Raw genomic sequence first — 115,343 nt, forward strand, 5'->3', positions numbered from 1 at the left:
GTTAGATGTGACGAAGGAATGAAAGGGCTAAGACCCGTTGAGACATGGGAGCGAGAATCGCTAGGGTAAAGTGGAGACGTGCACATATGGAACAATATGGGTGATGCATCATTCACCTTTATTCCCGCATGCCTAATTCTCCATCCCCCAGCTACCGGCTCCTCCTCCATCCACTTCTCCATACTAACTATTGGATGAAATCCTGCGAATTCATGAGTCTGAGTGAGGAAACTGAATCATTTCGAGGGAGCGGAATAAAATTTGTGTTGAGTGTCAAACAAATTCATTTCGTTTTTTATCAATTCCTGAAATCTCTCCAATACCCGAAATTCCATCCCATAAAGTAATTCTTATCGCCTCATCGTTTTCAATAAATGCATCTAGTTCATCTAGTTCTCCCGAAAATCAAAGCACCATACTCAGTCCTCTCAGGTCCATGCTAACTCGGCTGGAGTCTAAATTTCATTAAACCCTTGAATTCAACAATCTCGATTTTTTGATTGGTTTCTTCAAGTAATTCCCTGATAACACATTGCCTAGCAGTTTCTCCATTTCAATAACACCACCAGGTAATTCCCAGTTGTTACTCCATTTGTTGTGCATAAAAAGAAAACCATCCTGACACTTTACCACAATCAAGGAATGTGTTAGTGGTGCATCGAGTAAAGCAAAATCAAAGATATTTCCTTTTTCATCTGTCAAGATTGCCATTTCCTTAGCCCTCCATTTTCTTATGAGCTGAAAACAAAAAACGCGCTAGACCCATTCCTAATCTTAGGAACGAGTTAACGCCTCTCATGATGATGAGGTTGTTTCAAAATCAAATTATACATTTGATTGCCCCATTCCACTAATAACCATAATGTTGTTATGCCACCACAGCCGACGTCGTGTTGTTTCAAAATTCATCCAATCATTATGGATTAATTCATTACAGCACCTGCGCAAACTCCCACACATGCCCATCCGGATCGGCAAAACAAGCCGTTCGACGCCCCCAGGGGCGCGTTATCGGTTCATTCAGTAACTTAACACCCCGCACTTCCAGCTCATCGCACACCCCGTCAACGTCTGACACTTGGATCGTGAACTGAAACCGTGCGCCATCACTCCTGCGCCCAACCTGCGCGGGCTCAATCAACTCGCGGGCATCCGACTGTTGTAGGAGATTGATGCTTGTATTGCCAAAATCGAACACCGCGCAGCTTACATCTTCATATATGATCGCAAGTTTGAATGTCTCTTGGTAAAATGCCTTCGACCGATGCAAATCTTCCACAAACAATGTGATTTCGGTAATTTTGTTCGCCCAGTCTGTTGTCGCCATCCGTATTCGCCTCATTTGCATTTTTTTACAATTCTATCTGGATCATACGTATTGCCCTTTCCCTTGTCAATGCTAAATATTCCTTTGTTTCAGCCGATAAACCGGTTCAGCCTGGCACGCACACGAGCGTCTCCCATAACATGCATCATATCGTACAGATCCAGCGTCATTGTTCTGCCCGTCAAAGCGACTCTAAGAATCATCGCAACGTCGCCGACATGCCCCGGATACTGTTCCGGATTTTTCTTGTGCGTTTTGGCATCCTTGGCGAAGCCGAGTTGCACGCCAATTGCCTTCACCTTACTAAACCAGCTGTCCCGGTCATCTTGCAAATCAAGTGTTTGCGCGTATTCGCGAACGATCTGCTTCGCCAGCTCCAACGAAATTGAAGCAGGCAGCGAGTCGTAGCCTGCTTCTACCGACTTACTGAATGATTCGTCGAAGAAGTACGCGTACAAGTCTTTCACGTCCGACCACTTGGCAATATCTTTCCGCGGCTTCTCCACCGCGCGACCAATTCGAAAGATCGCCGTCGAATATTCACGATTGGCAAGAAGCGCTGCTTCCAACTCCGTATCGTGCGCCGCCGCCCATTCTGCTGTGTGCTCGAATACTTCATCTGCGCTTAGCCGGGCTATAATGCCCTTGCTGATGTCAATGAGCTTATCCATATCGAATAGCGCGCCGCTCACGTTCATCTTGTTCACGTCGATCATGAATTCTGAATATGGCGCTTCCGGCTGGCTCACCCGCCACTCCTCATAATTGGAATTTATGAGCGTCATTAAGTACTCTGTAATTGAAATTCCCGGATAACCTTCCTGCTCATAATAGCTCGCAGCTGCATCGCGATCTTTACGTTTGCTGAATTTGCGCTTTGAGGCACCGTCCATCTTCATCAGCGGAGCAAGGTGTCCGTATTCCGGTCTGCGGAAGCCGAGCATGTCGAATAGCTGCAAGTGAATCGGAACTGAAGCAAGCCATTCATCACCTCGAATCACATGTGTGGTACCCATCAAACAATCGTCCACTGCATGCGCGAAATGGTAGGTCGGAATACCATCGGACTTCATAATTACGATGTCCTGTTCATTCTCAGGCAATTCGATTTCACCTTTGATCAGATCCATGTACTTGATTCTTCGTTCCGGAGATCCCGGCGATTTCAACCGGATGACATACGGCTTTCCAGTCGCCAGCTCCGCTTCAATCTGCTCCGACGTCAGATTGCGGTGAATGGCCCATTCGCCATAATAGCCTGTGTTGAGCTTGGCAGCTTGCTGTTTATCGCGGATTTGCTGCAGCTCATCCGCATCGCAGAAGCAAGGATAGGCTAATCCTTGCGCAATTAGATTCTTAATAAAGACATGGTAAAGGCTCGCTCTTTCGGTTTGCTTATAGGGGCCGTATTCCCCTGCCTCTTCACCATCCGCAGTCGGACCTTCATCCGGATAAATACTGCAATAACTTAACGAATGAAGAATATCGCCGATGCTCCCCTCCACTTCCCGCTTCCTATCGGTATCCTCAATTCGCAAATAGAAAACGCCGCCGCTCTGATGCGCAAGCCGTTCAGTAATGAGCGTGGCATAGATGCCTCCAATCGTAAGAAATCCGGTCGGACTAGGCGCGAACCGTGTAACCTTGGCTCCTTCTTTCAGTTGTCGCGCTGGGTAACCGCCCAGAACGTCCTCCGGCTGCTTTTCTATTGCTGGAAATAAACGCTGGGCAAGCTCGGTTTGATTCATAATCGTACCTTCTTTCTTTTCGGGATTGCAAACCTTAAACAGTCAGACAATAAAAAAAGCCCTTCATCCTCATTAAACAAGGACGAAAGGCATCGCTTCCGTGGTACCACCTTGATTGGGTCAATGGACCCGCTCATTGATGCAGCATTTAACTGCAACATCTCTTCTATAACGGGAAGACCCGCCAGACTTACTCCCTCTTTCGGTCTGATGCTCCGAGGCTTCTTTCTTCAAGCTCGAATGCCCTTTTCCACCACCATACAGGGCTCTCTGCAATTCGAAGACTTGTTTACTCTTCCTCTTCAATCGCGTTTCTCGAATATATATGGTTATCAACTACGGTAGCATAAAGGCTGATCCAGCGTCAAGGCGAGATACGCCCGGAACAGCTTATTGCAAGAATGGGAATAATCGATACGTTGGCTTCTTTAAGACTTATCCCACCCAAATAACGCCTTCTCAATCTTCGTCCTATTCAGCAAATAGACAAGTGCAAAGAAGAACGGTACTGAGGCTAGCGAAGGGCGAATAGTACCATCCGCCGTCCATAAAAGGATACACAGCATAAATATCAACAGATTCGCGATAATATACTTTCGAAGTAGTTCCATGATATCCCTCATACAATGTGATTTATCACTATCGTATTCAGCATAAAAATCAATGGTGATACTTATTCGACTCGCTGGTCTACTGGGACCCCGTTTTGCTGAAAGGTCTGGCACCCGATCTCGATATCGGTATAAATCTATTGATTAATGAATAGATTTATACATTACATAGGTTAGGGAAATACGATGAGAGGGGATTTCCATGCAACGACGCATACAAAATCTTGATCGTCTCATTCGCTCAGCGGTAGATAATAAACATATTTTCGGGGCCGTTCTGCAAGTGGAGTCAGGAAATAGACGACTGACTTGGAGCGGAGCAGCCGGCAATATGAATTCTGCTAGCCGATTCTTTATCGCTAGCACAACTAAACTTTACGTGACCGCCGCCTTATTGAATCTAATCGCGCTGAACAAAATCAAGTGGACCAATAAAATCTCCCTCTATCTGGATGAGAGTATACTCTCTGGTCTTCATCATTACCAAGGTACTGAATACTGCTGCGATATTACAATCGAGCAATTAATGGCGCACACTTCGGGCCTGCCGGATTACTTCCAGCAAAAAAGAAAAAGCGGCAAGAGTCTAGCGGATGAGATCATGTACGGGAATGACCAATCATGGTCGTTGGAAAACGTGATCGGAGAAGCTAAACAAATGAAGCCGTACTTTGCCCCTGGAACGAAGGGGAAAGCGTTATATTCCGATACCAACTATCAACTGCTTGGAAAAATAATCGAGACAGTTACGAATCAAACTTTAAATGAGGTATTCTTTGCTTGCCATGGCTTCCTTCGGGCCCGATGGTGGCATCGTTTCAACAGCTGAAGAGTTAATGCGGTTCCTAAGAGCTTTTTTTGAAGGAACAATTTTCCCTCGGAATTATTTGAGCGAGCTATATGTTTGGAATAAAATCTTTTTTCCGCTGCAGTACGGCAAAGGGATGGTGAAATTTAAGGTTCCACGAATATTCTCTCCATTTAAGCCGCTTCCGGAGTTGATCGGACATTCCGGTTTATCCGGAGCCTTTGCCTATTATTCGCCTATGAATGATGTATACCTGTGCGGTACAGTCAACCAATTATCCCCGCCAAGTTTGTCCTAAAAGCTGATGCTTCGGATATTAAATACACTGTAAGCGACTAGCTCCGTAACCTCAGGTTGCCCCCAATCCTGACCGTTACTTCAACTAAAAAAAGAGACCCACAGCAACGGGCTGCGGGTCTAAGTTATATTTATTAAAGGGGGTTGAGATTTATTATAGACGCACTTCGTTAAACAGAGATGAAGACAAGATTTCAATCGTGTTACATTTGTGATACTATCGTTTCCGGTTAGCGCAATGATCTAGCTTTTTATCTTGACCTTCAGGAGAAAAAGTGTTTCCTCAACTCTACCATTCGGTCCATATCCAAGAGCCAAAGTCCTCCGATGACAAAATACTTATCGTTACCACTCGCCGCCTGGTTCGTCAGTAGCCGGCGCAGCAGTCCGCGTGCGCCTAGTACGCTTCGAACGCGACGAAAATCGAACCGATCATTACGACAATACCTCCGACCTTGCTCATAAAAAAATAGAAGTCGCTCGGCTCGGGGTTCTCGTACATGAGCCGCTGCGGAGATAGACGGAACATTAAATCCTGAAAGGCTTGGTACCGGAAGCTGCACCAGCCAAAGATCAACAGACCGAGGGCAAGAATCAGAAACCCCGGCATGCCCCGTTTGACATGGTAATCGGGGTAAGCCGCGCTTACGAGCGCCGACGGAGGAAAATCTTCCTCCCCTTCCTGCTTGATCCGCTCGCCGTTGGCGTACGCCTGAATAGCCATTACGATATTGCCTTTGTCATCGTAGCTCAATAGCATGCCGTTATTATCCTCGACGCTGTAGACATGGCCGTTCGGATAGGTCACGCGAAACTTGGTCGAGTAAGGGACGCTTTTGTCCGCAATCACATAGGACTGCCCGCCGATGATCACCGTGCGGTGCAGCTCGTCGTCGGTGCGTACTTGGACGGGAACGGCCGTGCTGCTGCGATAGGTGACGAGACGGTCTTGCTCGCCGGCAAATTTGTACGTATCCTCATACAGATAGAAGACGCGGTCCGTGAAGTAGGGCCTCGATAAGACGCCCGTCAAGACGGACACGAGGAGCACGGAGACGAAGAAAATAGAACCAGGTGTTTTCATTTTTCGGAATAAAGCCGCTCGGGTAGAAATACGCGCTCATCCTTTCTGCTTTATCCCTTTTACGTCCTTTTGTGAGCGGCGGTTGCACGCATTTATGCAAGGATCTAACGTGAGAGGAACAGCAAGAGCACATTGCCAACACATTTCGGAGCCTTACTTTAGAATATGAATGACTGATTGATCCTATTATGCTCTTAAACGGAGTGAGATCATATAGAACCGCGAAGCCATTAGCCCTCAAAACCTCGATTGCTCTTGCATCAATACGCAAAGGGAAGGGCACGACTGCAACAACCGCAGCCCCGTACACCAAAATCACATAATGAGAGCCGGTTATCAATCATTCTACTTCCCCATCATCCCGAATTCATAATCGCCGATCAGCATGAACGTAACCTTCCTGTCCTCGCTCTCATCATACAAAAACGACACATAATACAAATTGTCCTTTGGCTCCGTGAACGGAGGGGAAGCTTCCAGCTTCACTAATGTGCTTTCTGCGCCGCTGACCTCTTTCCGAAATAGATAGGTGCCATAGCGTTCTCCGTCTGGAACGTCCTCTACCTCCTCAAGACTCGGTCCGTATTTCTTCTGGACATAGCTCTTCGGGCTGAAGAACGTGACATTGCGGACCGTCGAGAATCTCGTCGTTAAGTTTTCGCCCGAACTCACCAGCAACCCGGCAGCCACGCCATCCCGATAAAATACTTGTAGCCCTTCATATTCATATCTCCCCATGAAAGGATCCTCGGGCTTAAATCCGTAGATCGCATCGATCTCGTCTTTCGTCATGCCGAGGCGGATTTGTTTTTTCAGGATCGCATCGTAGATGGACAAATCATCTTCGCTAAAGCGATCAGCGGAGTACGTGTCCTTCAACGCATTCGTGCTGATCGTAATTGTGTTGTTGCCATGCCAGTAAACGTTGCAGCCTAGATTCTCGGCGACAAACCGCAGCGGAATCATGACCCGATCCTTCCGAACAAGTGCTTCTAGATCAAGCTGCACCTTGCTGTCTCCGACAACGGCAGTTTTGCTGCCGATTTGCAAAGTGATCCGTTTGCCGTTGTAGGTGATGTCGATCTTCTTCTGCGATGCATCCCAGCTCAAGGAGCCGCCAAGCTTTTCAATAATAGCTCTCATCGGGATTAATGTCTTTCCATTCATCAGGACCGGAGACGTCTTGTAGCCAGGATCGATCTCTTCCTGCTTCCCATTGAATATCATCGTTGAGCTGCCGATTTCCAAAATAAAAAAAGCGTACGCACCTTCTTCGGGAACAAGCTTATTCTCTTCCGCCATCTCAGCAGCGACGAGATTATTTACAACCAAACAACATGCGAGGATGAACAGTGCTACAGCATGGATGCGAATCTTTTTTCTCATTTCGGCGTTACCCTCCTGTGTGAACTTACAAGTAATCGTACTCTTCAAATATACGAACCAGCTGGCTAGCCGTCACTTCAATGAATGCCAGGACATTCGAATCCGTAAAATACGTTCGTCGCGAAGGCTCCCGGTTCGTGCCAGCAGCCTGATGCTGTTGATGAACTATTGTTCGCCGTTTCCTGAGGAAGTCACAATAAAGCCTCCCTAGTAGATAAGTTGAGCTAACGTATCCGTTAGTTTTTCACACCATATTATCATCCCATCCAGTCCTTTACTTCAATCCATCGACTTTTGATGTTTTCTCTTTCGAAAGCAGTTCCGAATGCGCCTCTTAGAGGTGTTACTAGGCTAGGATCCTTATCTAGTAAAGAATAGATGTTTACGATACTAATGTTTGAAGAATCGCTATTATACTCATCGGTTTCGGTGCCTTCGAACAGTCTGCAACCGCTATCTTCCTCTTGGTCGGGAGCTTCACGATAGAGCCATCGAACGCAACCGCCTTCTTCCATGCACTTATTTAGAGACTAGAGCCATTTTTTCGCCAATATCCAACCAACACGGATCGCCTTTTGGGATAATAATTCGGGCAATGTGCTTAGGCTGGAACTCGATTTTATCTCCTACATGTAATGAGTTAATGTATATTGGCTGATTGGTTAAAATCCCTTTATATTTCTGACTAAATAACTTCTTCTCGGTAATTTCCACCCACATTCTTTCTGCACGAGGACCATCCTCGGATGGGTGACTTAGAACAAAGCGCAATCTGACTAAGTCGCCACTCTTTTGCTTTTTCCGTTCCTTTTGACTTGGTATAAAAAAAGTATTCGGGTTTAATAGACTTGTTTTTTCTACATCCTCTAAGCTCCATTCCAAGCGAATCTCCCCCTATTTTACTGCAATCAAATTTATAGAATTTGTGATGGGCAATTACTGATGGGCAATTACTTATCTAGAACATCTTGTTCTGAAATATCGTCAATTGGGTTCATGACTATGAAAAGTACTAGAATTATTATGCTTGCATATTAATAGAGTTATTTAAACCTTGTGAGAAGGGAAGCGTCGATGCAATGATGGGATGGTTAAATGACTTTACCTTCAATTTATTGGGCACTGGCCTGGGCTTTCTTGGTGCTCAGTTAATATCGAGCAAGGAATTAAAAACGAATAGAGTTGCTCAAGAACAAGAGAAAATAAAAATTCAAGAGGATACCAAGGAAGCATGTTTAAAATATTTAAAAGATGAATTAGCCATCAATCATCAATTGCTTCAAAAAATGAATGTCTTTGCAACGGAAGGTCCTATCATTCAAAGTTTATTTGAGCCTCTGAACTCAGGCTCTAACCACTTACGTTACTCTGCATGGGAGAATATTTTGAAACAAGGAGTTGTACCACATTTAAATGACGATGAGATTATGCATTTTCGCTCATATGACCGAAACATAAGGAATTGTACATTTACAATTCAAATACATTCCTCAAACTGGAGAAGGATAAAGGAATGGAAAGAATGGACAGATATACAACCCTCAACTATAAAATTGGTTAATCCTCAATATGTTATGTCACAAGCAATTAAGGAAATTAGAGAGAGCATTATTAATTCAATAAACTCAACAAATTCATGCTTAATTATTTTAAATAGACGATTATCTTCAGAGTAATAAGAATTCTAGACAGATATTTAACTTTCCTGCCGTTAGCAGAACAGGCTGCCGGTTATATCGGCAGCCTGTCGTCCCAGCTTGCGGCGATCCGGCAGCAAGAAAATGAAGGCATTTTACGACAAGAAGATCGCTGAAGCTGGTTTAGCTGAATAGGCTGCCGTTGTTGTTCGGCAGCCTGTTCAATGTTGTGTTATCGTGCCCGTGTTTATAGAGGTCATCCATTTGTTCGACTTCAAAACAAACAGATTGATTTCATTATATATTTTCGTTATTTCATTTAGTAGGAGCTTCCCAGTGCAACTCATTGTAATGAAGAAACTAACACGATGCACAAAATGCTGAAATGCCATTCGCGCGAATGGCATTTCAGCATTTTCACGTCTTTCCGATATCCTGCTGAGCGCTTTCTAAGAGAAATCAAACGGCTTCATTATAATACGGTCATCATACATCCGATCATCTCGGACTAAAGCATTCGTCTCGACAACCTTCCAGTCCTGTTGGTGCAGTCGTTTCAAATAGAGAACAATGTCATAGAACGAGTACTTGCGATTCGAGTTCAGTAGGTACGTATTACTTTCGTAATTCAAGGCGATGTCCACGATCGCTGCTGCGGTGTCTTCTAGAAAGCTGCAGGAAGGATACCATTGCGAGCTGGCCTCTATGCATCCATTGTCCTGCTGGCCTCTGCATAGGAAATCAAACATATTATTGGATCCTGTTTCGGAACCGATTTGCCAGCCTAGCCGAAGAATATAAGCTTCAGGATAAAACTCCTTCAGCAGTTTCTCGCATTGAATCTTATAAACACCGTAGCTATTTTCCGCGTCAGGAATGCTCTCTGGCGTATAAGGCCCCGTCTTGTCCTCCGAGAACACCGAAACTGTGCTTGTGAACACAAGTTTTATACCTAGTTTCTTTGTTGCCTTGGCGATATATTCCAGCCATTCGATAGGACCAGTTGCAATGTGGAAGAAAATATCCGGGTTCGTCTCTTCAATGAAACGATATACCTCTTCTTCATTATCGATGCCTACTAACTCACGCTTCCAGACCGTGACATCCATACTTCTAGACTTCAACTCTCTGTTAACATACGGAGCCACAGCTCCGTTATTTCCTGTAATCATAGCTTTCATCGCATACATCATCCTTTGCTAAATTATTAATTACCCTTTATTAGCTCCTGCCTTCAAGCCTTCCACCATGTACTTCTGAAGCAGCATGAAAATGATTGTGATAGGAACGGCAACGAGCACAGCACCGGCAGCAAATGTAGTAAACTCAGTATTCGAGCGATCGCTAATCAATTCAAACAGACCAATTGCGAGTGTCTTGTTCTCGGGCGAGCGTATGACAAGTCTTGCAAAAATAAAATCCATCCATGGACCAATAAAATTACTGACCGCCACGAATACGAGAATCGGCACCGACATCGGCAGCATGATTTTCGTAAACACTTTCGTGTTTGATGCCCCGTCTATCTTGGCTGCTTCCTCCAAACTGCGGGGCAAGCCGTCAAAATACCCTTTTACCAGCCAAGCGTTGAACGGAATAGAGCCGCCGGCATACACGAGAATCAATCCCCACAGATTGTCCAGTAAATTGATCTGCAGTAGCAGAATGTAGATGGCGATCATGCCCATAAAGCTAGGAAATATCTGAAGCACAAGCATCATCATTAAGCCGTAACGGCGGCCCGGAAAGCGAAACCTCGAAAATGCGTAGGCGGCTGTCACAATCAGCAACGTAGACAAAATCATATTGAAGAAGGCAATCATCAACGTGTTCTTGAACCAAAGCCAATACGGCGTCTCCGTAAACAGGTGTCTAAAGTGCTCCAATGTAATCCGCTTTGGAATGAGCGTACTAGAAAATAAGCTGTCACCGGCATTCAAGGAGCCAGATATAATCCAAGCGACAGGGTAAATAATCAGTATGACGGTAATGGATAAAACAATGTAAATAGCCGACAGTGTTAAGACTTCCATAAGCGACGTTTTTCTCGTCATCATGACAGCATATCCTCTTCCTTAAAGACTTTCGTTCTCCGGAAATTCCAAATCGAGAGTGCTGCAATTATTATGAAAACAATAATAGAAACAGCTGAAGCTACATTAAACTTACTATTGTCTAAGGTCAATTTGTATATCCAACTGATCAAGATGTCAGTTGAGCCTGCGTAGCTGTACTTGCTTTCTACCGGACCACCAGTATTAAGAAGGTAAATGATATTGAAATTATTGATATTTCCAGCGAAAGACATGATGAGCAGAGGTAGCGTTGAAAACATTACGAGCGGCAACGTTATTGACTTAAACTTGTTTAGCGTAGATGCTCCGTCTATTTCCGCAGCTTCATATAGTTCCTTGTCAATGCCCGTCAACACTCCCGACATGAGAATGAGCCAGAACGGAAAACCAATCCATATATTAGTAATGATGATCGCCGTTTTCGTCCATATGGGGTCGGAAAGCCAAGGAATTGGACTGATAGACAACATCTTAAGATATTGGTTCAATGGACCGAATGCTCCGTTGAAGATATTACGGAAAATGAGCAACGAGATGAACGTTGGAATTGCCCACGGAAGAATCAGAATGCCCCTCCAAAGTTTTTTGAATCTTACTCTCCGATAGTTAATCATTAGAGCATACAGCAATCCAACACAGAACGTTGTCAAGGTAGAAACGACTGCCCATACAATCGTCCATGCAAATACGCCATAAAAGGTTTGACTCCATGATTTCAACGAAAACAGATCTTTAAAGGTATCCAGCCCAGTCCAGTCCACAAGGTTTTTGGGGGGAAGATGATCAGGACCGGAATAATTCGTAAACGCGATCAAAACTCCGAATAGTAAGGGCAATATCGTTAAAAATGCCGTGAAAATAATGGAAGGAATCAGCAACACGTACGGAAATCCTTTTTCCTTGATGTTCTGAACCATCTCTCTGAACGAATTGACGTGCAAGCCAGCCTCTCGCCGTTTACCGACTGCATGTGCGTCCCGAATATTCAAATAGTACACGAATAAGAAGAGAGCAAGTGTAATGATGCATATGATCCCGGAAATGAGAAGAAAGATGGAATGATCCCCGATTGTAACAATGCGCCCTCTGCTTCTAACCTGCGGCTGATCTCCAAGCGTTATCACGCCTATGATGCCTTTCGTGATTGGATGACTCATTATGAAGATGAAATAAATCTCAAGTAGAAAAAAACCGATTCCCTTTACATATTGACGGTTATAAATTTGTCCCAACCCCATGAATAGGGTAGAAAGAATCGTCCCCCAAACTACATTTACACGATGCTTTCCTGTTTCTATAGCCTCCGTTGGTTGCAAGTTCGTAAATCACCTTCCCGTGTATATTACGAACTACTGTATAGAATACATACAGTAGTTCGCGCACACTTCCTTTATTTAGCAGCTGCAAGGGAGTCCTTAAGATTTGCAACCGCTTGATCTAACGCCGTCTTCGGATCTGCATTCTTATTCCAAATGAGATTATACGCTTGCTGCATCGGCACCCACATCGAATTGTTCGCAGGAATGTTCGGCATCGGAACGGAATATTTCACCTGCTCCATGAATGGTGCTACATTAGGATTGTTTTTGATTGCATCGCTTTCCCAAAGGCTCTTTATAGCAGGAATCTGGCCTACCATTTCAAAACGCTTAAGCAGCATCTCCTCCGAAGTGGCATACTGCGCTAGAAGAGAAGCAGCATCCGGATATTTGCTATAGGAACTCTGATAAATGGATTTTACATTGGAGAAGGTTTTCGGATGCTCGCCCGTTTCGAGCAGAGGGAACGGTACGATTCCGAAATTCACACCCGCCTCTCGAATGCTCTTTAAGTCGGGTGGAGCACCAATCCGAAACATCAGTTTCCCTTCATTGAACATGGAACTGATAATATCAAACGTCATGTCCTCTACGCTTAATGGCAATATTTCTTTATGTATGCGTTGCAACAAGTTACCGGCCTTTATCGCACCATCACCATTCAATCCCGATAGGTCGGATGGGTCCGTATTGTTATTGCCAAACACATAACCGCCATAACCCGCAAGGAAGGCATGGACATAATAGAAGTCATCAGCTTGCATCATAAAACCGAATTTGTTTTGCTTCGCATCCGTGAAAGACTTTGATTGTTCAATCAATTCATCCATCGTCGCAGGAACCTGCTTGACCAAGTCTTTATTGTATAACAGCGCATAAGTTTCAATACTTAACGGATAACCATATAGAATGCCCTTATAAGAAGTGCCTTCTATCGCTTCCTTAGCAAACGTCTCTTTATACTTATCAGTAAAATAATTTTCCATGAGTACACCTGATGCTGCTAGCGTTCCTGTGTTGTTATGGGCGGAAGTAAATAAATCTGGCCCCAACCCGGCTGGCCCATCTGTCTGAAGTTTTTGAAACGCATCAACCGTAGATTGATCCGTATATTCAATTGCCACACCATATTTTTTTGTAAAAGCATCACCTACGAATTTCATCCATTCCAGATCTTCTTTATTTCCCCACCACCGAATCGTTGCGCCTTCTTCAGGTTTCAAGTTATCTTCATTCGCCGCCGGCTGATTGGCGGCCGGTGCTGGCTCACTGGCAGATGCGCTGCTGTCGTTTTTGGAAGCACTTTCATTATTGCCATTGCCACAAGCCGCCAAAGTAAGCATAACAATCATCGCAAGAATGAGACTCGATTTCTTTTTCATGTTAACCTCCAAATATCGATTTTTCCATTCAACCCGCCTGATCTTTTTTACGAAAACAACGGATACCGGCTAACCGTGCACACCTCCTTGTACATAAAATTGATCATCGAAGTGATCGATATGAATCTTGGTTCATCATAACAAGGTTCTATAATATTGTCAAACAATTATCGATAATTTATCGATAATTTTATTTAGCAATTTGTTGCGTCCATACTGGTTTCCGATTTCCGTACGACGGTACAGTGCCCCGAAAACTGCGTTCGATGCGAAAATAAAACCTAAAAAAGGATGAGACGCCTGAAAGTCCAGGCGTCTCATCCTTTACATTGTGCTGCTTTAATGGGGATACCGATTCGAATTAACAATGCAGCCTAGTCAGCTGTACGAAGAGTGAAGACATCCATTTCATCTTTATTCTCCGTGGATTTTGATCCGGCTGAATTGTCACTTTCGTTTTATTCATCATTCTCATGAGAAAAAGCCCGCCGATCCCGTTCGGCAGAAAAGTTGGAGCGATATCTTGACCGTCTCTGTCACCATAGGGTAATAACTAGCTGCTCCAGTTATCAAGCTATTCAGCTTTGCTTTTAACGGTTGCCGTAGATTCCCTAACCACCAGGTACGAAGGCTGCAACGACATATCCAGTCGGTTGTCTTTCATTAGCAGCTCCAAAACAATAAAGAGCTTCTCTCCCATTTTACTGAGATCCGTATGGATCGTGGTTAACTTCGGCGTGATGTAGCTTGATAATTTGATATCATCAAATCCGACTACGCTGATGTCTCGCGGAACGTTAAGCCCCATTCTCTTTAATTCCTTAATCGCGCCAATAGCGAGCATGTCGTTGCAACACATAATCGCTGTCACACCCATGCTGACTAAATTACGTACTAAGGGAGCCGCCGATTCTTCCGTAAAGTTACCATTGCATACAAGTTCAGGGTCAAATACAATTCCGCGTAGCGCAATACTACTGATATAACCCCCCAACCTTTCCTTGCATACATAGGCGTCGTTCTGACCGTTAATAAAACCGATACGAGTGTGGCCCAGATCAACAAGATGATCGATCGCCAGTTTCATCCCTTTCATGTTGTCGCAGCATACACTGGCAACCATTTGGTTTTCCAGGAAATTATCTAGAATGACAACAGGATGACTTGTCGTTTTCAACTGTTCGAAATAAGGATTGAAATTGCTTAGACCTAATATGACGGCACCGTCGAATTGATATTCATCCATCAATTCATCGAAAGATTTCGATTGATTCAGCGTATAATCCAGTGACATTACAGATACTTCATGCCCGCTATGAATCGCATTACGCTTGAAAGCCATCATGACCTCATAATCGAAATACTGCACATGGTTATCATCCGGCTGGTCGATGAAGACGCAAATCCGTTTGTGATTATCTCCTTTCCGCTTGGCAACATAGCCCATGTTAATCGCTGTTTTCAATATTTTCTTTTTCGTTTCAGGATTTACGTCCTCCGCGTCGCTTAAAGCTTTGTATACCGTGCTAACGGATATGTTCATTTTCTCTGCAATTTCTTTGATTTTAGCCACAATAGCAGCACTTCTCTTTCTCCTTGAAGTCAATATTCACAAAATTAAACAGAACTTTCACTATCATTATTCCAAAAGTCCAAGCTACTCTCAGTTGCTTAATTAAGTTCTTTCAGCATGTCCTTAGTGCCTATTATTCTTATTATATCATATGGAGTAATACACCAAAACTTTATGAATATTTGTAACTCACGAGGATCCCTATGCAGCGATGCGTGATCTTCAAGTCGGAAATCCGTCTATAAAGCTTTTTTCCCAGGTTAGCCAATCGATTCAAGTCGTTTGAGATAACAATTAACCTTCCTTATCTTGGATGTTTTCCGAAAAGAAACCCTACTGAACCCTGCCATCATTATAGCAACAGTCTATAAAATTGTCAAAAATTATCGAAATTTTATCGATAATTTTAATTATCAAGAATTGGAACTCGGATCAAGTTCTTGTCATCGTAAAATGACAAGAACTTGATCCGACAACTAAAGAAGCCCGCGATTTACGCGGACTCAGATTCCCTATTTCTTGGATGCCAGTTTATGGATACTTGGTCGAATCTATCGGCAACCTCATTCTGATGTTATTGAACACTCTTTTCTCGATAGCTTAATTGGGATAAAACCGATTTCGGTAGTTTGCAAACTACGCTGTAAGCCGGGTTAAACATGTTGGCAATTTCATATTCCACTGCTTGTCCCAGCAATAAGCTAGCTTCCGAAGACGTTAAGCCGAAAACTTCCTGCAGCAGTCGATACATTTCGGTCGTTGCATGTTGAAGCGCCTGGTCTAGCGGCCGTGCATTGCCGATACAAAACCAATGCGTATCGCTTTCACCTCTCGGCCAGCCTATCATTTTTCCTTTTTGAACACTAACTGTGAACCGAACATCCATAGATATTTCGAGCCCTGTACCGATGATTTCCCCATCGCCTTGCAAGGCATGACCATCACCTAAATAAAACAATGCACCTTTGGACGACACCGGAAAATAAACCGTAGTGCCTGCGACCAGTCCTTTATAGTCCATGTTACCGCCATACTCGCCGCTCGTAGCAGTTGAGATGAACTGACCATTAGAAGGAGCTACGCCAAAACAGCCTAGAAAAGGCCGCAATGGTAGCTTCAATTCAGTCAGCCCCGGCGATGGCTCCTTGAGATAAGCAACTCCCTGTGAAACATCCACCGTCCAGCGTACGATGTCCGATGGCGGCAATGAAGCTGCAACATATGGTTCGATAACTGCTGGGGCAAGCATGTTGGTTGTCCAAGCCCAATCGCGGTTCGGAGTGATTGATTCGAATGTAACCGCTAGCGTATCACCAGGCATCGCTTCTTCCACATAAAAAGGTCCTGTCATTGGATTCCCGCGAGTAGCCGCGCTTTCGCCGTTGATGTCCCAGCCTCTCGCATCGACAGTCGTCGTAATGACCGTATCCCCATCTCGAATCGTCAATATAGGTGGATGCTGGCCTATCGTATTATAATAAAGCTGCGGTATGAACTGATAAATCATGGCTACTCCTCCTCGTCAATTGGATAGTCTATTGATTCGACAACTGTTATAAATTTCCTGTCCAGCTTAACAGTGATTTAAGATAAACGATTGATTGGATCTATAGCTTCCTACTGAATTTCTTTTGTTTCCCTCCATACGATCCAGCCAATCGGCAAATCCGCTAATTGAACCCTTTTATCGTCCAAACGCCCACGCCACCATCAGTAGGAACTCTTCTCGCCACATCACATCGCCGTGCGACGCGACCCGCTCTCTCATTTCAACGTCCGCACCTGCATCGCGCAGCGCAGCCGCCCACCGGGTCGCGTTCTGAAAAACGGCAGCCATATGTGAACTGCACCCCATTTGTTAGACACGACTAACAATGGAGGTGCAGTTTTTTTGCCTTATTTCAGTTTAGATGAGAAATTGAGTGCCATTCACAGGTATCAAGATGGTACTGAAGGGGTCAAGAGCATTGCAAAATCATTAGGGATAAATCATGAAGTTTTACGTATGTGGATTAGGCAATACGAATATCACGGTGTAAAAGCTTTTGAAAAAACCTATACAGCTTACTCTACGGCATATAAACTAGACGTACTCAACTACATGAACGAGAATGGGACGTCTCCAAATGAAGCGGCTGTCATTATCAATATTTCCTCTCCAGGGATCATTAGAAAATGGCGCAGCCAATACCATGAACATGGACTAGACGCCCTGAAATCAAAGAAAAAGGGGCGTCTACCCGTGACAGATAAGAGCAAAAAGATTACGAAAAAACAAGAACCCACCGAAGGATCAGTGGAAGCCCTCCAAGCTGAAATAGAACGTCTGCGTATGGAAAACGCGTACTTAAAAAAGTTGAATGCCTTAGTTCAAAACAAGGAAAAATCACCAAACAAGACAAAGCGCAAGTAGTCTATGAATTAAGGCTTGAATTTCCGGTGAATGCGTTGCTAGAGCTCGCAGAAATTCCTCGTAGTACGTTCTACTACTGGGTTAAACAGTTAGACAAGCCTGATCCTGATGCAGAACTGAAACGCCTCATTCAGAGCATCTACGAGGAGCATAAAGGCCTTTACGGCTATCGTCGTATCCGTGATGAGCTCTTGAATCGGAACTATCGGGTGAATCATAAAAAAGTGCAGCGTATCATGAAAGAGCTAGGATTGAAATCAATTGTTCGCATGAAGAAGTATCGTTCATACAAAGGGACTGTCGGTAAAATAGCCCCTAATGTACTCGATCGTAACTTTAAAGCCCAGAAACCTAATGAAAAATGGGTTACAGATATTACGGAATTTAAGTTGTTTGGAGAAAAGCTGTACTTATCACCAGTGCTGGACTTGTATAACGGTGAAATTATCACGTATACAGTAGCGTCTCGCCCTACCTACTCCCTAGTCTCTGAAATGCTGAATCAGGCATTTAAACGCTTATCTGAAGAGGATGCACTTCTCCTGCATTCGGATCAAGGCTGGCACTATCAAATGAAACAGTACCAGCATGCTTTGAAGAAAAAAGGAATTACTCAAAGCATGTCTCGTAAAGGCAATTGTTACGATAATGCGGTAATGGAGAACTTTTTTGGCATTATGAAGTCGGAGTTTCTATATCTTAATGAATTCGAAAGTGTAGATCACTTTAAGCTAGAGCTGGCACGATACATGAACTACTACAATCACAAACGTATCAAGGCAAAATTAAAAGGCATGAGTCCGGTACAATACCGAACTCATGCCCAACAGGTTGCCTAAAAATATTTGTCTAACTTTAAGGGGTCACTTCAAATCCGGCTGCCGTTTCTTGATGTTTATTGAGCTTTCGTACCCCGATAGTTCAATCATGTGTGACTTTCTCCGAAGAGATTTTCAATAACTCTAAAGACGACATTTCTAACGCCGGTCGATTGCCGAAGTGGCAATTAGGCCGTGATTTGAGCCGCGATGCCGTTCAATTCAGCTACGTCTTTAGCGGAAAGCTCCAAGTTGGATGCACCCGCGCAGTTAACGATGTTCACCGCTTTGCTGGCGCCGGGAATCGGCAGAATGACGGGCGATAATCGAAGCAGCCATGCAATCGCGATCTGCTGCGGCGATGCATCATGACTTCTGGCGATCCGCGAAAGCGTCTCGTTGCTGCCGATGCCGTGCGCGTTGCCCATGCCGTTTAGAGGGCTGTATGGTAGGAAGGCAATACCGAGCTCTTCACAGCGCTTCAGCACGTCCATGGATGAATGGTCAAACAAGTTCATACGGTTTTGAACTGACGAGACCGTTACAATTTTGCGGGCTTCTTCCAGCTGTGCAACGGAAACATTCGACAGTCCCACGTGAACGACCTTCCCTTCCCGCTGCAATTCCGCGACTGTTCCCACGGATTCCGCAAACGGAACCTTAGGATCCGGACGGTGGAATTGATAGAGCGTGATTGCTTCCACGCCGAGCGCACGCAAACTGTCCTCGCACGCTTGACGCAAGTGTTCAGGACGGCCATCGGTTTCCCAGCGTCCATCCGGACGAATATGGCCGCCTTTTGTCGCGATGACAACTTCGGGACGGTTATGTAAAGCTTTGGCGAGCAGACGTTCGTTATGACCGTTTTCGGTCGAATTCAAGCAGTACGAATCTGCTGTATCGAACAGTGTAATGCCTTGCTCCAATGCGGCATGCACCGCTCTGATGCCGTCTTCCTCTGAAGGGCGTCCGTTTACGGAGAGCGGCATTCCGCCCATCCCGATTTCCCCCACGATTATCCCCGTCGAACCTAGCTTACGTTGTGGTATTGTCATCTTACATCCTCCTTAGAGTTAGTTGTGAAGCTTCCAAGAGTAGTGACGAAAAATTCCATTTTTAAGTATACCAGTTCAGCTTTTTCACTAGTAGTACTGAAAAAAAGTACATCTAGTTACTCTGATGTAAGGAAGGCTCGGTTTTGGTGCTGAAATTACCGATGGCCGTTAGTTTTATTAGGCATTGCGTCCCGACATCTTATCTTAAGGAATCGGTGTTCCCTGATTTGAAAGTTCAATTATAGAAGTTCGAACCTCTGATGTTAGTAGTTTCTCTTCAAGTTTCAACAATTCATTTCTAATAGAATCGGTTAAGGTAAATCAATCAAATGGTTATAGACTATGACAAACGAAAAGTCCTCAACAAAAGATTGTATATATACACTTAGCTGTTCTTGGACCTCCCTTGCATAGAAAGCTTCATTAGGGCTCATCGTAGAAACTTTATGCATTGCTGGATGTTCAGTAAATGAAACATTTTTCAAATGTCTATCAAAATGTTCATCACAAGAATACAGTTCACATCCATGTTCTTTTGCATACATACTGGCTAATGTACTTTTACCCGCACAAGATGAGCCACCTATCCAATAAACAACCTGATTTCTGACATTAATTCCCACCTCAAGCCAATTGGGCACCCCTCATGTTACTGAACTATCGTCCCTCGTTAGCAAACCAACAGTATGTTATTATACAAGTAATCAGATTACGACCGAATTCGAAAACGAGGTGTAGCCCTTGCCGGAGCAGCAAACCCGCTCATCGGAACCGCACCACGGTATCCGCATACCCCGTTCCGCCTATTTTGCGGTAGTGGTCATCATCGGGCTACTGCTTAGTCTCATCTTCGAAAAATTAAACGCAGTGCCGAGTTGGACCGTAATTCTCATCCTCTCTACGCTGCTGGTGCCGATGGCCGTCAGTGTGATGAGAGGTCATCATGGCTGGACACGGATGCTTGGGCTTGGTATGACCGGTGTAATTACATTGGGACTGGTTATCAGCTTGGTGTTTCTGCTATATGCCTTGTTCAATCATACGACTACCGCGGCTGATCTGTTCGGGAGCGCCGCTTTGCTATGGATATGCAACATTGGCGTATTCGCCGTCTGGTATTGGGAAATCGACCGTGGCGGTCCGTTGAAGAGGCACAGTGAAAAAAGCGATCGGCCCGATTTTTTATTCCCGCAGATGACCTTTGAAATCACAGGCTGGGCGGCATGGATACCCATGTTTCCGGACTACTTATATCTTGCTTTTAACACAAACACCGCATTCAGCCCGACGGATACGATGGTGTTGTCGAGCAGAGCAAAACTCCTTATGATGGTTCAATCCTGCATTTCGCTCGTGATTGTCGCTGTATTGGCAGCGCGGGCGATCAACATCGCGTAAGCTAAATGAAAAAAGCCGCAACCACGCGGCTTCTTAATCTTATAGCTCTTGTCATCCGACAATCCTGAGCATGAAAAATGGAATGGTTTAACTTCTGGGAAGAGGCAGCTCACGCTGTCCCTTCCCTATTGTTTTTCGATATATGCCACGCCCTCGGCAATCTTCGCCGCACTGTACGGTTCTTCGCCTTCGCTCGGTCGATTGATTATAAACGAATCCACGTTATGAATAATCCGGTGGGCGTATAGAATCGCTTGAATGTCTTCGTTCTTGACAGCGATTTCGACCAATGCCGCAGCGTTGCACAAGTATTTCGCCGCCTTCTCGTTGCCGATCACGTCAGCCATGCGAAGGTAGACTTCCGGCTGGTGCGTAAGTCGTTCGTCGAACAAGTAGTTAGGCGCTATTGTAAGAGTACCGTCCGTCTCTTGAATGTAAGAAAGCGTATCGTACGACCCTTGGTTGTAGCTTGCAAGGGTTTCGTTAAACTTGGCGTGAATGTAACCTAATGCTTTCGCCACTTCTGCGGGCGTGGACAAGGCGCTATTGATCGCCTTCGTTCGGTCAGCTTGCGGCAACAGAGCAACGGACGTCATTTCGCCGTTATACAAAACCATCTGCCCGTTAATGCTGTTGTAACGCCTAAAGTCGAATTCAAAGTTGTTGAGCGTGTATTTGTTCGGTAGGACGATCGGGGTCGCTGCCGGCGCAGTTGCCGTTTGTTCTGCCGCCGCGACTGTCGGTTTAAGGATTCCGCCCAAGTATGAAAATCCCGCGTATGTAACCCCGCCCATAATAACCGCTGCGGTCGTAATACCGATCGCGATTATTTGCCATTTCTTCATGATGATTTTCCTTTCCTCTTACTTATCAACGTTTGAATAGTTAAAGTATAACGATATTTCAAAATTTTAGGAACCTAAATTCAAAATCAACCCCCTTCCGCATCATCGGCCTCCATGAAAACTCGGATAATTTGACTGTTTTTTGAGCAAAACATGGGATAACCAGAACGTGGGAACGGAGGGCGAGGAAGGATGAAGAAACGAAGTCTGGCCGATCGCATCGGCCAACGGGTACAAACCGAGCCGACGATCCGAGGGCCGCTTGCCGCGGAATTAGCCGTTGTATTGCCGCAGCTTCAAACGCAGTTTGAAGGCTGCGGCGACGTTCTTTATCACCGGTTCCGCGCTTCCGACTCCCGAGATGCGGTGATCGTCTATATTAACGGGCTTGCCGACGTTATCTCGATCGATCACGATGTGTTAAAGCGAATGATGGAGCCGCAAAATGCGCTCACCGCGTCCTCGCTGGCGGAATTGCGGGCCTGGCTTACGGTTATGGACAGCAAGGAGCATGTTACCTATGAAGAAATGGTGCCCGAATTATTCAGCGGCAGGCCCCTTCTCCTCGTAGATGGCATCCCGGGGGCGCTAAGCCTAGGGCTTGTCCATTGCGAGAAAAGAGGCGTGGAAGAACCGCAAGCGGAATCGGTCATTCGGGGAGCACGGGACGGCTTTACCGAGACGTTAATCGTCAATTTGACGCTGCTGCGCAAGCGTCTGAAGACGCCTGCTCTGAAAATCGATACGTTCTCGCTCGGCCGCTATTCCGAGACCGATATAAGCGTCGCGTTTTTGCAAGGCATCGCAAAAGAAGAGATCGTAGCCAGCGTCAAAAACCGGCTGCAACGAATCGAGATCGACGGCATTGTCGAGAGCGGAATGATCGAAGAGCTCATCGAGGACAGCGTCTATTCCCCGTTTCCGCAGCTGCAAACGACGGAACGCCCCGATGTGGCGGTCGCGGCCATGCTGGAGGGCCGAGTGCTGATTATTACCGATCATACGCCCTTCGTCATGATCGCCCCGACTACCCTGTGGTCCATGCTGCAATCGCCGGAAGACTATTACGAGCGCTTTCTGATCGGTACGCTGATCCGGTGGCTTCGCTATCTCTTCTTCCTGTTCGCGCTCCTTGCTCCGTCCGTTTATGTAGCCACGTTAACGTTTCACCAGGAGATGGTGCCGACCACCCTGCTGCTGCGCATCACCCAATCCAGGGAAGAGATTCCTTTTCCCGCGCTCGTGGAGGCGCTCATCATGGAGATCACCTTCGAAGCGCTTCGCGAGGCCGGCGTTCGGCTGCCCAAGCAGATCGGGTCGGCGGTCAGCATCGTGGGCGCGCTCGTGATCGGACAGGCGGCCATTCAAGCGGGACTCGTGTCGGCGCCTATGGTCATGATCGTCGCGATTACAGGGATCGCTTCTTTCATGCTTCCGCAATACGCCTTTAATATCGCGCTCCGCATCTTGCGATTTCCCATCATGATCATGTCCGGCATGTTCGGCCTCTACGGGCTGATCCTGTGCATCTTGGTGATCATTAGCCATTTATGCATCCTTCGTTCCTTCGACGTCCCCTATCTGACCCCTATCGCTCCTATACAAACCGACAGCTTTAAGGATACGCTGATACGCGCGCCTATCGGATTAATGAAACGGCGTCCAGCCGCTTACGCGAGTCCGGGCAATTCGAAGCGTCAAGGGGAGCCGGAGAAAGGGGAAGACCAGTGAAACTAGCGTCTATTCGCCGCTTGCTCCTCCCATGCCTGTTCGCTTTCCTCCTTACGGGCTGCTGGGATCGGGAAGAGGTCAATAATATGGCTTTAATCATTTCCGCCGGAATCGATAAAGAAAAGAATGGCATGGTGTCTCTGACGTTTCAAGTGTTCATACCGAACCCCTCTTCAACGGGAGGTGCTGCCGAGGGCGGCCAAGGCAGGCTATACACGGCATCCAATACGGCTAAAACGGTGCCGGATGCGCTCGCGGAGCTGCAAGCCCAATTGCCGAGAAGGTTCTCGTGGAGCCACGCCAAGGCTTATTTTTTCGGAGAGGCGCTTGCCAGGGACGGGTTACAAGATGAGATGGATTTTCTCGTTCGAGATATTCAGCCCCGGGAACAGGCCAATCTCTTCATCTGCAAAGGAACGGCAAAGGAATTGATTCAATCGCTCCAAGATCCCAACACGTACGAAACGCTGATTAAAATGTCCCAAAAGCCTTCCCTGCAGCATTCGACGCTTCACATCGTGGAGGAGTTGATCAGCGGCGAGTCCGGATCATTCGTTATTCCCGTCGCAACCACAATGATGCTCGCCTCGAACGGAACCAAGAAGGCCATCATAAGCGTTGAAGGCATGGCGGTTATAAAGGATCTAAAGCTGGTCGGATTCGTGGATGCCCCGCATGTGCAAGGCTTCAAATGGCTGACCAATACGCAGCTCAGCAGATTCGCGACCATGTCCGTTACAGAGAACGGCGGCATAGTCGCCATTCGAATGAGGCATTACCGGATGAAGTGGAAGCCGCGCATTCAAGACGGAAAATGGAAGATGACGATACGGATACGCGTAGACGGCGACGTCCTTATGAACAGTACGCATTACAACCTCATGAAAGATGACGATCGATTGAGGAAGCTGAGTAAGCGGTTCGAGGAGGATATGACAAAGCAGCTGAAAAGCGCCTTATGGCAGGCGCAGCATCGTTTCCACACGGACGCGATTGGATTTGCGAAAGCTTTCCATATCCACTATCCCGGGCAATGGCGCAAGGTGATGAACAGCTGGGACCAGCGGTTTACGCAAGTCGAGGTCGACTTTGACGTTGACATATTCATCAGGCAGCCGGGTAAAACGAGCATTCAAGTAAACAGAAAGAATGAGGACGCCCAATGACGGACATGAACATAGCCGAAAGACAGCTTTTCTGGATCATGACCAGCACGCAAATCACGATGACGCTGCTGCTTACGACTGCGCCGACGATACAGATCGCCAGTCAGGATGCTTGGATATCGGCGTTAATCGCGACGGGTGCCGGGCTCCTGATCGCGCTCGTATGCGCCAAGACGGCGCTTCGCTTCCCGGGAATGACGATAATACATTATGGCGATATTCTATTCGGCAGATGGATTGGCCGAGCCATCGGTTTTCTCTATATGATCTTCTGGCTCGTATTGCTCACGGTGATCTTGAAGCAGTTCGCGTTTTTCCTCTCCGAAACGATATTGCCTGAAACGCCGATGTCTGTCATCATCGCCATGATGCTGGCCGTGATTTTATATCCAACCCTTCACGGCGTCGGCGTGATCGCTCGCTGCTGCGAGGTCATCGGACCGATTGTCATGGCTGGCGTTATTTTACCCGTCGTCATGTCGGCCAATAATATGGAGCTGCAGTCCATCCGGCCATTCTTCGGCGATGTCAGCGTGTTCGGCATTCTGAAGGGCTCCATTCCCACGCTCACGTTTCTCGGCGACTGCGTCTTGTTGGTCATGATCATCGCCTTCGTGAAATCCAAGGGCAAAACGGTAAAGTATGCCGTGAGCGGCGTGCTTGTGTCCGGATTGTTCACGATGCTCTCGATTTTCGCCAGCTTGCTTTCATTTGGCCCCATGGTGAGCCAGAGCAACAATTATCCCTTGATGATGCTAGTGAGGGCCGTCTCCCTCGGCGGAATCATCGAGAATTTGGATGCCATCGCGGTTACGATTTGGATTATGAGCGTCTTTACGAAGCTCGCGCTGTACTTGTTCATATCCGGATACGGCTCCGCTCAACTGTTGGGCGTCCGCAATTGGAAGAGAATGACCTGGATTATAGCATGCATCGCTTACGGAGTAACCTTTATTCCGCTGAACGTCGTGGAAACCTCGATCGTTTTCCCGCAAAAGATCGCCGTCCGTTTTATGCTGCCTATTTTCATGATCGGTCTGCCTCTTTTGATGTGGGGATTGGCGGCTTTCAGACAGCGGACACGAGAGAGTCAAATTTAGAATTTCGAGACCATCGTCATCGTAGGACACAACCAGTATAAAGATCGCTTCAAGGAAATTCTTGAGAACGTCTTGAAGCGATCTAAGTTATTTATTAAAGAAACCCCTCGGTAGCATTTTCCTTGGAACCTAAACTCCATGAAAGCTAGTACCCTTTGGATCGAGCTGCGGCACCCCATTCACCTGCAAACTTCCTGAAATAAACTGCAGGGAGGCGTCCAAAATATCATAGATCATCACGATCTCCAGCGTTATGGATCGAGAATTGTTGGTTACGGTGATGTGATATTCAAAAACAGAACCCACCCATACAATTTTATAAAGAGCTATTCCCTCATCTTGATGAAAAAAGTCCACTTGTCATTCGTAGGGAATGATATCAAGTTCTTGTCATTGAACTTTGACAAGAACTTGATATCATAAAAACAAAATGCCGTAATAAATGCGGAATCTAATGATGTCCTTGTCAATTTAATCCGATAGCTAAAAAAGTCCGCGTTTTACGCGGACTTCAACGGACAATGTTCTTGTCAACCGACAATTGTACAAGCCGACGTCCACATCCGATACGTTGTTGTGTCATCCTCAGTAGGATTCCCGACTTTTGATTTTTTGAATCGCACAAAACTGTGTGCCTGGGTGGAGCGACTTCATCGTTGAGCCTCTACTTGCTTCTTTACCGTTTGAACCGTTAGGGTCTGCAGAATTGGAACGACTAAGCTTATAATCAACACGAACATTATGATCAAAAATACGGAGCGAATGGAATCCAGATGGAACATCGACTTGATGCCGTTCGTAATGAGCGGAGAGATAAATTGACCGAGATTGGCGAACGCCGTCATCAGCATAACCGCCAGCGTCCGGTGCTCGGCGGGAGCCGCCAACGCCATTTTGTTCAATAAAATGGGATACGCAAGTCCAAATCCGAAGCCGACGATACCCACCCCTGAAGCGACCATCCATAACGAGTGCGCTTCACTCATGAGCAGGAAGGCTGCGCCTAATAGAACGATAACGAAGGGAACCGCTCCTTTTCCCATCAAACCGGAAGTCCATGTCCCGGTAATCCCCGCAAGGAATACGAATACGAAGGAGATGGAAGTTAAATAGCCGGAAGTAGCCGAATTACCCAGCTTGTTGTCGATAACGAACGAAGCAAGATTGGTCGGAATGACATAATACAGAATCATGAGTCCGGTAGTCAATAAGCCAATCCGATAGACGCTGAGCGGCATAGGGCCCGATTTCGCCGGCTTATCTGCTTGCACGGTCATCTTCGGCTTATCACGCGGAACGAATAAAAGCACCAATATGAGTAAGATCAGCCCGAAGGAGTACGTCCAGAATACGCTTCTCCATCCCAAAGCTGTAATCGCTCCGCCGATTAGGAGGAAGAATGCTCCGCCAATTCCATTAACCCCAACGGTAAGTCCGTTCATTTTGGAACGTTCTTCGCCCTCGAAGTACTCCGCCACTAAGGCATTCATGAGCGGCGTAATAAATCCGATGCCTAGCCCTAGAATGGCACGCATCACTAATATCGCTTCAATTGAATGCATGAAGGATGGTCCAACGCCACCGATTATAAACAGAACCAGGCCGATGGATAGAATGGCCTTCTTGGAAATCCATCGGGCAAGTAAACTTCCGATCAACAAGCTCGGCAGGATGAAGAACGACGCGAACGTGACGACGAGTTGCACGAGCACCGGATTTGTTTCCGTAAAATCAAGCAGCAGAAGCTTGACGGCTGGTGCTGCCAGCATAGGCGCTAACGTGGAAGTAACCGCCAATGACAATAAGGTCAGCTTAAAGCTCTGTTTCATAAGATCCCCCTCTTTTCATCATAATCGTGATAATACAAATGGCTGCAACCTGGGAGCTCCAGGTTGCAGCCATTAGAAAGCGGAACGCCAGCTACCTAGAATGGGTACGTAACTCCAGTGAGTTGCTCGCTTAGACGCCACAGTTTTTTTGCTAGTTCGGGGTCGATCGCCCACGGTCGAACGCCGAAGCCCTGCTGACTGTCGGCTGAAACAGCCTCCGCGATATCCACGTCCTCGCAATACACGCCCCCTTGCCAATCAACTGCTCGCTCGTTGCGCACCATACGCTCGTCGCCGCCCCTTGCTCTACCGTCTTGAAGGTATCGGCATTCGCGACGGAAGTGGGCTTCTCCCCCTGCTCATCGTTCAATTGTTTCGGACGGCCGACCTCATCATCAGTCAGATGACGGCTGAGATCGGTCATGATAAGTCCGGGATGAACGGAGAAAGCACGAATGTGTTGGGCCTTGCCCCGATGGTCGAGTTCGACAGCGAACAATGCATTGGCGGATTTGGACTGGCCGTAAGCTTTCCATTTGTCGTATTCCCGATGGTGGAAGCTCGGATCATCGAAATCCACACCCCCGAGACGGTGACCCCGCGAGGACACCGAAACGACCCGCGCACCATTTGCCTTCCGCAAGGCCGGCCATAACCGGGCGGTCAGTTGAAAGTGGCCGAGATGATTCGTGGCAAACTGAGATTCGTAGCCTCTCGCGTCGCGGTTAAGCGGAGCGGCCATAATGCCGGCGCTGTTAATGAGCATATCCAATTGACGCCCCGTATTAAGGAATCGCTCAGCCAAGCCATCGATCGATGAAGGATCCATGAGATCGAGCATCTCCAATTCCAATCGGGGTATCCCTGCCACCGCGGACCGCGCTTTATCCGGCGTGCGTGCCGGCACGATGACCGTTGCGCCCGCTTCCGCCAGAACACGCGAGGTCTCAAGACCAATGCCGGAATAACCGCCTGTCACAAGCGCGATTTTCCCCGTCAGGTCGAGGTTTCCCAGTGCTTCCCGAGCCGTTGTCTGCGATCCGAACCCTGATGGAATTGCCGATTGATTGGTTCTTCCGCTGCTTGAATCAGACTTCATTTGAAGACCACTCCCATTCATGAATTATCACTTTGAGTCGTTTCTCAGAATGTCCCATGCATGCTTGAGATATTCGCGCCCAGGGATACTCCTCGGCGCTTATCGTTACGGTTAGTGATGCAAGACATCGTGTCCGAGAATGGTTTTCGTCTCAACGTACGCTGCCAGGCCGTAAGCGCCGAATTCTCTGCCGATGCCGGACTGCTTGAATCCGCCGAATGGCGCTTTTGGCTCATCGTACAAGCCGTTGATCAGCACGCGACCCGAGACGATTTGCGAAGCAACGCGATTGGCGCTCTCGAGATTGGACGAACTCACGTAGGCAGAAAGACCATAAATCGTATCGTTGGCGAGTTCAATCGCTTCTTCTTCGGTTTTATAAGTCAAGATGGACAGAACCGGTCCGAAAATCTCTTCTTTGGCGATCGTCATATCCATCGTGACGTTGGCGAACACAGTTGGTTTTACATAGTAGCCATTTTCCAAGCCTTCGGGATGTCCTTCTCCCCCTACAATCAATTCGGCGCCTTCTTCCGAGCCGAGTTTAATGTACCGTTGAACCGTCTCATACTGCTTCTGGTTAACCATTGGACCGATATAGGTACCATTCTCCCATGGGTTGCCGACTTTGATGCCTTCAACGGTTTTGACTACCAGTTGTTTTACTTCTTCCAATCGTTGCTCCGGAACGATCAAGCGGGAACCTACATGGCATGCTTGTCCGCTGTTGCTGAATGCGGTCATGACGGACAACGGAATGGCTTTGTTGAAATCGGCGTCGTCAAGGATGACGTTAGGCGATTTTCCTCCAAGTTCCAATACCATGCGTTTCATCGTAGCCGCGCCGTCTCTGGCAATGATTCTTCCCACTTGCGTGGATCCCGTGAAAGAAATCATCGCAATGTCTGGATTACGCGTTAATTCCGCACCGACCACATCCCCTCTGCCGTTAACGAAGTTGATTACGCCGGCCGGAATACCTGCTTCATGGAAGCATTCCGCGATGATTTGCGTTTGGATCGCGCTGATTTCACTCGGTTTGATGACGACCGTGCATCCTGCTGCGATGGCAGGAGCCAGCTTTGTGGAAATATGCGTATAGTTCGCGTTCCATGGCGTGATGAGGCCAATAACACCTAGTGGCTCAAGGACGACCTTCGCTTTGCCGATTTGTTTCTCGAATTGAAATTCTTTCATGACATCCATGTTATGAAGGAAGTTTTTAGCGGCATACTGCGTACGACCGGCTGTAGCTGCTGCAGGAGCGCCGTATTCATCAACGGCTACCTGATTTAGTAAATCAAACTTCTCCATCATGACATCGTGCAGCCGTTGCAGCATCTGGCTGCGTTCTTCGATCGTCGTATTCTTAAATGTCTTGAACGCTTCTTTCGCCGCTGCGATTGCAGCTTGGGTATCCCTCTCATCGCCCAACGTGACGCGGCCAATAACTTCTCTCGTTGCCGGATTGATGAGTTCTTGTACTTCGGTACCGTTTGTTTTTACGAATTTGCCGTTCATATAAATTTCATCAATGATTCTCATTGGTATAGGTCTCCCTTGTTGTTTTTTGTGTGAAGCGAACAGGATGCTTTATAACCTTAAACCTTAAAGTAAACTTTAAGGCAAGAGTTTTTTTGTCTTAAATCGATTTGCGCTTCCTTGCATACTATTCCTCGCCCGATCCGTATACCGAATTTACTTTGGGTATTGGAATTACGTGATCGCCTCCTCCTCCTTGCCTGGTAACCACATCAAGCCCATCTGGTTACGAGAATTACTTTAAGCCTTAAAGCGAACTTTAAGGCAAGCGTTTTGTTATTCGGATTTTCGACGTGGTCTCTTTTGAACTTTAAGGAGTAGGTGAAACGGAGATGTCCGGGAAAGGAGGTGTTGCTTGCGGCCATTCGATTAAAGACGCCGCGGAACGGTAAAGCAATTCTGGAAAATCAGAAGTTAGAGCTACAGAAGCTCCGGTAAGATGGACTCCATTCGCCATTTCCAGCGAAGTGTTTGTCGCTATTTTATCTTTTCGGAATATTACTCGCGGATAGGATCGCATCTATGCGTTAGAGGATTGGTATCCCCCGCTCAAACAAGCCATGGAGGGAATCACCGTGGAACAAGCCCGCTGGCGTCCCGAAGGCGTAGCGGTTTCGTAAGGTCAAGGTTCTATGGAGCTTGAGCAGAGGTCCAATTTAGTAAGTCATTTAGGTCATGGGGACATGACGAATTCCGAGGTTTTCGGAATCTCGCCTTTTTGAATCGATTCGTATTTGGATAACTTGTAATTTACAGCTTCAAAAGCACGGTCTAATTCATCTTGCTGCTTTTTCAACACCATTTTATGCTCTTCGAGGATAGCTTTTCTTTCCTGAATCGTGGATTCTCCTTGAAGCGCCAAATCTACAATATGCTTTAGCTTTGCTACAGGCATCCCCGTCACACGAAAGCAAGTCATTAAGTTTATCCACTCAAGATCCTTCACTTCGAAAATCCGGTTCCCATGAACATCTCTTTGGATAAAAGGCAAAAGACCTTCTTTATCATAATACCGGATCGTGTGTGCAGGAATGCCCAGCTTGTCCGAAGCATCTTTAATAGAAAAACTCATATCGATTCTTCCTTTCACATTCAACTTGGCCATGTTCGGTATTATCGCTTACTTGACCAGCAAACTTACCCATTTCGAAAATAACAAACGATAATGTACGCGGATCCAAGTTGGTCGTTTCATATGAAGACGCAAGCCCTCTTTGTTCAGACTCGAGCCACAGCTGAGGTAATGTGTTTGTTGCCTCCGATTAGCGCGCTGTGAGTGACTGCCGAGCCTCCCAGATATGGTTTGCGAACGACCTTCAGATCAGGCTTCTCTTCAATCAGTGAAGACATCAAGTGGACAAGGATATCCTGTTCCGTGAACGCTTTTTCACCCACGACTATGGTACTACAGGCGTTCCCGGACTGCCCGAAACGCATCATTAATCCTGCTGCCAATGCCAAGATCAGCAACGATCCGAGCGAGATTCCACACCTCTGATCAGTTTCGGATTCCGCGAATTTTTTCGGAGTCCGCGTGGTGTTATCGCCCTCTCCATCCGTCCTAACAAGTAATCGAACAACAGTGCTATTAAAGCTACCGGAATCGTGCCCACCAAGATTAGATCCGTATTAACTGTGGAAATGCCGCGAAAAATCAAGTCTCCGAGTCCCCTGCTCCAATAAGCGAAGCGAGTCCCGATGTCCATCTCCGAAAAGTGCAATAATACCTTCACTATCTTTTGGAGTAGTTTACCATGCGCCCCATTGAATTATTCGGCCCATTAGCGTAGCTCCAGAGGTGCATCAGTATGTGCATTAGCCAATTCACTCATCCGAACAACAGCTGCATGTCGGCAATAATACCCGATACCACCATATCCTTTTCGACTTTAATTCCGCATTCGCATTCACGTAATTCATCGGCGGCGCGGAAGCGTCGAGGTATTGGACCTTCGAATCGTGAATCCTTATAGACACGAATTAGTCGCGTTGCTTGTAAATCACGCGCCTTTAGCTAAGCATTAGCCCAATAAATAGAGATATCTTCTCCTTCAATCTGCAAAATATGACCACGCTCTCTACTTCACATCGCATTTCGAAAGGGAATATTCGCTGCCGTACCCGTTAGCCGAATCTATGAGCTATCCGTGTGAAGAATTATCCTCCCCAGCCTCCCCAAAAATTTTCGCCGTTTGTGTAGGCAGCCGGATTCCGTTTGATGTCTTGCATTAAAGTATCCCCTTTAATCTGCCATTCCCGGAGTGCGTCCTTCACCGACTTTTTCCCATTGACAACATCCTGGAACAGCGGCGGACCTAGCTTAAACACCGGCGACAGGTTTGGGGTCTCCCAATAAAGCTCTTCCCACTCTTCCGACGGAAGGACAGGCTTTAGCGCATAGAAGGCGCCTAGGTTGTAACTCATGCCCTCTTTCGGCTGCAGAATCGACTGACGAACCGGAAGATTACCGCTGCTTCGCGATTTCAACTTCCCCATGCGCTGGCTATTGTTATACGTAATGAAATCCCAAGCGACTTTTTTGTGTTGCGCTTTAGCGCCGATCGCCATCAAATTGGTTAATGCGATGCTACCTCCGATCCCCGGTGCCTCGGCAAAGGATGGAAGCGACACTACATCCCAATCGAGCGACTGGATCTTGGGATTGTCAGAATAGGTACGAGCAGCGGAAAGCGTGTTGATATAGACATTGCCTCCGATCAACATAGCAAGACGTCCATTTAGGAATAGATCGCTATTCGCATTCCCGCTATTCAAGTCGGAATGCGAAGGTACAATCTTATCAAGATAGAGCGTGGCAATATCGGTCCATGAACGGTTCCAATGCGGTGTATCAATAGTCATTTTCCAAGCTTTTTTATCGAATAGCTTCAATTGAAGCGGAGCGGAATATGTCAGGATATCATTAATGCCATCGCTTCCCCACCGATTAAAAGAAAAACCGAACTTACGAGTCTTGCCCTCACCCATGGCGACTTTCTTCGCGAGCTGAAGAACATCCGGCCAAAGCATACTGTCGGTTGGAGGAGAGACGCCTGCGTCGGTGAATAGCTGCTTATTATAGTATAGTGCTGCGCCTCCGAACGTCGACGTCAAGGCGTAGATGGAATGATCGTCCGCATCTCTAAGACCGTTAATAACGTTAGGTAGGAAGTCCTCCAGATCGAATTTGTTTGCCTTTATTAAGGGATCCAGTGGAGTAAGCAGATTATCCCGCGACAACCGGTGCAGAAAAGCAGAATTCTGTAAAATCAGCACGTCGACAGGATTGTTGCCGATCAACATCTGCATTAACGCCTCGTAATACTTGGGGCGCTCGAGATTGCCGGCGAGCTCTTCATTGCGCTGATCATCCATGTCGATGGCCGCGGTCAGCTCGATATCGACGTTTGGATGAGTTAATTCGTAATCATCCGTCAATTCCTGCCGTATGCCAGATTCATTGCCATCACTAGCATACAGGACGCCAATACGCAGTACTTGGCGTTCTTCTTCAACGTCACCTCCACCTGAACATGCGGCAAGTAAGCACGTAACGATGGTTAATGTTACTCCGAGCGTAACGCAACGATAACCTACGAAATTTTGTTTCGTTCTATTCTTAAGCATTATAGTTGGTTTCCACCTCCGGTAATTAAGGAGAGAACAGCCGTCTCGAGGCCCGCGGCTATCCCCCTTGATTCTCTTCTCAGCTAAGCGTTTCCCTTGGCATTAATTGCTGGGCTGACGCTTAATACATCATCTTAGGCCTTAAATGGACAATAACTTTAATAATAGATCTTTCTAAGCAATCGTTCAGTAAAGTAAATTACAATAGATTCGTAAGAATCAATTAAAGTGAAATCGCAATCGCATCATCCTCGAAATTACGATCAAAGCCGGATTTAATTGCAACGAAAAAACGGATTGGCTGTACGCCATCCGTTTCATTTCTTCCATTCATATGCTGCATCACTAAAATCCGTAAACCCGACAAAAAAAGGATTTGATTAATCTAGAAACCGTGTAGCTCTCTTCTTCGAGGACAAAGTGCCCCCCACATAACAGTACAAGTTCGACACAGGCTAGTTCCCGTTCTAGCGCGTATGCCCCTGCCAGTGTGAAAATAAAATCGTTTTTGCCCCAGGCAATTAAGGTCGGGGGTTGATAGGTCCGCAAATACTGCTGCCATTTCGGATATTGTTCCACGTTAGTCCGGTAATCGTAGCCTAGCGCCAACTGTATGGCGGCGTTACCCGGCCGATCTAGGAAAAACTGGTCCATTGTATACCCATCCGAACTGATAAGAAAAGGATTGCAAACGCCAAAAGTATATTGCTTCTTGGTGAACTCAAAATCGACAAGCGCAGCAAACGCTTTCTGGTTCTCAGGACTCGGATCTGCCCAAAGCGCTTTGAACAAATCAAATGGTTGTCCAAGCCCTATAGCATGTGCAACTGCGTTCTGAATTACGAAACCTAATACTCGCTCCGGATGACGGATGGCGAGCCTGAAACCAACAGGGCCACCGTAATCATGACAATACAAAATATAGCGAGGAATGCAAAGTCGATTAATTAATTGTTCAATAACCAATGAAAGATGTTCGAACGTATACGAGAACTCCTCCACTGAAGGCATACTACTGTTCCCGTATCCGGGATAGTCTGGTGCAATGACATAATAGCGATCGGCCAAGAGCGGTATCAAATCCCGAAACATGTGGGAAGAGCTAGGAAATCCATGAAGAAGAATAATTGCCGGATTCCGTGGATTCCCTGCTTCGCGAAAGAAAACTTCTAGTCCTTCGATGTTCATTTTCTTATACAGCACTGCCAAGGACATCTATAGTTCTCCCCTCTCTGCAAGGTTCAACCGTCTTACTATGATTATGAATAGGTAACCTATTTAAGACCTGAAGGATACATGTTGCAACCAAAAGGACAAAGAGACAAAAATATTAATTTTGTCCGCAAGGGCTGCGATAGAAGAACGAGTGAAGGGGTTGGACTTAGGGGCAAACGATTATTTGACGAAACCGTTTGATTTTTAGGCAAGAATACGGACATTGTCACGTATCTCATATATACAACAAGGAAATGAACTTACTTGTGGCGGCCTTCGCTTAAATATGTCTACGAAGATGGTTTCATTTCATGAGAATAGCCTTACTCTTACCAAAAAGGTGTTTGCTATTTTGGAATACTTGATGCTTCAAAAAGAACAAGTTATCAGTGCGGCGAGGTTAATCAATCACACGAGTGACAGCGATGCTGATGTATTTCCTGACACTTTAAAGTACCACATTCATGCGATAAAAAAGAAATTGGCAGAAGCTAAATGCGATAAAGAACTTCCTATAATGCCTATTCGCAATTCTCATACTTAACGGCTGCCGGTCCGATTTCCGCACATCTTTCCATAATGGAAAGTGATACGCTAACCGCTAGCGAATCCATTCCCAAAGCGGAATTATCCGCAAGCGCAGTTACTGAGGCAAAAAAGAAATTTGATACTGCCAATATGATTATCCTAGCAATTGTTTCGGTGCTTGGTATGGGTTTGGTTTATCTCTTTGCAGGCAGGTCGCTGCGCCCCATACATAATTTGAGCCATATGATTTCCGCCATAACCGACGATGATCTACGGAAGCGCATTCCTTATGAAAATAGAAACGATGAGGTAGGCCAGCTGGGTCAATCTTTTAATATCATGCTTGACCGGTTAGAAAAATCCTTTTCACAACAAAAACGATTTTTTGCTAATGCTGCCCATGAGCTTAAAACTCCCTTTATTTGAGCAGGGTTCCACCTTTACTATAACAATTATTTTTTGATCATAGCTTCATTCATTTTTTCTTTGTGAATACTAATTGAATTCCGCCCTGTACTTATGATGCCTTCATTTGATAACTCTTGTAAAACTACGGATACGGCTTCTCTAGTAGCACCAATCATATTAGCAAGTTCCAGATGAGTGATGGACAGATCGTTTTTTTGATATCCATCATTGTCGATGCCAAATTTGGAGGATAATTTCGACAGGAAAAATAGAACTTTACCTCGTAGATCTTTTGAGGAAATGATCTCCAACATTTCGTCCCGTTCCTTCAATCGTGTGCTTAACTCCTTCAGAATTCGTAGGATCAGTTCCGGATATTTTACTAATAAATTTTCGAAAGACTGTTTTGGAATCGAGCAAAAACATACGTCTTCAATGGCTTCAATATAATTCCCATGCGTCCCTAGTGAGAATGATTCACTTTCACCGAACATGCTTCCCGGACTAAGTATACCGACAGTATATTGCTTTCCGGACGAATTTGTTTTATAGAGGCGCAGCTTACCTTCAATCACGAATGACAAGACATTCCTTTCGCTCCCAGGTGTTTGAATAACCGTCTTTTTTTTCGGAAAATGAAAGTCCGTGATGGAAACTAATTGATCTAGTTCATTTAATATTTCGCTTGGGAGTGACGCAAAAAGCTTGGACGACGATAATCGTAAATGGGATTGCATATTCAAATTACCCCCTATTCTTCTTAATCAAGGTCATCACTATTAACACTAAGGGAAAAACGATACAGGGGAGCAATGAAGAAAGCGGATAGATTTTAGTTCCATACGTGAAGTGATCTGCGGTGCGAATATAGCTTTTAGAAGCATGTGCGAAGTAGAGGAGCCCTATCGCGAACAGAAACGGCTTCTTCTTGGAAATTCCAAATACGTGCCCTGCCACAAGCGTAAACACATATTGCATCACTATAATATAGACCATCGTAAGAACCGTCCACAGCCCGATCAGAAGGATTTCGATCCGTTCCAAATATTCTCCTAATTTCACCAATTGAATCGTTGAAAAGAACGGGTACGTTGATGTTTCGATATAGTTAAATCCTAAAGAACTAAGAGTCAAATAGGAAATCATAACCAAGTAAAGAGCTGACATACACATTGCAATGGTACAGGACGAGAAAATTTTGTTCTTATTTTCAACCCGCGACATGAGAAATCCAAACGTAATCATTTGCGAGAAGGTAAAGGTAAACAGATGCATACTTCCGATAACCATGTTCACCTTCGAGCTTTGGAGTTGAGGAAGAAAAGGATTCGTTTGAATTTCCGGAATAATAAACAAGCATGTGGCAAGAAAACCGATTAAAAAGAACGGGATGATGATGAGGTTTGTTCGCGCTAATGTACCGAGGCCGATATACACGGCATAGGTTGAACAAGCTGCGTAGACCAGTATTAGATAATCCGGTCGCGTATTTGGCAAAATCACAGTTGTATAGAACATGGATACTGCCCGAAAACCTCCCGAAGCGGTCTCCAAGTTACTAAGTAAATAGACACAGAGCAATACTTTGCTTGGCCACTTTCCGAGTAGCTTATCGCAAATTTCAGTCATATTGTGATTCGGGAACTGACGTTGAACGAACGTAATAATCGCTAATAATGTAATCCCGGCAACGAGATTGAAAACATTAGCAATCCATACATCCTGTTTCATTAGTTTGGCTTCGGTTAAAAACAAACTTTCGAAGCCTGCTATAAATCCGAATAACAAACAACTAAACTGAAGATGAGATATTTTCTCCTGCACTTTTAGTTAATCCCTCCTTCACTTGCTCAATAGATGCCCAAAGATGTACTGGGATAGCGGAGAAAATAAGGCGTTATTCAGAATTTCGACTGTTGGCCACTTTTTCCCGGTAAAAGGGGCGTAGTAGCCCGCGATGAATCCGCAAAGAAGCAACATCGTTATGGCATCGGATAGCTTGCCTCGGTTGCGCAACAAAAAAAAATACACGACGCCATAACTAAGGGAGCTGACGAAAATAGCTGCATTAAACATTTACGACTGCTCCTTTATGTATGTCGTCATACCCGATTTATCGAACAGAACGGTGACGTGAACTTGGATCGGAATCTTGGGGTAAAGAGTCTCCCAATCCTTTTGGATCGTTTTCCATGCTTGCGGATGATGCTGCATATAATAATCGGAGAACCCGAGAACGTCAATTTTCAAATCTTTTTGAAAATGCAGCAGACTCCTTCTTATTTTTTCCTCCAAATGATTAGAAGCCGCTTGCTCCATTTGTATAATGACGCTCGAATCGCCGACATCGATATCTTCATTCACGTCCTCCACGGATGCGCTGAATTTCAGATAAAGACTCAATTTCGGGCGTCCATTCTGAATGTCGCCGCTGATCTCCGAGTCTTTCTCATGGAATAATGCGGAAAATTTCAAACCGTCATTCGAATTGATCACTTCATTAAATTCCATTGTTCTCCAAAATCTATTTTTAGACAATGCGTTAAGAGTCAATACATCGTTTCCATCCACCCATCCCGCGAATTTCTGCTTGTAGATGATGGCCCCCCCGTTCAAAGACAGGAATTTTTTATCGCTTGTTTCTGAAGTGTTTACCTTGACCCTGCCGGACACAAACCCCCGATTGGGATTCTCAAATAAATCTACAAAATCTTTCAAAGTTAACGTTACTACCTGACCTGACAGTTTATTGTTGCGGACTTGACCAAGCAGATCATTGGGTAACAAATCACCAGACTCAGTAGCAAGCATCAGTTTATCCAAAGCTTGCCCTGGTGCGATAATCGGATAGGCTGTTATCCGAAATTCCCTCTTCCTTGTTAAGTAATCCACTACTTCGTATAAGGAATGTTTCGCGGCGCTCTCGCTGACGATAAAAAATTTATTATGCTGGAAAATCAAATTCTTCCCGACACGTGACCGCATTTTTCTAGCCGCATCCAACGGGGTTTTCCCTGTGGCACTGGAAATCCATGGGCTAAGAGACGAGGTTTTTTCCTGGCTTGTATTCGAGGGCATGATGCAAAAGGCGCTGAACGTATACTTTTTTGTTTCTTCATCAAAATCAATCGCTGCTGCCGTAACCAAAGCAATATCGCTGATTTCGTTTACATCCGGCGAGCACCCCCCTATCGAAACCATAAATAGGCACAATAAAATAAACCATACGCCCTTTTTCAGACTAATCCCATTCCTTACCTTGAAAATAATGAGATTGTCTTTTAGGCACATTTGACCCGCTCCTTTCGCGCTTGAATCCTCCTCTATACCTGACCGGGGGCAAGAAGATTTTCATAATCGTATTCCGAATCCCTTCTGATCCAATTGGGTCAAGAAACAATACACCGCAAAATCGCAAGGAGCATGCGTGGAAAATAACCATGAACATGCCTACGGATAATCCAAACATACCTGTAAGGGCGGTTAGAAACATCAATGGGAAACGCAACAAGCGAAGTGATATTGCCGTACTGTAGGATGGAATTGTAAAAGAAGCTATTCCCGTCATTGCGACAACAATCACCATCGGACGCGAAACGATACCCGATTGTACGGCAGCTTCGCCAATGATGAGCGCTCCTACAATGCTGACAGATTGTCCCATAATGCGCGGCAGACGCATACTAGCTTCTCGCAGCACCTCGAAAGCGACCTCCATGATCAAGGCTTCTATAAAGGTAGGAAAGGGAATCCCCGCCTTCGCTGAAAGAAACGTCATTAACAATGGCGTGGGAATCATTTCGAGATGGAACGTAGTCAATGCAATATAAAATGAAGGACCAATTAGTGATACAAACAACGTAATGAGTCGGATAATACGCAAGAAATTAGCGAAATAAAACCGTTCAAATTGGTCTTCGCTAGGATGCAGCATTTCAAAAAACGTACTTGGGGCGATAAGAGCATTCGGCGTGCCATCTACCATAATGACGATCTTACCTCTATTCATCGCCGTAACGATCCGATCAGGTCTTTCCGAATTCAATAGCTGAGGAAATGGCGAGAACGTGCTATCTTGAATCCATTCTTCGATTTGTGTGCTGTCCGACAGCACATCTATTCGAATGGAATCCATTCTGTGGCACAGTTCATTTAACACCCTGAAATCAACACGATCGCCGAGATAAAGGAGCATCACCTTCGTTTGACTCTCTTGGCCGATCAGAAACGATTTCGCTTTCAGATCCTGCGATTTCATACGACGTAAAACCATGCCCAAGTTTTTTTGCAAGTCCTCGGTGAAACCTTCGCGAGGGCCGCGGATGTTAAGTTCGATCTGCGGCTCATCGATTGCCCGCGTCTCGAAGCCCGGCAATTTGACCGCGTAAGCTTCTATATGCCCTTCTATTAACAAAACGAAATTGGCATCCGCTAAATGACTTACGATCTCATCTATCTCTGTGATAATGTTGACGTTACCTAATGTATGTAATGAATCCAGTACAATTTCTCTTGCAGGTCCGCTGTTCATTCGTAAATCCATATTCATTTTTCGGATGATTTGTTGGTTTAACCGATTTTCGTCCACAAGCGAATTCAAATACACAATAATGGCTTCGTCGCCCGTATCCTTGTCGCCAAGGTTACGGAACAAAAACAATTCGTTTCCAGTATAAAGGCGTTTCAATTCTTGCAGATTCAGGGAGGCAGACGCAAGCAATGGTACATGACTCATTTCCAATTCTTCCTTTCTTTATCACCTCCAGTATGTCCTTGTTGTGATATTTGATTCGTATCGCCCATGTCAGCATAGGATGCTGCCTGCATGACCCCGATAAAAAGCGGCATTATGCCAAAGGATATTTGTACGACAGGCGAATAAGGAACTACGATTACAGCAGGTAAGCATCATTCTTGATCTAATCCGAAAAAGCCGGCTGCCCAAAATAGGACAGTCGGCTTTTTCGCTTTCAGGACTATCTGTTAGTCCGGTTACTCCGGGTAATTAGAAGGCAAATAATGAATGTCGTGGCTGCTCCTGATTCTTAAGATTCTTTCGGCCTTATTGTAATGAACGTCACCATCGCCCGTATAAAACCACGTTTTCTGCTGACGCCCGTCATCAAGATCGTCGAAAATAAACACATTCAGTTCTTGTTTCCACTTAAGCAACTCGGCCATTTCCTTTGCCATCTCCGCCGGTAGATGAGCGGTTATCAGCGATCCACCCTTATCCTGAGCCTTCAATTCATACTGAATTTGCGGATTAGCGTCTGAATCTACGAACGTACGTCCGCCTACGGCATGCTTGATCAAAAATCTGGCCATTACGGCTCCTCCTTAGGGCAAGTCGATCAACATAAAAAAAGTTTCGTCTGCTTCGTGATCGCCTACAAGCTTCAACGCCGTTTCGTTCACGATACGCGCAGAATCCCGTCTGGAAAGTAATATCGTTGCATCCTTCTCGTCCGCTACCTTTAGCCGTCCTTCAATGACGAACAAAAACACCTTTCTTCCCGGTTGTTGTTTAAACGTTACGTTCGTGCCTGCTTTCAGTTTACTCAGATATACGGTCATATCCTGGTACAACTTCGCGACTGAATTTTCGACTGAATCGCTTGAAGCGATCGGCAGCAACCCGCCAGAGAGCGACTCCGGATCAAAACTCGTCGTCTCATAAGAAGGCTCAAGTCCTCGTTGTTCAGGATCAAACCAAAGTTGAAGCAGCGTGACATCTTCGGTATCGGATGGATTATGTTCGGTATGCACCACTCCGGTACCGGCCGACATGCGTTGTACAGCGCCAAACTTCGTTACCATCACGTTACCTAAGTTGTCCTCGTGACGGAGATCTCCATCGAGGACAATCGATAATATCTCCATATCACTATGTGGATGTGCCCCAAATCCGCGCTTTGGAGAAATCGTATCATCGTTCAAGATACGCATCGGTCCAAAAGCGGTATTCTCTTCATCAAAGTAATTCCCGAACGAGAAGCTATGGCTGCTTCTCAGCCAGCCAAGATCGAATGAGTGTCTCGACTCTGCCGGATACACGTAAATCACTATATCGTCTCCCTTATACTTTTATTTCAATTAAAGCGAATTCTCCAGCAATTCATCGTAGATGAAAGCTTGATTTATACTTTGGTCTGCCGGGATATGAAAATCAGGCAGGGAGCTGTACACAGACTCCTCTGCCTGATTTGAAAACGAAGCTTATCCGACGATCAAATTTGGGCTATTCCGCCATCCACGAACAATTCGACGCCATTTACATAACTGCTTTCCTCCGAGGCTAGGAACATCACGGCGTTGGCGATTTCCTCCGTCTTACCCACGCGGCTCAGCGGAACGGTATTCTTAGCGGACTCAAGGACTTGATCAAGCGCTTCACCAAATAGATCGTCATAGGCTGGCGTGTGGACCATGCCTGGACTAAGGACATTGATTCGTATTCCGGTGCCTTTCAAGTCCATAATCCAGTTCCTCACCATCTGGCGAAGAGCTGCCTTTGTTCCACCGTAAACGCTAAATCCTGCGTCGCCGATCGTGCCCGCCGTAGATCCGGTCAAGATGATTGTGCCCGTCTGGTTCGGAAACAGCGGCAAAGCTTTTTGGACGCTAAACAGAGTACCCTTTACATTTACGTCGAAGGTGGTCCGGTACTGCTCTTCCGTAATTTGACCCAAGGGCAGGATGCTACCAAGTCCAGCGTTTGCGAAGAGAATGTCCAAATGTCCTTTCTCCTGTTTGACCGTTTCAAATAGTTTATCCAGATCATCCAGATTAGACACGTCGCCTTGAACGCCAGTAATTCGTTCACCAATCAATTTCACTGCTGCGTCCAGCTCGCTTTGTCTACGGCCGGTAATGAAGACATGCGCTCCTTCCGCAACGAATCGTTGTGCTGTCGTAAGCCCGATGCCGCTTGTTCCTCCGGTGACGACCACGACTTTACCTTCAAATTTCCCCATGTGATAGATCACTCCCATAATATCGTTTTATCTACTGTCTTTAGGCGTTCGTTATTTGACTGCCCCATTCGCCCTTCGGTTCTAGCCAACTGACGCTTCTATCAACGATTAAATCGCCCAATGTTCCTTCGTAATCCTTGCGATATGGCTTTGTAAATTCTTCCGCAAGCCAGCTATCTCTCGTGCCTTGCCATGTTTCATAAATAACCAAATCATCCGGCTGATCCAGGTCATCGGAAACAATGGCGCTGATGAATGCTTTCTCGGATGACATTTCCTCGATAAGGGATGATAACTCCTTGCGGAATTCTTCTTTTTTCCCCGGTTTAGCTTTAAATCGAATATTCAGTTGGACTTGTTGATTGGACATGGTAACTCCCCCTATAACATTGTTTTTTTGAATCCTATCTTTGACCGCGTTATTATTTACTTAATGGTTCACGCTAATACTTTGCGGCGGCGGCTCCTTCGGTACTCCAAAGGATGAAGTAATCATAACTCTAAACAAATAATTTCTCAGTAATATAGATTACTTGAGCAGCCTGCAAACGAAGGAGAATTATGCCAATAGAAGCAGAAAAATCAAGACAGCTCTTCCATGGCTTTTTCGATATCAATCATGACCGTTCTTCGGCTTGTAGCGAGAATCCCCTCGTTCGAAAGCTCTTGTAATACAAGCGATACCGCTTCTCTTGTAGCGCCGATCATATTAGCCAATTCCTGATGAGTCAGCGGGATATCTATTTTGCGATACCCGTTTTCTTCCACGCTGAATTTTTTTGAAAGCCGGTTGAGAAAGTAAAGCACTTTACCTCGAAGATCTCTAAAAACAAGTTTTTCTACTAATTCATCCTGATCTCGCAATCTCGTACTCATTTCCGATAAGAATCGCAAAGTGAGTTCCGAATATTTGCTTAGAAGCGGCTCGAATTGTTCGGATGGAATCGAGTAAATCATCGTTTCTTCCATGGTTTCCACGTAAGTTCCGCTTGTGCCTAGAGAGAACGATTCGACTTCGCCAAACATCCCGCCCTCGCTAAGAATGCAAACTGTATATTGTTTGCCAGCCGAATTGGTTTTATATAAACGAAGCTTGCCAGTGATGACGAAAAACAAGCCGTTCCTCTGGTTATCCGGTGTTTGGATAATGGAGTTCTTAGGCAGCGTATTGACGTTCGCCCCCTTAGTCAACTGATCGATTTCATGGATAATTTCCACTGGGAGCGACTCAAATATTTTAATTTGCGACAATAGTGACAACCTGGGATTTTCAATTCTATTCATTATTCATCCCTCCTTGTTATGTGTCCATCTTAGTTCAGCATGCAACATATATCTGTAATCTAACTTACGGACGAACGATATCATAAATCCAACCGGTAAAGTAATGAGTCCCGATCCGGATAGTCATAAGTAACCGGCAGGTCATGTTTGGATATTTCCTTAAACCCGTTCTTTTCATAAAAGCGATGCGATCGAGTTGCGATGGAAGGCGTATCTAGGATAATCGTCTTTATATCCCTCTGCTTCGCATAAATGACTGCTTCATTAAATAGTCCAATCGAACATGCCTTGCCCCGATATTCGTTATAAATAAAAAACTTCTTCAAGATGTAAAGATCTTCCGTTAGTCGCTGCAATCCAATCGATCCGATTACGTTTCCGCCTTCATTCAAAGCGACCCAGAAGTTTCCTCCGTTAGCCAAGTAATGCGTTGGAATGTCAAGAATATCGGACTGTTCCTCGATGTCGATATTCAAATGAAATTCCGAATTTTGAACATACAGAATCAGATCGATAATCTCATTTTTATATTTCGCATCATACGTTTTAAACATTCTTCCGTGTTTCTCCTCCGTTCTCCCGCCAATTCGGCGCTTTGTTTATTGTCTTGACGATCAACGCGAAATCAATTGAAATAAATCGTTCAAGGATTCGCTCATCGAAGGATGGGTGAAGATATGATCCCTTAAGAAGGTAAAGGACTGTCCGGTTTCCATCGCTATTTGAACGATATTAATCATCTCGTGAGAGTCGGCACAGAACAACGAACAGCCTAAGATTCGATCCGTTTGCGCATCGACGACCGCTTTCAAGAGCCCCTCCGTTTCTTCGTTTAATTTGGCTCGCGGTATGGCCGCAGCCGGTAAGCGCGCAATTTTTACTTCATGCCCTTTTGCGATGGCTTCTTGTTCGGTTAATCCCACACGGGACAACGGCGGGTCGATAAAGACGGAATAAGGAACGAATTGGCGGTCATGAGTCGTTCGGCGTTTGTTTCCATACAAATGGTCCATTATTATCCGTTGGTCGTCCAGCGAAATATACGTGAACTGTAGCCCGCCTTTGACATCGCCCATCGCGAAGATGTGAGGGACAGTCGTTTGCAAATACTCGTTCACTTGGATTGCGCCTCGATCGGTAATCGCTATACCCGCATTTGGGAGTTGCAAGCCCTCAACATTCGGTTTCCTTCCAGTTGCCACCAAGACAGCATCCGCAGTTTCTTGCCGCTTATGATCGGCTTCCATATAAGCAATAACTGCTCCATGTTCCGTATCTCTCACGTATTGAATGGTTGCGCCGTTATGGAATACTACTCCCTTTTTCTCTAATGAGCTTCGTACGGCTTGTGCAATTTCCCCATCTTCCGTCTCGAGCAAGTCGCGATGCGAATCCAGAACGATAACCTCGGAACCAAACCCGGCATATATGGAGGCAAATTCCAATCCGATATAACCGGCACCGATAATAACGAGGCGCTTCGGAAGAGCTGTCTCTTCCATTAATGTAGTACTGGTGTAAACACGCTGACTTTCATGGATCCCCTCAATATCGGGAATCGTAATAGTGGCTCCGGTATTAATGTAGATTTGCTCCCCATGCAGCATCATGTCGCCGTTCTCCGTTTGAACGGAGATTGCATGCGGGGATGCAAAAGCAGCTTTACCCGTATAAATCGTTACCGTTTCTTTCTTATCGAGGTTTTCAAAGTTTTTTTGACGCAATGCAGCGATTAAACTCGATTTCTTGTCGAGGGCTGAACGGTATTCCGCGGCTTGATCCTCGAAGCTCGATAGCCTTTTTATTTGGGAAAGCTTTGAATGATGCACCAACGCCTTTGTCGGAATGCAGCCGATATTGATACAGGTGCCCCCATACATCAGCTTGGACTGCTCGATCACCGCAACTTTCCGACCTCGATCAGCCAAAGCCGCGGCCAACGTTTTCCCGCCTTTTCCGAAACCGATAATGATGGCTTCATAATGTTCCATTTTGAACCTCCTCTTTGTATTCGCTATCGAGTAACATACCCAATTGTTACATTCATCATAAACCACCATAATTTCCGCTTCTGTAATCCAAATTACAAAGCGAATATGCCCGTATAATAATGAAGAAACCCATTTTCAACATGCATAAGCACGAACAAACATACAGATACTTCACCATGCAGCATGGGAGTATCGCATAATTGATTATTTTTTGTAAAAGAGATTACAGAAAAAAAAGAACCCGGCGTCTATGATAGGAACCAGGAAAGAAAGGAGCGATGACATTGCCTGCCGTGTTATAAACCAAACTGCCTAACACACTTCTATTACAGTTCAATAAATAGAATTAATTTTGAATTCGAACGAATTTTAATAAAATACACTTTAAATTATGGAGGAATACATTTATGTCGACATTTTTAGATGTTATGGGACCACGTATCAAGCTTCTGACTGACTTAGGGGAAAATCGCGAATACAGCCTTATGGAAGCGGAAGTTCCGCCAGGAGTGGTCGTTCCAGTTCATAGTCATGATGACCGCGAAACCTTTGTCGTTCTCGAGGGTCAACTTGAAGCTTTTACAAATGACAGCTGGCAAACCGTACAAGCTGGTCAAACGGTTGATATTCCGGGACACGTAAAGCACGCATGGAGAAATTCCACGAATGAAACCGTGAAATTGGTAGTCGCATCGACTGCGAAAATGGGAGATTTCTTCGTTGAAATCGGCCGTCCAACCGATACTATTCAACCGGGACCTCCTTCGCCAGAAGTTTTGCATCATTTTGTTGAAGTCGCTATCGCTTACGGTTATTGGCTCGGAACGCCGGATGACAATGCAACGATCGGAATCAATTTGGGCTAAGCAAGCGAGTCGCAATCCACGTACGGATGCAACTGCTTTAGAATGAAAATAGCGATTGAACAGGAACTTTCCCGTTCAGTCGCTATTTTTTGAGTTTATTCACTTTATGGGATGGGCTCATCCAAAAGTTATTTCTGTCCTTACGAATAAGTCAACTCAAGTATTTCAGCTACTTTTACGGGCGATATGGATATCGATTTCCTACCGGTTTGAATAACATTTTCCCTCATTAGCGTCTTCAGAATCACAGACACCGCCTCTCGTGTGGCCCCAACCATATTCGCAACCTCCTGATGCGTTAACGGCAAGTCAATCCTTACATTTTCTCCATCCTCTACTCCAAATCGTTCAGAAAGCTTGAGTAATAAATGGAGAATGCGATCTCGAACATCACCAAGGGCTATCTTCTCGAGCATGCCGTCCCGCTCCTTAAGAATCTTGCTCAATTCCGATAGCATTTTCATGGCGAGTAACGGACGTTCAGCCAAGAAACCTTCAAAATCTTGTTTTGGCACCGAACAAATTAACGTTTCCTCAATAGTTTCGATAAAAAGCTCTTTCGTCCCAAAAGAGAACGTGTCAATCTCTCCGAAAACATTGCCTTTACCCAAAATGGCTACAGTAAATTGCTTACCTTCCAAATTCGTTCTAAACAAACGCAGTTTACCTTCTTTAAGAAAAAACAGTCCGTCTTTAGCTGTTTCAGGCGTTTGTATTAGGCTTCCTTTGGGAATAGGGTTAAAATGGGTCATCGGCGAAATATGATCAAGCTCCGCCAAGTCATCGGGGGTCAACACTTCAAATATGCTCATCTTTGATAAATATAAGCGTTTATCTAACATGACTTCACAACCGCCTCCTTCGCATACTTGCAAGCGAACCATTATACTTAAGCTTTTCCACATTACTAACCGATAAATACTGGATTAATATCATACGTGAATGGAACCCCACTAGATTAGTTCCCACTTTTTGCAATTCATATATGTAAAAAGAGCCACCCACGATCCGGTGACTCCTTATGTGTTGAAACTTTACTTATTCGGCTGGTCGATGTAAATATACATGGTTTGGATCTGGTCGCCTTCAAAGAACATGAAATCCTCGCCCGTAACCGCCGGCTGCTCTCCGGGAAGTCCGTAGGACCAGTGAAGACGGACGGTTTGATGATGCGCGTCATAAGATTCGATGCGGAATACAAAGCCCGGAAATTGATTTTGCACGTTGTCTATCAGATCCATGAGTCTGCTGCGTCCTTCGAATGGATCGGGGAACATAGGATCGAAGACCCTGCAGTTCTCTGCGTACACTTCGTCAATTGTTGCGCTCCTACGTTCCCGATCGGTTTCGCTCCAGACCGAGAACATATGCTTTTCAATAATGGCTTGGTTCATCTTCATTCCCCCTTTTTTACGGATACGCTAATTCCTTTATTACACCTTCGGCTCAAATCGGATGGAGTCATCATCTCACAGCTTTTCCTGTTCGCCAGGAAGTATCCCTGCCTCAGCCCAGGATAACGCGATCAAGCATAGTTTAATACAACTCCGCAATGTTAGCAGTAAGATATATTACAAATTCATTTATGTAAAGGCAAGTCTCCATCGATGATCGCTTGCTCAAACCTGTTGCTCAGCGCTTTTTCAGTCGCAGCCCTTTGCTCATTTACGAAGATCCTGATTTCAACAGCGCGGATGCTCCACGCGTAGAATGGGCTAAAAAGGTCCACGACGCCATTGCACAACATAGAACATCCCTCTAATAGAATCATTTAGTATGATCTAACTGTTTGCGGAACGAAGAGACAACATAAAAAGGAGCCTTCCTTAATTGGACGGCTCCTTTTTATTGAATCGACATGCAAGACTGCTGTTCGATCTGGAACGGTAAATTTCATTGTAATCTATCTTACTGCTGCCTATGCGGAGATCGTATTAAACTATGTTTATTGCCGGACGCGGCTTGGACGTAAAGTTCGATTAATTTTATTCAGAAAAGGGGTTAACCTATAATGTTCCGATTGTTTATGATCACCTTTGGCATATTTGGAATTATCAATACTGAACTTGGCATCGTAGGAATTTTGCCTCAAGTTTCTAATGTTTACGGCATCAGCGCTTCTCAAGCCGGTTTGCTGGTCAGTCTATTCGCATTGGTCATCGCGTTATTTGGCCCGTTTATGACGTTGTTGTTTTCGGGCATCAATCATAAGAAGATGATGGTTGCAGTACTATCCATTTTCGTTCTATGCAGTGTTGTTGGTGCTTTTGCTCCTAACTATCCGACTTTAATCATTGCGAGAATTATTCCGGCCTTTCTGCATCCCGTTTATTTCTCAGTCGCCTTTATTGCCGCAGCCAATTCGGTAAATAAAGAGCAAAGCATGAAGGCAGTCGGTAAAGTATTCATGGGGGTTACCGCTGGACTCGTACTTGGTATTCCGGTCACCTCTTTTGTTGCAGATGCATTTTCCCTGCGATCTGCATTGTTGTTCTCGGGAGCCATTAACGGAATTGCAATGATTGGCATTGCGACCTTTATTCCTTCTATGCCTGTACATGGGAAAATGTCCTATTCAACTCAACTTGGCATATTGAGAAGACCTCAAGTTTGGTTAAGTTTAATCGCCTCTACTTTAATTATGTCCGGCGTATTTTCCGTATACAGCTACTTTGCTGAATACCTGGGTCAAATCACTCATATGTCAGGAAAACAAATCAGTTTGATGTTGATTGTATATGGTGTTGGCGGCATGATCGGCAATTTAGTAGCCGGATATGTGTTTAGTAAAAACATGATAAGAACCGCCCTCATCTTCCCCTTTGTCTTCGGTTTCATTTACTTGATGGTTGAGTTCTTTGGCCGATACTCGATTCCAATGGCCTTACTTGTCTTGCTTTGGGGTATTATCACCACCATCGGCCTAAACTTTTCTCAGTTATGGATCACATCCATCGCTACCGATGCACCTGAGTTTTCCAATGGTTTATTTGTATCCTTCAGTAATTTAGGCATCACGCTCGGCACTTTTGTAGGAGGTTTATTCATTTCCTATCTGGGTCTTGAACAGATTGCCTGGAGTGGAATCATCCTACTGGCCTTTGGAGTGATTATGATCGTATGGAGAGTCCAACGCTATGATTTGAAGAAGAGCTTGCCTAACTAAGGCTCTCCTATTATTAGTCACAAACTTTAATTAGCTTTGAAACGTCTTACGCATATTAATAAATGCCAAGTAGCCCCGGGAGCTGATCTCCTAGGGCTATTTTCTACGTTCAACTATCGTCCCTCCCAGGAAATGAATAAATATAAGTGGACATAAGTTAAGATCCATTTCATCAATTTAGACATTTTTCCCTCATGAAATTTTGAAAATTGTCTCAGCATAGTCCCTGCTCATGCGAACGGCTCGTTGCCCAATAGACTGCCGATTGATCGGCAGCCTATTCTTCGTTGTGCTAACGTGTCCCGGTAGCGTAGCCAGGCTGTACTGTTGATTCGTTTAGCAGTTGTTTCATTTCATGTAGTGATACTCTAGGAGATTCTTGAGATTTGAGATTTTCTGCAGCAGTTTCTCCCTGACGATGGTTTCCTTCACCAGCTTCCGTTCCAGTTTTAACGGGATTCTCTCCACGAATTTCTTTAACTGGCGTGTGACCGTTTATGATATGTCCATGATCCGGATTCATATCAAACTCCAGCAGGATTTTCCGGGAGATGCTGCCGGTGTAAGTGTTACAACTGTTCCATTTGTAAAGTTGTTTAATCTAGCCGTATTATAGTTAATCACTGTAGGCATAAATTCACCTCTTCTCTGAACTGAGATTAACTATCATATGCAGAATCTTCTATATTGGTTGTCCCAAAAACCCCTAGCTTGGGCGCTTTTCATTTCTGAATTAAACCCTGTACGGACTAAAACCAAACTTACATGACGAATTCATATACTGGCTGCCAAGAACCACAAAACTTGCAAATTTGAAGGAGGACTATCTTTGAAGAAAAAAATTGCCTATATGCTAATCGGGGCACTATGCTCAATCATACTTTCTTATGGATTCGTCGCATACGCGGATCGCGATTTGTCCGCAACAACAGAGGATCAACCGACTACAGCAAGCGACACATACGTTGTCCCTCCAAAGGCTACAGCAATGCCTAAGTCCTCGACTACTCAACCGAGCGCGAGCAAAGGACCGATCAAGATCGATCAGCTGAAAGACTTGGAAATTAAAATCATCGGCAATGGACTAAAGATTGAAATTGTGCTCGAACGGGAACAAACGAATTTGAAGTCCAAGGTAGAAATAAATCGCGGCCAGGATCAAGAAAACCACCTGACAGGCAACGAAGCGGCACTATTTATCCAACAGCTTCTGGATGCCGTCAAGCTGCAAGAAAACATGAGTAAGCAGCAAGTATTGGATGCGCTGTTCAAGCATTTTGCTGTCGAACCGGCCAAGGTGAAAATCAAATTCGAAATCAAATTGGCGAATCGACCTGATGTTTTGAATTACGAACAAGAAAAAGATGCTGACGAAGACAATGCTAAAGTTCAAAACGTGCAAAAGAAGCAAGATGACCAAAAGGAACAAATCGCAAATAAGGATCAGCTAACGCAAAAAGAGCAGAAAAAAGCGCTAATCGCTAAGAAAAAAGCGCTGCAAGAAGCTTGGCAAAAAGATCATAAAGAGCAGCAAGCGAAGAAGCATCAAAAGCAATTCGATCGCGGAGATCGGGATGATGACCATGATGGCGATCAAGGTCATCATGAAAGTCACGATCATGAAGACCATGATTACGAAGACGAAGACTAATTTTTTCCCTAAGAACCAGAAAAAGCCCCTTATCGGGGCTTTTTCATTTTTCTGATGAATCTCTAATTATAACGAAATCCCGCAGGTGCCCTGAAGAGTCCTCACTCTCTCTATCATATAGATATAGAATGATAAATTAAAAGGAGATGGAAGAACGATGGATATCCCGATTACCGGTTTCATTGTGCATAACGGCAATTCCGATGAGGACCATACTCACATACTCTACTTAACCAGCTGGGATGGCAGACCGATGCATGTCCATGATTTCTCAGGAATCACTTCGGTGGAAGTAGGTCATCATCATCAGTATGCCGGCACAACGGAACCTGCGCCTTCCGGTGTACAGCACTGCCACTATTACTGCACGGTAACTTCCGTAAACAGCGGGCATAAGCACACGATTAAAGGTACGACAGGCCCTGCCCTGCCGATGTCCGGCGGCGGTCATTATCATTATTTCGAGGGTTGCACTACGGTCGATGGTTTGACACCGCATACACATTTCTATTGTGGACATACCGGTAATGCACTTGCCGATAATCGCTGCTGACTGGATCATAGAGAATAGCAAACCGACACTCACCAGGATGATCTACCCGTGAGATGAGAAAACGGCAACCATGATGCTGGGGCTGCCGTGTCTTCCAAATTGCATAATAGGCCGCCGCTCGTGCCGGCAGCCTGTTGTCATTGTGCTATCGTGTCTCGTCGGTTTAATGATTTCCTGTGTTTATGCTAATTTTTCGATCACTATAGATGCACTTACAGTAGGGGTACCTCCACCAATGGCATTTTGTAATACTAGATTCCCCATATTATCGATGCGGTTTAAAGTCAAAATCCCGCCAGCCGTTAATTGTGTAACAACTTGGCCTTGGTAAGGATTATTTCCTGCGCCTGAACCGTAATTACTGCAAGGAACTAATGCAGCCGGTGCTGCTCCGGCAGGGTCGAAAAACAATCCAAAAGCGCTATTTCCAGGGGTTGGAAATACTTCCCAACTAATATTGTAAATGCCGGTTTCATTGATCACTATATTAGTCGTCGGAGCAAACGTAATTGCAGTTCCATTAATTAATGAATTGTTGAAGGTTACAGCTTCTCCTTGCCCACCTGGGGCCGGAGCTTCACCTACGTTCTGTTCTTCTGTGCTGCAAAGAAATGCAAAACTTGCAATACGAGGAGGACATGGTGGACATATACCTTGCGGACCTTGCGGACCTTGCGGGCCTTGCGGACCTTGTGGTCCAGCAGGTCCAGGAGGACCTGGTAATCTACCCATTGTTTGTTACACCCCTTTATTAAGTTTTAGGGCATGATCATCTTTGGGCAACCTGTATTGTGCCACAGTAATTTCATTCCCCGAGTTAATCCTATTCCGAATGGTGAAGCCTAGTGCAACTATATATAAAAAAATTCCCATTTTGAATGTATTGTTGTCCATACCTTTCTATTTCCACTTTCATATCCTAATATTATGACTCTCTTAAAGAATGATTGTGGAGGCAAATGATGATCAAAAATCACGGTTTTGTAGGTCTTCTTGTTGCTAACCGTAGTCAAAGAAAAAATGTTCTTAATCAATATCTTCGGTACAATAGGACTAATTTGAAATTATTCTGTTTCACCCCCAATTCCATAGATTGGGAGAAAAAAAGCATAGTCGGACTTCACCGCTTAAACCGAAAATGGGTGCTTACTAAATTTCCGTTCCCCAAAGTCGTATACAACCGCTGTTACGATACACATCCAGAGCTGCTTGATCGTTTGGGAGCAATAATCGGTAAAGATAAGTGCTTTAATCATATAAACCAATTCAATAAACAGGAGATTTATACGAATTTAAGCAGATGGCTTGTTGATTATTTGCCAGAAACTGTTCCCTTTGACAAAGAGAACGCAGTTCATTTGCTTCATGTTCATAGTGTCATATACTTAAAACCTATCTACGGGCATAAGGGGAAAGGTGTATATCGTGTGGAGTTGATGGAATCCGGGGAAATCCACATTAGCCTCCACTATTTCACACCTGATATCATTTTTAATGACGTCAAACAATTTGAGGATCACATTCAAGAACTTATCGGCTCCACTCCCTATATGATTCAAGAAGGAGTCAACATAAAACAATTCAACAATCAACATTTCGATATCAGAGCGCTTGTACAAAAAAATGATAGAGGCTTATGGTCAGTAACGAATGTCGTGAGCCGGATTGCATATAAAGTCAGTTATAATACCAGTATCTGTGAAAGAGCTTGTTTATCTTTAGAAGTTCTCAATCATTTATATCCTCCTGATAAAGTTGATGCTATCATTCAATCGGTTTATAACTGTAGTTTAAGATCGGCAGAAATTTTGGATGAAGATAAAACCTACCATTTGGGCGAGTTTAGCGTTGATTTTGTATTGGACAACGATGATCGTATTTGGATAATTGAACTTAATGGAAAGCCACAAAAAGATCTGTATAATGGAATGCGCAATCAATTTGCTGTTTATGAGCGACCCATACAATATGCTCATTATTTGCATGCACACTGATTCTCAGTAATGATCCATTATATGAGGCGAGGCTTGGCATGTTACATGTGTTCCTCTGCCCAAAAACCAAAAGAGAAACCCAACGTTAGAAAAACGTTGGGTTTCTCGACATTTTGAGCAATTGCCTTTTTTGGCAATTGCTTTTTGCTTACCTATATTTCTAAATTATTTAAAAATCAAGACTTTCCGACTGTGCCGTCCGCACTTTCAACACCACACGGAATTTCAATCCGAATGTCGGAATGTTACGTCCCTATCGATTAGACCAGGGTTAGAGATATCCGCACGGTCATCAAACTAGTTCTTCACCCTACCTCTTCATCCGTGAATAATGAAAGTGGGATCGAAAACCATCCAAAAGTCATCGAATCCCATTCAATTCCATAAATGATCACCACGATTCTGTAATTTTTAACGACACTTTTCCCCGATGTACTTTCTGCTAAGTTCAGACCGGCTTTGCGCAGCCTTTAATAGAACGGAGTTGAGCGGCCATTGGAATCTCCTCTAGCAATGCGTGGAGCTGCTTTCCGATGTCTGCTAACAGTTCTGTAATTCGTTCAAACTCTGTGATTAGACGCACAAAATCTTGCTTTGCTTCGGCTAAAGCCGTAATGTCTCCTACACTCCGCCTAGCCTGCGCGATGAGCTCAGCAGCCTTCTGTGTGCCTGTTGTTCCTCCTACCCTCTGCATATGTGTTTTCCATATCGAAATGATCTCCGGTGCTGACCGTCCTGCAAGATCCTGAGGCGTAGGTAATTCCTTCAGTGTAGCCATCAAACGTTTACAGGCCAATCCTTAAAAACCGAACTGTACTTCGGGAAACGAATATCCAGCCACCGAATGATGCGATTTTGCAGCCGAACGCTGTCTAAAATGACGGTGGGTAATTATCTTATACCCAAACATCTGCCGTTCGCCAAAAAACTGTCTTTATTTGTGATAGAGCTCACCGATTGTCTGCAACGGCAATGTTTAGCTCATCCTTATCCATTAGGTACTTTCGTTATAGGCAAGTCTTCACTCAGTGAAACCGATTTCCGTTCTTCTTTATATAGTGTGCGAACACAAAGCGCCAAGGAATACCAAATGGGAAAATCACGACCAGCAAGCATGCTAAGCCGTCGACTAAGTTGAAGAGTTCTTATGACCGGCGGACCACAGTGGAAGGGCGACGACAAGTAGCCAGATCAACTTCCAGACCATTTCCTAAAAGGCATGAGCCCAGTAAAATACGCGGGTATATGTATTAATACAAAGGAAGATTAATCTGCAATTCATACTTTTTTGAGATGAAATTCAGTGAACATTGAATAAAAAAGCCATTATTGCATATTACCAAAGCTTTAGTATAGATTTGCGGCATTCTTATCAAGGAATGACCTATAAACACAAAATGATTTCGATATTCCTTTGGTTCAACTGTATTATGCAGTACATTCGGTTTACGGCTAGCTAAATCAGTATTCATTAGCCTTCTTTGCCGCGCCGGGTATAATTATTTTCAGATTAAAAAGATGAGGTGAATGAATTATGGAACGTTTATATGAAATATTGAATTTTAATAAGGAATTCGTCGAGGATAAAGAATTTGAAAAATACCAGGGAATACGATTCAAGGATAGAAAAATCGTTGTCGTGACTTGTATGGATGCCAGACTTGTCGATCTGCTGCCCCGTGCTTTAAATATAAAAGAAGGAAATGCTAAAATTATCAAGGATGCAGGCGCAATTGTCTTGCATCCGTTCGGCAGCGTAATGCGAAGCATTATAGTGGCAGTTTATGAATTAAAAGCAGATGAAGTTTTTGTAATAGGTCATCATGATTGTGGAATGGGTGTTATTGACCCTGACCAGACAGTAAACAAAATGAAAGAAAGAGGTATCTCGTCCGAAAAGCTCAAAACCTTGGAAAGTGCTGGAATTGATTTGCATAAATGGTTGCACGGCTTCGATAGTGTAGAAGAATCAGTCAAATCTAGTGTAAAGACCGTCAAACATCATCCTCTATTACCCGAAGACGTCCCGGTTCATGGTCTTGTCATCGACCCCAAAACAGGAAAACTTGATTTAATTATAGACGGGTATACATATACCTAACTAGCTCGATGTTAGTCCCATCTAACCATGAAAGCCGCCTCAGCAGCTATTAAGCTGGACAGGCGGCTGTTTAAGTTAATTAATATTCTTGCTTTTTTCATACAACACAACATAAAGGCGTTTAGCAGTTCATCCAATTCTTTCGATATTTTTTGGGTTAATGTCGATGATAACCCATACTCCTTACTGACAGAATCCAATTCTAAACGCTTCTCTCTATCACCTGATAAATGAGAGATATTATTATGTTCAAACCTTACCCTCTAAATTATAGATTGTTCCTTTTTTCCGTGTCACTTCATTGCTCTGTATCTTGAATAAACGCCTGCATCCTCGAGCGAATGGACATGGTTTGATATAAATACATCATTGTTTCCAAAACCATGTTTTTCCGTTGGTATTGATGACGGATGACGTCGATGCCGTTTCCATAAGGTTTGATTCCTTTATGGTACGAATATTCTTAAATAATTTCAATTATAGATTCATGCATACGGTATAGTAATAGCTAACTTGTTTTGACATTAATTTCATCCAACCATGAAAGCCGCCTCGGCAGCAATAATCTGGCAAGGTGGCTGATTTCAGTAATTTACAAAATTCCCTTATTCGCTTGTTCCTCTTTGTTTATCATGAAGGTCCCTATGTAAATGGTGTCAAACATGATTGAATTCATCAAAATTGTTTTAAGGTGGAGGCGTGAGAGACCCTGGGATAGCCGCCTCTCTATTAAACTTCGCTTTCCAGACAACGCTATGCCGATCCTTCAGGAGCGTTCTTTTCCCTGTAATGAATAAAGTGTGATCGAGCTTGGGAAAATAATCCTCAGACTAATTAATATTGAAAGGGATGTGCCTATGGAGACAACTGTTAACAAACAAGAAGCGATTTCAAAAGTAAGTGAATTAATTAAAGACATTGAAATAGCGATGCTAACAACGGTATCGGAGGATGGACTGGTTTCACGACCCATGAAGACCCAGGATGTCGAGTTCGACGGTAACCTTTGGTTTCTAACCAAGAAAGATACCGGCAAGTTTGAAGAACTGCTCCACAATCGGCAGGTTAACGTTTCATATGCGGGTAAATCATTCGTCTCCATTCGAGGTGAAGCAGAACTCGTGGACAGTACCGAGAAAATAAAAGAATTTTGGAACGTAGCTTACGAGAAACTGCTGGAGACAACCTATGACGATCCGATTCTCGTTCTGATTAAGGTAAAAGCCGAAACCGCCGAGTATTGGGATACTGGCAACAAGTTTAAGATGGCCAAGTTTCTGTTCAGCAGGCTGTTGGGCAAAAATACGGAAGGTACGGATATCAATCAGATGGTAAATTTGAATTAGTAAGCAGTGACTCAAAGCTTTTATTAACCGAAAGGCAGTCTATCACATCTGAGCCAAGAAAAGAGCCTGCTGTTCATTTACAGCCGGTTCTTTTTTGAGGACTAACCCAATTGGACGGTTATATGCTTAGACTACCAATAAAACTTAGATCCGCTTGTGTTTTACCTTTATCAATTATTAAGTTTCTAAAGTTCACCATCGCGACACTATTTGTCCATTGTCGAGAGCATTTATAGCTTATTTTTGGTAAGTCAAGTTACATCTGGGAGTCATATGAATAGAAAAAGTCGCTGATGCTCATGCTCAGCGACTTTAATCTATTTCTGATGGAGTACCAGTTAATTTATTCAGACGTTTGTGCCGTAAATGAGACGAGGATGTCAGCGTGCTTCTCGACTAGCCGGTATTGTAATGGTGACTGCTGTTCCGATCCCCCGGCGACTGGCGATGCTGACCCCATACTTCACCCCATACTGCAGTTGAATCCGCTTATGTACGTTTCGGATGCCGTAACCGCCATTTACAGCGTCCGGCTCAAAGATTCGGCGAATCGTTCTCCCATCCATTCCGATGCCGTCATCGATGACCTGGAAGATAATTGTGTCGCCTTCCTTATAAGCAACCAGCTTTATCCGAATCCCCCCGCTGCCGAACAGAGCGTGCTCCAGAATGTTTTCTACAAACGGCTGCAAAATGATTTTGACCGTAACATGCCCCCGTACCTCCGGGTGGATATCGTTCCAAACCTCCAGCTTGTTCCGATACTTGATCCGCTGAATGTCTAGATAGGCACCGACTTGTTCCAGCTCCTTCTCTACCGGTATTAGAGACCGGCCCTCGTTCAGTGTCAATCGGTAGAACTTAGCAATTCCCGTCACCATATCATGCACATTGTCGGTTTCCCCAAATTTGGCCAATCGACTGATAGAGGAAAGCGTATTGTAGAGAAAATGCGGGTTGATCTGCGCCTGAAGCGACTCCAGCTCCGCTTCCTTCTGCTGCAAGTCCGCTAGATATACCTCACGAATCAACTCATCGATATGCTCGCTCATTCTGTTGAAGGCCATAGCGATCTGCGCGAATTCATCCCGACCCGAGTAATGGATACGGCGCCGAAACTCCCCTTCCCTCATGGCGTTCAGCGATACTACGATTCCCCTGACCTTCTTCGAGTAATGGCGGGAAAAGAGCCAGCCTATGAAGACCAGTAACACGAGAGCCGCCAAGCATACCGCAATAGTAATGGTTCGAACGGATTCGGCCTCTTGCTCCAACAATTCATTAGGAACCAGCGCGACAAGTCGCCATTCGACACCCGGTACCGGCTGCTCGATCAGAAGGAAACGGCCCTCCACAGTTTGTTTGAGAGCATTGAATGTCATAGACGGCCCGCCGGAGGCGCGTAGAGCCTGACCCTCGGAATTGTACACATAGAGTCTGCTCTCGTCGCCAATCTTCTCGTGCTGGGCAGCCTCAAGCAGATCGTCTAACCTCACGGTCGTCTGTGCTACCCCGGTCAACTGCTCCTCGTCTATGTCGAACAAGCGCCGCAGAAGCGAGATATTGCCGAAATTCGCGTCATTGCCGACCTGCCTCCAGACTGCCTCCGTACCCTTAAAAACATCCTTGGCAACCGACTTCTCTGTCTGCCAAGGCAGCTCTCGGTACCATGGCACTCCTTCCAGCCGCGAAAGATGCAGCACGTCGAAGGTGTTCGATCCTGCCAGAGGGTCCTTATCTTCACTCAGATCGCCGTAATATTCCCAGATTTGCGGATTGTTCAGGTATAGCTTCAGCCGCGTCTTGCTGCTGGCCAGCTTGATAACATTCTCGAAGGTCGGGTGCAAGTATTCTTTCGTCGTCTCATAGCCCCTGAAGCCAAGCCGGAAAACACGCAGAGTCTTTTGCATGGTCTGATCGAAGAAGATGAGATCCGAAATACGCTTGACGGATTCCGTTTTGTAGTTAACATTATCCCGCATCTGCCCCAGCGTATCTTGCATACGGGCCTCCGTCTGTCTTCGAATCGAATCAACGGAGGCGGTATAAGCGAAGTAACCGATGCCGAGCACTGCTACTAGCACGAAAATCAGATAGGAGAACATTACCTTGTAGCCGAACGGAACGGCAATGCGTTTCAATGAATTAGGCATCATCCTGAAGGTTCTCCTTATGTGGTACGCCGGTACTCATTCGGTGTCATGCCGAACTTGTCGCGGAACTGGCGGCTGAAGTAGGTAAGGTTCTTGTAACCAAGCCGATGCGCGATCTCAAACACCTTTATCTTCGGGTCCTGCAGCATTGTTTTGGCAGCCTCCATACGGCGGCGAATGACATAATCGCTGAAATTCTCGCCCGTTTCCTCCTTGAACAGATGACCGAGATAATTCGGCGAGAAAGAGAAAGTGTTAGCGGCATCACGCAACGTAATGTTGTCACCCAGATTCTTCTCCACATACGTCTCGATTTCCTGGATGAGCTTTCGATTCTTCTTCTGTTTCTTTAGAAGAAGCATTTCCGAAATTTCGAAAAGCCGACGTCTAAGCCAAGATTGGATATCATCGACGGTCTCAAATGCATAAAGAATGTCATAATCCTGGAAGCGGATGCCGAGAATACTCTGCATGTTCTCGTTCAGAGTTGTCAGATAATTATCGAGGCGAGACAAAATATGAACAGTAAAATTGTGCACGGTCATCCGGTTTCCCAGCTGCTTGACAATCATGACGAGCCTATTAAGCTCATCATCAATGGAAACAAGATCGTAGCTGGATACCGCCACAAACATCCGGCTCAGCAGCAAGTCCAGATCCTGAGTACTCTCCAGCAGCTCCGGCTTCGTGTCGTTTCCCGAAATCAGTCGATTCTTCCCGACAATAAGCTTGTAGGTCAAGCAATGAAGCGCTTTCTCAAAGGATGCCGGGATATCCGGCGCAACTACGGAGTCGCCAAGACCGATTGTAATCGTATAAGCGGTACGCTTCTCAACCATGAGAACAATATTAGCTAGTGCCGATCTCGATACGGCTGTAGGCACCAAGACTGCAATACGCTGATCAGAAGCCTCGCAAAGCAGAATAAGACCGCTTTCGCGGCATAGCTGAAGCAGCAGCTCTTTGGCAGGCTGTGGCGCCGAGTGCACATGAGCAATCCCCGCATTGAAGTTGTGCAGCACGCTATCCCATTCTAAGACGGCTACTGCAAACTCCGCTCCCTCTGCACTCGTGTTCAGCTCATCCAAATAAGGCAGCACGGCTTCAAAGTTGTTCTTATTCGCCAGCCACTGCAGCAGCTTTTCTTGGCGTACGAATGGCAACGAATCCTCGAACGCTTCATTCAGCCGCTCCTGTTTCACTTCCGCATCCAAGGTATCCCTGATTCGACGGAGAACGTCAATCAGTTCGTTATCATTCACGGGCTTGAGCACATAACCGAATGCACCAAGCCCGAGCGCTTGCTTCGCATAGTGGAAATCCTCATAGCCGCTGACGAACGCCGTCTTAAGGCCGGGAATCAGCTCCAGTGCGCGTTTTGACAACTCAAGGCCGCTCATATGCGGCATCTTAATATCGGACACCAGGATATCAATTGTATTGTCGGCTATCCATGACAGTGCCTCATGCCCATTGCTGACCGATGCCACTACTTCCATGTCAAGCTCCCTCCATGGTATCAGTCGCTCCAGCCCTTCCAGATCCAGCATTTCATCATCTGCTAGAAGCACCTTGTACATATCTTCACGCTCCCATGGCAGCATTGCCCCAAAATATGAGAAAAAGAAAGTATACCAGAATCAGTATACTTTCTTTTCCATAAAGGAATCTAGCTTATTGACCGTTCATCTTCTGAAGGTTCGCCTGCCATTGTTCCGTCTTGTAAGCCAACAGCTTTTCAAGGCCCAACTCCATGGCATTGTCGTTAAGCTCCTTCAGAATCGTATCAACCTCGGCATCGCTTCCGGCAAAGATCGCTTTAGCAAAATATTTCTTGAATAAGTCTTCGATTGCCGTTGCTGCGATGCCTTCTTCGGAGTCCGTCGGAGGATCCAGGTTAACGAAAGCGGTCGTATCCTGAGATGTCTTCCATGAAACGTTGTTCTGTTGTACGGAAGCCCAGTTCTGTTTCTCCGGCGGTAAAGCCATTTCGATTTCGGTTTTCGTCGTATCGACGAACGTCGTGTTGCCGACCCAGTTGAATATGCCCATCTTATCTTTGTCTTTCTCGGCTTGAGGCGTGTTCTTCCACTTATCGTTCGGGATCGGAGCGCCTTTGTCGTCGCGTGTATCCCAGTAACGTCCCGGAGGACCGAACATCATGACGGATTGGCCTTCTTCGCCGGTCATCCAATCGAGGTAAGCGAAGATACCTTCCGGATTTTTGGCGGCTGTCGTAATTACGTTGACGTTCCATCCCAGCGAATTGAATGTGTTCGGAAATACTTGGTTCTTATCGACGCCATCCTTATGCAACGGCCAGATCATTTCATAGCCGCCGTTTGGATCCTGCTGCTTCAGCAGCGTATTGCCTTCGGACATGGAAGGTTCCATCGAAGAGTAAGAGAGATAGACGGCGACGCGGCCGTTCTTCATCTTCTCGTTCACTTGCTCTTTCTTCTGCGTCATGGCATCCTGCGTCATTAGCTTCTCGCGGTACAGCCTACTTGCAAATTTCACCGCTTCAATGAAGGCTGGGTGCGCGTATACCGATTCAAGCTTATCGCCATTCGGAACGCCTCTTACACCGATATAAGAAGGCGAGAAGCCATTCTCCATGCCTGATGTGAAGATATGTACCCCTTGACCGTCAATGTCGGTCTCGAACGGCACGACATCTGGGTATTTCTCCTTAACCAACCTCAGGTAAGCGTAGAGATCATCGAATGTTTCAAGTTTAGGCGAGCCGAGCTCATTGTAGATATTTTTGTTTATCAGATAGCCGGCGTTGCCGTTTGGACGGGATGTATACCAGTTCGGGAACTGATACAGCTTACCATCCGGGGAGCGGAGCATATTCAACGTTTTGTCGCCTGCCCACTTCTTTAGGTTTGGATATTTGTCAAGATAGTCGTCGAAGGCAACAAGCTTTCCTGCCGCGCGCAACTTCTCGACCTCCGCATTCCGGTCCATGATGATAACATCGGGCAAATCGTCGGACGCAAGCATGGTACTCAGCTTCTGCTTAGCCGTACCGCCGGATTGGATTGGCGTTACGTTAACCTTCAGATTCTCCTTAACCCATTTACTCGTTACATCGTTGCCCCAAGGCTCGGTTGTCCACCAGTCGTAGTGAGCGTAGAAGGAGAAGTCCACAGGCTCGCTTCCGAACTTGAAGTCGGCAGAACTCGCAGCATCGTCTCCCTTACTAACTTCGTTGCCTTCTTTGTTTCCTCCGGCATCTTGGTCTGTCTCGGATGAGGCAGGCGGTTGGGTGTTATTGCCGTTGTCTTTGCTGCAACCAGCGAGTATCAGGCTGAGCATCATGGTGATTGCAAGCAGAATGAGTGCAGTCTTTTTAGTTTTCATGTCCTAACCCCTTTCTTCTATTAACGGATTACTTATGCTGCTATGTGAGGGCCGAGTAAGGCCGGATCACCGATGTCATTACCCTTTCAGGGAGCCAACAAGCACGCCTTTCACGAAATATTTCTGTAGGAACGGATACACCGCGATGATCGGGATTGTCGCCACAACCATCGTAGCCATGCTGAGCGATTTATTGGTGACGGTGCGAGCACGGGTCAGAGCGTCCAGCGCGGCGGCATTACCGCCCGTCGATTGGGCAATCATCTCCTGTGCCAAATTCGAATTCAAGATCTGCTGCAGCACCGCAGAGACCGGAAGCAGATGACTGTTATTGATGAAGATCGCCGGGTTAAACCAGTCGTTCCAATGATAAACGGCCGTGAACAATGACAGGGTAGCAAACACCGGCCCCGAAACCGGGAATACGATACGGAAGAAAATGCCGAAATTCGTGCAGCCATCGATCTTTGCAGATTCCTCCAAGCCGTCCGGCAGCTCTTGGAAGAACGTGCGGAAGATGATCATGTTCCACACGCTGATGATGCCTGGTACAACCATGACCCAGAAGGTGTTCAGCATGCCCAGCTCGCGAACAACCATGTAGAACGGAATTAAACCCCCGCTAAAAAACATCGTAATAATGAAGAAAATCATGTAATACTTCTTGAACACGACTTGTCGTCTCGACATGCCGTAGGCTAGCATAGCCGTGAAGAAGATCGATAGCACTGTACCGACAAGGACCCTCAGCACCGCAATCAGGAAGCCGTTCATAAACCTGCCATCCTTTAGTACGACAACGTAATTGTCAAGCGTGAACGCTCGCGGCCAGAAAGTGATACCGCCGAAAGCTGTATCCGCGCCTGCATTCAACGAAATGACGAAGGAATTCCAGAATGGGTACAGCGTTACGAAACCAAGTCCGATCAGAAAGCCATAGATTGCCGTCATCAAAAGCTTTTCGCCTATTCCCGCTCTCATTCGATTACCACCGCTCTCCCCTAGTTTGTGACTGACCGCGGACTACCACAGGCTGTGTCCGGCACGGCGTGCCAGCATGTTGGCGCCTACAAGCAGCCCGACGCTGAATACCGCCTTGAACAACCCAACCGCAGCGGCGAAGGAGTAGCGTTCATTCTGCAAGCCCATACGAAAGACATACGTATCGATGACCTCTCCGACATCCAGCAGTATCGCGTTGCTGCCGTTGTTCGTCAGCATCAGGATATCCTCGAACCCGGCACTCATCAGATTGCCGATTGCAAGGATCAGGAAGATTAGAATAACCGGCATGATCGATGGAATCGTGATTGAGATCATTTGCCGGATTCTCCCGGCCCCGTCCATCGCGGCCGACTCATAGAGGTGAGGATCTATTCCGGCGATGGCCGCCAAATAGACAATCGAAGCAAATCCGATTTCCTTCCAGACGTTCGAGGCGATCAGAATGGACCAGAAGTATTCCGGCTTCGTCATCCAATTCACCGGCTCGTCGATCAAGCCCAGCTTCTCCAGCAGCATATTAATGCTGCCGTTCTCCGTCGATAACATCGAGATGACGAAGCCGCTTACGATGACCCACGAAAGAAAATGCGGCAAATAGCTGATCGTTTGCATCACACGCTTGAAGTAGGCCCGTCCAACCTCATTCAGCATCAGTGCCAAAGCGATCGGCGCAGGGAAGCTGAACAGCAGCTTGAGAAGACTGATGACGATCGTATTGCGCATAATTTTCCAGAAATCCGGCGACTCGAAGAACATCCGAAAATGCTTGATGCCGACCCAGTCGCTCTGGAATGCGCCCTTAAAAATGTTGTAATCCTGAAAAGCAATGATAATGCCATACATCGGAATGTAGCTGAAGACGAATACAAGCACCAGTCCCGGAATAATCATCAATTGGATGTCCCATTGCCCTCTGAACCGTTTCCATAACGACTCCCGCTCTCCTGTAATCGCTTTCTTATTTGCTTGCTGAATGGTTGGCTGCATCGTATTCCTCCTTGCTGCGGAAGCGCTCCTAAGATAATACTATCGTACCGCACCATGGCGGGAGCCCTCAATTGAGGCATACAACTAAAAATGTCATTTTGCAACGATCGTAGTGTCACCGATATAAACAAAAACCTTACTTCGATACATCTCGAAATAAGGTTGATTTAACCAGATCCAGCTGACGAATTGTATCGAATATCTCCGGAAGGGAATCCGTTTTTCTGTTTGTACATTTTAGAAAAGTTGTGCACGTTCGCGAACCCGCAATTAGCGGCGATTTCCTCCTGAGAGAGTTGCGTAATATCGAATTCCGAATTCTCGTAGTTTTCGACACTCTCATAAATCCCGTTTTTCGGTCGTAACAATCATAGTTTTAGTGATTCTCGCTGGTCTTCCAATCGCAACTGCTTGTTAGCTGTCCAACTTTCCAGATCAAATTTATACGATCCAACTAGTTTAGATACTTGTATCTGCAGTTCATCGAAAAATATTTCCGAATACTGGTCCTGGAGCTACGAGCACTATCGGCAATTCACTGGCTCTACTTTTAGTCAGGTTTATTAGAGCCATCTTTGTCAATTCCCACTATTTCTGGGTTTTCAAATATGCTGGGGCAGCTTAATCTCTCCCATTTGAGCCATCCTTTGGCCCACGCTGGGTTCTTGTATTTAGAAAGTAGACAAAAGGGTGGGTAGGTGTGTGAATCTCCCTCAGCTTGTGAGTATTTCTGATGACGATCGCGAATGATTTCAGCTTAAGGTCCAAAATCTTTCAAATAGAGCTAATAATTTCCATGTCCTTGAGAAAGCCAGAATGCACTAAATGTAAGTGCTGAAAGATACAAAAACAGGAAAATTAATATTGGACTTTCATTCTCCACACAATAGGGTGGGATGAAAGTCCTTTGTTTGCTTCAACATCGGAAGATTATAGTCTCGTTGCCCATTGCTCGGATCGTGACAACATTTAAACATTTTTGGGACAAGTACGGTATATTCTATTACTAATGAAGATTGAGGGAGGTTGCACATGCGTTCAGTACTTCCGTTTATTAATGCAATAGATCTCGCACTCGTACTTGTCCTCAATTATTGGTTTGAGAAGCTGCCGCTAGGAGGCAAAACAACGGGTCAAATCGCCGCTCAGTATCCCGTGCTCATTCAGCCCGCAGGCTATGCTTTCGGTATTTGGACTGTCATTTACGCTCTATTGATCGGATTTGTGGTGTACACTTTTACGAAGGAAGGTTCACAGAGCCGGTCCGTACAAGCTTGCAGCCTATACTTTATGTTAAGTTGTATATTCAACGTCTGGTGGCTGGCAGCCTTTCATCTAGAAAAATTGACGGCGAGCGTCATCATTATGTTTTCACTCTTGTTCACTCTTATAATTCTATACACGAGAATCCGTTCATTCTCCAAAAGACCTTTTGCGCTGGCGGATCGCATATTCGTTTTCTTACCCTTCAGCTTATATTTGGGGTGGATTTGCGTCGCAACTATTGTCAACGTCGCCGTTGCGCTATATGCCTTCCACTGGAATCGTTTCGGTATTTCCGATGAAGCATGGACGATCTTCATGTTAATTATCGCTGCTATGCTTGCTTCATGGATGGGCATTAGATACAATGACCAGGCAGTAGTAACCGTCTTCATCTGGGCTTTTATTGCAATCGGAGTGAGCAATGATTCTCACCTTGTAATTGCTTATACAGCCTACTTCCTCGCTCTACTGCTCTTTATTAGAACGCTTTACAGAGTTCTACCTATCAAAGAGGAAGATCCTTTCTCTTAAAAACTATTACGCCAGCAGAATATAACCCTATACTTATTCCAGTGAGGACGATTAGTCCCCCAACATAGTGTCCATTGCCGATAATAGCCTCTGAACGATACAATGTGACCAAAGATACATTCTTGAATTCTTCAAGGCGATTGCTCATCCCAGAAAGCATTTTTGCAACGAAGAAGAAGATGGGCAGTCCAGCTCCGACAGCAAGGGAGTGAGAAGAACGATTAAACACGCATGAAGCGGCAAAGGTAATCCCGCCGATAGCCGATTGTAGCAGGAAAAATCCAATGGTCAACTTAAGAAATTTTATCATATCCAGCTCTCCTGCTTGCGTAATTTCTGCCGCACCGCAGCCAATTCCAAAGACGAACGCATACATTACTGCCAGTGAGGCAAGCAGGTAGATCGCACTCGTAAAGGTCAGCTCCGTTCGCGAAATCGGCGTAGAGAGATGGGTTGCCATACTGCCTCGATCTACCTGCCCTGCAATCAGCTTATTACCAAGCACAATGGCATAAACTATGCCCAAGATCACAGCAAACATCCCATAATATTGATTGGCCACAAATGCAAGCAGCGATGAAACGTCACCCAGCGGGTTTACCCCTGCTCCTTTGTTTGCCTGTGCAATCTGCTGAATAGTTGACGGAACGAATACACTCATAATAATTGAAATTAAGACGCTCAAGACTCCTGTAATGGTAAAGAACAACTTGCGGTTCGAGGCGACAATTTGCAAGAACAACGTGCGATTAAACATGATGATACTCTCCTTTGTAGCAGCTCATGAAATATTCTTCAAGCGAGGACTGAATTTCACGAAACGACTTTATGCTCCGAGTGGACAACTCATGAAGAAGCTCATTCATTCGTGCATCATCAATCTCAATGATTAAACGCCTTTGATCTGCATTGATTTCCTTCACAACAAATGGTTTATGAATGATTGATTCCAGTTCTGCTAGATGGGTAAATTCGATGGCATATGTCCGTTTGGAGCTGTTTCTAATCTCTTCCGTTTGCACGATCGAAACCATTCTGCCTTGCTTGATCATGCCAATGCGATCACAAGTCCCCTCAATCTCCTCAAACATATGGAAGGACATCAGAATGCTCCTGCCTTGTCGCTTTTCCTCCCGAATTAGATCAGCAAAAGCAGATTGCATGATTGGATCCAAACCACTCGTCGGCTCATCTAGAATCAGAACCTCCGGATCATGCATAAACGCGCAGATGATTCCTATCTTTTGCTTAGTCCCCTTTGACATACGGATAATCGGTCCCGATGGATCAAGCTGGAAGCGATGAATTAGTTCTTCCGCTTTCGTTAGATTGCCAAGCTTCCGCATATTGGCTAGATACCGAATCAGCTGCATGCCCGTCATTTTCTCCGGAAAAGCGATTTCCGCCGGCAAATAACCAAGTTGCTTCTGAACTTCTTTCGATTGGCTCCAGCAATCTAAATCGAGAATGGATGTCCTTCCGCTCTGCGGTTTCATAAAGCCAAGCAGATGGCGGATGGTAGTCGTCTTCCCTGCTCCGTTCGGACCGATAAATCCGAACACTTCTCCCCGATTAATGCCAAAAGAGAGATCGAATATCCCCTTCTCTCCATTAAACTTTTTCGTAATGCCCTCTACTTGAATGATGCTCATCGTTTTATTCCCCTTCCAGGCTAACAGCTTTAATCATCCAACAACTTGTCGTATGATTAAAGTGTAAAGGAGTCCTTCATCTGCTTCAACCAACAGTCTTAGTTGAAATGTCGGATAACTACATGTGAAAGGAACGGAATTAACATGAAGAAGCAGCTGCAACTCACGTTGCAAACGAAACAAAATTTAACGGATGCGTTCTGGACACTATACTGCACGAAACGCATTGAGAAGATATCAATTAAGGAGATTACAACCAGAGCGGGGTACAATCGGGGCACATTTTACGAGTATTTTAAGGATGTGTATGACGTATTAGAACAAATTGAGAACAATTTGCTTGCCAGACTGCAGCACCTAATGATACCGCCTACTCTTACGCCTGTACCGCCTATGGATATCTCCATACCAGTTGGTATATTATTTCAGCTATTCGAGGAGTTGGGGGACTATTTCATCGTGCTACTCGGTGATCAAGGCGATCCTGCATTTCTAAGTAAAGTCAAAGCCAGTTTCAAGCCGCTGCTGCAAGCTAAATTAATGGCAGAGGGTATCACACCCGGATACGAACTGGACTACACGATAGAATTTACATTAAACGCAATGATCGGCATTCTCAACTATTGGTTCAGTCAACAAGCCAGACCAACATTAGATCAACTATTTGTGCTAATGAACGAACTTATGAATGAAGGCGTACTGAAAAAGATCATATTGTTGAAGTCAAATGCTCAAACAATGTAAAGAAACCATAACAATTCTAGATCTCCTTATTCAGAGAGAACCAATCGTATGTCCATCGTGCCGTTTTAACGATTATGGTGAAGGGCCGTTTCACTATGTCTGTCGCTCACCTTATTGTTGTCCGTCGTCTTCGTCCCCTCGACCGCATTCGCAGCATCGGTATCCGGGAGCTTGAACTGGAGCAGCTCCACCGGCAAGAGCGCCGGCAATCTGAGCTATGGCATGAATATTTATAAAGCATTCGAAGGCTCTTCCATCGCTGCAGACGCCAACTACAAAACGAATGTCGCTTTCATGAACAACGGCATTCTCCATTACCATCGGGCTGATCAAATGGCGGAATCCCGTTCCGGCTATCCGGGCTATAGCTCTGGAGGCTCTGGAGGGTGGGTATTGAATCCGGGATCGTCCTCCTATGCCTGGGATTTCACCAAAATCGATTCCATATTCTCAAATAAGGGTAACCTATAATTAAGCAACATTATTCAGCAATTTCAGGAGGAATTTGGAACAATGAAGGAGCTTTATTCCACAAGTGTTAAAGCGATTGGGGGCAGGAACGGCAGGCTGGAGTCGAGCGATGGCATGCTGCTCCTGAATGTAGTACATCCGAAGGAGCTCGGAGGACCTGGAGGGGCAACCAATCCCGAGCAGCTGTTTGCGGGCGGATACGCGGCATGCTTCGAGAGTGCGCTGAATGTAGTGTGTCGGGAGCGGAATGTGAACCCCGACCGTACAGAGGTGACAGCGCACGTAACACTGGGCAAAGATGAAACAGACCATTTCAAACTTGCGGTCAATCTTGACATCGCCTTGGCTGGTGTGGACCAAAATACTGCTCTGGAACTCGCCAAAGCAGCTCATGATGTATGTCCGTATTCCAGAGCGACTCGCGGTAATATTGACGTTCAATTAAACGTGGTGTAAAAACATCGAGATAACAGATGCGCTGCACATTGCACATCGACGAATAACAAAGGCATTCGGCCGAACAGGTACGGGTGCCTTTCATTTCTGATTTAGGTTGCATTCTTCATTACATGGATAAGAAAGCGAGCGGCATTACACATCGATTTTACGGCCCTTCCAGCTTACCGAATGCAGAACATGTGCCCGGAATAGGGAATATAGGTGTATGGTCGAGAAAAATAAAAACAATAACGGATAAATTAAAAATATCCATCGATTGAAATTGCCGCATCTGTGTGCAAATCGCATCATCTGTAAAGCATACGCCGCGTACAACAGACCACTGAGCACCATGGCACCTGAATTGAAGCCCGTAATGGAGGAAATGAGGGCTGCAGTACTCATAAAACCGCCGGTAATCCAAAGGATGGTCATTGCCATTACGACCGGATGGGTGGATTTTGAACCGACGGCAAAGCTTTTGCACCATCCTTCGACAAGACTGCGCAAACCTTCCGGGTACATGCGAAAATCGATTATACCTCTCCCCCCCATACAGTAGACAGGAAGGTTATTATCCATGAAGGCCTGCCCCAGTGCCAGATCATCCATCACTGCGCTCAGGATTTTGTGATGCCCCCCTGTCAAGAAATAATCCTTTTTATTGCACACGATGCACGGACCAAAAGAGCCTGCCGCTTTAAAAGCTGGCCCCCAGATTGTAAATACATTCATGCCGACAATCACAATTACGTTAAAAATGGCAGATAGATTCTCATATAATTTATGCACGGTATGATGGGGCTGTAGGGATAAAATCCCCCTAGCGCCTTTTCGATGATAGAATCCCAAAATCTTGAACAGGCTGTCAGCATTCGTGAAAGAAGTATCTGCATCCAAGAACAGAAGCCATTGCCCTTTCGCGTGCTGAGCTCCGTGCCAACAGGCCGTAGATTTCCCTGATCCAGATTCTACCGCTTTGTTCTGCAGAACCTTGGCTCCGTAACTTTTGGCGATTTCCGCGGTCTGATCTGTCGAATGATCGTCAACAACAAGAACCTCGAATGACTGGTAATGCTGCTCTTGCAATGAACGCAGCAACGGGGAAATCCGATCTGCCTCGTTTCGGGCAGGAATTATGATGGATAGCAGCGGGAACAATTGACCGTTTTTCTCTATTGTCTTTATAATGGGTAACGTCCAGAACATGAAAATCCCCACTAGAAGAGCCAGTGAACCAACGATAAGATTGATCTCTACTGAAACGGTCATAGCAATTTCCTCCTCAAGGTAAATGAATTGCATTCATGCTGCTTCACTTCCCGGTATAATCGAATACAATCCCTTGATCATCCTGCATCAGTTCCTGTGCGGTAATTCTAGCCGATAACAGCACTATTGGAACACCAGCACCCGGATGCGTGCTGCTGCCGGTAAAGTACAGATTGTCGCAATGTTTCGCCTTGCTCTGCGGTCGCATATGGTTGCTCTGAGACAAGATCGGCATCAGACCGAAAGTGGCACCATTATAGGCATTGAACTTTGACTCGAAGTCGCGCGGGGTGATGCAAGTTTCAGTGACGATTTCCTGTTGTATATTCTCAAACCCGCGTATGTTCGTTAATGTGTTTAGAATATAGGTTCGGTAATCCTGAATCGTTTCCTCGTTCCATTCATAATTAGCCGCGGCAACATGGGAAACCGGCATCAGAATGTATAAACCGTCCTTACCCTCGGGGGCAAGCGAAGGGTCCATTTTGGAGGCGATATAAACATAAAACGACCCATTGGTCAGTTTGTTCCCTGCAAAAATATCATGCAGATTTTTTTTCAGATCCTCTGTAAAAATAAAATTATGAACATGCTCAATTTCCTCGTATTTTCGGTTCATGCCCAAATAGAGCAGAAAACAAGAACACGAGTATTTCATTTTATCAATCTTTTTATCCGTAAATTTACCTTTCGTTACCCTGTCTTTGACTAGATGTTTCATGGCGTATGGGAAATCTGCATTGCATACTACAAAATCCGCAGAAGCCCTCTCCCCGTCTATGATGATGCCGGCCGCTCTGCGATTATGAATGTCTATTTCCTGCACACTTTTGTTATAGTGAATTGTCCCGCCCAGCTCTTTGAACAGCTTTTCCATAGCCTGAGCCATGGTATACATACCTCCCTTGATGAACCATACGCCATACATAAATTGAATCATCGGGATCATGGTGTAAAACGACGGGCTTTTAAAAGGTGAAATACCAATATACAAGGTCTGAAACATGATCATCTGTTTTAGCCGTTCATTCTTCATATACTTGCTAATAAACCGGTCAGCCGTGTCGAACGTCTTCAGTTTCAAGGCTTTCCTCAGCATGGAGAAGTTATAGAAATCTCGGGATTTACGGAAGGGTCTTTGGATAATGTTGTGTTTGGCGACCATGAAGCGTTTATAAATTTCGTGCAGATAGAGAAAGAAGCCCTCCATATCCTCTTCGCTGATCTTTTCGATCGTCTTTGTCAGTTCCGCAAGATCGGAGGAAATGTCGAAAGGCTCGTCTGGAATATCACTGTAATAAACCCGGTACATCGGGTCCAATCTCTCCATGGGAATGTAATCATCCGGATTGCGGCCGCAAAGCTCGAAAATTTCCCTGTACAGCTCCGGCATCATGACGATCGTTGGTCCCAAATCAAACTTGAACCCCCCCGTCTCGATCCGGTTCATTTTCCCGCCCGGCGAGGCTTCTTTCTCAAAGATTTCAACCTGATACCCCGCATGCTGCAGTCTTATAGCGCTGGCAAGCCCGGCGACGCCAGCGCCAATAACAATAACCTTCTTGCTCATGTGAATAATCCCGCTCCCATTCTATTCGTTCTTGCCGTAATCGCATCGATGCGCCCGCGATTGTATCTCTGCACAATTATAAATGGCAAGTTGAACATCACCGCATACAGGACCATGACCCAACCCGCCCATACGGGGTTCCATAAGAAAAACAACGGTGCAGGCACCATAGACAGCCAGTGGGTCAGCTCCGCACGTTTCGTTTCCGCAGCAAATACGACCAAGTCGCTTGCTTCGGTACCATGCAATTTCTTCTTGCCATACCCTTTTTTCAGAATCGCGGTCCCGTCTATCAGATGCCCTTTCCATCTTTTTACGCGAAATAACTGCTGCCAAAGCTTACCCGATTTCTCCCATGCGAGGATCCGAAACCAGACACTGTCTTGCAGAAAATACGCCAGAGGAAGCTTCAAGCAAAAGACGGAAACAATGACATGAAAAAATGCCCAAGCGAATATGTCGATGCTAACGGTCCAATAGACAGGAAACGATAATGGCGGCACACGGAATCCTCCTAGTGATTTCTATTGTTTCCTTACAACAGCCATTTTCTAAACTTACGCACGATAGCCATATCCTGATCGGTATAGGGCGGAAATTTATCGGATACATGCAAGTAACGATACGCGTTGTACTCGGTCTTCTCATATCCGAAAGCCAGAAAACCCGCCTTGCCGTGATAGCTGCCGTGTCCGCTGCGCCCAACTCCGCCGAACGCAATACGGGGATTGGCGCCATGATGGATGACTTGATTGATGCTGACCGTGGTCGATCGCATGTATTTTTGGATCAGACTAATGTGCTGCTCGTTCTTGCTAAAAATATAAGCGACCAGTGCATCCCGCTGAATCATCTTTTGATCTAATAAGGCTTCCAGGTTGCTATAGGGAATGACGGGAAGAATAGGACCAAAAATCTCCTCCCGCAGAATGGAGCTGCCTGGTTGAATATCTGTTATTACGGTTGGGGAGATGAATAACTCATCCGCATCGTAAGCACCCCCTTGCCGAACTTTGCCCTGCTCCATAAAATGCAGTAGTTTTTGAAAGTGCCGGTAATGTGAAATGCTCGCATAGTCCTTGCTATCCTTGGGAAATTCCCCGTAAAACTCGACAAGCGCAGCACCAATTTCCAATAACGTTCTTTTATAGATCGCTTCATGAACGAATAGCGTGTCCGGCGCAATGCAGGTCTGGCCTGCATTAAGAAATTTGCCCCAGACGATTTCCCGAATAGTTTCAGGCGAAAAACCCGTCTCATCCAAAATACAAGCGTTCTTGCCACCGAGTTCCAATATGACGGGAATAAGCTGCATGGCAGCCTGCTGCGATACGGCCTTTCCTGTCTCCCCGCTCCCTGTAAAAAAAATGAGATCAAATGGCAGGGTCGTCAATAATTTCGCAATTTGCCTATCCCCTGTCACAACGGACAGGACTTCAGGCGGAAACGTTTGGCTGACAACCTTTTGCAGCAGTTCGCTTGTTGCTGCCGCATGCTCGGAGGGTTTAATGACGCAACGGTTTCCCGCTGCAAGCGCGCTGATGGCCGGCATCAATGCGAGTTGCAGCGGATAATTCCATGGGCTGATGATAAGAACACTGCCGTAGGGACTTCTCTTTGCGCGAATCGCTTCTATGTAGCCGAATTTGAATTGATAGGATCGCTGAGGTTTGGTCCACTTCCTCAATGACCCGCATACATGCTCAATCTCATTCAACAGAAGTGCAATTTCGAAAGAAAATGCTTCAAAAGCAGGTCTTCGCATATCGGAAACAAGCGCTTTAATGAATTCCGCCTCATGGTCAATCAGCATTTGTTTCAAGCGCAGAAGCGTGTTTCTCCTCTCAAACACTGTAGGGACAGCGCGCCGGAGAATATCTTCCTGTTGCATGTCCAGTAAGGCGCGCAGAGCTATAATCCCCTGATCACCCATTGCTCGCATCCCTTTGCACGATTTTATCCCGTACCTGCTGACCGCTTAATGTCACCATAGGCATGCCGCCTCCCGGGTTTACCGTTCCACCGACAAAGTAAAGATTGTCGTACCTCGTGCTATGCTTCGGATGCTTAAACCCTTTATTTTTCTTGCGATCGGATAATGTACCGTAGATGGCACCCCGGTCGGATCCATAGATTCGTTTAATATCTTCCGGGGTCCATACATCTTTGGTCACGATGTTATCGCGTAGTCCCTCCAGACCCATTCTTTCTAATTTCATCAGCACCAATTCGGCAAAACGATCGTAGTCCTGCTGAGTAAGCGGTTTATCCTGAATATAAGGGATATGAGGCAGGACCTTTAGATTCTCATATCCTTCGCTTGTCTGCCCGGGATCTGTTTTGTTGACGTTCACCAGATAGATGATCGGGTCGTCCGGCAGCTCGTGGCGGTGAAAGATTTTATCCATTTGCCGCTTCATATTTTCAGCAAAGAAGAAATTGTGATGTGCTAGCTGCGGGTATGTTTTCTTCACGCCGAGGTGCATGACAAGACCCGAGCTAGCCGGTTCATATTTCTTTTTTAGTTTATGGATGAAAGGCTTTTCTTCCTGCAGCAAATGCTCGTAGAACGGGATGACCTCCATATTGGAAATGTAGTAGTCGGCAGACAGTTCTGTCCCGTCTTCCAAAAAGGCCCTGGTGATTTGACCATCCTTTTTCTCGAGCCCGACAATACGTTTGCCCGTATGAATCGACACGCCTATTTCCTCTGCAAGCTTCACCAAGCCGTCGGCGAGCAGGTGCATCCCGCCAGGGACGTACCACAAGCCTTGCTCATGCTGCATATAGATCATCATGTTCAGAACAGCCGGCGCATCGTAAGGAGAAGAACCGACGTATTTGATGAAATAAGAGAGCATATCTCGCAGATCCGGGTTGCTTATTCGTTTGGCAATAGACTTATGTACCGTGGAAAACAAATCGAAGTTCTTGAGCGCATTAAGCGCGCCATTATATCGAGCGATATCTTTGGTGTTGTCAGCGCCATGCTTGAAGTAGCCTTGTTCAGTCATCTCGTATAATTTTTTGGAGTATTGGAGCAGCTTACCGTACTCTAACATATCCTTCTCATTCAATGAGGTATTCTTCGCTTTCATCTCTTCAATATCTTCATAGAGATCCACAATATTGCCATTCGGGAAAAAGGATCGCCACTGATGGTTCAATTTTACAGTCGGGACGTAATCTATCATCTTCTTGCCGCTTGCAGCAAATAGCTTTTCAAAGATTTGCGGCATCGTCAGTATGGATGGCCCGAGATCAAAGCCAAAGCCATCTTGCTCTAGCCGATTTAATTTGCCGCCTATATGATTGTTCTGTTCGTATAAAGAAACGCTATAGCCGCTTTGGCTGAGGGATATAGCAGCAGACAGACCGCCAAGTCCCCCGCCGATAATCAATACGCTTTTTTGATTTGACAATTCAAACAACACCTTTCACACAATTTGGGAGAAGTTGCTAATGTCAGCGCCGATCTTGGTCATCTTTTCTTTCGATACATAGTTGCGCTTGGAGAAACAATCATAATTGCTGCATCTTACGGCATCCAATATGCTTCTGTACACGCCTACAGACAAAGAAAGAGGCAGCCTGCTGTCAGCGTCAAAGAGATTTATGCTCGTATTGAAATCGTCGTATAAGGATTCTGCAAGTTTAGCTAGACTTTCCCACAATCGAATAAAACTTTCCGTAATGAGACCATCACGTAAATCCGCCTGCGTATATCGGAAGCGCTCCATTTCTTCTTCGGGCAAATAAATCCGTTGCTTGCTATGTAAATCTTCGCCAATGTCCCGCAGGATATTCGTTATTTGCATAGCGATGCCTAAATGAATCGCGTATGGACGCAAATCGGCAGTAGCTTTGGAAGCCAGGACTGGTAATAGCATCAAACCTACCGAGCCTGCAACATAATAACTGTACCGTTCAAGCTCATGCATGGTTTTCGGAACGGAAAAATTCAAATCCATCCACTGTCCCGTTAACTGATCGTAGAATGGTTGAATGTCCATTTCATAGGCAGTAAAAACGCTTCTGAGCGAGCGCCACAGAGGATGATCTATCTCCGCCCGATTCCTGAATAAATCGAGCTCTTCCTTTAATCGCTTTAGCGACTCGAGCTTTTCCGTTTGTGGTTGATTTGAATCTGCACATTCGTCTGCAGTTCTGCAAAAAGCATAAATCGCGTAGACAGCATTGGCTTTTTCCGGCGGAAGCTGCGAAAAAGCGTAATAAAAGCTTTTAGAATGTTTTTTGATAATGGTTTCACAATAGGCAAAATCAGCTTGCATTTGCTCTGTGTCCATAACGACCCTCTCCTGACCTTGGGGGTACTCAATTTAATCTTTCTGTTCAGTAAAGCAAGTGTTACGAGTAAGTGTCGCATTATTCAGACGATTATAAAGGAAGAAGAGCTATCTCATCGGTCAATAAGTAACGGCACCATTATGTATATTTTTTCGAGTTTTTATATCTCATTCGGCCTGAATAAAGCGTTTGGTCTCCCTAAACTCCGGGATCTTCGCAGCGCCAATTCCGAATATCGCGATTCTTAACTCCAGTTCAGCTTGTTCTAAAACAAACTCCAGTCTCTTCTCAGATTCATGAGCGGCCTCCAGCAACCCGCGTCCGAATCCGACGAGATTCGCTCCCAGTGCCAATGCTTTGGATGCCTAGAGTCCGTTCGTATTGTCGCCGCTCTCCCGATTAAGTAGTTGTCAGGTAATACAGAACGTACATCCTGTATGCACTCGCCAGTCGGAATTCCCCACTCTGCGAATGTTTCCGCTGCCCAACTAACTATTCATCAGATCACGGGAACGCAGTTTTTCTACTTGGCTCCAAGAGGTGCCTCCTGCACCCAGCCGCTTCGAGTAATAGTTCGGCCGTTCGCTGTTTTAATTCATCTTCTTCTGCAACGCCCAGAACATATGTCCGATCCAACTTCTTATAATGAGGCTCGAGTTCTGTCAATACTTCCGCCGTACTGAAGCCCTCGCCGACATTGTCAAGCGCATATTGAAACCCTTTGCTCTTATAGAAATTCAGGATACGTTTCAAATGCGACAAATCCTCTGTTTCCTCGGTTTGGACCACTTCAAAAACGAACAGCGCAGCTCAATATTCGATCTTGACGTTAATTCTACTGTAGACTTCAAGCAATATTCGGGCGAATAAATAAAAGTTGGTATAAAATTAATAAACGTCTTCGCTCGAAGAGGCGCTGCCGCCTCGACCGCTTTCATTCTGCAAAGCCTATCCAGGGCGTAAAGCCGGCCTCGTGCCTTCGCAGTTGAGAAGACTTGATTTAGATACAGCAAGACCCCATCTTCGCTTATGAATCTAGCTAAAGCTTCAAAGGCATAGATCCGCTCATCAACGTCTACAATCGGTTGAAAATGGTTAACCGTCCTTTATTCGTCTATTAAGTTGTCGACGCAATGCGTTTCAAGAACCGTGAGAAGTTCGGACATCTCCCTCCTTTGTCGTCCCTTTAGCCGAAAAGAAGCTTCTCATTATACAGATGATCGTGATAAAAATCTGCAAGCTCTCGGGCTTCGAACTCTTTAAGCGTTATCGTAATTTTATCTGTTTGTTTCAAAGCGCTACTCCTACTCATAAGTCCGGGTAAATCGCGTATTAATTTGAGAAGCTGAATACCTTCGGGCCTTGAAGTCAAATTACAACTCCTTCATTCCGGATTCCTGGCAGATGATGAACTTCTCTCCACTGCTCTTTGGCTGTCTACTCAGATCGGCTTGGATTCTTTTTCCTTTTTATGGTTATGTATAGGTTTTGAAAATAATTATACAAAACCTATACAAAAATGACAAGAGATGTTTCGAACAAATATTTTTTGCCTTATAACTCTCCTCATTTTGTATCGATTATGTATAATTACATTAAGGAGGGATTGAAGTATGTATAGCATGAAGAGGGCATCGGAGCTTCTAGGCATCCCTGTGGTCACAATCCGTGCCTGGGAGAACCGTTATGGAGTGATCTCCCCAAACCGTAGCAGCGGCGGACATCGTTTGCTAAGCGATGAGGATCTCACCAAACTCAACTTTCTTAAAGACCAAATTCAAAAGAAGGGTTTGAAGATCAGCGAAGCGGTGAAGCTGCTGCAGCAAACCGAGTCTGTCCCTCCGGAACAGACAGAAAAAAAACCACTAAAAGGCCAATCGTACGACAATTTGGTGGACAAGCTATACACCGATTTAATGGATTTCAACTCCCAGCAAGTGGATAAAACAATAGATCTGGCATTTGCATTGTATGACTTTGAGGATACGTTTCGCCACCTAATCGTTCCCGTTCTCTACCGGGTCGGAGCGGAGTGGGAAGCGGGGAAAATCGCCGTTGTTCAGGAGCATTTCGCTTCGGAAACAATACTGCGGAGATTGTCAGCACTGTTTAGGGTATATCCTATTAACCCGAGTCTGCCGGTCGTGTTAGCTTTTTGCCCTGAAGGAGAGCGTCATCATCTCGGACTCATGTCATTCAGCCTTTTCTTGCGCAAACAAGGGGCGAATGTACTGTACTTAGGTCCTGACACTCCTTTTAAGGAGTTGGAAGAGATAATAGAAAGGCAGAATGTATCGTTCATCGCGGTTTCCGTTACAGATTCTCGTTATGTAGACAAGCTTATGGAATGGATTCAAACCGCGGTACAGAGAAACTCTGGATTACGTTTCCTTTTAGGAGGAGCCGCTTTCGACAATCGAGCAGAAAGGCGTACTGTTAAAGCTAATATACGTTATCTGTCTGTTGATGAATGGGAAGATTGGTACCACGCTTAGGTGAAAAGACTTTCGGTTCACCGCATACGGATAGACCCGTTAATTACTCTAATGCTTGACGGGTCTTCGGAACTTTCACCTTTGAGATGACACACATCCTGCCGTTATACTAGAAGTCGTTTCCTCAATGAATTAATGTTCATGAAAGTAAGGTATTGCGGTAATGACTTCATTGATCGTCGCTCCGATTGTAAATGGGGTTATGTAATTTGTCGGATATTTTCTTCAGATTCTGCCTCGTTGCGGACACCTTTGATCTCGGTTAATGGTAAGTGCTTTACATCTCCCACTCGAGATTCTCCATACCGGTGAAACCCATAGCGGACGTGCAACAACAAAGCTTGCGGCAAGAAATGCCTACAGCTCCATTTGTCGCTAAATTTCTTAGAAGCATCCACACTGCTTACTATGTATACTTTATCGGGTGCGAGCTGTTCTTCACCCAAAAATACGGAGTGTGAATGAAGAATCGACGGAGTACCGATATGCCAAGGACTAGAATTTTCCCTCAGTGTCGCTTTAATCCTAATTCCGTTTTTCAAAGCAGCTTTAAACGCGTGAACGAACACCGCAAAATCCCAATAACCAGGCTTTGCCTTAATTCATGGCCACATTAGGAAAATAGTTTTGCGTTAATTTATCTTCATACAATCGCTTGAAGGTGGTTGAGGTGTATTGAAATCCCTGGTCACTATGCAGCAATGGCTTGCTGCCCGAAGCTGTATTTAAAGCCAAATCTATCGTTCGGAATACAAATTCATTGTTGTTAGCATGACCCACTTCATAGGAAAAAATGACGTTATCGTGAAGATCTATTATGGCGTACGCTTTCTGACCGTTCCCATACTTAAACTCCGTTACATCGGTCAGCAATTTCTCGTTGCTTGCCTTTGCATGATATTCACGGTTTAGCAGATGTTCGGCGATTTGTTGTGGAGGGGCGTAGACATATTTCTTTTTCTTTCTACGGATGACCGACTGGCTTCCTTTTATTTTCATCAGACGCTGTATGCGCTTGTGGTTGATTGATCTCTTGGTTCGCCTACTCAGGCTGAGGGTTAGTCGACGGTACCCCCATAGATGCCGCGAACCTCTTCATCCAGGGCAAGCATGCCCTGGGCAAGCTGCCGGTTTTCCATTTCACGAGTGCTAGGCGTATTCTTCAACCATTTGTAGTAGCTGGACCTTGCAATATCTGCGATCTCACACAAAGTCAGCACATGAAACTGGCCTTCCTGCCCACCACCTAATAGCTTCCTCTTGTTTTTTCTCCTTTAGGAAAGCGGAGTCCATATTAGCCGCTTAAATATACATAATAACGCATAATTATACACTTTCGCCGATTTCTCACCAATTTTGAAGTTTTTTTCTCATTAATTTTGAATCTCTTCTCAAAAATTATGACGTCACACAGAGAATAATTTAGGAAATTAAAAAATCCCAGAAACATACCTTGCATACCGAACATATGTTTGTAGTATAATAAAGAACAAACGTTCGTATGGAGGCGAATAAGAATGCCATCATTACAATCAAATCTCAGCAAATATATCGGGATGGCCGTAGTTATGATTTATCAGGACAGGAACGATCGGATAACCAAGAGACAAATCCTTATACAATCCGTTACCCCTACGCATGTACGTGCGACTTGCCTGGAATCAGGTGGGCCACGGCTATTTAAGCTTCACAATATCTTGGCACATGAGCCGGTGATCCGAAATGCCGGTTAAAGATCGGGTCATCATGTTGGCCGATTGTCAAAGCTTTTATGCGTCGGTAGAGAAAGCTTCGCACCCTGAGCATGCGAATAAGCCCATCGTTGTGGGCGCCGATCCAAGTCGCAAATCGGGGATCGTCCTAGCGGCTTGCCCGCTTGCGAAATCTTACGGCGTTTCCACAGCCATGCGGTTAGGTGAAGCTCTTGGGAAGTGCCCTCAGCTCGTCGTGATCCGGCCAAGGATGCAGACGTATATTAACGTATCCTTGCTCATTACGGAGATATACAAGTCATTCACGCCGCTTGTTGAGCCGTTCTCGATTGACGAGCAGTTTCTGGATGTCACCGGATCGGTCTCGCTTTACGGACCTCCGACCGACATCGCGAATCAAATGCAGAATAAGGTGCTGCTCTCAACCGGTGTTTGGACGCGTATCGGCTGCGGGCCAACCAAGATATTGGCGAAAACAGCAACGGACAATTTTGCCAAAAAGCAGCCGGACGGGATCTTTACACTGGATTACGAAAATATGGAAACCGAGTTATGGCCGCTGCCCATCAGCAGCATGTTTATGGTCGCCTCTCGCATGACCGTGCACTTTATACGTATGGGGATTAACACGATTGGCGATTTAGCCAGGATGGAGCTGCATGACTTTAAACGACGGATGCAGCAACGGATGGGCAAACAGAGCGATATTAAGGCCATCTATTACTGGCAGACTGCGCGCGGCATTGACCCCAGCCCTGTCGTAGCCGGCGCGTTTGGCAAGCCGAAGTCGGTCACAAGAGGCCGCGCTTTGCCTTGGGTGCTTTACCAAACCTTAGATGACATTGAGCCGCTCCTGCTCGAACTCGTGATCGAGGTATGCCGCACGAGCCGATACCACAAGTATAAAGGGCGAAAAGTCACCGTCAGCGCGGGTACAACGAATGGGGTTAAATCCAGTGGCTTCAGCCGCCAAACCACTTTAGATAGTTCCACTTGCTTGGAGCATCACATCCTGGCAGCCGCACAGAAATTATTTATGTCACACTGGGACGGTAATCCACTGACTCATCTTGCCGTGGATCTTTCCCAGCTAACAGACAATAGCGTGTACCAACTGGACCTTTTTGAGGACTTACCCAGACAGCATGCACTCGCCGCAACCAAGGATAGAATCAAAGATCGGTTCGGCGAGGCGGCCATTTTAAGCGCCGCATCGCTCCTTAAATCTGGGCAGGCGCGTGAGCGAGCTCAAAAAATTGGAGGGCACTATAAATGAGCAAATTTCTCGAGGGGAATGGCCGTTGGGGCACGAAGTTTATTTCTCCCGAGCATCGTGATCAGCTCAACGAGCTTAACGACCCGGATAAGGGAGCATCCCAAAAGGTCCCTCAGCAGATCCTGATAATGGTACGTGACTCCGTACTTTTACCGATCATGATGACGGTGGTTGAGAACAATCGGCTCGAGATCGAGAGGTCGAACCACTCCTTAAAGACACTTTATTCGGCAGCTGCGAACACACTGTTGAACGCAATCCATGCCGACTTGGCCGGAATTCGCAAAGAATTAAGGGAACATCACATTAAAGTTATTGAGGAAGAACGAGTAGACGATGCCGCACACTATAAATTTTACTATCGAGGGTATGAACATAAATTCGCATTAATGAGGTTTTTAGTGAGGTCTGAAATTAGTACACGGTTAGGAAAATATATCGCCCAGCTCGAGAAGCATTTCAGCGGGCTTATCCATAAGAAATAACGGGTTGAAATAAGACTTTGACCTAAGAAAAGGCAGCTGCCAGCGCTGCCTTTTCACACTTCCGCTATTCACCATTCCATCCGCAGCCGGATCATATCCCGGCAAGGAATCCCGTTCTCCACAATCGGCTCCGCATAATGCTTGACGAAATAGTCCGTCTCCACGCCTACTACGCGGAATCCGCATTTCTGATACAGCCCAAGCTGGTTCAGGCTCGAATTGCCCGTCCCAATCTCAACTGCCCGATACCCTAGCTCCTTGCAACACTGTACCGCATGCTCGATCAACTTCCTGCCGAGACCTCTGCCCTGGCAGTCCTCCCGCACAGCGATGTTCATGATTTCAGCCGTCTTCGGCCGAGTCGCGAGCAGTAAATAAACACCGATCACCTGCCTGTCCTCTTCCAACACCGCGCAGGTGCTTCGTCCAGCGTAAGCGTCAATCGCTTGCCGCTCCGGATCGGCCAGCAGCAGTAGCCTATAAGGCAGTTCTTCGTCTTCACCTATTGAGCGAATTCTCAGTTTAGACATCTGTAGGCGCATCCTTATCCACCAGCGTTAGCTCCAATCCGCCGAACTTCTTCGCAAACGCGCTATACACCAATGCTACTAGCATGCTTAGAGCCCCATAAAAGAAAACAAGAAAGAAAGGTATAACCAAGTAAGGAATTCCTACAACAAGCAGCGTGCCTTTCCCGGTAGCTGCCCCAATTATGGTAATCATCAGACCAATAAACGCCATCAGCGCCATTGGTATGATCATAAGATAAATCGTTGTTTTAAACATGCTCTTCGTACCGATCTCACGAATCTCAACTTTTCTCACCGTGTTAGGCTCCTTTGGTTGTGTTTGCTCTACTAACGCTGCAGCTTCTTTGCAAACCGATAACCCGTAATGGTGTAGCCCCGCTTCTTATAGAATTCATGAGCTTCCAGTCGTTCTTCCTTAATCCCGCTGTTCAAGTAGATAAAATGCCCGCCTTGCTCCTGCACCCACCGCTCCACATGCGCCAGCAGCGCTCGGCCTACGCCGCGGCCTTGAAACTCCTTCTTCGTGACTAGCGAAGATATTTGCGTCTTAATATCACTGCTGACATAGCTGAACTGCATTCGCAGGCCGACCATGCCAACCACCGCCCCTTCGAGCTCGGCCACGAATGTAAAATAATTCGGACTCCCCCCAATATGCGCCATTCGCAGCCTCATATCCTGGGGCGTCGACGGCGATCCCAGATCAGCCATCAGCGCGGTGAGCGACTCCAGATCCGACTCCGACTCATATGGACGAACAATCACCATCCTGACAACCTCCCTATTTCCAAATTAGATCGTATACACCATCAGTTCTTCATCATAATAGATCCCTTTATACTTAAGCGCTCTGCGCTCCAAGCCGTACACCTCGAAGCCCAGCGACAGATATAAGCCCCTCGCCCGCTCGTTGCCCGTGACGACCATGAGATTGATTTGCTCCAGCCCATCCAGCTCGCGCCCCCGGTTCAGCAGCTCCTGCAGAAGCAGTCGTCCAACCCCTTGCCCGCGAGCTGCCGGCGACACGTACATTCCCCACACGAAGCCTTTATGCTGCACCTTGACGGACTCTTCCCTCCGGAACCCGACCATGCCGACAAGCTCTCCAGCCCCCGTGAACGCGCCTAAAACATACTGATCCTCGGTCACCTGAATCCGCGCTTTAACCGATTCCATTGGCGTGCCAACCGATGCCTCATACGTTGCTCCGAATGCTTCCGGACTGTCACGCAGCGCTTCCAGCCGCAATCGCCAGTACGCCTCTACGTCGTCGGGCGTAATCGTTTTGATCACAATCATAGCCAGCCTCCCCTTCCTATTTCCATAAAAGCTTGTGTTCGACCGCACCCTGCCCCTATGATGGAACATAGGCCCGAAACCGCATCCTGCTTAAGGAGTGAACCGAACCCATGTTTATCGTTACCACTGAACGACTAACGCTGCTCCCGATTTCCACCTTGAACGCAAATGATTTTCAAACCTATATCCAAGACAAGAAACATATCGGCCGTTATATCGAACAGTTGAAGCTCGATCCGACGCTGCTTGGCTGGGGCGTGTGGCTGGTGACCGACACCACAACCCGCGAAGTGCTGGGCGACATCGGGTTTAAAGGCACACCAACCGGCGGCATCGCGGAGGTCGGCTACGGTTTCAACCCCTCTGCGCGCAATCAAGGCTATGCGACCGAGAGTGTTCGAGCGCTCCTGGACTGGGCTTTCTCCACTGGCCAAGCCGCGGCGATCGTCGCCGAATGCCTCGCAGACAATCACGCTTCGATCAACGTACTGAAGAAGCTCGGCATGAAACAAACGGACGAGCAAGACGGGATGCTGTACTGGACCTTATCCGCCTAGCGGCTTGCGATACACTTTCGTGCCGCTCCCGTCCATGTAATAGCCCTGGCTGAAGTAGCTCCACCCATACCTCTCATAATAATCGTCAAGGGTTGTACTTAAGTAAAGCTGCGTATAACCCTTGCCTGCAAGCTCCTCTTCCAGATGCTTCATCAGGCGGCTGCCAAGCCCTTTACCCCGGTAAGCAGGATCTACATAAAGACAAGCAAGCCATGGAAACAGATCCTGCCGGCTGATAAGATCATTCCTCAGCACGCCGCAAATGCCGATAAACTGCTCCTTCTCCTGATCGGCAGCCACATAGAATTTGGGCACATCCACATCCGCTTGCAGCGCGTGCACGATGCAGTCGCGATAGAACGCATAATTGTGCTCGCTGCCCCATTGGTTCCAAATATAAGTGATTGCCTCATCGATAAAAGCCTGCGGTTGATCACTCAGCTCCATAATCCGAATCATCCCTCATACGTCCTCCCCGTTCGCGTGACCCAGGCGGCTATGCTGCCGGACAAGCGAAATTCCTGCCGACAAGCAGCCAGAAAATCACGGAATCGATACCCGCCGGCTTGAAATACAGTGCGATGCTGATGCCAAACGACGACAAGCGTACCTTCAAGCAGCACGCGATGGGCCAGCCTGTAGGCGCGATTCACAACTGACAGCCTGCCCTCGCCCAGCTTGTAGAGCGTTTCCGATTGAAACTCGACATGCTTCTCCTCATCCTGCAAAATCTGATCGCACAAGTCCTGCAGCATCTTCGACTTCGTGCTTCGCTGAAGTGCAATATAATAGACCTTCGCGATAATTTCAGCGGTAATCAGCACCATGACAGACAGCTCGAGCCCCGCGAATTGGCGTAATTTGCGAAAAACATGATCCACCCAGTGACCGCGGATGGACGGCAGCTGCTGGCCTTTCATAAAGCGTGCCAAGTCTCTGGCATGACGCTGCTCCTCGCGGATAAAAGCGGTGACCGCCTCATAATAATCGTGATGCCCGGTTCGCTCGGCATAACGCTTCGCCTGATGAATGAGATGTTTGCCCTCGGAGCTCTCGCCGAGCTGAAACTGCTGAATGGATGTCCGAATGCACGCTCGCTCGGCTTCCGTCAGCCGGTACGAATCCGCCCAATCAATCGCCCTTAAATTCTGCTGGTTTTGCAGAAAATAATGCTTCCAAGCCGCAAAATCGACCTTCATCATAGATCCGATGCTCCCGGCTTCCAGCCCATGCTTTGGCTCCAATTGCCGGCCCTGCGCATGATGGCCCAGATGTAAGGATCCTTCTCATCGACGTAGCGCTGCCGATCGTGCGCGAACTGCGCCATCAGGTTCATTTTCACATTCGCATAGCCGTCCGCTTCATCTGGATGCGCTCTCAGATAATCGCGGAAAAGCAGCGCAAATTGCTCACCGAAGCTGCCCGCTTCCCGTACATGAATATGCGTGCGACGCGTACCCGCTCCTTCTCTGAAGTAGCGTTTGGTGCGCTCCGGATTATCCGCTCTGAACACGCAGCCCAGCTGTTCAAAACCATGACGATACACATCTACCGGCTCAAGGGAGCGGACCGAAACTTGAATATCGATCACAGGCTTGGCTGCCAGTCCGGGAACCGACGTAGAGCCGATATGGTCAATGCGCAGCGCGGTTTCGCCAAGGGCCTCGCGCAGTCGCAGGCCAATCTCCCGAAACTCGCTTACCCACCCTTGATCATAAGGAACCACAATAATCGGATCGCTCACTGCCGATGGCCTCCCCCGCCTGCCTCTTCGCCAACGCCTACTGCCTTAACGATGCGAAAACCGCAATTACCGGTCGAGCTGTCCGGCGTATTGGAATTTCGCGCTGCCACCCGGTACCGGTTGCAGTACGATTTGTGACATAAATAAGAGCCCCCGCGCATCGACCGCGCATGCGTCGGCTTCGTATAGTGAGGACTAACCTCTGATGTAACCCGGTGATACTGCGGCGTGAACCAGTCGCTGCACCACTCCCACACATTGCCGGACATATTGTACAGCCCGTACCCGTTCGGCTTATAAGCATCTACGGGCGCGGTTCCGTGGTAGCCGTCGCTTGCATTATTTTTGACCGGAAACTTTCCTTGCCAAATGTTGCAGAGATGTTCGGTATCCGGTTTCAGCAAATCCCCCCATGGGTATCGCCGTTGTACCAAACCGCCTCTTGCCGCATATTCCCACTCCGCCTCGGTCGGCAGTCGCCCGCCTCGCCAAGCGCAATAAGCTGCCGCATCGTTCCAAGACACATGCACGACCGGATGCTCTGCCCGCTCCGTGATCGTGGAATCCGGCCCTTCAGGCTGCGCCCAATACGCGCCGTTAACCGCGAGCCACCATGGCGTGCCTTGAGGTGCGCCGGCCGCTGCTTCACGGGTCGCATCGGACGCCAGAAGGTGAAACACATACGACCAGCCGAACTTCTCCGCTTCCGTCACATAGCCGGTCGCTGCCACAAACTGAGCAAACTGCGCATTCGTAACCGCATAACGAGAGATGCAGAAGGCATCCAGCTTCACATTGCGGATCGGACCTTCGCCATCCTGCGGAAATCCTTCCGCATCCTCGGTACCCATCAGAAACTCCCCTGCGGGAATGAGCACCATGTTCTCGTCAGCCTGTGCAGACGGCGCTAACCCCGACTCCGGCTCCGGTAATTGCTGCCGTTGATCGGTACTCTCGCTGCGCTCGCTTGGCACTTCCGCCGCCGACGCCTCCACAGCCGCATCGCCTCTGCTTGCGCAGCAGCAGGACTTCAGTTGTTCAGCCATCTCTGTCATCTCCTTGCTTATAGGAATCGGCTGCCGAGATCGGCACCCGTTATAGACGCTTCCAAGGGAATATTATACAATACCTGTAAATCTATCGATACGTTTCAAGAGGATAGGAGAGATGCAAATTGACCACGAATACTTCGAAACGACCGAACATTCTGTTTATCATGTCAGATGACCACGCCTCTCACGCCATCAGCGCCTATGGGAGCCAAATCAATGTAACACCGAATATTGACCGCATCGCGGAAGGCGGCATGCGTCTGGACAACTGCTTCTGCACCAATTCGATTTGTACGCCGAGCCGCGCAGCCATTCTAACGGGACAATATAATCATATCAATGGGGTCAAGACGCTCGCCGACCCGCTTGATGGACGCATGACGACCTTTCCCAAACTGCTGCAGAAAGACGGCTACCAAACCGCGATTGTCGGCAAATGGCATCTCGGCCACGGTGGTCACTACGATCCGACCGGGTTCGACTATTGGAGCGTTCTTCCCGACCAAGGCGAGTATCACAATCCCGTCATGATCGAAATGGGCGTTTCTCAGCGATTTGATGGTTATGTAACCGATATTATTACCGATAAATCATTGCATTGGCTGAAGAACCGCGATAAAGAACGGCCGTTCATGCTCATGTGTCACCACAAGGCCCCTCATCGTCACTGGGAGCCGGATAAGAAGCATATGCACTTATATGAAGATATCGATATTCCGGAGCCGGAAACCTTTTACGACGATTATGCCACTCGCTCTCAGGCTGCCGTGAATGCTAAGATGCGCATCGAAGATCTGCACGAATTGGATACGAAAGGCGCTCCGCCCGCTGGACTAACCCCTGAACAGGAGAAGCAGTGGAAATATCAGCGCTACATCAAGGATTACTTGCGCTGCATTGCCTCCGTCGACGACAATGTCGGCCGATTGCTCGATTATTTGGATGAAGAGGACGAAACCAACGATACGATTATCATCTACACGTCCGACCAAGGTTTCTTCTTAGGCGACCACGGCTGGTTCGATAAACGATTTATGTATGAGGAATCGCTGCGCATGCCATTCCTAATTCGTTACCCTAGGGCCATCCAAGCCGGGACGGTCAGCGACACGATGATCTTGAACGTCGACTTCGCGCCCACCTTCCTGGACTACGCCGCCCTCCCGATCCCGGAGACGATGCAAGGCCGCAGTATCAGATCCGTACTGAGCGCCGAAACACCTGCGGACTGGAGAACCTCGATGTACTACCGTTACTGGATGCATCTGGACGGTGCCCATGAGGTGTACGCCCATTATGGAATGAGAACGCAGCGTTATAAGCTTATTTATTACTATGCCGAAGCGCTCGGCACTACAGGCTCCCGCGACGAATCCAAGCCGCCGGAATGGGAATTGTTTGATCTGGCCGAGGACCCGTACGAGCTGCGCAACGTCTACTATTCTCCGGACTATGAGCAGCTTGTTAAAGCGCTCACGCTTGAGATGGAACAGCTGATGCGCGACGTCGGAGATGAAGCGCTGCACTAGCTTGCTGCTTGTAAAACGAATCGATTTACGACGAAACTCAGCCCCGCAAGTCGGGGCTGAGTTCATAAGGAGGCCACATCATGCCCTACCAATACGACGGCATCGACCATGTTCAGCTCGCAGCTCCCGAAGGCTGCGAATCAGCGGCTCGCAGCTTCTACGCCGACGTGCTCGGCTGGACGGAGCTCCCTAAGCCGGAGCCGCTGCGGCAACGCGGCGGCGTATGGTTTCAATGCGGCCGCCATCAGGTCCATATCGGGGTGCAGCGGGATTTTGTCCCCGCGACCAAAGCGCATCCGGCCTTCCACGTTCGCGGCATCCAAGCGTTGCGTGAGCATCTGCTTCGCAATCAGATTCAAGTCATCGACGATGAGGCTCGGGCAGACGAAGGTGTCACGCGTTTCTATGCGGCTGATCCTTTCGGCAATCGTCTAGAGTTTCTGGAGTGGCAATAACGGCCGCCTTTAAATACCGAAAGAGCCTATGTGTAGAACGTCATATGCGGCTTCGTGTTTCGGTAATGTGCCAATCGCTCCTCCAGCGTTCCCGTGTGCAACTCGAACTTATGTCCATCCGGGTCGGCAAAATAGATCGATCGACGATCCTCTGCTTCCCTTGACCGGCCCGGCAACATGTTCACCCCAAGCCCTTCCAGCTTCGCTAGCCAAGCATCGAAGTCCGCTTCCGCAATCGTGAACGCCATATGCGTGTAGGACTGATGAATTTCATGTCGCGGGATGTCCCGCTCTTCGTTCAAGGCAACCCACAAACCGAACAAGTCAAAATAAGCAAGTGAACGCCCGACCACCAGCAGCTTGGCGCCAAACACCTGCTCATAGAAGGAAACGGAACGCTCCAAACTGGACACAGAGAAACAAAGATGATTGATCCGTTCTGGCTGCATAGGCATCTCCTCCGGCATAAACCTCTACTTATTTAAACAAGCCCTCAATTTGGCCACGAGGACTCCTTCTTTCAATAAGCAATCCGCATACGGCATAATCGCAAAATACGAAAATGCCTTCTCTTCCCCAAGCGTGCAAGCGTCGTACAAAATACTAATATCGAACGTTTTGCGTATTTTGCCGCCGTTCGCCAGAACCGCTGCCTTCAATGCATCGTACAACTTTTGATTGTCAAAAGCACGCTCCAGCGCAAACCGCCCGGCCATGCTGTTCCACCAAGCAAAGAAGGATCGATAAATGTCGTCATAGTGGCGATCGCTGCCTGCCTCTTGCACGAACAGCCTCTCGTACACCAGCTCCCTGTGCGCTTTGAACATGTTCAAATCATGAAAGGGCTCCTCGGCTATACGAGTTGAAGCGGCTTCCGCCCACACTTTCGCAAACTCCCTCTCAAAATCAGCCAAGAACGGAATCTTTCGTTCCGAAAGATAAGGAAATCTATAGCGCTCCTCACCCTGCCCGCTTCGTTGGTTTAAATACAGATTTTGAATGTACACCAGGAAATTCAAGGTATAAGCCGTATCACTTCTCATCATCAAGGATGGCGACATCTCGTTCCCACCTCACTCACTAACTCATGTAGATTCGAACTAGGCTTGAAGCTTCGCCAGCAGCTCGGCAAATCGCTCAAACAGCTCCTTCGCCCCAGCTTCCATCCCCGATTGAATCACACCATCGCGGGCGGCAAGCGACGGGAATATCGATTGCTCGGTCAGCTTTGTTTTGCCGCCCGGGAGCTCTTCGAAAGTCACTACAACAAGACCGGCTTGACCCGGCATGCCTTCAAATTCGAATGTCTGTACAAGTCGCTCAGGTGCAACGCTCTCATGATAGACCCCGCTAAATGCGTATTCATTGCCTTTGCTGTCATGCTGCACGTACCGCCATACGCCGCCCTTTCTGACATCCATTTGGTCAACCGTCGTGGTTAACCGTCTCGGCCCCCACCACTCCGCGATCGTATTCGGATCGGTATAAGTCTTGAAAACAAGCTCGCGCGGCGCGTCGAACGTAACGCTCATAAAGTACTCTTGTTTGCCCGGCTCGGCAATCAACGTTGTTTGGATCATTTTGCGAACAGCTCCTTTGTATGGGGTCAAGTTATGACATGTTATTAGCATACCTGTCCAGTTGATGATCTTCAACCAAGGTAATAGATCTCTTCGTGCGGGCGTATTCCATAATATGCTTACTCATGTTGGGGTACAGCGTCACGGTTTCGAGCTCCTGAAGACTTACCCAGCGCACTCCCACCTGCATCGGATCAGGGGAGTCCGGCAATCCGGGCACCGATCCCTCTTGAATCGCACAGTCAAAAATAAGATGAAGACAAGGCGTCTCCGAATCATACTCCCCCGACTGCCGATGCGGTGCAAACTCGTACACGAACGCGATCGGCCCGATATCGATCTCGGCATTGGCTTCTTCGCGCAGTTCGCGAACCAGCGTTTCCGTAACGGATTCACCCGGCTCGGCACCTCCGCCCGGAAGATTATAATGAAGCCGATCCTTATGCTCGCTGTATTCGATGAGCAGAACATGATCATTCTCGATAATTAGAGCGGTTGGTCTGACTCGAATCGGAAACGACATCTTGCCGTAACCCTCCCTTTTAGATGGTTTTCCAACCTATCGCCGATTCCGGCAGCAGCTGTTCCCCAATTTGAATTTCCTTGGTCGCGATGAATTCGCCGCCAAGCCTGGTATAGAAATGCAGGGAGGGGTTGTCTTTCAATACCCAGAGCATGAGCGAGGAGTAGGATCTGGCCTTCATCGTGTCCCGTGCAGCAGCGAACAGCCGTCTACCGTGGCCTTGACCCTGCGCTTCTTGCAGCAGATAGATGGCATACACCTCTGCTTCATAGCCCCAATCCGGCTCGCGGCTCTTCCCGGCATCGACAAAGCCAATAATACGGCCGTTCGCCTCTTCGGCCACAAGCGTAATTTGATCGGGGTGGGGATTGTTGAAGGCCCATGATCTGTTGCGCATGCGACCTTCCAAAGTCAGCCCAGCCAGATAAGAATCTGAAACCAGACCGGCATACGTCGTCCGCCAACTTTCCAGATGGACCTTGGCGATTCCTTCACAGTCAGCAATGGACGCTTCGCGAATGTTCATCCGACCACCTGCCTTTTCGAAAAATAAATAGACCATTACCAGAATTGGTAACGGTATTTCGAGCATCTAGAAAATAATCGGGTCCTGCAAGCGCGACCACTGCATGATCGGCTCTTGTTCATCGTTTAGAGCGATTGTGCCGACCATCACCTCATCGGAGTGACGGTGAGCGAAGTAATGCTGCAGCATAAAATGGATGATTTTCGAGGTTCGCAGGTTCAGCAGCTCCCCCTCTTCGACCCACATCAGCTCGCCTTCCTCAGAAGGCACATATTGCCTATCGCTTGTCCGTCCAAAATAAACAAATTGCTGCCGGATCTCGCCTTCCTTCACCCGCAGCAAAACATAGCCGAGCTTCAGCTCATGGATGTTCTGATCAGATATGCCTGATTCCTCTTCAATCTCCCGGAGGCAGGCTGTCTTCGGATCGTTAAGCTCATTTGGCTCCAGATGCCCGCCTAGCCCGGAATAAAACTCATGCGGATAGAGCCTGCTGCCCGTTTTCTTCATCATCAAGACATGGTTGTCATTGAACAAGAATACCGTTGCCATTTGTCTTAGCTCCATGGGGACTTCCTTTCGCCTGTTTCGTTCGCCTACCAAAGTTCCTTCATCAGATCTGTTGGACTCAGCAGTTTGCTATACTCGCTTTGCACATAGGTGTTGAACCAGAAGGCATGATACACGCGCATCCCTGCTCTCGAAGCTCCCTCCAATTCATTGGATCCTCCATCGCCGACGAAGACGCATTCCTCAGGTTTCACATGCAATCGCTCGCAGGCGAGCTCATAGATTCTGGCATCCGGCTTGCTGCATTTGGTGTCAAAGGAAAACACAACCTCATCGAAAAACGCCGATATAGGGGATTCCGGCCAATAGGTCACCTCTTCTTCCGTGCAATTGCTGATTAAGCCGAGCTTGATCGGATGGCTGCGAAGCTCCGTTAACAGTTCCATAATCTCACCGCGAATCGCGTGGAAAGGGAGCATCTTCTCTTCTATTCGCGATTGATATAAATAGCGAATCGAGTCCTCATTAATCTGCAAGTCTCTTGCTTGCGCGATGTCTTTAAGCGCTTCCTCGTAGGAGGCGAAATGCCCATTCATGCGCTTCTCTTGGCGCAGGCTCCACTCTTTCTTAAAGTCTGCGTTCGAGAGGCCCAGCAGCGCACTGTAATCGTAGTTCCGCTTCGACATTCTTTTGCCCTGCTCAAATTCCGTGATTAAGGTTTCAAATAAATCGAAAAACACAGCCTTAACGGTCACGCGGTCGCCTCCAAACGATGGTTGAACTTCTTCTTTGAGCTGCCCTGGATGGTTCGATCCGCTATCTCGTCACAGAAGCCGGAACAGTTCGCTGAGTTGATCAATCGTATGTAATGGTTTGGCCTTCAAAGCATCGTTCCAGTTATGCTTGCCACGAATCCATATCGTTCCCATCCCCGACATCGATGCTCCTTCAATATCATTGATTGGATGGTCTCCGACATACATACATTCTTCAGGTGCTACTTGAAGTTTATCGATCGCCATTTGGAAAATTCGCGCATCCGGCTTCTTCACCCCAGCCTCTTCGGACACGATAATGAACTCAAAAGCATCCCGAATTCCCAATCGATCTATCTTTCCGTACTGGACGGCATTTCTCCCATTGGTGATTAACCCTGTTCGATAGTTCTCTCTTATGTGAGAGATGACGTCCGTAGCTTGATCCATTAATACGGCGTGTTTGATAAACTCACGTTTATAGTACTCTGCTAAATCCGCATGGGTGAGCGTTTCTCGCCATGGCAGTTCTGCAAGCAGCTCAGCAAATAACACATTTCTGTCCTTGTAGCCATCTAGATCCAGCTCCATCATTCGGTCATAGACGGGCTGAGTCGATTCGAGGTGTTTGAAGTAATGACCCAGGAACGCATGCGTAAAATCGCTAAACATTCGGGTTCGATCGAGAATCGTATTATCCAAATCAAAAATAACAGCTTTAATCGAATTCTGCATTGGCGCCCCCCGGATCAGTAGTCGAATTGAACAGCTCTTCACCTAACCACGCTACCCATACAAAATCTCGTACCGATCAATCGTCTCTTCTTTAAAGACGGTTTTCGAATGTTGAATCGCATCCGTAAGTCGCTGAATCGTGAAGCTGGAGATCGGCCTCGGCAGTGCTTCCAGATCGAAAAAGCCGTACTGATCGATTTCATGGTTATCTATGCGCATGGTGCCTACATAGTGATCCGCTTTAAAGGTATATATGTATCGGTTCTTATGCGGTTGAAAATAGACACCCGACAGCTCCATGTCGCGAACGCTGATACCGGCTTCTTCTTGCAGCTCCCGCTCGGCCGCAGTCCATGCGGATTCCCCGTCTTCGACCATGCCGCCGGGGATGGACCACTTCTTCTTCCCATACGTCTGACGAACCAGCAGCACTCTGTTCCGCTCATCGATGATGATAATTCCTGAAGCATCCTGACCTTTTGGCACCGGAATCCCTCTTTTCGGATGTTTTTCATACGATCCCGCTTCACTCCTGCTCCGTCATCAGTCTCTTCAGCAACGCCTGAAGCGTGCTTCCGATTTCGACTTGCTTCCCATTGTTGATTTGAATATCGCCTTCCGTATACCCGTTAAACTGATCGATCCAACCGACGTTTCCTGAAGTGCCGGCGTGCCTTGTAGTGATTACGAAGTGGTGGCCCGCTTGCTGCAAACGCTCTGTTTCCGGTGCAGCCTTAAGGTCCGTATACATATGCCGAATCTCCTCCGGATCGGTAACGACCACGGTTTTCCAACCTCGATCGACATCAGCGATTTCCATCACCATTGACTTGGGGTAATGCCACCAGCTATACAACGTCACATTATCGCGATGAAACGTCAACGGATTGAATAGATACAGGGAATGAATCAGCAGGATGCCTGTTAGCAGCAGCAAAACAACACCCGCTGCGATCATGCGCTTCCCTCTGCTAAAACGCATGCCCGAACGCCTTCTCGAATAACGAGCGGGTAAAGGCTTCAAACTGCGGATTCGACTCATAGTAAACCTCCCCGATTCCATTGGGAGTAAACCCCATTGTTTTCATTTCCCCTTCAAACAAGCTGATGCCAAACACATAACCCGTTCGAGCCTCTTGATTTTCATCCGGTTTCAGCTTCAAATCCTTCACCTGATTGATCCACTGCGATATCGTTTCTTTATCTTCCACCGTGGCACGTTCTCCGGAGGAACCGTTCAAAAGCTCCATTTTCGTAACCCTCCGAATATCCCCGGGATAAACCTCCGCGAGGGTGATCGGTCGCAATTTGGCAGCGCTTCCGCCCAGATGAAACTGACTGCCGGCTAAGAAGATAATCAAGAGCAGTATGGTTATTCTTTTCATGCTGTACCCCCCGGACCTTAGGATAAACGATTTCTATATCCTACCAACGTCACGATCTGCCATAATGTTTCACTGCCTGCCATCTCTCAATCCTCTACCAATACCGAATCTTATTGATGCGAGACAATACGGCGCAAACTAAATAGAGGAGGCAGCAAACGCCAAATAGGACAAACATACCGGAAGAGAATAACATAAAAATGCTAAACGGAACACTCCAAAGAAACGCAGCGAGCATGATGATGACCCGAGATTGCAATAAGCCAATGCCAAATAAACAAGCAGGCAGGACTAACATCAGAAAGGATTGAGTCGGATCAACCTTGTTCATCCCCTCGAAATAAGGGTCCTGCCAAACTAAAACCATCCAAAGCAACGTCGTGAGGATGGATGCGGCATAACCGACGATTTCGATATGCGGGTTTTTAATTTTGTTCAGCACGCTGTTCCACCTCCAATCGGAGCACCAAGTTTATATCTCTATCCTAAACGAAAGTGGCCCGCTTCGGACTTAATTCATTCTAAAATTTTACTTTTTTATAAACGTGAATACAATTTTCAATAAAAAATGCAACCCCCTCCATTACTTGTAGGGATTGCATTTGTATGAGGTGTTCGTTATTAAGATAAGGTGCTTAATGCACTCGAAGTAAAGGGCAACAGTTCATCCTTTTTGCCTTCCCTTATTTTGCGAGGCCACTCCGGATCGACCAGAATCGCCCTGCCGACAGCAACGAGGTCAAATTCTTCCTGTCCCAGACGGACAAGCAGCTTATCGATGCTTTCAGTTCCGGAGCTTTTTCCGGCAAAGGACCCGAGAAACTCCCCATCAAGTCCAATAGATCCGACCGTAATCGTCGGTTTCCCGGTTAATTTTTTGACCCATCCGGCAAAATTAAGCTCGGACCCTTCAAACTCCGGCTCCCAGAAACGGCGAGTAGAGCAATGAAACATGTCAACGCCGGCTTCGACCAAAGGAGCCAAGAACCGCGCAAGCTCATCTGGATTAGCAGCCAATTTATAATTGTAATCGGTGACCTTCCATTGCGAGATCCGCAGACAGATAGGGAACTCGGGACCAACGGCCAGGCGACAGGCTGCAATGATTTCAGCCGCGAAGCGAGTGCGCTCCACAAGGCCTCCCCCATATTGATCCGTACGCTGATTGGTTTTGTCCCAGAAAAATTGATCGATTAAATACCCGTGAGCGCCGTGAATTTCAATCCCATCGAAGCCAAGTCGCTTCGCATCGGCAGCTCCCTGAGCAAAAGCCTGAACAATTTCGGTGATTTCCGCTTGCGTCAACGGTTCATTTACTTTAACACCTTCAGCAGTAAGACCAGACGGACCAACGGGTAACGCATTCACATTGGGAAGATTGCCGATTTGGCGAACGGTACCTTGATGCCACAGCTGTGGAAATATAAGGCCGCCGGCTTCATGCACCGCTTGGACAACTTGAGCCCAGCCCTGCAGCGCTGCTTCGCCAAAGAAACTGGGATAATTAGGACTGCTTGAAGCAGCGGGATGATTGATTAGAGTGCCTTCTGTTATGATGAGTCCCACTCCACCTTCAGCTCTGCGGCGGTAATAGTCGGCAACATTCTGACCCGGCACTCCATCGGGAGAGAACCCTCTGGTCATCGGTGCCATCACGATGCGATTAGGAATAGTAAGATCTCCCAGCTGAAATGGCGTAAATAAAGGTTTTAAAGCTGCAGTGTGGTTAGGTGAGTTCGATTGCGTCATTATTTATTCCTCCTTTGGATTAGAGCGATAAGCTACTGAACGTCCAACACTTCATCCAGCTTGACCGAGTAATAAAGTATAGCTCGCTTATAATCGCGAATACCCGCATCCTCGCTTGTTTCAGCAAGCTCTCGTAACATAATTGCCATGGCGGCGCTGAAATCCTTTAAGTTATACAGCACCATCGCATAGAAAACGTGAAGCACTCGGCATTCCGGAAATTCAGAGAGTCCCTGCTCGAAGATCGCTTTAGCTTCCGTATACTCTCCTAATACTCGAAACGTGCTGCCAAGCCCCAGATAAGCGCCTTGCCGATCTTTACCCGTGATACCAAGCGCAAGCGCCTGCCGATAATAAGGGATCGCTTCTCGTTCCAACTCCAATACATCATGTGCCCAAGCGCACTGATACCACACCTGCGGATTGTCTACGTCCTTCTTCACCAATGTAAGCAACAGTTGACGCGCCTCTTCCAATTGCCCCGCCTCTCGCAGCGAAATGGCTTTATGTAGATCATCCATTCCTTAGGTCCCCCTTGCTTGCCAATATCGAAATGAACCATAAACCGTAAGCAGAAACAGGACATATACGCCTGCCACAAGCAGCAACGACTGCCAGTCACCCGAGATGTGATCACCGATAAAAGCAAAAATCAGCATCGCCGGCAATTTGCCAAGCAGAGATGCCAGGGCATAAGACAAGAACGGAAGTGCCGCAACGGCTGCATACAAATTCACCGCAGTCTGCGGCAGAATCGGCATCAGCCGTGCAAGAAGAATGGATCGGAACGGGTGACGCTCAACCATCGTTGTCCACCGATCCGTTAGTTGATATCGCCGCAGCAGCTCTCGACCCCGCTCACGAAGAGCGTAACGAAACAAGCCGTACATGAAGATTGCGGCAAGCCATGCACCGATCAAACTGAACAGCGCACCCAGCAGAGGTCCATACAGAAATCCCATCGTTCCGATTACAACGCTGAAAGGGATGACGGGAATGCATGCAAGGCCGGTCACAAGCAGCATGATCAGCAGAAACGGCGCTTCCCCTTCTTTCATCCAATCGAGCAGCTCGGTTTTGTTATACCATACAATCGCAATAATTAAAGCGTACCCGATGATAATCAACCCGCGTTTCAACGCACGTACACCTGCTTTCTATTGGCGATTATCGCATATTCGATTTATAAGATGCAAGAAATGGTAACTTGGGACAGGCATACAAAAGAACACCCCCGGAATCGCGGCAGCATCTGCCTGCTTCTCTAAAGGTGTTCTAATCTGTTCCGAAGACTCGTTTGTTACAGCACTTTGCGCATATTTACATGCGGAATGTTGGCGTCAAGGAATGGCTCTTCCGATTCCGTTACATAGCCCAGCTTCTGATAAAAGCCTTCGGCCGTGCATTGCGCGCCTAATATGGATGAAGTGTAGCCGCTCTCGCGAGCGTCCTGCTCCATCGCTTCGATCAGCTTCTTGCCAACGCCGTGTCCGCGGTAAGGGAGCAGAACCGCAATTCGCTGCAGCTTTGCAACGCCGGGCTCATATTCTTTCCATCTTCCGGCTGCAATCGCTTTGCCGTTATCCTTCACGACAAAATGATGACAAGCTTCCGGCGAGACATCATATTCGTCCCGCTCCAGGTCCGCAGGCACCTTCTGCTCATCCACGAACACTTCGAATCGTACGGCAATCGCTTCTTCTAACAAATCAGTTGTAGTAGCTCGCATATAATCCACGAATAAATACCTCTTTCACAGTTATAAAGTATGAACCGGCGTGGTGTCAGAAGACCGAGTGCCTGGAACATCGTAGTAATTGGCCGCTTCTCCGCCCAGAAACGGATTTAGCGTGTTGCCCACTGCAAACAGATGCAGCTCATGCATCGCGCGCGTACATACGGTATAGAACAACCGGCGTTCGCTCTCCTTCACATAACCGGAGCAAGCAGCAGATGCATCATACACCAGAACCGCATCAAACTCCACTCCTTTGGCAAGGTACGATGGAATGACGACAATGCCCGGTTCGAAGGTTGCCGTTTCTTTCTCGATCAGCCTAACCTTGCTGTCATTACGAAGTGCTTCATAAGCGATTGCACTTTGCACGGCTGTCTTGCAGATAACGGCAATCGTGCGGTTGCCTTCTGCAGCCAGCTCTTCGATACGAGCTTGAAGGAGACGATGCAATTCCTCCTCGTTTGCCGCTATCGTTAAAGTAGGCCGCTTGCCATCCCGATTGAATGGTTGAATCTCGTTGCCGCCGGGAATGAGCTGGCTGGTGAATTCCACGATGGGACGCGTGGAGCGATAGCTCTGCTTCAGCACCACCGTCTCCGTTTCTTCCTGCGGATACAGAGCTGCCAGGGCGGCAAAGCCTGTATTCTCATCCGATGCAGCGTGTGCATTGATCGATTGATTAAGATCGCCGAGCGCGGTCACGCGGCTAAACGGAAACAACCGCTTCAAATACGCGAATTGGAAAGCCGTATAATCCTGCGCCTCATCCACAAGGATATGACGCACCGAGGTATTCGTTTGGAATCCGCGAATACGCTCGATCACATACAGGAACGGCGTGGCATCCTCATACGCCATGGTCCGATTTTGCAGCCGTGAAGTTGTTTGCTTGCAAATGTCCGGCCATTCCCGTGGCAACGACTTGCCGATGGAACCGGACAAACTCGCTGCGAACGCCGGATCGTTGAACAGCTTCACATACGCCGCCTTCAGATCGACAAAAGCAAGTTTGCGCACGCGGGCGCGAATCGGCTTAAATTGCTCCTGCACGACATACTGACCCAGCAGCTCGCGTTCCCGATCGAAATCGTCGAACGTATCTTCTCTGTTCCTGCGATTTTGACGCTTCAAGCTCTGATGCGCCTTCAAATACGTATCTTTATCCAGCAGCTCAACCGCTTCGTCCACCCACGCCTCTTCCAGAGCCGCTTTCTGCCGTTCCTTCAATAAGCCAAGCAGCCATTCCGCAACGAGACGAAGCCGGTTCGGAATCGCGATCGCGCTATCAAGCGCGTAGAAGTATTCCCCAATCTGATCGGCCGAAACAAGCAGCTCATCCCGGAATGTAACATCGCGGAACTTTAGCCCTTCTTGACCCAGGAGACCGAGATAACGTTCAATTAGCGCGACAAAGTCTGTCGATGCTTTATAGCGGATACCTGCCATCCGAGCCTGATAACCGGAGTCTAGCTCCGATGTAAGGGCGTACTCCAGCTGCGCGTATGGATTTTCCAGCTTAAACGATTTTCCCATTCGAATCGCTAAGTATTCTTGAAACGTCGTTTGCTGCATGTTTTCTTCGCCCAGCTCAGGCAATACCGTCGAAACGTAGCTGTTGAACATCGGGTTGGGCGAGAACAGCACAATTTGATCGGCGCTCAGCGTTCCGCGGAAGCGGTACAACAAATAGGCAACCCGCTGCAGCGCTGCTGAAGTCTTACCGCTTCCCGCCGCACCTTGAACGAGCAGCAGACGGCTTCGCTCATCACGGATGATCCGATTTTGCTCCCGCTGAATGGTCCCGACGATGCTCTTCATCGCTGCATCCGACTGCTTGCCCAGCACCTCTTGCAGCAGCTCGTCGCCGATAGTCACACCTGTATCAAATAAGCTGCGGATCTCCCCGTCCCTAATGACGAATTGCCGCTTCAGCTTCAGCTCGCCGTGAACCGTTCCCATGGGCGTCTCCACCTGAGCCGGACCTGGGGGATAGTCGTAATAGAGACTCGCAATCGGCGCACGCCAGTCATAGATGAGATAATCTTCATCCGCTGCATCGCGAAGCGATGCGATGCCGAGGTAAACTCGATCGACACCCTCGCCGTCCTCTTGAAAATCAATCCGTCCAAAATATGGCGACGACTTCAGCTTCCTCAGCGTCTTAAGCTGCATCGCGGCTTGACGATGCGTCCGTTCGCGTTCTGAGAGAACCTCCGCCTGTTGCTTCAAGCTTGCATAGGATTCCGCCATTTCAACCGAATCTTCGAAGTTGACGGTTACTTCATCCCAGAAGTTTTTGCGGATATCGACCATTTCTTCTCTTGTATCCGCCGTTTGTTGTTCCAGCGTTTCCATACGCTGCCCGATCTGTTTGACGACCGAGATTACACGTGCTTGCTCTGACTTCCACACATTGTCTTGACTCAACCTAAACCCATCCTCTCTTGAGAATCAATCAACCCGCCCCGTATAGCGGTAAGCAGCAGCCGACTTATCTCCAGGCTTTAGAGAAAGATACCTTGCATATCGTGCATCACCGAGACATCGAGCAGATCAATGTCACATGTCATTCCTATTATAGAATTAATCGGGTTTCGGCGACAGCCGTTTCTTCTTCTATGTATACACAAGAACTCCCCTCACCACAAGTGTGCTCGAGATCGGCACTGACCTGTGGGGGAGGAGTTCTTGTTTATTATTTCCCTGCGGTTGTTAGCGCATTGCCGAATACTTTGGCTTCCTTCTGCGCTTCAGCGATCGCCTTTTCCTTTATAGAGGCTGCCTGATCGGGGGCCGCGGCCATGCCTTCAACGAAAATACCTTTGAAATCCGTAATGCCAATGAACTGCATGATCTTGGACAAATGCCTATGCCCGCTTTCGAAATCCATAGCCGGACCTTCAGTGTAAACTCCGCCGCTCGCCTGAATGTGAATAGCTGATTTATCCGGCAGAAGTCCGACCGGACCTTCCGCGGTATATTTGAACGTCTTGCCCGCAACACAAATCGCATCAATATAGGCCTTCACAATCGGAGGATAAGAGAAGTTCCACATCGGCGTGACGAACACATATTTATCCGCCGCGACAAACTGGTCGGCCAATTCGCCCAGCCGCGTTACTTTCTGCTGCTCCTCGGGCGACAACTCATTAAAGCTGCTCCCACCTCTTAGTTTGCCCCAGCCACTGAACACATCTGCATCAATATAGGGAATTTGTGTGCTGTACAAATCCAAATGCTCGACCTCGTCCTGCGGGTGAGATTCTTTGTAAGAATCAATGAATGCTTTGCCAACGGCCATACTATACGAAACCTGATGATCATGAGGATGCGCAGTAATATACAGAAGCTTTGCCATGAAGTAGCGATCCCTGCCTCTTCGTTAGATTGACGAACACGCTGATTAGAGTGTACCGTCACGAGGCGAACAATGTACGGCGAAGCGCTGCATGTCAGGAAGTGTTGTTGGAGATAATGTCAAAAAGTACGCGGATTACGTTGAACTGTGTCTCTGTCCTTCATTAACCCGCGAAAGCATAAGCCCGCTAACGAACAAGATGATCGATCCCAAATAAAACATCAAATCAAGCGTGAACAAATCAATGAGGAAACCGCCGGCCATAACAGCGATTCCGGAGAAAACAGACACCCCGACATGATAACGCCCGATTTGCTCGCCACGGCGACCTTCCTCCGTCAGATCAGCAAGCAGAGCCTTCTCGCAAGTCCGCTGCATCGCTCCAAACGCGCCCATGGCAATTTGCAGCGCGTAAACCTGCCAGATGCTTGACACGATTGGGAATAAAAGAAACAATACCGCGGTCCCCCAAGCACTCAGCAGAAGGAATATTTTACGGCCGTATTTATCGGACGATTTGCCAAACCACCAGTTCAAATAAGCCGAACAGAGCGTAAACAAGCCATAGGCAATGCCGTATTGCGTGAAGTCTCCGCCGATTTCCTTCACGAAGATCAGATAGAACGGGAACACAATTCCGGAACCGAACGTCATCATACTTTGCGACAGCATCATCAAACGCATCGTCTTCGTCATTTGGCATACCTCGCATAAAGCTCATTTTGGAATAACAGACCCGGGTCTACTCGTCGCTTGGCTTCGAAGAACGCATCCGTCTTCGGATATGCAGCCCGAAGCTGCTCGCCATCCGCAAACAGCTGATATGGCAAATAGTACGTCCCATCATGGCGGAGCGCTAAATCGATCAACCGCCGAGTGGAAGCTGCAAGTTTCTCTACCTCGGCCGCGGAGCGTTTATTGTTAAAGAGCAGCACAAATGCGAAACTGTCATGCTTCGCATAAGAGAGCGTGGACTCTTCGTTCCGGGGCACATAACGGACCGTTATATTGAGCAAATTAAGCTTATCCTCGCGCATAATCGTCCGCATCCCGTCGACAAACGGCTTAAAGCGATCAAGCGGCACGAAATACTCCTGCAATAAATCCGTCCGCTGCGTATCGGCGTATTCCATAAACTTAGCGGCCGGGCGCATCGCGTTGTTTCGTGAAATCAGGTCGCCGTCGCTGAGGAGATACCCTTTCTTTTGCAGTTTCCAGACGAGCTCCTTGCCCCATTCCGATTTGCGCGACAAACCAAACACGAACTTCGTAATCCCCGTGCTTGCAAATTTCTCCTCTCGAAGCTCCCTCAGATTATCGTTCAACGGCACATCCGTCCGCTCATAGGTAGTAACGAACATGTCGGTCAGGAAAGAATCAGGCGACACGGACAACCGTGCAATCGCCATGGCGATTGAGGGCTGCTCCAGCACCTCTTTATTGAAGAGTTCCGGAAAAGCCTCATAATGAACAGGCACCACATGCTGCATATACACTTCATCCTCTGTCAAATCCAGCGTCACATCCAAGATGACGCCGAATAGTCCATAACCGCCTATAACATTAGCGAACAGCTCCGGATCTTCCGTTCTACTCACCTGTACAACATCGCCATCTGCCTTCATCAGCCGAAACGATTGAACCGACTGGGCGAAAGGGCCTTCGCGGATATCCCGCCCATGTGCATTCACGCTCATTGTGCCGCCGACAGTAAACAGATTCTGCGATTGCATGATTCGAACCGAGAGGCCAAACGGATTCAGAGCCTCTTGGATTTGCTCCCAAGTCGCACCGGACTGGACGGTTATTTCCTTGCGTTTCTCATCGAGTTGAATAATGCGATGATAGGGCTTCATATCGAGCACGATCGCGTTCTCCATGAAGGTTTGCCCGCCTTGACTATGACTTGCCCCGGAAACGGAGATTGGCAGCCCCCTTCGTTTGGCTTCCGCGAGAGCTTCCTTAATATCCGCTGTTTCATGGACATGAACCGTTCTAAAGATGCGAACCTCCATAAGCCGACTAACATCGCTCGCATACTCACTATCCTGTGCATGAAGTCGGATCATGACCGAACCCGCCAGCAGGCTTACATAGATAATGATTGCCAGCAGGATAACCGGCCCACTCCGAAACTTTCGAACGGGTCCGGCAGACGGTTCGATATCGATCAAACCAACACCTCCACCTGCTTCAGGATCACTTGAATAAAATGCTGTGCAGCAGGCGGCGGCGCTTCCCCTTCCCTCGTATACAGAACGATCGGATTGCGAAGTTCCACGCCTTCCACTTCCACTCGGGCAAGCTCCCCGCGCGATACGGCGCGACTGGCTTCAAGTGAAGATACGAACGATACGCCGAGTCCTGCAGCCGCGGCATGAAGCGATTCATGTACGCCGCTCACCTGCAAGGCTTCTCTGGGCAGGCTCATTCCTTGGACACGGCATAACGAGAGCAGCCTCTCTCGGGCTGCACTGCCGGGTTCACGCATGACGAACGGCTCTTCCATAAGTGCTGCAAAAGCCAACCGCTTCCCTGCATAACGGTGATTCGCCGCTACGACAAACCAGAGCTCATCCTCCTGCAGCAGCTTCCGCTCCAGTCCGGGACGAGCCTCTCCCCCTCCGCCAATGACCGCGATATCGGCTTTATAATGCTGAAGTGCTCCAAGCGCATCGCTTGCGTTCAGCGTCTGCATGGAGACATGAACAGACGGACAAGCGGCTCTGAAGGAAACCAGTTGTTCGGGTAACAGGAAGTTAGCCGGCAATGAAGTTGCCGCAATTCGAAGCTCGCCCGCTTCGCCGGAGCGGTAAAGCTCCAGATCACGTGAAATTTCATTCTGGAGCGCGAATAGTTTGGCCGCATGCTTAGCCACCCGAATACCGGCTTCGGTGAGCAAGATCCCCCTGCCCTTAGGCGCTAGCAGCGTAAGTCCAAGCTCGGCTGCCATGTTGCGCACATGCGCGGTAACTGCCGGCTGGCTGATACGAAGAATTTCAGCGGCTCTTGTAACGCTGCCCGAAGCAGCGACATGGTGAAAGACAATAAGTCCGTACAGGTTCATCGTTTCGTTAAAGCCTCCCTATTGAGACAGACAGCTTATTTTAGCGCGTTATATCATAACTAATAGTTATGATAACCACAAAACTCTATATTGGAATTATTAATGATTTCAATTTATTGTATGAAGTATAAAGCGGCTTCACAAGCGAACAAACATTAAAGAACGGCTAAAGGGAGAGCGAGATCATGCAGGCAGCTTGTATGGAATGCGGGACCCAGGTGGGATTGGAACGTAAACCGATGCAGTATCATTGTGGTATTTGCGGAGGTATACTGCGCATCGTTCATGATTTCAGTCAGGTGGATGCTGCGCGGCTGAAGCGGGTATTCGATGAGCGGCGCGGGATGCGGAACTCTATCGCGGCCAGCGGGGTATGGCGTTATAAGGAGCTCATCGCTCCGGAGCTGCAGGACGATGTCGTCGTGACCCGAAACGAAGGCAATACAGGGTTGTATGAACCAGCACCGGTAAAGGATTTTGCAGGCGTGCGCCGCCTATACTTGAAAGCTCAAAGTGAGAATCCGAGCGGCTCCTTCAAGGACAATGGCATGGCCGTTGCCGTGTCCCACGGCAAGTGGCTCGGCTACTCTACCTTCGCCTGCACCTCAACCGGCAACACTTCATCGTCACTGGCTATGTATGCTGCCATAGCAGGCATCCAGGCAACGGTACTGGTGCCAAGCAGCGAAGTTTCCCCCAATAAAGTGCTGCAAACACTGGCGTATGGGGCAACGGTAAATACGTTCGGCGGCACCTACGATGATGGTATTCGATGGTTAAGCATCAACGCCGAGCAGCAAGGCATGTATGTATGCAATTCGGTGAATCCGCTGCGGATTGAAGGTCAGAAAAGCATTATTTTCGAGCTTGCCCATGATCTCGAATGGCAGCTGCCCGACTGGATTGTACTGCCGGGAGGCGCGCTCAGTAACGCAGCTGCCCTTGGACAAGGGTTGCATGATCTCTACACACTGGGGTTCATTAACAGGCTGCCGAAAGTGGCCGTCATTCAAGCCGAGGGTGCAAGCCCCTTCCATCGCATGGTCGCTGCCTCCCATCGGACGCTCACGCCGGAACCGAAACCTTCAACGCGGGCGTCTGCGCTGAATATCGGCAATCCGCCGAGCTGGCTTAAGGCTTTGCGCATGCTCGAAATGACGGAAGGCGTAACCGCTGCCGTCAGCGACGCGGAAATCATGGAGGCCAAAGCCTGCGTCGATCGCAGCGGAATTGGCTGCGAGCCCGCTTCCGCCGCGGCCGTCGCCGGGCTGCGCAAGCTCGTGCGCAATGGTATTATCGCGCCGGAGGAAACGGCGGCATGCATCCTCACCGGCAGCATGCTTAAGGATACCGATGCCATCCGCGAATTCCATATGGACGGAGTACCGAGCGCACCGCCGCTGCTGCGTAACACGATACGCTCCGTTACGCTTAGCAGCTGCGATGGCATAATGGTGAAATAAAAAGACTGAGCGGCAAATTCCGCTCAGCCTTCTACCCTGCTCTTATCCAGACCAATCCTGCTTATATAATTTGTAGCTATTAAACTGCTCATCATCGATTTCGACCTTACCTTGGTACGTGAACCCGCATTTACGGATGACTCTATTCGATGGCTCGTTTCGCTGAAGCGCTATCGCATGAAGCACTTCGACATTGGAGTGTTCAAACAAGTACCGGATTAGCCCTTCCGCCGCCTGTGTGGAGTATCCTTTTCCCCGATGATCCTTTGAGATGGCGTACATAATCTCTCGGTTAGGAGCCGGCAATTCTTCCTTTATTCCCGTGCAGCACCAGCCGATAAGCTCTCCCGATTCTTTATGAACGATGCCCAGACGAAGGCGCAATTCACCGATGTTCCCACCTTCGTCTGATATGGCGCGTAGAAATGCAATGTTATCTGGCAGTTCATAATTAATGAACCAATCTTCCCGTTGTTCTCTCGATACATTCCAGCCAGGCAAGAACTCATAGATCTCGGGCTGCCAGGTCAGGGAATGAAACGTCTCCAAATCTGCCGGGATGAACGCTCTTAACACAACGTCCTTGCAATCAATCGTAAACACGTCCATTTTTACTCTCCCGCAGCGGTAATAACCAGCATTTGATTGGCATTTCTTTGGAATTCATAGCTTGTATCTTGGATCTCATAGCTCCAGCCCATTTCTCGAATAAAGCTCAGCATCTCATCAACAAACGCAGAACGTTCACTGGTTTGATCGACGAGCGGGAATAGGCGGATCTCTCGTCTGGTTACCCGCATGAGCTCGGCAAGCGTAGCTTTGTGGAAGCTTAGATCCAGCCGGTCCGCATACATAAATAAGAAATGCGCCGACAACGTTAAATCGAATTGTTGATCTGCAAACGGCAGTTGAGGCAAGGTTGCAGCCACATAACGATGTGGATTAGCGATCATATCGTTCGTGCAGTCCAGTAAAGCTTTCGATCGCGTCGCGTGCAGCTCATCCGCAGTTTCGAAATAATCCCACTTGTAATTTTGTTTCACCTTCTCAATATTCGCGATACCGTGTTCCAGATCTTGCAGCCCTTTTTCTCTAAGCGACTCCACGGGATGATAATAGGCGATATCAGCAGCCGTAACGTCTCCGCCAAGCTGGTTCGCAATTGCCGTAAATGAGCAGGCTCCGGATGGACAATCCAATATTTTGTTATCGAATAGGTCCTCCTTAGACACATTGAAAATATCGCGATATTCTTCAAACGTTCGGCCGATGAATATAATACGCTCAAGATCGAGTCCTACATTCGTGTTCGACATGACAGATCCACTCTCTTTCCTCGCAAGGGTTACTTCAAAAGTTCTCCGTTTTCTGAAGACTCGTCCTCAATCAGGCACTTCAATAAACTCCGAAACTCTAATCTTTAATAACGCAATCAGCTCTTCATCCATGAAACCAAACTCATCCGGGATATCGAGTCTGATTTTATATCGATCACCTTTAATTATGAATTTTGACCTTGTCCGCGCCGTAGTGCTTGATCGTTTGACCAATGGTCTCATTGTTTCTCTCATCCCATACGAAACTTAATTCAAACGTTCCCGGTTCAAAGAACAACGGAAATCTGCGCTTAAACCAATCCTGCATAGGCAGCTTTAGAGCATCTTCGATTTCCACCCATAACAGTTCCCCTTCCGGCGGATTGCTGAGCAACTCTCCTTCAAATGAAGTAGCCAAATAATTAAAGACCATGTACCGCAAGCCTTGGTCAGGTTCGCAGAATTCATCCAGCCCTTTATAGATGATGTCTTTTACGATCAAGCCCGTCTCTTCTCTTACTTCTCGTATGGCCCCATTTACGATACTTTCCGGAAAATCGACCTTGCCTCCCGGAGCGATGTAGCCGGGAAAACCGCGCTTATCGGGTCTATTCATTAATAGCACTTTCGTTCCGTCCTGCACCATGCACATCGTGTAGAGTTTGTGTGTGACATTCGTTGGCAAACTGATTCACTCCATTCATAGTTGAAACTGCCGCTAAATAGAGGTTATTTGAAAGCAGAATGAATGGATTTAAGCCTGTATTTGTCCCATAATCTTTTTTCATAGGAAATGATGTAATCCTTGTCTATTTCAATTAATTTGGAAATGTCTACTGGCACTGCTATTGTTCTTTCTCGATTCCCTAAATTCACTACAGTAATTTCATCTTCACCTACTTGTTTAACAGTGGCTAATTCATAGGTGGAAGAGGCATAAGAATTCCAACATACAATTAAAAGAACTACTACAGCAACAAGCACGATTAATTTTCTAATAGTCAAAATCACGACGATAATCTCCCCTCGACAAAGAAACTACACCGCTCTACTAAGACAGAAAGTTAACTCATTACGGTTGCTCGTACTTATCTACGACCCGTTGTTGTTCAAATCGTTATATTCCCGATTTTCAACCGATTGTGTAGGTTACGGCTTGATCTTTTTCGGGATCGATGTCGTGACATACTCCGTGTTCTTGATCATCTTTGCGATATAAAATAGTTGCCCTAAATGTTCCGAGAAATGAGCCGCACATTGAATGAGTACTTCCAGATGGGTTCTTTCCTTGTTTCTAACGACCTGCATCTTGTGCCAATCTTCGGTAGACATGTCCTTGATCGATTCAATCATGATCGTAAAGGAATCGCGCGTTATATCGAGCAGTTCCGGTTGCGTTCTATACAATTCTTCAAACTCTTCATCTCTGTTTCTCGCAATGTTTCGCTTCAGAATGCCGTTCAATACGCGTTCATTAATATTGCCGCTGATATGCACGATCAGGTTCGCGATACTGTTGCTCGATTCATTCGGACGCCAATTGACTTCATCATCATTTAGCTGCTCGAGCACGGACTGCATCCTTCGCTCGATTTCTTCGAATTTGCTTATTAGAATGCTTTTTATTTCTTCCATGTTATCACCTACTATTCCGGAATTGGGATCCGTTATGAAATTAGTTCAAGTCCTTCTTGTAGTAATAATGTTTATTGCCTAATGGAGCATTCTCGATCACTCCAATTTCCGTATAACCGTACTTCTTATAGAATTCCGGAGCTTGGAAACTGAACGTATTTAGCTTGATGAATGCACAGTCCTTCGCTCTTGCAATCTGCTCTGCTTCCTCCAATAGCTGCTTACCGAGCCCTTGCCGCTTGTTATCGTCATGAACCCATAAAATATCAATTTCCATCCAGTTCCAACAAACCGCACTGTTAAGGCCTGCAATAATCTCGCCTTTATCATTCTTCAAGCATAGATTAACTTCCTCATACCGGCCGTTTGGCACATGCCTCGCATTGAATTCGATCAGTTTATTTCGCACATAGGCTGCATCATCCGAAGAGCCTACTTGTATCTGATGAGGACTGACGGCCAAGCTCTCATCTGAGCGATGGACCCTGCCACTAACGGACGTAAACGTTTGAATCGGACCATTCCAGTCTGCTTCCTCGATTTCTTTATAAGCGCCATTCGTATAGCTGTCTATGGTCTTCCTCCAGAAAGCTCTTGCAGGTACATTCGCTTCGATCTGCGCAACCTTCCATAAACCCGGAAACCGATTAAACAGCTCATAGGCAGCACCTTGTCCGACTTTCAGTCTTCTATAATTCTTCAGCACAAAAAACTCTGCCATCCAATAAATCGTCTCATCCCCGTCATTGGTCCCGAGCTCTCTCACGAGTGCAAATCCTGCCAGCTTATCATTCACTTTGATAAAGAAAGGGAATCTACCGTCTTCTGTCCAATAATGATCCAAATATTTATACTCGAACAGCCCTTGCGGATTGAGATCATCTTCCGGAAAAAACTCGCTAAAATCGTATCTGTACAGCTCCAATAAATTGCGCAGAATGGATTTCTGCTCGTATTCAACCTTTTGAATCGAGATCAACATGTGCGGCTCTCCCTCTATTGTTAGCTTGCTCTCCCGAACTCTCCATCCTCAAATATACGCTGCGTTCTTTAAAACCCAATGACTTCCAGAATCTATAAGCCGTTTCATTCCAGTGCATGACTTCCAGATCCAATTCCAATGTGTTTAAATATTCCGTCAATTTCGCGAAAGCCAATCTCCCGTATCCATTGTTCGATATTCATCGTATTGTCGTGTTTCTCATCTTCTATGAGCTGTTTATTCATAATGGCAAGCAGCTCTAAATCTTCCGTTGAGCATCTTTGAATCGAAAGGTCACTCACCGAAATACCCCTCATCAATGTACGTAATTTCAATTCCGCCAATCAGCTTGGCAAATCCGTTATTGTAAAACGGTAATAAAGCATCGACTTTCTCAATGTCGATCCATTTCAAACAAAGGTTAATAGAACTAAACAATTATTCTCAGTATAACAGCCATAGGAAAATCTGGAAATTAAAAAAAGAAGCTGCAAACGCCCCTAAGACGTTGCAACCTCTCCATTTTTCCATGCTGACTTCGCTATTGCTGCTTGGCAGCCGCATCCGGCAATAACACCGTAATTGTAGTCCCGCTGCCGGGCTTGCTGCTTGCGGCGACCGTTCCGCCGTGCATCTCGACGATCCGCTTCACGATGGATAAACCCAGTCCGCTGCCTCCGGCCATACGGCTGCGCGCTTTATCCGCCTTGAAGAAACGCTCGAAGATATGAGGCAAATCCTCCTCGGAGATCCCCAGACCATTATCCGAAATACAGACGCTCGCTCCGCCGCTTGTCCTTTTGACTTCAACCGAAATGCTCCCGCCCTCCGGCGTAAACTTCATGCTGTTCGCGAGCACGTTGGTCCACACCTGGGACAAAAGCTCTTCATCGCCGCTGTAAGTGACTTCCTCGTCCAAATTCACATCCATGAGCAGATCTTTCTCCGTCCATTGCGGCTCGCAAGCCAGAATGGTGGAGCGCAGCTGCTGATCGAGCCGGAAGGGCTTCATTCGCATCGGCTGCTGATCGGCCTCCAATGTTGTAAGCTTCAGCAAGTTATCGCTCAACCTGGACAGGCGCACGCTTTCGGTTTCGATGATGCTCGCATAGTGCTGGCGCTGCTCCTCTTCCAGCTTAGATTGCTGCAACACGCGCGCGAAGCCCCGAATGGACGTTAACGGAGACTGGATTTCATGCGACACGTTGGAGATGAACGTTTGCCGCATTTGCTCCATCTGACTCAGCTCCGCTGCCATATCATTAATGCTATGGGCAAGTTCGCTGAATTCACCGCGCATCTGCTTCGGCAATTGGATCGAGACGGAGAAATCCCCTTTCGACATGCGGCGAATCGCCGAAATATAAATATTAAAACCCTCCCGATGCCTCCAAGGTCGGCCGATAAGGAACAACAGAATAAACAAGAGAAGAAAACCAAGGAACACGGTAAACAGCTGCTGCCAAAATCCGTTGTACAAGCTGGGTACGTTTCGTTCGGCGAAGAGTGCGTAGCGCTGCCCGCCAATATCAACAGGCATGCCGACCATCGCGAGCCCTTTACCAAAAATATTACCCCGCTCCACTTCCTCGACGCTTCCTCCGGCAAGCACCTTTACCACATGCTCCCATTCGACCGCTGTGGCGACTTCTTTGTCCCCATCATGCAGTTCACCGACAATTTGCTCGCGACCAGCGGCGTCAATCATCTTAAACCGATACCCTTTGCTGTTCGACAGCGACTTCAAGCCGCCGATCCACTCCGATACATTCTCTCGATTAGCGAGCGTGATTGTAATTAGATCAACTTCATGAAGCAGCGCGGTGGTCGCGGTGGAATGATTCCGTTTCTCTTTCGTATAAGAAACGATCGTATATGCAGCCGTATAGCAAGTATAGATCGCAAGGTTCATTAGCAGAACTCCCGCTAACCCAAACAGAAACCTCTTCCATTTTGGCATGACTATACCTCCAGCCGATAGCCAAGACCGCGTATCGTCTGAATGCGAAACCGGCTCTGTTCCTCGGGAAACTTCTCGCGCAGACGTTTAATATGAACATCTACCGTTCGCTCATCGCCTTCGTAATCATAGCCCCAGAGCTGTTCGATTAACTGCTCGCGTGCGAAGGTTTTGCCTGGGTAGCTCGCTAATTTGAACAGCAATTCAAATTCCTTCATCGGCAGCGTCATCGTTGCATCCTCGACCGTCACCGAATAAGTGGACCGATTCAAAACAACGCCTCCGGCTTGCACGGTTTGAGATGTCGCAATGCGATAACGCTTGAGCAATGCCTTCACGCGAGCTACCAGCTCAAGCGGCTCGAACGGTTTAACGAGATAATCGTCTGCGCCAAGCTCGAACCCTTTTACTTTCTGGTTGGTCTCTCCTTTTGCCGTCAGCATCAGAACCGGCAGCTCCATCCCGTCACGAATCTCCTTGCACAGCTCCCAGCCATCCATATTCGGCATCATCACGTCCAGAATGACAAGCTGAACCTGTGTCGATTCAAGAACGGCGAGTGCTTCCTTCCCATCGCCCGCTTCCACAATCTCGAAGCCTTCAGCAGCGAGCAGCAGCGATATCAGTTCACGAATATGGGGATCGTCATCTACGATAAGCAGTTTGGTCATGGTGATCATCTCCGGTCTATAAAATACTCTTGCTTGCGCTTATTATAAGGCCGCTCCATGAACAAAATATGAACAGCTATCGATCATTCTCGAATGCACGCAGAACGCTTCCGCTCTGATGGGATTCTCTCAGCAAACGATACAATGCTGCCGCCACCTCAGCCGGCGACCGCAATTTCCCTTGCTCATAGCTGGTTTGAAAGTAACCTTGCAGTGGAAAATCCGCCTTGTCCCGCCCGCGAGCAACGGTCTGCATCTGCGTATCAGCCATGCCGGGATCAAATGCGAACACATGAACCGGATTTGCTTCATCCCGCTGCTCGTCGGCAATACAGCGGGTCAGCATATTAAGGGCTGCTTTGCCGCTGCAATACATACTCATGGAAGGTGCCGAATATTCGGCGAGACCGGAAGTCACATTAATGATCGTCTTGCGGCGAAGCGCAGCTATTGCGCGGGTATGGTGAACAAATCGGCTGCAGAGCAGCATCGGCGCCAGCAAGCTTGTCTGCAAATGCACCGCCATTTCCGATGCGCGGA

At 47.0% G+C, this 115,343-nt stretch carries 122 protein-coding genes, 2 pseudogenes and 1 other annotated feature (1 of these 125 running past the window's edge); of the genes and pseudogenes, 28 read left to right on the top strand and 96 right to left on the bottom strand.

The genetic code is table 11. The annotated features are described in order from the left end of the window. Positions 1–465: 465 nt before the first annotated feature. The 3 genes from I8J30_RS34395 to gltX all read right to left on the bottom strand — a co-directional run bounded on the left by I8J30_RS34395 (position 466) and on the right by gltX (position 3,075). A complete protein-coding gene (locus I8J30_RS34395) occupies positions 466–711 on the bottom strand; it encodes an NUDIX hydrolase (protein ID WP_240548226.1) in 246 nt (81 codons plus the stop codon). A 220-nt stretch (positions 712–931) separates the two neighbouring features. Beyond that, complete coding sequence (locus tag I8J30_RS20045) at positions 932–1,327, bottom strand: VOC family protein (protein ID WP_210661143.1); 396 nt, start codon at positions 1,325–1,327, stop codon at positions 932–934. Positions 1,328–1,416: 89 nt separating this feature from the next. Next, positions 1,417–3,075 carry a glutamate--tRNA ligase gene (gltX, locus tag I8J30_RS20050; protein WP_210661145.1) on the bottom strand — a complete coding sequence of 553 codons (1,659 nt, stop codon included), beginning with the start codon at positions 3,073–3,075 and terminating at the stop codon, positions 1,417–1,419. A gap of 75 nt (positions 3,076–3,150) precedes the next feature. Beyond that, positions 3,151–3,391: a binding site (T-box leader), on the bottom strand. Positions 3,392–3,888: 497 nt separating this feature from the next. Between gltX and I8J30_RS20055 the strand changes: the two genes are divergently transcribed. Then, entirely contained in the window at positions 3,889–4,515 is a 627-nt protein-coding gene (locus I8J30_RS20055) for a serine hydrolase domain-containing protein (protein ID WP_210661147.1), read from the top strand. Positions 4,516–5,188: 673 nt separating this feature from the next. On the opposite strand, the gene I8J30_RS20060 is transcribed toward I8J30_RS20055, so the two are convergent. The 4 genes from I8J30_RS20060 to I8J30_RS20075 all read right to left on the bottom strand — a co-directional run bounded on the left by I8J30_RS20060 (position 5,189) and on the right by I8J30_RS20075 (position 8,143). Then, the gene (locus I8J30_RS20060) at positions 5,189–5,875 is read right to left on the bottom strand and encodes a DUF6199 family natural product biosynthesis protein (RefSeq protein ID WP_210661149.1); all 687 of its coding nucleotides are present in this window, start codon (positions 5,873–5,875) and stop codon (positions 5,189–5,191) included. 345 nt (positions 5,876–6,220) lie between these two features. Beyond that, entirely contained in the window at positions 6,221–7,261 is a 1,041-nt protein-coding gene (locus I8J30_RS20065; protein ID WP_210661151.1) for a copper amine oxidase N-terminal domain-containing protein, read from the bottom strand. Between the two features lie 257 nt (positions 7,262–7,518). Then, entirely contained in the window at positions 7,519–7,776 is a 258-nt protein-coding gene (locus I8J30_RS34270; RefSeq protein WP_210661152.1) for an immunity protein Imm33 domain-containing protein, read from the bottom strand. Positions 7,777–7,780: 4 nt separating this feature from the next. Further along, positions 7,781–8,143, bottom strand: coding sequence for a DUF2314 domain-containing protein (locus tag I8J30_RS20075; protein WP_210661154.1), 363 nt, complete (start codon positions 8,141–8,143; stop codon positions 7,781–7,783). Positions 8,144–8,340: 197 nt separating this feature from the next. Between I8J30_RS20075 and I8J30_RS20080 the strand changes: the two genes are divergently transcribed. Then, positions 8,341–8,937: a hypothetical protein gene (locus tag I8J30_RS20080; RefSeq protein ID WP_210661156.1), complete on the top strand. Its 597-nt coding sequence runs from the start codon at positions 8,341–8,343 to the stop codon at positions 8,935–8,937. Between the two features lie 410 nt (positions 8,938–9,347). Here the strand turns inward: I8J30_RS20080 and I8J30_RS20085 are convergent, their stop codons facing one another. The 7 genes from I8J30_RS20085 to I8J30_RS20115 form a co-directional block, all read right to left on the bottom strand. Continuing rightward, the gene (locus I8J30_RS20085) at positions 9,348–10,079 is read right to left on the bottom strand and encodes a sugar nucleotide-binding protein (RefSeq protein ID WP_210661158.1); all 732 of its coding nucleotides are present in this window, start codon (positions 10,077–10,079) and stop codon (positions 9,348–9,350) included. Between the two features lie 30 nt (positions 10,080–10,109). Next, positions 10,110–10,952, bottom strand: a complete 843-nt coding sequence (locus tag I8J30_RS20090) for a sugar ABC transporter permease (RefSeq protein WP_210661529.1) — start codon at positions 10,950–10,952, stop codon at positions 10,110–10,112. Then, positions 10,952–12,289: a carbohydrate ABC transporter permease gene (locus I8J30_RS20095; RefSeq protein ID WP_240548227.1), complete on the bottom strand. Its 1,338-nt coding sequence runs from the start codon at positions 12,287–12,289 to the stop codon at positions 10,952–10,954. The genes I8J30_RS20090 and I8J30_RS20095 overlap by 1 nt, the downstream gene beginning before the upstream one ends. A gap of 74 nt (positions 12,290–12,363) precedes the next feature. Beyond that, positions 12,364–13,674, bottom strand: a complete 1,311-nt coding sequence (locus I8J30_RS20100; protein WP_210661160.1) for a sugar ABC transporter substrate-binding protein — start codon at positions 13,672–13,674, stop codon at positions 12,364–12,366. 574 nt (positions 13,675–14,248) lie between these two features. Further along, positions 14,249–15,247 (bottom strand): LacI family DNA-binding transcriptional regulator, encoded by a 999-nt coding sequence (locus I8J30_RS20105; RefSeq protein WP_210661162.1) that lies wholly within the window; start codon positions 15,245–15,247, stop codon positions 14,249–14,251. A 574-nt stretch (positions 15,248–15,821) separates the two neighbouring features. After that, entirely contained in the window at positions 15,822–16,754 is a 933-nt protein-coding gene (locus I8J30_RS20110) for an acetamidase/formamidase family protein (RefSeq protein WP_210661164.1), read from the bottom strand. Positions 16,755–16,931: 177 nt separating this feature from the next. Beyond that, complete coding sequence (locus I8J30_RS20115) at positions 16,932–17,102, bottom strand: hypothetical protein (RefSeq protein ID WP_210661166.1); 171 nt, start codon at positions 17,100–17,102, stop codon at positions 16,932–16,934. A gap of 36 nt (positions 17,103–17,138) precedes the next feature. Here I8J30_RS20115 and I8J30_RS20120 point away from each other — a divergent pair. Beyond that, positions 17,139–18,499, top strand: a protein-coding gene (locus tag I8J30_RS20120) for an IS3 family transposase (protein ID WP_210661168.1) whose coding sequence is annotated in 2 segments (ribosomal slippage) — positions 17,139–17,595 and positions 17,595–18,499 — 1,362 coding nt in all. Because the reading frame shifts where the segments join, the coding sequence is not laid out codon by codon here. 167 nt (positions 18,500–18,666) lie between these two features. Here I8J30_RS20120 and I8J30_RS20125 read toward each other — a convergent pair. Beyond that, positions 18,667–19,533, bottom strand: a complete 867-nt coding sequence (locus tag I8J30_RS20125) for an aldo/keto reductase (protein ID WP_210661170.1) — start codon at positions 19,531–19,533, stop codon at positions 18,667–18,669. A gap of 741 nt (positions 19,534–20,274) precedes the next feature. On the opposite strand from I8J30_RS20125, the gene I8J30_RS20130 reads away from it, so the two are divergent. Continuing rightward, positions 20,275–20,931: a DUF1345 domain-containing protein gene (locus I8J30_RS20130; RefSeq protein ID WP_240548228.1), complete on the top strand. Its 657-nt coding sequence runs from the start codon at positions 20,275–20,277 to the stop codon at positions 20,929–20,931. A gap of 125 nt (positions 20,932–21,056) precedes the next feature. Here the strand turns inward: I8J30_RS20130 and I8J30_RS20135 are convergent, their stop codons facing one another. Further along, positions 21,057–21,776 carry a hypothetical protein gene (locus I8J30_RS20135; RefSeq protein ID WP_210661172.1) on the bottom strand — a complete coding sequence of 240 codons (720 nt, stop codon included), beginning with the start codon at positions 21,774–21,776 and terminating at the stop codon, positions 21,057–21,059. Positions 21,777–21,968: 192 nt separating this feature from the next. Between I8J30_RS20135 and I8J30_RS20140 the strand changes: the two genes are divergently transcribed. The 3 genes from I8J30_RS20140 to I8J30_RS20150 are packed head-to-tail and all read left to right on the top strand — an operon-like array spanning position 21,969 to position 25,773. After that, positions 21,969–23,507, top strand: a complete 1,539-nt coding sequence (locus I8J30_RS20140; RefSeq protein ID WP_210661174.1) for a spore germination protein — start codon at positions 21,969–21,971, stop codon at positions 23,505–23,507. Next, positions 23,504–24,673, top strand: coding sequence for a Ger(x)C family spore germination protein (locus I8J30_RS20145; RefSeq protein WP_210661176.1), 1,170 nt, complete (start codon positions 23,504–23,506; stop codon positions 24,671–24,673). The genes I8J30_RS20140 and I8J30_RS20145 overlap by 4 nt, the downstream gene beginning before the upstream one ends. Beyond that, a complete protein-coding gene (locus tag I8J30_RS20150; protein ID WP_210661178.1) occupies positions 24,670–25,773 on the top strand; it encodes a GerAB/ArcD/ProY family transporter in 1,104 nt (367 codons plus the stop codon). Before I8J30_RS20145 ends, I8J30_RS20150 begins: the two co-directional genes overlap by 4 nt. Positions 25,774–25,902: 129 nt before the next feature. Here the strand turns inward: I8J30_RS20150 and I8J30_RS34275 are convergent, their stop codons facing one another. The 8 genes from I8J30_RS34275 to I8J30_RS20190 all read right to left on the bottom strand — a co-directional run bounded on the left by I8J30_RS34275 (position 25,903) and on the right by I8J30_RS20190 (position 35,085). Next, a complete protein-coding gene (locus I8J30_RS34275; protein WP_210661180.1) occupies positions 25,903–26,130 on the bottom strand; it encodes a DUF11 domain-containing protein in 228 nt (75 codons plus the stop codon). 293 nt (positions 26,131–26,423) lie between these two features. After that, a complete protein-coding gene (locus I8J30_RS20160) occupies positions 26,424–27,602 on the bottom strand; it encodes an MFS transporter (protein ID WP_210661182.1) in 1,179 nt (392 codons plus the stop codon). A 151-nt stretch (positions 27,603–27,753) separates the two neighbouring features. Then, entirely contained in the window at positions 27,754–28,701 is a 948-nt protein-coding gene (locus I8J30_RS20165) for an SDR family NAD(P)-dependent oxidoreductase (RefSeq protein ID WP_338044904.1), read from the bottom strand. Positions 28,702–28,812: 111 nt separating this feature from the next. Next, positions 28,813–30,246: an aldehyde dehydrogenase family protein gene (locus tag I8J30_RS20170; protein ID WP_210661184.1), complete on the bottom strand. Its 1,434-nt coding sequence runs from the start codon at positions 30,244–30,246 to the stop codon at positions 28,813–28,815. A 670-nt stretch (positions 30,247–30,916) separates the two neighbouring features. Beyond that, a complete protein-coding gene (locus I8J30_RS20175) occupies positions 30,917–31,315 on the bottom strand; it encodes a MerR family transcriptional regulator (protein ID WP_210661533.1) in 399 nt (132 codons plus the stop codon). A 146-nt stretch (positions 31,316–31,461) separates the two neighbouring features. Next, positions 31,462–31,683 carry a glycine betaine ABC transporter substrate-binding protein gene (locus I8J30_RS34280; protein ID WP_420831247.1) on the bottom strand — a complete coding sequence of 74 codons (222 nt, stop codon included), beginning with the start codon at positions 31,681–31,683 and terminating at the stop codon, positions 31,462–31,464. Positions 31,684–32,400: 717 nt separating this feature from the next. After that, on the bottom strand, positions 32,401–33,870 hold the full coding sequence (locus I8J30_RS20185) for an ABC transporter substrate-binding protein (protein ID WP_210661188.1): 1,470 nt from the start codon (positions 33,868–33,870) through the stop codon (positions 32,401–32,403). Between the two features lie 345 nt (positions 33,871–34,215). After that, positions 34,216–35,085 (bottom strand): alpha/beta fold hydrolase, encoded by an 870-nt coding sequence (locus I8J30_RS20190; RefSeq protein WP_210661190.1) that lies wholly within the window; start codon positions 35,083–35,085, stop codon positions 34,216–34,218. A gap of 70 nt (positions 35,086–35,155) precedes the next feature. Between I8J30_RS20190 and I8J30_RS34285 the strand changes: the two genes are divergently transcribed. The 3 genes from I8J30_RS34285 to I8J30_RS20205 all read left to right on the top strand — a co-directional run bounded on the left by I8J30_RS34285 (position 35,156) and on the right by I8J30_RS20205 (position 36,039). Then, positions 35,156–35,293, top strand: coding sequence for a response regulator (locus I8J30_RS34285; RefSeq protein WP_210661535.1), 138 nt, complete (start codon positions 35,156–35,158; stop codon positions 35,291–35,293). A gap of 78 nt (positions 35,294–35,371) precedes the next feature. Continuing rightward, positions 35,372–35,629: a winged helix-turn-helix domain-containing protein gene (locus tag I8J30_RS20200; RefSeq protein WP_210661192.1), complete on the top strand. Its 258-nt coding sequence runs from the start codon at positions 35,372–35,374 to the stop codon at positions 35,627–35,629. A gap of 35 nt (positions 35,630–35,664) precedes the next feature. Then, positions 35,665–36,039 carry a HAMP domain-containing protein gene (locus I8J30_RS20205; RefSeq protein ID WP_210661194.1) on the top strand — a complete coding sequence of 125 codons (375 nt, stop codon included), beginning with the start codon at positions 35,665–35,667 and terminating at the stop codon, positions 36,037–36,039. A 26-nt stretch (positions 36,040–36,065) separates the two neighbouring features. Here I8J30_RS20205 and I8J30_RS20210 read toward each other — a convergent pair whose 3' ends face one another. From I8J30_RS20210 to I8J30_RS20260, 11 genes are all read right to left on the bottom strand, one after another. Further along, positions 36,066–36,758, bottom strand: a complete 693-nt coding sequence (locus I8J30_RS20210) for a Crp/Fnr family transcriptional regulator (RefSeq protein ID WP_210661196.1) — start codon at positions 36,756–36,758, stop codon at positions 36,066–36,068. Positions 36,759–36,765: 7 nt separating this feature from the next. Then, entirely contained in the window at positions 36,766–37,845 is a 1,080-nt protein-coding gene (locus tag I8J30_RS20215; protein ID WP_210661199.1) for a GerAB/ArcD/ProY family transporter, read from the bottom strand. 252 nt (positions 37,846–38,097) lie between these two features. Further along, positions 38,098–39,312, bottom strand: coding sequence for a Ger(x)C family spore germination protein (locus I8J30_RS20220; protein WP_210661201.1), 1,215 nt, complete (start codon positions 39,310–39,312; stop codon positions 38,098–38,100). Continuing rightward, positions 39,263–40,756 carry a spore germination protein gene (locus tag I8J30_RS20225; protein WP_240548246.1) on the bottom strand — a complete coding sequence of 498 codons (1,494 nt, stop codon included), beginning with the start codon at positions 40,754–40,756 and terminating at the stop codon, positions 39,263–39,265. The genes I8J30_RS20220 and I8J30_RS20225 overlap by 50 nt, the downstream gene beginning before the upstream one ends. Before the next feature lie 257 nt (positions 40,757–41,013). Then, positions 41,014–41,349, bottom strand: coding sequence for a hypothetical protein (locus tag I8J30_RS20230; RefSeq protein WP_210661205.1), 336 nt, complete (start codon positions 41,347–41,349; stop codon positions 41,014–41,016). A 12-nt stretch (positions 41,350–41,361) separates the two neighbouring features. Then, positions 41,362–42,087 carry a pirin family protein gene (locus I8J30_RS20235; protein ID WP_210661207.1) on the bottom strand — a complete coding sequence of 242 codons (726 nt, stop codon included), beginning with the start codon at positions 42,085–42,087 and terminating at the stop codon, positions 41,362–41,364. A 164-nt stretch (positions 42,088–42,251) separates the two neighbouring features. Next, complete coding sequence (locus tag I8J30_RS20240; RefSeq protein WP_210661209.1) at positions 42,252–42,998, bottom strand: SDR family NAD(P)-dependent oxidoreductase; 747 nt, start codon at positions 42,996–42,998, stop codon at positions 42,252–42,254. 40 nt (positions 42,999–43,038) lie between these two features. Next, on the bottom strand, positions 43,039–43,368 hold the full coding sequence (locus tag I8J30_RS20245) for a putative quinol monooxygenase (RefSeq protein WP_210661211.1): 330 nt from the start codon (positions 43,366–43,368) through the stop codon (positions 43,039–43,041). A 212-nt stretch (positions 43,369–43,580) separates the two neighbouring features. Continuing rightward, positions 43,581–44,282 (bottom strand): Crp/Fnr family transcriptional regulator, encoded by a 702-nt coding sequence (locus I8J30_RS20250; protein ID WP_210661213.1) that lies wholly within the window; start codon positions 44,280–44,282, stop codon positions 43,581–43,583. Positions 44,283–44,362: 80 nt separating this feature from the next. Beyond that, complete coding sequence (locus I8J30_RS20255; protein WP_210661215.1) at positions 44,363–44,836, bottom strand: GNAT family N-acetyltransferase; 474 nt, start codon at positions 44,834–44,836, stop codon at positions 44,363–44,365. Between the two features lie 60 nt (positions 44,837–44,896). After that, complete coding sequence (locus tag I8J30_RS20260; RefSeq protein ID WP_210661217.1) at positions 44,897–46,273, bottom strand: FAD-dependent oxidoreductase; 1,377 nt, start codon at positions 46,271–46,273, stop codon at positions 44,897–44,899. Between the two features lie 407 nt (positions 46,274–46,680). Between I8J30_RS20260 and I8J30_RS20265 the strand changes: the two genes are divergently transcribed. Next, entirely contained in the window at positions 46,681–47,139 is a 459-nt protein-coding gene (locus tag I8J30_RS20265; protein ID WP_210661219.1) for a cupin domain-containing protein, read from the top strand. 140 nt (positions 47,140–47,279) lie between these two features. Here I8J30_RS20265 and I8J30_RS20270 read toward each other — a convergent pair whose 3' ends face one another. Then, positions 47,280–47,981, bottom strand: coding sequence for a Crp/Fnr family transcriptional regulator (locus I8J30_RS20270; RefSeq protein ID WP_210661221.1), 702 nt, complete (start codon positions 47,979–47,981; stop codon positions 47,280–47,282). Positions 47,982–48,173: 192 nt separating this feature from the next. Next, a complete protein-coding gene (locus I8J30_RS20275; RefSeq protein ID WP_210661222.1) occupies positions 48,174–48,533 on the bottom strand; it encodes a nuclear transport factor 2 family protein in 360 nt (119 codons plus the stop codon). 617 nt (positions 48,534–49,150) lie between these two features. Between I8J30_RS20275 and I8J30_RS20280 the strand changes: the two genes are divergently transcribed. Beyond that, on the top strand, positions 49,151–50,305 hold the full coding sequence (locus I8J30_RS20280) for an MFS transporter (RefSeq protein WP_210661224.1): 1,155 nt from the start codon (positions 49,151–49,153) through the stop codon (positions 50,303–50,305). A gap of 448 nt (positions 50,306–50,753) precedes the next feature. Here the strand turns inward: I8J30_RS20280 and I8J30_RS34290 are convergent. Beyond that, positions 50,754–50,852 (bottom strand): annotated as a pseudogene (locus I8J30_RS34290) (fructose-bisphosphatase class III); the annotation flags it as partial. 282 nt (positions 50,853–51,134) lie between these two features. Between I8J30_RS34290 and I8J30_RS20290 the strand changes: the two are divergent. Further along, the gene (locus I8J30_RS20290; RefSeq protein ID WP_210661226.1) at positions 51,135–51,956 is read left to right on the top strand and encodes a YusW family protein; all 822 of its coding nucleotides are present in this window, start codon (positions 51,135–51,137) and stop codon (positions 51,954–51,956) included. A 157-nt stretch (positions 51,957–52,113) separates the two neighbouring features. Continuing rightward, positions 52,114–52,509 carry a YmaF family protein gene (locus I8J30_RS20295; protein WP_210661228.1) on the top strand — a complete coding sequence of 132 codons (396 nt, stop codon included), beginning with the start codon at positions 52,114–52,116 and terminating at the stop codon, positions 52,507–52,509. A gap of 180 nt (positions 52,510–52,689) precedes the next feature. Here I8J30_RS20295 and I8J30_RS20300 read toward each other — a convergent pair whose 3' ends face one another. Then, positions 52,690–53,241: a collagen-like protein gene (locus I8J30_RS20300; protein ID WP_210661230.1), complete on the bottom strand. Its 552-nt coding sequence runs from the start codon at positions 53,239–53,241 to the stop codon at positions 52,690–52,692. A gap of 227 nt (positions 53,242–53,468) precedes the next feature. Here I8J30_RS20300 and I8J30_RS20305 point away from each other — a divergent pair, with 227 nt between their 5' ends. Then, positions 53,469–54,503, top strand: a complete 1,035-nt coding sequence (locus I8J30_RS20305; RefSeq protein WP_240548230.1) for a YheC/YheD family endospore coat-associated protein — start codon at positions 53,469–53,471, stop codon at positions 54,501–54,503. Between the two features lie 1,534 nt (positions 54,504–56,037). Then, the gene (locus I8J30_RS20310) at positions 56,038–56,604 is read left to right on the top strand and encodes a beta-class carbonic anhydrase (RefSeq protein WP_210661232.1); all 567 of its coding nucleotides are present in this window, start codon (positions 56,038–56,040) and stop codon (positions 56,602–56,604) included. An 11-nt stretch (positions 56,605–56,615) separates the two neighbouring features. Here I8J30_RS20310 and I8J30_RS33785 read toward each other — a convergent pair whose 3' ends face one another. Next, positions 56,616–56,843, bottom strand: coding sequence for a Spo0E family sporulation regulatory protein-aspartic acid phosphatase (locus I8J30_RS33785; RefSeq protein ID WP_210661539.1), 228 nt, complete (start codon positions 56,841–56,843; stop codon positions 56,616–56,618). A gap of 618 nt (positions 56,844–57,461) precedes the next feature. Between I8J30_RS33785 and I8J30_RS20320 the strand changes: the two genes are divergently transcribed. Next, positions 57,462–57,950, top strand: coding sequence for a pyridoxamine 5'-phosphate oxidase family protein (locus I8J30_RS20320; protein WP_210661234.1), 489 nt, complete (start codon positions 57,462–57,464; stop codon positions 57,948–57,950). Between the two features lie 380 nt (positions 57,951–58,330). Here I8J30_RS20320 and I8J30_RS20325 read toward each other — a convergent pair whose 3' ends face one another. From I8J30_RS20325 to I8J30_RS20345, 5 genes are all read right to left on the bottom strand, one after another. Continuing rightward, positions 58,331–60,106, bottom strand: a complete 1,776-nt coding sequence (locus I8J30_RS20325; protein ID WP_210661236.1) for a cache domain-containing sensor histidine kinase — start codon at positions 60,104–60,106, stop codon at positions 58,331–58,333. A 14-nt stretch (positions 60,107–60,120) separates the two neighbouring features. Beyond that, the gene (locus I8J30_RS20330) at positions 60,121–61,683 is read right to left on the bottom strand and encodes a response regulator transcription factor (protein ID WP_210661237.1); all 1,563 of its coding nucleotides are present in this window, start codon (positions 61,681–61,683) and stop codon (positions 60,121–60,123) included. Positions 61,684–61,777: 94 nt separating this feature from the next. After that, on the bottom strand, positions 61,778–63,472 hold the full coding sequence (locus tag I8J30_RS20335; protein ID WP_210661239.1) for an extracellular solute-binding protein: 1,695 nt from the start codon (positions 63,470–63,472) through the stop codon (positions 61,778–61,780). Between the two features lie 78 nt (positions 63,473–63,550). Further along, positions 63,551–64,453 (bottom strand): carbohydrate ABC transporter permease, encoded by a 903-nt coding sequence (locus I8J30_RS20340; protein WP_210661241.1) that lies wholly within the window; start codon positions 64,451–64,453, stop codon positions 63,551–63,553. Positions 64,454–64,495: 42 nt separating this feature from the next. Next, positions 64,496–65,464: an ABC transporter permease gene (locus tag I8J30_RS20345; RefSeq protein ID WP_210661243.1), complete on the bottom strand. Its 969-nt coding sequence runs from the start codon at positions 65,462–65,464 to the stop codon at positions 64,496–64,498. Positions 65,465–66,496: 1,032 nt separating this feature from the next. On the opposite strand from I8J30_RS20345, the gene I8J30_RS20350 reads away from it, so the two are divergent. Further along, positions 66,497–67,261: a TspO/MBR family protein gene (locus I8J30_RS20350; protein ID WP_210661245.1), complete on the top strand. Its 765-nt coding sequence runs from the start codon at positions 66,497–66,499 to the stop codon at positions 67,259–67,261. Here I8J30_RS20350 and I8J30_RS20355 read toward each other — a convergent pair. Together I8J30_RS20355 and I8J30_RS20360 are read right to left on the bottom strand one after the other, a co-directional pair. Next, positions 67,236–68,018 carry an ABC transporter permease gene (locus tag I8J30_RS20355; protein ID WP_210661247.1) on the bottom strand — a complete coding sequence of 261 codons (783 nt, stop codon included), beginning with the start codon at positions 68,016–68,018 and terminating at the stop codon, positions 67,236–67,238. The two genes, I8J30_RS20350 and I8J30_RS20355, sit on opposite strands and share 26 nt — an antisense overlap. Next, a complete protein-coding gene (locus I8J30_RS20360; RefSeq protein WP_210661249.1) occupies positions 68,011–68,913 on the bottom strand; it encodes an ABC transporter ATP-binding protein in 903 nt (300 codons plus the stop codon). The genes I8J30_RS20355 and I8J30_RS20360 overlap by 8 nt, the downstream gene beginning before the upstream one ends. A 144-nt stretch (positions 68,914–69,057) precedes the next feature. On the opposite strand from I8J30_RS20360, the gene I8J30_RS20365 reads away from it, so the two are divergent. From I8J30_RS20365 to I8J30_RS20375, 3 genes are all read left to right on the top strand, one after another. Beyond that, a complete protein-coding gene (locus I8J30_RS20365) occupies positions 69,058–69,657 on the top strand; it encodes a TetR/AcrR family transcriptional regulator (RefSeq protein ID WP_210661251.1) in 600 nt (199 codons plus the stop codon). 171 nt (positions 69,658–69,828) lie between these two features. After that, on the top strand, positions 69,829–70,128 hold the full coding sequence (locus I8J30_RS20370; RefSeq protein WP_210661253.1) for a hypothetical protein: 300 nt from the start codon (positions 69,829–69,831) through the stop codon (positions 70,126–70,128). 42 nt (positions 70,129–70,170) lie between these two features. After that, positions 70,171–70,584 (top strand): organic hydroperoxide resistance protein, encoded by a 414-nt coding sequence (locus I8J30_RS20375; RefSeq protein ID WP_210661255.1) that lies wholly within the window; start codon positions 70,171–70,173, stop codon positions 70,582–70,584. A gap of 135 nt (positions 70,585–70,719) precedes the next feature. On the opposite strand, the gene I8J30_RS20380 is transcribed toward I8J30_RS20375, so the two are convergent. The 7 genes from I8J30_RS20380 to I8J30_RS34295 form a co-directional block, all read right to left on the bottom strand. Further along, a complete protein-coding gene (locus I8J30_RS20380; protein WP_210661257.1) occupies positions 70,720–71,838 on the bottom strand; it encodes a glycosyltransferase family 2 protein in 1,119 nt (372 codons plus the stop codon). Between the two features lie 43 nt (positions 71,839–71,881). Then, on the bottom strand, positions 71,882–73,408 hold the full coding sequence (locus I8J30_RS20385; RefSeq protein ID WP_210661259.1) for a phytoene desaturase family protein: 1,527 nt from the start codon (positions 73,406–73,408) through the stop codon (positions 71,882–71,884). Then, complete coding sequence (locus I8J30_RS20390; RefSeq protein WP_210661261.1) at positions 73,405–73,911, bottom strand: glycosyl-4,4'-diaponeurosporenoate acyltransferase CrtO family protein; 507 nt, start codon at positions 73,909–73,911, stop codon at positions 73,405–73,407. The genes I8J30_RS20385 and I8J30_RS20390 overlap by 4 nt, the downstream gene beginning before the upstream one ends. A gap of 32 nt (positions 73,912–73,943) precedes the next feature. Continuing rightward, the gene (locus tag I8J30_RS20395) at positions 73,944–75,350 is read right to left on the bottom strand and encodes an aldehyde dehydrogenase family protein (protein ID WP_338044907.1); all 1,407 of its coding nucleotides are present in this window, start codon (positions 75,348–75,350) and stop codon (positions 73,944–73,946) included. After that, positions 75,334–76,830 carry a phytoene desaturase family protein gene (locus tag I8J30_RS20400; protein WP_210661265.1) on the bottom strand — a complete coding sequence of 499 codons (1,497 nt, stop codon included), beginning with the start codon at positions 76,828–76,830 and terminating at the stop codon, positions 75,334–75,336. The genes I8J30_RS20395 and I8J30_RS20400 overlap by 17 nt, the downstream gene beginning before the upstream one ends. A gap of 15 nt (positions 76,831–76,845) precedes the next feature. Continuing rightward, positions 76,846–77,715 (bottom strand): phytoene/squalene synthase family protein, encoded by an 870-nt coding sequence (locus I8J30_RS20405; RefSeq protein WP_210661267.1) that lies wholly within the window; start codon positions 77,713–77,715, stop codon positions 76,846–76,848. A gap of 505 nt (positions 77,716–78,220) precedes the next feature. Beyond that, positions 78,221–78,505 (bottom strand): EAL domain-containing protein, encoded by a 285-nt coding sequence (locus tag I8J30_RS34295; RefSeq protein WP_420831240.1) that lies wholly within the window; start codon positions 78,503–78,505, stop codon positions 78,221–78,223. A gap of 824 nt (positions 78,506–79,329) precedes the next feature. Between I8J30_RS34295 and I8J30_RS20425 the strand changes: the two genes are divergently transcribed. Then, positions 79,330–80,211 (top strand): MerR family transcriptional regulator, encoded by an 882-nt coding sequence (locus I8J30_RS20425; protein WP_210661271.1) that lies wholly within the window; start codon positions 79,330–79,332, stop codon positions 80,209–80,211. 597 nt (positions 80,212–80,808) lie between these two features. On the opposite strand, the gene I8J30_RS20430 is transcribed toward I8J30_RS20425, so the two are convergent. Both I8J30_RS20430 and I8J30_RS20435 read right to left on the bottom strand, forming a co-directional pair. Then, positions 80,809–81,210, bottom strand: coding sequence for a DDE-type integrase/transposase/recombinase (locus I8J30_RS20430; RefSeq protein WP_210661273.1), 402 nt, complete (start codon positions 81,208–81,210; stop codon positions 80,809–80,811). Between the two features lie 59 nt (positions 81,211–81,269). Next, a complete protein-coding gene (locus tag I8J30_RS20435; protein WP_210661275.1) occupies positions 81,270–81,431 on the bottom strand; it encodes a hypothetical protein in 162 nt (53 codons plus the stop codon). Positions 81,432–81,933: 502 nt separating this feature from the next. On the opposite strand from I8J30_RS20435, the gene I8J30_RS20440 reads away from it, so the two are divergent. Continuing rightward, positions 81,934–83,199 (top strand): DNA polymerase IV, encoded by a 1,266-nt coding sequence (locus I8J30_RS20440; protein ID WP_210661277.1) that lies wholly within the window; start codon positions 81,934–81,936, stop codon positions 83,197–83,199. Then, positions 83,196–83,684: a YhjD family protein gene (locus I8J30_RS20445; RefSeq protein ID WP_240548231.1), complete on the top strand. Its 489-nt coding sequence runs from the start codon at positions 83,196–83,198 to the stop codon at positions 83,682–83,684. Before I8J30_RS20440 ends, I8J30_RS20445 begins: the two co-directional genes overlap by 4 nt. Positions 83,685–83,752: 68 nt before the next feature. On the opposite strand, the gene I8J30_RS20450 is transcribed toward I8J30_RS20445, so the two are convergent. From I8J30_RS20450 to I8J30_RS20465, 4 genes are read right to left on the bottom strand one after another with little or no spacing between them, the layout of a single operon-like run. Continuing rightward, positions 83,753–84,214: a GNAT family N-acetyltransferase gene (locus tag I8J30_RS20450; protein WP_210661279.1), complete on the bottom strand. Its 462-nt coding sequence runs from the start codon at positions 84,212–84,214 to the stop codon at positions 83,753–83,755. Then, on the bottom strand, positions 84,207–84,509 hold the full coding sequence (locus tag I8J30_RS20455) for a fatty acid desaturase family protein (RefSeq protein WP_210661280.1): 303 nt from the start codon (positions 84,507–84,509) through the stop codon (positions 84,207–84,209). Before I8J30_RS20455 ends, I8J30_RS20450 begins: the two co-directional genes overlap by 8 nt. Before the next feature lie 32 nt (positions 84,510–84,541). Then, positions 84,542–84,982 carry a GNAT family N-acetyltransferase gene (locus tag I8J30_RS20460; protein ID WP_210661283.1) on the bottom strand — a complete coding sequence of 147 codons (441 nt, stop codon included), beginning with the start codon at positions 84,980–84,982 and terminating at the stop codon, positions 84,542–84,544. Positions 84,983–85,006: 24 nt separating this feature from the next. Then, entirely contained in the window at positions 85,007–85,513 is a 507-nt protein-coding gene (locus I8J30_RS20465; protein WP_210661285.1) for a GNAT family N-acetyltransferase, read from the bottom strand. Positions 85,514–85,623: 110 nt separating this feature from the next. On the opposite strand from I8J30_RS20465, the gene I8J30_RS20470 reads away from it, so the two are divergent. After that, positions 85,624–86,070, top strand: coding sequence for a GNAT family N-acetyltransferase (locus tag I8J30_RS20470; protein WP_210661287.1), 447 nt, complete (start codon positions 85,624–85,626; stop codon positions 86,068–86,070). Here the strand turns inward: I8J30_RS20470 and I8J30_RS20475 are convergent. From I8J30_RS20475 to I8J30_RS20490, 4 genes are read right to left on the bottom strand one after another with little or no spacing between them, the layout of a single operon-like run. Then, positions 86,059–86,529, bottom strand: a complete 471-nt coding sequence (locus I8J30_RS20475) for a GNAT family N-acetyltransferase (protein ID WP_210661289.1) — start codon at positions 86,527–86,529, stop codon at positions 86,059–86,061. The genes I8J30_RS20470 and I8J30_RS20475 overlap by 12 nt on opposite strands. Continuing rightward, positions 86,526–87,272, bottom strand: coding sequence for a hypothetical protein (locus tag I8J30_RS20480; RefSeq protein WP_210661291.1), 747 nt, complete (start codon positions 87,270–87,272; stop codon positions 86,526–86,528). The genes I8J30_RS20475 and I8J30_RS20480 overlap by 4 nt, the downstream gene beginning before the upstream one ends. Then, positions 87,269–87,814: a GrpB family protein gene (locus I8J30_RS20485; protein ID WP_210661293.1), complete on the bottom strand. Its 546-nt coding sequence runs from the start codon at positions 87,812–87,814 to the stop codon at positions 87,269–87,271. The genes I8J30_RS20480 and I8J30_RS20485 overlap by 4 nt, the downstream gene beginning before the upstream one ends. Continuing rightward, on the bottom strand, positions 87,811–88,695 hold the full coding sequence (locus tag I8J30_RS20490; RefSeq protein ID WP_240548252.1) for a formylglycine-generating enzyme family protein: 885 nt from the start codon (positions 88,693–88,695) through the stop codon (positions 87,811–87,813). The genes I8J30_RS20485 and I8J30_RS20490 overlap by 4 nt, the downstream gene beginning before the upstream one ends. A gap of 293 nt (positions 88,696–88,988) precedes the next feature. Here I8J30_RS20490 and I8J30_RS20495 point away from each other — a divergent pair, with 293 nt between their 5' ends. Together I8J30_RS20495 and I8J30_RS20500 are read left to right on the top strand one after the other, a co-directional pair. After that, positions 88,989–90,395: a sulfatase family protein gene (locus tag I8J30_RS20495; RefSeq protein ID WP_210661297.1), complete on the top strand. Its 1,407-nt coding sequence runs from the start codon at positions 88,989–88,991 to the stop codon at positions 90,393–90,395. A gap of 80 nt (positions 90,396–90,475) precedes the next feature. After that, a complete protein-coding gene (locus tag I8J30_RS20500; RefSeq protein WP_210661298.1) occupies positions 90,476–90,850 on the top strand; it encodes a VOC family protein in 375 nt (124 codons plus the stop codon). Positions 90,851–90,876: 26 nt separating this feature from the next. Here the strand turns inward: I8J30_RS20500 and fosB are convergent, their stop codons facing one another. The 21 genes from fosB to I8J30_RS20605 all read right to left on the bottom strand — a co-directional run bounded on the left by fosB (position 90,877) and on the right by I8J30_RS20605 (position 106,776). Then, on the bottom strand, positions 90,877–91,299 hold the full coding sequence (fosB, locus tag I8J30_RS20505; RefSeq protein ID WP_210661300.1) for a metallothiol transferase FosB: 423 nt from the start codon (positions 91,297–91,299) through the stop codon (positions 90,877–90,879). A 24-nt stretch (positions 91,300–91,323) separates the two neighbouring features. Then, positions 91,324–91,911: a hypothetical protein gene (locus I8J30_RS20510; RefSeq protein ID WP_210661303.1), complete on the bottom strand. Its 588-nt coding sequence runs from the start codon at positions 91,909–91,911 to the stop codon at positions 91,324–91,326. 39 nt (positions 91,912–91,950) lie between these two features. Beyond that, positions 91,951–92,430: an SRPBCC family protein gene (locus I8J30_RS20515; RefSeq protein ID WP_210661305.1), complete on the bottom strand. Its 480-nt coding sequence runs from the start codon at positions 92,428–92,430 to the stop codon at positions 91,951–91,953. A gap of 31 nt (positions 92,431–92,461) precedes the next feature. Beyond that, on the bottom strand, positions 92,462–92,953 hold the full coding sequence (locus I8J30_RS20520) for an NUDIX domain-containing protein (protein ID WP_210661307.1): 492 nt from the start codon (positions 92,951–92,953) through the stop codon (positions 92,462–92,464). 19 nt (positions 92,954–92,972) lie between these two features. Further along, on the bottom strand, positions 92,973–93,479 hold the full coding sequence (locus I8J30_RS20525) for a GNAT family N-acetyltransferase (RefSeq protein ID WP_210661309.1): 507 nt from the start codon (positions 93,477–93,479) through the stop codon (positions 92,973–92,975). 66 nt (positions 93,480–93,545) lie between these two features. Then, on the bottom strand, positions 93,546–94,031 hold the full coding sequence (locus I8J30_RS20530; protein ID WP_210661311.1) for an NUDIX domain-containing protein: 486 nt from the start codon (positions 94,029–94,031) through the stop codon (positions 93,546–93,548). A gap of 44 nt (positions 94,032–94,075) precedes the next feature. Then, positions 94,076–94,744 carry an HAD family hydrolase gene (locus I8J30_RS20535; RefSeq protein WP_210661312.1) on the bottom strand — a complete coding sequence of 223 codons (669 nt, stop codon included), beginning with the start codon at positions 94,742–94,744 and terminating at the stop codon, positions 94,076–94,078. Between the two features lie 69 nt (positions 94,745–94,813). Then, a complete protein-coding gene (locus I8J30_RS20540; RefSeq protein ID WP_210661314.1) occupies positions 94,814–95,479 on the bottom strand; it encodes an HAD family hydrolase in 666 nt (221 codons plus the stop codon). Between the two features lie 51 nt (positions 95,480–95,530). Then, the gene (locus tag I8J30_RS20545) at positions 95,531–95,965 is read right to left on the bottom strand and encodes an NUDIX domain-containing protein (RefSeq protein ID WP_210661316.1); all 435 of its coding nucleotides are present in this window, start codon (positions 95,963–95,965) and stop codon (positions 95,531–95,533) included. A 40-nt stretch (positions 95,966–96,005) separates the two neighbouring features. Beyond that, positions 96,006–96,461, bottom strand: coding sequence for a hypothetical protein (locus I8J30_RS20550; RefSeq protein ID WP_210661318.1), 456 nt, complete (start codon positions 96,459–96,461; stop codon positions 96,006–96,008). Further along, the gene (locus tag I8J30_RS20555) at positions 96,451–96,864 is read right to left on the bottom strand and encodes a hypothetical protein (RefSeq protein ID WP_210661320.1); all 414 of its coding nucleotides are present in this window, start codon (positions 96,862–96,864) and stop codon (positions 96,451–96,453) included. Before I8J30_RS20555 ends, I8J30_RS20550 begins: the two co-directional genes overlap by 11 nt. A 94-nt stretch (positions 96,865–96,958) precedes the next feature. Beyond that, complete coding sequence (locus tag I8J30_RS20560) at positions 96,959–97,306, bottom strand: hypothetical protein (protein WP_210661322.1); 348 nt, start codon at positions 97,304–97,306, stop codon at positions 96,959–96,961. Positions 97,307–97,485: 179 nt separating this feature from the next. Beyond that, positions 97,486–98,613, bottom strand: a complete 1,128-nt coding sequence (locus I8J30_RS20565) for an NADH:flavin oxidoreductase (RefSeq protein ID WP_210661324.1) — start codon at positions 98,611–98,613, stop codon at positions 97,486–97,488. Positions 98,614–98,645: 32 nt separating this feature from the next. Next, positions 98,646–99,134: a tetratricopeptide repeat protein gene (locus I8J30_RS20570; RefSeq protein ID WP_210661326.1), complete on the bottom strand. Its 489-nt coding sequence runs from the start codon at positions 99,132–99,134 to the stop codon at positions 98,646–98,648. 3 nt (positions 99,135–99,137) lie between these two features. Continuing rightward, positions 99,138–99,752: a TVP38/TMEM64 family protein gene (locus I8J30_RS20575; RefSeq protein WP_210661328.1), complete on the bottom strand. Its 615-nt coding sequence runs from the start codon at positions 99,750–99,752 to the stop codon at positions 99,138–99,140. 161 nt (positions 99,753–99,913) lie between these two features. Next, entirely contained in the window at positions 99,914–100,342 is a 429-nt protein-coding gene (locus I8J30_RS20580) for a GNAT family N-acetyltransferase (RefSeq protein ID WP_210661545.1), read from the bottom strand. Between the two features lie 30 nt (positions 100,343–100,372). Further along, complete coding sequence (gene helD, locus I8J30_RS20585; RefSeq protein ID WP_240548232.1) at positions 100,373–102,778, bottom strand: RNA polymerase recycling motor HelD; 2,406 nt, start codon at positions 102,776–102,778, stop codon at positions 100,373–100,375. 268 nt (positions 102,779–103,046) lie between these two features. Next, complete coding sequence (locus I8J30_RS20590) at positions 103,047–103,709, bottom strand: FMN-dependent NADH-azoreductase (protein WP_210661330.1); 663 nt, start codon at positions 103,707–103,709, stop codon at positions 103,047–103,049. Between the two features lie 135 nt (positions 103,710–103,844). Next, on the bottom strand, positions 103,845–104,405 hold the full coding sequence (locus I8J30_RS20595; protein ID WP_240548233.1) for an MFS transporter: 561 nt from the start codon (positions 104,403–104,405) through the stop codon (positions 103,845–103,847). Then, positions 104,402–105,883, bottom strand: coding sequence for an FAD-binding oxidoreductase (locus I8J30_RS20600; protein ID WP_210661333.1), 1,482 nt, complete (start codon positions 105,881–105,883; stop codon positions 104,402–104,404). The genes I8J30_RS20595 and I8J30_RS20600 overlap by 4 nt, the downstream gene beginning before the upstream one ends. Continuing rightward, positions 105,880–106,776 carry a LysR family transcriptional regulator gene (locus I8J30_RS20605; RefSeq protein WP_210661335.1) on the bottom strand — a complete coding sequence of 299 codons (897 nt, stop codon included), beginning with the start codon at positions 106,774–106,776 and terminating at the stop codon, positions 105,880–105,882. Before I8J30_RS20605 ends, I8J30_RS20600 begins: the two co-directional genes overlap by 4 nt. Before the next feature lie 185 nt (positions 106,777–106,961). On the opposite strand from I8J30_RS20605, the gene thrC reads away from it, so the two are divergent. Then, positions 106,962–108,239 carry a threonine synthase gene (gene thrC / locus I8J30_RS20610; protein ID WP_210661337.1) on the top strand — a complete coding sequence of 426 codons (1,278 nt, stop codon included), beginning with the start codon at positions 106,962–106,964 and terminating at the stop codon, positions 108,237–108,239. Positions 108,240–108,281: 42 nt separating this feature from the next. On the opposite strand, the gene I8J30_RS20615 is transcribed toward thrC, so the two are convergent. From I8J30_RS20615 to I8J30_RS20665, 11 genes and pseudogenes are all read right to left on the bottom strand, one after another. Further along, complete coding sequence (locus I8J30_RS20615) at positions 108,282–108,848, bottom strand: GNAT family N-acetyltransferase (RefSeq protein WP_210661339.1); 567 nt, start codon at positions 108,846–108,848, stop codon at positions 108,282–108,284. A 2-nt stretch (positions 108,849–108,850) separates the two neighbouring features. Then, entirely contained in the window at positions 108,851–109,555 is a 705-nt protein-coding gene (locus tag I8J30_RS20620; protein WP_210661341.1) for a methyltransferase domain-containing protein, read from the bottom strand. Positions 109,556–109,736: 181 nt separating this feature from the next. Continuing rightward, positions 109,737–110,207 carry an 8-oxo-dGTP diphosphatase gene (locus I8J30_RS20625; RefSeq protein WP_210661551.1) on the bottom strand — a complete coding sequence of 157 codons (471 nt, stop codon included), beginning with the start codon at positions 110,205–110,207 and terminating at the stop codon, positions 109,737–109,739. A gap of 77 nt (positions 110,208–110,284) precedes the next feature. After that, positions 110,285–110,566 (bottom strand): hypothetical protein, encoded by a 282-nt coding sequence (locus I8J30_RS20630; protein WP_210661343.1) that lies wholly within the window; start codon positions 110,564–110,566, stop codon positions 110,285–110,287. A gap of 138 nt (positions 110,567–110,704) precedes the next feature. Further along, positions 110,705–111,190 (bottom strand): DUF1572 family protein, encoded by a 486-nt coding sequence (locus I8J30_RS20635; RefSeq protein WP_210661345.1) that lies wholly within the window; start codon positions 111,188–111,190, stop codon positions 110,705–110,707. A gap of 40 nt (positions 111,191–111,230) precedes the next feature. Continuing rightward, entirely contained in the window at positions 111,231–111,632 is a 402-nt protein-coding gene (locus I8J30_RS20640) for a GNAT family N-acetyltransferase (RefSeq protein WP_420831248.1), read from the bottom strand. A 147-nt stretch (positions 111,633–111,779) separates the two neighbouring features. Beyond that, positions 111,780–112,172 (bottom strand): annotated as a pseudogene (locus I8J30_RS20645) (GNAT family N-acetyltransferase); the annotation flags it as partial. Between the two features lie 104 nt (positions 112,173–112,276). Further along, positions 112,277–112,474, bottom strand: a complete 198-nt coding sequence (locus I8J30_RS20650) for a hypothetical protein (RefSeq protein WP_210661347.1) — start codon at positions 112,472–112,474, stop codon at positions 112,277–112,279. A gap of 239 nt (positions 112,475–112,713) precedes the next feature. After that, positions 112,714–114,132: a HAMP domain-containing sensor histidine kinase gene (locus I8J30_RS20655; RefSeq protein WP_240548234.1), complete on the bottom strand. Its 1,419-nt coding sequence runs from the start codon at positions 114,130–114,132 to the stop codon at positions 112,714–112,716. A 2-nt stretch (positions 114,133–114,134) separates the two neighbouring features. Then, the gene (locus I8J30_RS20660; RefSeq protein WP_210661349.1) at positions 114,135–114,803 is read right to left on the bottom strand and encodes a response regulator transcription factor; all 669 of its coding nucleotides are present in this window, start codon (positions 114,801–114,803) and stop codon (positions 114,135–114,137) included. Between the two features lie 76 nt (positions 114,804–114,879). Further along, positions 114,880–115,343, bottom strand: partial view of an SDR family NAD(P)-dependent oxidoreductase gene (locus tag I8J30_RS20665; protein ID WP_210661351.1) — the 3' portion only. The gene runs 298 nt beyond the window's last position; the window shows 464 of its 762 coding nt (coding positions 299–762); its start codon lies off the right edge, out of view; it ends in the stop codon at positions 114,880–114,882.

This window comes from Paenibacillus lignilyticus, assembly GCF_017942085.1.
Classification (GTDB): Bacteria; Bacillota; Bacilli; order Paenibacillales; family Paenibacillaceae; genus Paenibacillus_Z; species Paenibacillus_Z lignilyticus.

What these genes read in the sequence shown, in the direction of transcription:
- I8J30_RS20220 (WP_210661201.1), bottom strand. Translation starts at nt 39,312, where the DNA reads ATGTGCCTAAAAGACAATCTCATTATTTTCAAGGTAAGGAATGGGATT.
- I8J30_RS20550 (WP_210661318.1), bottom strand. Translation starts at nt 96,461, where the DNA reads ATGCGTTTTAGCAGAGGGAAGCGCATGATCGCAGCGGGTGTTGTTTTG.
- I8J30_RS20660 (WP_210661349.1), bottom strand. Translation starts at nt 114,803, where the DNA reads ATGACCAAACTGCTTATCGTAGATGACGATCCCCATATTCGTGAACTG.
- I8J30_RS20350 (WP_210661245.1), top strand. Translation starts at nt 66,497, where the DNA reads ATGCGTTCAGTACTTCCGTTTATTAATGCAATAGATCTCGCACTCGTA.
- I8J30_RS20530 (WP_210661311.1), bottom strand. Translation starts at nt 94,031, where the DNA reads ATGGCAACGGTATTCTTGTTCAATGACAACCATGTCTTGATGATGAAG.
- I8J30_RS20140 (WP_210661174.1), top strand. Translation starts at nt 21,969, where the DNA reads ATGAAGAAACGAAGTCTGGCCGATCGCATCGGCCAACGGGTACAAACC.
- I8J30_RS20480 (WP_210661291.1), bottom strand. Translation starts at nt 87,272, where the DNA reads ATGATGAAGGTCGATTTTGCGGCTTGGAAGCATTATTTTCTGCAAAAC.
- I8J30_RS20230 (WP_210661205.1), bottom strand. Translation starts at nt 41,349, where the DNA reads ATGGCCAGATTTTTGATCAAGCATGCCGTAGGCGGACGTACGTTCGTA.
- I8J30_RS20580 (WP_210661545.1), bottom strand. Translation starts at nt 100,342, where the DNA reads ATGCGAGCTACTACAACTGATTTGTTAGAAGAAGCGATTGCCGTACGA.
- I8J30_RS20100 (WP_210661160.1), bottom strand. Translation starts at nt 13,674, where the DNA reads ATGAAAAAGAAATCGAGTCTCATTCTTGCGATGATTGTTATGCTTACT.
- I8J30_RS20115 (WP_210661166.1), bottom strand. Translation starts at nt 17,102, where the DNA reads ATGGGGTGCAGTTCACATATGGCTGCCGTTTTTCAGAACGCGACCCGG.
- I8J30_RS20170 (WP_210661184.1), bottom strand. Translation starts at nt 30,246, where the DNA reads ATGAGAATCATTGATGAAATTTATATGAACGGCAAATTCGTAAAAACA.
- I8J30_RS20175 (WP_210661533.1), bottom strand. Translation starts at nt 31,315, where the DNA reads ATGAGTTTTTCTATTAAAGATGCTTCGGACAAGCTGGGCATTCCTGCA.
- I8J30_RS20345 (WP_210661243.1), bottom strand. Translation starts at nt 65,464, where the DNA reads ATGCAGCCAACCATTCAGCAAGCAAATAAGAAAGCGATTACAGGAGAG.
- I8J30_RS20090 (WP_210661529.1), bottom strand. Translation starts at nt 10,952, where the DNA reads ATGACGAGAAAAACGTCGCTTATGGAAGTCTTAACACTGTCGGCTATT.
- I8J30_RS20310 (WP_210661232.1), top strand. Translation starts at nt 56,038, where the DNA reads ATGGAACGTTTATATGAAATATTGAATTTTAATAAGGAATTCGTCGAG.
- I8J30_RS20490 (WP_240548252.1), bottom strand. Translation starts at nt 88,695, where the DNA reads ATGGTGCTCATTCCCGCAGGGGAGTTTCTGATGGGTACCGAGGATGCG.
- I8J30_RS20320 (WP_210661234.1), top strand. Translation starts at nt 57,462, where the DNA reads ATGGAGACAACTGTTAACAAACAAGAAGCGATTTCAAAAGTAAGTGAA.
- I8J30_RS20365 (WP_210661251.1), top strand. Translation starts at nt 69,058, where the DNA reads ATGAAGAAGCAGCTGCAACTCACGTTGCAAACGAAACAAAATTTAACG.
- I8J30_RS20240 (WP_210661209.1), bottom strand. Translation starts at nt 42,998, where the DNA reads ATGGGGAAATTTGAAGGTAAAGTCGTGGTCGTCACCGGAGGAACAAGC.
- I8J30_RS20465 (WP_210661285.1), bottom strand. Translation starts at nt 85,513, where the DNA reads ATGATTGTGATCAAAACGATTACGCCCGACGACGTAGAGGCGTACTGG.
- I8J30_RS20620 (WP_210661341.1), bottom strand. Translation starts at nt 109,555, where the DNA reads ATGTCGAACACGAATGTAGGACTCGATCTTGAGCGTATTATATTCATC.
- I8J30_RS20255 (WP_210661215.1), bottom strand. Translation starts at nt 44,836, where the DNA reads ATGTTTAAAACGTATGATGCGAAATATAAAAATGAGATTATCGATCTG.
- I8J30_RS20160 (WP_210661182.1), bottom strand. Translation starts at nt 27,602, where the DNA reads ATGAAACAGAGCTTTAAGCTGACCTTATTGTCATTGGCGGTTACTTCC.
- I8J30_RS20500 (WP_210661298.1), top strand. Translation starts at nt 90,476, where the DNA reads ATGCCCTACCAATACGACGGCATCGACCATGTTCAGCTCGCAGCTCCC.
- I8J30_RS20055 (WP_210661147.1), top strand. Translation starts at nt 3,889, where the DNA reads ATGCAACGACGCATACAAAATCTTGATCGTCTCATTCGCTCAGCGGTA.
- I8J30_RS20125 (WP_210661170.1), bottom strand. Translation starts at nt 19,533, where the DNA reads ATGACAATACCACAACGTAAGCTAGGTTCGACGGGGATAATCGTGGGG.
- I8J30_RS20335 (WP_210661239.1), bottom strand. Translation starts at nt 63,472, where the DNA reads ATGAAAACTAAAAAGACTGCACTCATTCTGCTTGCAATCACCATGATG.
- I8J30_RS20045 (WP_210661143.1), bottom strand. Translation starts at nt 1,327, where the DNA reads ATGGCGACAACAGACTGGGCGAACAAAATTACCGAAATCACATTGTTT.
- I8J30_RS20475 (WP_210661289.1), bottom strand. Translation starts at nt 86,529, where the DNA reads ATGATTCGGATTATGGAGCTGAGTGATCAACCGCAGGCTTTTATCGAT.
- I8J30_RS20060 (WP_210661149.1), bottom strand. Translation starts at nt 5,875, where the DNA reads ATGAAAACACCTGGTTCTATTTTCTTCGTCTCCGTGCTCCTCGTGTCC.
- I8J30_RS20425 (WP_210661271.1), top strand. Translation starts at nt 79,330, where the DNA reads ATGTATAGCATGAAGAGGGCATCGGAGCTTCTAGGCATCCCTGTGGTC.
- I8J30_RS20225 (WP_240548246.1), bottom strand. Translation starts at nt 40,756, where the DNA reads ATGAGTCATGTACCATTGCTTGCGTCTGCCTCCCTGAATCTGCAAGAA.
- I8J30_RS20245 (WP_210661211.1), bottom strand. Translation starts at nt 43,368, where the DNA reads ATGTCCAATCAACAAGTCCAACTGAATATTCGATTTAAAGCTAAACCG.
- I8J30_RS20520 (WP_210661307.1), bottom strand. Translation starts at nt 92,953, where the DNA reads ATGTCGTTTCCGATTCGAGTCAGACCAACCGCTCTAATTATCGAGAAT.
- I8J30_RS20275 (WP_210661222.1), bottom strand. Translation starts at nt 48,533, where the DNA reads ATGAACCAAGCCATTATTGAAAAGCATATGTTCTCGGTCTGGAGCGAA.
- I8J30_RS20510 (WP_210661303.1), bottom strand. Translation starts at nt 91,911, where the DNA reads ATGTCGCCATCCTTGATGATGAGAAGTGATACGGCTTATACCTTGAAT.
- I8J30_RS20190 (WP_210661190.1), bottom strand. Translation starts at nt 35,085, where the DNA reads ATGTCCTTGGCAGTGCTGTATAAGAAAATGAACATCGAAGGACTAGAA.
- I8J30_RS20440 (WP_210661277.1), top strand. Translation starts at nt 81,934, where the DNA reads ATGCCGGTTAAAGATCGGGTCATCATGTTGGCCGATTGTCAAAGCTTT.
- I8J30_RS20565 (WP_210661324.1), bottom strand. Translation starts at nt 98,613, where the DNA reads ATGACGCAATCGAACTCACCTAACCACACTGCAGCTTTAAAACCTTTA.
- I8J30_RS20300 (WP_210661230.1), bottom strand. Translation starts at nt 53,241, where the DNA reads ATGGGTAGATTACCAGGTCCTCCTGGACCTGCTGGACCACAAGGTCCG.
- I8J30_RS20085 (WP_210661158.1), bottom strand. Translation starts at nt 10,079, where the DNA reads ATGAAAGCTATGATTACAGGAAATAACGGAGCTGTGGCTCCGTATGTT.
- I8J30_RS20445 (WP_240548231.1), top strand. Translation starts at nt 83,196, where the DNA reads ATGAGCAAATTTCTCGAGGGGAATGGCCGTTGGGGCACGAAGTTTATT.
- I8J30_RS20540 (WP_210661314.1), bottom strand. Translation starts at nt 95,479, where the DNA reads ATGCAGAATTCGATTAAAGCTGTTATTTTTGATTTGGATAATACGATT.
- I8J30_RS20325 (WP_210661236.1), bottom strand. Translation starts at nt 60,106, where the DNA reads ATGATGCCTAATTCATTGAAACGCATTGCCGTTCCGTTCGGCTACAAG.
- I8J30_RS20150 (WP_210661178.1), top strand. Translation starts at nt 24,670, where the DNA reads ATGACGGACATGAACATAGCCGAAAGACAGCTTTTCTGGATCATGACC.
- I8J30_RS34395 (WP_240548226.1), bottom strand. Translation starts at nt 711, where the DNA reads ATGGCAATCTTGACAGATGAAAAAGGAAATATCTTTGATTTTGCTTTA.
- I8J30_RS20605 (WP_210661335.1), bottom strand. Translation starts at nt 106,776, where the DNA reads ATGAACCTGTACGGACTTATTGTCTTTCACCATGTCGCTGCTTCGGGC.
- I8J30_RS20205 (WP_210661194.1), top strand. Translation starts at nt 35,665, where the DNA reads ATGGAAAGTGATACGCTAACCGCTAGCGAATCCATTCCCAAAGCGGAA.
- I8J30_RS20470 (WP_210661287.1), top strand. Translation starts at nt 85,624, where the DNA reads ATGTTTATCGTTACCACTGAACGACTAACGCTGCTCCCGATTTCCACC.
- I8J30_RS20380 (WP_210661257.1), bottom strand. Translation starts at nt 71,838, where the DNA reads ATGACCGTTTCAGTAGAGATCAATCTTATCGTTGGTTCACTGGCTCTT.
- I8J30_RS20065 (WP_210661151.1), bottom strand. Translation starts at nt 7,261, where the DNA reads ATGAGAAAAAAGATTCGCATCCATGCTGTAGCACTGTTCATCCTCGCA.
- I8J30_RS20615 (WP_210661339.1), bottom strand. Translation starts at nt 108,848, where the DNA reads ATGGACGTGTTTACGATTGATTGCAAGGACGTTGTGTTAAGAGCGTTC.
- I8J30_RS20210 (WP_210661196.1), bottom strand. Translation starts at nt 36,758, where the DNA reads ATGCAATCCCATTTACGATTATCGTCGTCCAAGCTTTTTGCGTCACTC.
- I8J30_RS20250 (WP_210661213.1), bottom strand. Translation starts at nt 44,282, where the DNA reads ATGAATAGAATTGAAAATCCCAGGTTGTCACTATTGTCGCAAATTAAA.
- I8J30_RS20525 (WP_210661309.1), bottom strand. Translation starts at nt 93,479, where the DNA reads ATGAACATTCGCGAAGCGTCCATTGCTGACTGTGAAGGAATCGCCAAG.
- I8J30_RS20355 (WP_210661247.1), bottom strand. Translation starts at nt 68,018, where the DNA reads ATGTTTAATCGCACGTTGTTCTTGCAAATTGTCGCCTCGAACCGCAAG.
- I8J30_RS20635 (WP_210661345.1), bottom strand. Translation starts at nt 111,190, where the DNA reads ATGGAAGAAATAAAAAGCATTCTAATAAGCAAATTCGAAGAAATCGAG.
- I8J30_RS20595 (WP_240548233.1), bottom strand. Translation starts at nt 104,405, where the DNA reads ATGACGAAGACGATGCGTTTGATGATGCTGTCGCAAAGTATGATGACG.
- I8J30_RS20280 (WP_210661224.1), top strand. Translation starts at nt 49,151, where the DNA reads ATGTTCCGATTGTTTATGATCACCTTTGGCATATTTGGAATTATCAAT.
- I8J30_RS20515 (WP_210661305.1), bottom strand. Translation starts at nt 92,430, where the DNA reads ATGATCCAAACAACGTTGATTGCCGAGCCGGGCAAACAAGAGTACTTT.
- I8J30_RS34280 (WP_420831247.1), bottom strand. Translation starts at nt 31,683, where the DNA reads ATGATGCGTTTCGGGCAGTCCGGGAACGCCTGTAGTACCATAGTCGTG.
- I8J30_RS20590 (WP_210661330.1), bottom strand. Translation starts at nt 103,709, where the DNA reads ATGGCAAAGCTTCTGTATATTACTGCGCATCCTCATGATCATCAGGTT.
- I8J30_RS20570 (WP_210661326.1), bottom strand. Translation starts at nt 99,134, where the DNA reads ATGGATGATCTACATAAAGCCATTTCGCTGCGAGAGGCGGGGCAATTG.
- I8J30_RS20270 (WP_210661221.1), bottom strand. Translation starts at nt 47,981, where the DNA reads ATGTTAGATAAACGCTTATATTTATCAAAGATGAGCATATTTGAAGTG.
- I8J30_RS20165 (WP_338044904.1), bottom strand. Translation starts at nt 28,701, where the DNA reads ATGAAGTCTGATTCAAGCAGCGGAAGAACCAATCAATCGGCAATTCCA.
- I8J30_RS20295 (WP_210661228.1), top strand. Translation starts at nt 52,114, where the DNA reads ATGGATATCCCGATTACCGGTTTCATTGTGCATAACGGCAATTCCGAT.
- I8J30_RS20385 (WP_210661259.1), bottom strand. Translation starts at nt 73,408, where the DNA reads ATGAGCAAGAAGGTTATTGTTATTGGCGCTGGCGTCGCCGGGCTTGCC.
- I8J30_RS20110 (WP_210661164.1), bottom strand. Translation starts at nt 16,754, where the DNA reads ATGATTTATCAGTTCATACCGCAGCTTTATTATAATACGATAGGCCAG.
- I8J30_RS20360 (WP_210661249.1), bottom strand. Translation starts at nt 68,913, where the DNA reads ATGAGCATCATTCAAGTAGAGGGCATTACGAAAAAGTTTAATGGAGAG.
- fosB (WP_210661300.1), bottom strand. Translation starts at nt 91,299, where the DNA reads ATGCAGCCAGAACGGATCAATCATCTTTGTTTCTCTGTGTCCAGTTTG.
- I8J30_RS20450 (WP_210661279.1), bottom strand. Translation starts at nt 84,214, where the DNA reads ATGTCTAAACTGAGAATTCGCTCAATAGGTGAAGACGAAGAACTGCCT.
- I8J30_RS20080 (WP_210661156.1), top strand. Translation starts at nt 8,341, where the DNA reads ATGATGGGATGGTTAAATGACTTTACCTTCAATTTATTGGGCACTGGC.
- I8J30_RS20305 (WP_240548230.1), top strand. Translation starts at nt 53,469, where the DNA reads ATGATGATCAAAAATCACGGTTTTGTAGGTCTTCTTGTTGCTAACCGT.
- I8J30_RS20655 (WP_240548234.1), bottom strand. Translation starts at nt 114,132, where the DNA reads ATGCCAAAATGGAAGAGGTTTCTGTTTGGGTTAGCGGGAGTTCTGCTA.
- I8J30_RS20555 (WP_210661320.1), bottom strand. Translation starts at nt 96,864, where the DNA reads ATGAAAAGAATAACCATACTGCTCTTGATTATCTTCTTAGCCGGCAGT.
- I8J30_RS34270 (WP_210661152.1), bottom strand. Translation starts at nt 7,776, where the DNA reads ATGGAAGAAGGCGGTTGCGTTCGATGGCTCTATCGTGAAGCTCCCGAC.
- I8J30_RS20430 (WP_210661273.1), bottom strand. Translation starts at nt 81,210, where the DNA reads ATGAAAATAAAAGGAAGCCAGTCGGTCATCCGTAGAAAGAAAAAGAAA.
- I8J30_RS20265 (WP_210661219.1), top strand. Translation starts at nt 46,681, where the DNA reads ATGTCGACATTTTTAGATGTTATGGGACCACGTATCAAGCTTCTGACT.
- I8J30_RS20260 (WP_210661217.1), bottom strand. Translation starts at nt 46,273, where the DNA reads ATGGAACATTATGAAGCCATCATTATCGGTTTCGGAAAAGGCGGGAAA.
- I8J30_RS20330 (WP_210661237.1), bottom strand. Translation starts at nt 61,683, where the DNA reads ATGTACAAGGTGCTTCTAGCAGATGATGAAATGCTGGATCTGGAAGGG.
- gltX (WP_210661145.1), bottom strand. Translation starts at nt 3,075, where the DNA reads ATGAATCAAACCGAGCTTGCCCAGCGTTTATTTCCAGCAATAGAAAAG.
- I8J30_RS20375 (WP_210661255.1), top strand. Translation starts at nt 70,171, where the DNA reads ATGAAGGAGCTTTATTCCACAAGTGTTAAAGCGATTGGGGGCAGGAAC.
- I8J30_RS20405 (WP_210661267.1), bottom strand. Translation starts at nt 77,715, where the DNA reads ATGGACACAGAGCAAATGCAAGCTGATTTTGCCTATTGTGAAACCATT.
- I8J30_RS20135 (WP_210661172.1), bottom strand. Translation starts at nt 21,776, where the DNA reads ATGAAGAAATGGCAAATAATCGCGATCGGTATTACGACCGCAGCGGTT.
- thrC (WP_210661337.1), top strand. Translation starts at nt 106,962, where the DNA reads ATGCAGGCAGCTTGTATGGAATGCGGGACCCAGGTGGGATTGGAACGT.
- I8J30_RS20200 (WP_210661192.1), top strand. Translation starts at nt 35,372, where the DNA reads ATGTCTACGAAGATGGTTTCATTTCATGAGAATAGCCTTACTCTTACC.
- I8J30_RS20625 (WP_210661551.1), bottom strand. Translation starts at nt 110,207, where the DNA reads ATGTGCATGGTGCAGGACGGAACGAAAGTGCTATTAATGAATAGACCC.
- I8J30_RS20185 (WP_210661188.1), bottom strand. Translation starts at nt 33,870, where the DNA reads ATGCTTAAGAATAGAACGAAACAAAATTTCGTAGGTTATCGTTGCGTT.
- I8J30_RS20395 (WP_338044907.1), bottom strand. Translation starts at nt 75,350, where the DNA reads ATGCGAGCAATGGGTGATCAGGGGATTATAGCTCTGCGCGCCTTACTG.
- I8J30_RS20340 (WP_210661241.1), bottom strand. Translation starts at nt 64,453, where the DNA reads ATGAGAGCGGGAATAGGCGAAAAGCTTTTGATGACGGCAATCTATGGC.
- I8J30_RS20460 (WP_210661283.1), bottom strand. Translation starts at nt 84,982, where the DNA reads ATGGTGATTGTTCGTCCATATGAGTCGGAGTCGGATCTGGAGTCGCTC.